The 115,343-nt window shown below is 50.8% G+C and carries 113 protein-coding genes and 2 pseudogenes (2 of these 115 running past the window's edge); 52 read left to right on the forward strand and 63 right to left on the reverse strand.

Features of this window, described 5'->3' with window-relative positions; genetic code table 11:
• From ACZ41M_RS04500 to ACZ41M_RS04540, 9 genes are all read right to left on the reverse strand, one after another.
• Positions 1–2,709, reverse strand: the 5' portion of a protein-coding gene (locus tag ACZ41M_RS04500; protein WP_464730115.1) for a coiled-coil domain-containing protein. The gene continues 642 nt to the left of window position 1, outside the view; the window shows 2,709 of its 3,351 coding nt (coding positions 1–2,709); its start codon is at positions 2,707–2,709; its stop codon lies beyond the left edge, outside the window.
• 35 nt (positions 2,710–2,744) lie between these two features.
• Positions 2,745–3,824, reverse strand: coding sequence for a 3-isopropylmalate dehydrogenase (leuB, locus tag ACZ41M_RS04505; protein ID WP_464730114.1), 1,080 nt, complete (start codon positions 3,822–3,824; stop codon positions 2,745–2,747).
• 76 nt (positions 3,825–3,900) lie between these two features.
• Positions 3,901–4,566 carry a 3-isopropylmalate dehydratase small subunit gene (leuD, locus tag ACZ41M_RS04510; RefSeq protein ID WP_464730113.1) on the reverse strand — a complete coding sequence of 222 codons (666 nt, stop codon included), beginning with the start codon at positions 4,564–4,566 and terminating at the stop codon, positions 3,901–3,903.
• 118 nt (positions 4,567–4,684) lie between these two features.
• On the reverse strand, positions 4,685–4,828 hold the full coding sequence (locus ACZ41M_RS04515) for a hypothetical protein (RefSeq protein WP_464730112.1): 144 nt from the start codon (positions 4,826–4,828) through the stop codon (positions 4,685–4,687).
• 37 nt (positions 4,829–4,865) lie between these two features.
• A complete protein-coding gene (locus ACZ41M_RS04520; protein ID WP_464730111.1) occupies positions 4,866–5,060 on the reverse strand; it encodes a hypothetical protein in 195 nt (64 codons plus the stop codon).
• Between the two features lie 35 nt (positions 5,061–5,095).
• A complete protein-coding gene (gene leuC / locus ACZ41M_RS04525; RefSeq protein WP_464730110.1) occupies positions 5,096–6,514 on the reverse strand; it encodes a 3-isopropylmalate dehydratase large subunit in 1,419 nt (472 codons plus the stop codon).
• Positions 6,515–6,568: 54 nt separating this feature from the next.
• Positions 6,569–7,396: a M48 family metallopeptidase gene (locus ACZ41M_RS04530; RefSeq protein WP_464730109.1), complete on the reverse strand. Its 828-nt coding sequence runs from the start codon at positions 7,394–7,396 to the stop codon at positions 6,569–6,571.
• Positions 7,397–7,398: 2 nt separating this feature from the next.
• Positions 7,399–8,502, reverse strand: a complete 1,104-nt coding sequence (gene aroC / locus ACZ41M_RS04535) for a chorismate synthase (protein WP_464730108.1) — start codon at positions 8,500–8,502, stop codon at positions 7,399–7,401.
• 214 nt (positions 8,503–8,716) lie between these two features.
• Positions 8,717–10,681, reverse strand: a complete 1,965-nt coding sequence (locus ACZ41M_RS04540) for an ATP-binding cassette domain-containing protein (protein ID WP_464730107.1) — start codon at positions 10,679–10,681, stop codon at positions 8,717–8,719.
• A gap of 157 nt (positions 10,682–10,838) precedes the next feature.
• On the opposite strand from ACZ41M_RS04540, the gene ACZ41M_RS04545 reads away from it, so the two are divergent.
• A complete protein-coding gene (locus ACZ41M_RS04545; RefSeq protein ID WP_464730106.1) occupies positions 10,839–12,506 on the forward strand; it encodes a formate--tetrahydrofolate ligase in 1,668 nt (555 codons plus the stop codon).
• A 281-nt stretch (positions 12,507–12,787) separates the two neighbouring features.
• On the opposite strand, the gene oppF is transcribed toward ACZ41M_RS04545, so the two are convergent.
• From oppF to tsaE, 6 genes are all read right to left on the reverse strand, one after another.
• Entirely contained in the window at positions 12,788–13,792 is a 1,005-nt protein-coding gene (gene oppF / locus ACZ41M_RS04550; RefSeq protein ID WP_464730105.1) for a murein tripeptide/oligopeptide ABC transporter ATP binding protein OppF, read from the reverse strand.
• Complete coding sequence (oppD, locus tag ACZ41M_RS04555) at positions 13,789–14,778, reverse strand: oligopeptide ABC transporter ATP-binding protein OppD (RefSeq protein WP_464730104.1); 990 nt, start codon at positions 14,776–14,778, stop codon at positions 13,789–13,791. The genes oppF and oppD overlap by 4 nt, the downstream gene beginning before the upstream one ends.
• Positions 14,779–14,812: 34 nt before the next feature.
• Entirely contained in the window at positions 14,813–15,724 is a 912-nt protein-coding gene (oppC, locus tag ACZ41M_RS04560) for an oligopeptide ABC transporter permease OppC (protein WP_464730103.1), read from the reverse strand.
• A gap of 33 nt (positions 15,725–15,757) precedes the next feature.
• Entirely contained in the window at positions 15,758–16,678 is a 921-nt protein-coding gene (gene oppB / locus ACZ41M_RS04565; protein ID WP_464730102.1) for an oligopeptide ABC transporter permease OppB, read from the reverse strand.
• 228 nt (positions 16,679–16,906) lie between these two features.
• A complete protein-coding gene (locus ACZ41M_RS04570) occupies positions 16,907–18,562 on the reverse strand; it encodes an ABC transporter substrate-binding protein (RefSeq protein ID WP_464730101.1) in 1,656 nt (551 codons plus the stop codon).
• A 217-nt stretch (positions 18,563–18,779) separates the two neighbouring features.
• On the reverse strand, positions 18,780–19,349 hold the full coding sequence (gene tsaE, locus ACZ41M_RS04575) for a tRNA (adenosine(37)-N6)-threonylcarbamoyltransferase complex ATPase subunit type 1 TsaE (protein ID WP_464730100.1): 570 nt from the start codon (positions 19,347–19,349) through the stop codon (positions 18,780–18,782).
• A gap of 242 nt (positions 19,350–19,591) precedes the next feature.
• On the opposite strand from tsaE, the gene gltX reads away from it, so the two are divergent.
• A complete protein-coding gene (gene gltX, locus ACZ41M_RS04580; RefSeq protein WP_464730099.1) occupies positions 19,592–21,049 on the forward strand; it encodes a glutamate--tRNA ligase in 1,458 nt (485 codons plus the stop codon).
• Between the two features lie 78 nt (positions 21,050–21,127).
• Here the strand turns inward: gltX and ACZ41M_RS04585 are convergent, their stop codons facing one another.
• Both ACZ41M_RS04585 and ACZ41M_RS04590 read right to left on the reverse strand, forming a co-directional pair.
• Entirely contained in the window at positions 21,128–22,777 is a 1,650-nt protein-coding gene (locus ACZ41M_RS04585; RefSeq protein ID WP_464730098.1) for a putative transporter, read from the reverse strand.
• Positions 22,778–23,165: 388 nt separating this feature from the next.
• A complete protein-coding gene (locus ACZ41M_RS04590; protein WP_464730097.1) occupies positions 23,166–24,746 on the reverse strand; it encodes a D-alanyl-D-alanine carboxypeptidase/D-alanyl-D-alanine-endopeptidase in 1,581 nt (526 codons plus the stop codon).
• 189 nt (positions 24,747–24,935) lie between these two features.
• On the opposite strand from ACZ41M_RS04590, the gene folD reads away from it, so the two are divergent.
• The 3 genes from folD to ACZ41M_RS04605 all read left to right on the forward strand — a co-directional run bounded on the left by folD (position 24,936) and on the right by ACZ41M_RS04605 (position 26,628).
• Positions 24,936–25,799 (forward strand): bifunctional methylenetetrahydrofolate dehydrogenase/methenyltetrahydrofolate cyclohydrolase FolD, encoded by an 864-nt coding sequence (gene folD, locus ACZ41M_RS04595; protein WP_464730096.1) that lies wholly within the window; start codon positions 24,936–24,938, stop codon positions 25,797–25,799.
• Positions 25,800–25,827: 28 nt separating this feature from the next.
• The gene (locus ACZ41M_RS04600) at positions 25,828–26,136 is read left to right on the forward strand and encodes a DUF3579 domain-containing protein (protein WP_464730095.1); all 309 of its coding nucleotides are present in this window, start codon (positions 25,828–25,830) and stop codon (positions 26,134–26,136) included.
• A gap of 96 nt (positions 26,137–26,232) precedes the next feature.
• Positions 26,233–26,628, forward strand: coding sequence for a rhodanese-like domain-containing protein (locus tag ACZ41M_RS04605; RefSeq protein WP_464730094.1), 396 nt, complete (start codon positions 26,233–26,235; stop codon positions 26,626–26,628).
• A gap of 65 nt (positions 26,629–26,693) precedes the next feature.
• Here the strand turns inward: ACZ41M_RS04605 and ACZ41M_RS04610 are convergent, their stop codons facing one another.
• Together ACZ41M_RS04610 and murB are read right to left on the reverse strand one after the other, a co-directional pair.
• Entirely contained in the window at positions 26,694–28,178 is a 1,485-nt protein-coding gene (locus ACZ41M_RS04610) for an alpha-amylase (protein ID WP_464730093.1), read from the reverse strand.
• Positions 28,179–28,380: 202 nt separating this feature from the next.
• Entirely contained in the window at positions 28,381–29,472 is a 1,092-nt protein-coding gene (gene murB / locus ACZ41M_RS04615) for a UDP-N-acetylmuramate dehydrogenase (protein ID WP_464730092.1), read from the reverse strand.
• 106 nt (positions 29,473–29,578) lie between these two features.
• Between murB and ACZ41M_RS04620 the strand changes: the two genes are divergently transcribed.
• A complete protein-coding gene (locus tag ACZ41M_RS04620) occupies positions 29,579–30,064 on the forward strand; it encodes a YajQ family cyclic di-GMP-binding protein (protein ID WP_464730091.1) in 486 nt (161 codons plus the stop codon).
• 15 nt (positions 30,065–30,079) lie between these two features.
• Positions 30,080–30,649 carry a cob(I)yrinic acid a,c-diamide adenosyltransferase gene (locus ACZ41M_RS04625; protein WP_464730090.1) on the forward strand — a complete coding sequence of 190 codons (570 nt, stop codon included), beginning with the start codon at positions 30,080–30,082 and terminating at the stop codon, positions 30,647–30,649.
• 88 nt (positions 30,650–30,737) lie between these two features.
• On the opposite strand, the gene dnaK is transcribed toward ACZ41M_RS04625, so the two are convergent.
• The 3 genes from dnaK to uvrB form a co-directional block, all read right to left on the reverse strand.
• The gene (dnaK, locus tag ACZ41M_RS04630; protein ID WP_464730089.1) at positions 30,738–32,663 is read right to left on the reverse strand and encodes a molecular chaperone DnaK; all 1,926 of its coding nucleotides are present in this window, start codon (positions 32,661–32,663) and stop codon (positions 30,738–30,740) included.
• A 305-nt stretch (positions 32,664–32,968) separates the two neighbouring features.
• Positions 32,969–33,484, reverse strand: a complete 516-nt coding sequence (locus tag ACZ41M_RS04635) for a low molecular weight protein-tyrosine-phosphatase (RefSeq protein WP_464730088.1) — start codon at positions 33,482–33,484, stop codon at positions 32,969–32,971.
• Between the two features lie 130 nt (positions 33,485–33,614).
• Positions 33,615–35,645: an excinuclease ABC subunit UvrB gene (gene uvrB, locus ACZ41M_RS04640; RefSeq protein WP_464730087.1), complete on the reverse strand. Its 2,031-nt coding sequence runs from the start codon at positions 35,643–35,645 to the stop codon at positions 33,615–33,617.
• A 192-nt stretch (positions 35,646–35,837) separates the two neighbouring features.
• Here uvrB and ACZ41M_RS04645 point away from each other — a divergent pair, with 192 nt between their 5' ends.
• Positions 35,838–37,031, forward strand: a complete 1,194-nt coding sequence (locus ACZ41M_RS04645) for an amino acid aminotransferase (RefSeq protein ID WP_464732119.1) — start codon at positions 35,838–35,840, stop codon at positions 37,029–37,031.
• 74 nt (positions 37,032–37,105) lie between these two features.
• On the opposite strand, the gene ACZ41M_RS04650 is transcribed toward ACZ41M_RS04645, so the two are convergent.
• From ACZ41M_RS04650 to clpS, 3 genes are all read right to left on the reverse strand, one after another.
• Positions 37,106–37,594, reverse strand: a complete 489-nt coding sequence (locus tag ACZ41M_RS04650; protein WP_464730086.1) for an RDD family protein — start codon at positions 37,592–37,594, stop codon at positions 37,106–37,108.
• 71 nt (positions 37,595–37,665) lie between these two features.
• Complete coding sequence (gene clpA / locus ACZ41M_RS04655) at positions 37,666–39,972, reverse strand: ATP-dependent Clp protease ATP-binding subunit ClpA (protein WP_464730085.1); 2,307 nt, start codon at positions 39,970–39,972, stop codon at positions 37,666–37,668.
• Positions 39,969–40,292 (reverse strand): ATP-dependent Clp protease adapter ClpS, encoded by a 324-nt coding sequence (gene clpS / locus ACZ41M_RS04660; protein WP_464730084.1) that lies wholly within the window; start codon positions 40,290–40,292, stop codon positions 39,969–39,971. The genes clpA and clpS overlap by 4 nt, the downstream gene beginning before the upstream one ends.
• A 369-nt stretch (positions 40,293–40,661) precedes the next feature.
• Here clpS and ACZ41M_RS04665 point away from each other — a divergent pair, with 369 nt between their 5' ends.
• Positions 40,662–40,865, forward strand: coding sequence for a cold-shock protein (locus ACZ41M_RS04665; protein ID WP_464730083.1), 204 nt, complete (start codon positions 40,662–40,664; stop codon positions 40,863–40,865).
• 226 nt (positions 40,866–41,091) lie between these two features.
• The gene (locus ACZ41M_RS04670; RefSeq protein ID WP_464730082.1) at positions 41,092–41,760 is read left to right on the forward strand and encodes an energy-coupling factor ABC transporter permease; all 669 of its coding nucleotides are present in this window, start codon (positions 41,092–41,094) and stop codon (positions 41,758–41,760) included.
• Positions 41,761–41,844: 84 nt separating this feature from the next.
• On the opposite strand, the gene ACZ41M_RS04675 is transcribed toward ACZ41M_RS04670, so the two are convergent.
• From ACZ41M_RS04675 to ACZ41M_RS04700, 6 genes are all read right to left on the reverse strand, one after another.
• Positions 41,845–43,041: a tryptophan--tRNA ligase gene (locus ACZ41M_RS04675; RefSeq protein WP_464730081.1), complete on the reverse strand. Its 1,197-nt coding sequence runs from the start codon at positions 43,039–43,041 to the stop codon at positions 41,845–41,847.
• Positions 43,042–43,080: 39 nt separating this feature from the next.
• Positions 43,081–43,758, reverse strand: coding sequence for a site-2 protease family protein (locus ACZ41M_RS04680; RefSeq protein ID WP_464730080.1), 678 nt, complete (start codon positions 43,756–43,758; stop codon positions 43,081–43,083).
• A gap of 111 nt (positions 43,759–43,869) precedes the next feature.
• Entirely contained in the window at positions 43,870–44,703 is an 834-nt protein-coding gene (locus ACZ41M_RS04685; protein ID WP_464730079.1) for a PHP domain-containing protein, read from the reverse strand.
• Positions 44,704–44,707: 4 nt separating this feature from the next.
• Positions 44,708–45,316 (reverse strand): polyhydroxyalkanoate synthesis repressor PhaR, encoded by a 609-nt coding sequence (phaR, locus tag ACZ41M_RS04690; RefSeq protein WP_464730078.1) that lies wholly within the window; start codon positions 45,314–45,316, stop codon positions 44,708–44,710.
• A gap of 185 nt (positions 45,317–45,501) precedes the next feature.
• Positions 45,502–46,425, reverse strand: coding sequence for a glutamate racemase (gene murI, locus ACZ41M_RS04695; RefSeq protein WP_464730077.1), 924 nt, complete (start codon positions 46,423–46,425; stop codon positions 45,502–45,504).
• Positions 46,407–47,369 (reverse strand): ferritin-like domain-containing protein, encoded by a 963-nt coding sequence (locus ACZ41M_RS04700; protein WP_464730076.1) that lies wholly within the window; start codon positions 47,367–47,369, stop codon positions 46,407–46,409. Before ACZ41M_RS04700 ends, murI begins: the two co-directional genes overlap by 19 nt.
• Positions 47,370–47,677: 308 nt before the next feature.
• Here ACZ41M_RS04700 and ACZ41M_RS04705 point away from each other — a divergent pair, with 308 nt between their 5' ends.
• The 5 genes from ACZ41M_RS04705 to ACZ41M_RS04725 all read left to right on the forward strand — a co-directional run bounded on the left by ACZ41M_RS04705 (position 47,678) and on the right by ACZ41M_RS04725 (position 50,730).
• A complete protein-coding gene (locus ACZ41M_RS04705; RefSeq protein WP_464730075.1) occupies positions 47,678–48,211 on the forward strand; it encodes a gamma carbonic anhydrase family protein in 534 nt (177 codons plus the stop codon).
• A complete protein-coding gene (locus ACZ41M_RS04710) occupies positions 48,208–48,813 on the forward strand; it encodes an RNA polymerase sigma factor (protein ID WP_464730074.1) in 606 nt (201 codons plus the stop codon). Before ACZ41M_RS04705 ends, ACZ41M_RS04710 begins: the two co-directional genes overlap by 4 nt.
• Positions 48,810–49,637 carry a DUF3619 family protein gene (locus tag ACZ41M_RS04715; RefSeq protein ID WP_464730073.1) on the forward strand — a complete coding sequence of 276 codons (828 nt, stop codon included), beginning with the start codon at positions 48,810–48,812 and terminating at the stop codon, positions 49,635–49,637. Before ACZ41M_RS04710 ends, ACZ41M_RS04715 begins: the two co-directional genes overlap by 4 nt.
• A gap of 37 nt (positions 49,638–49,674) precedes the next feature.
• Positions 49,675–50,031, forward strand: coding sequence for a DUF3106 domain-containing protein (locus ACZ41M_RS04720; protein ID WP_464730072.1), 357 nt, complete (start codon positions 49,675–49,677; stop codon positions 50,029–50,031).
• A gap of 141 nt (positions 50,032–50,172) precedes the next feature.
• Positions 50,173–50,730 carry an RDD family protein gene (locus ACZ41M_RS04725; protein ID WP_464730071.1) on the forward strand — a complete coding sequence of 186 codons (558 nt, stop codon included), beginning with the start codon at positions 50,173–50,175 and terminating at the stop codon, positions 50,728–50,730.
• A 123-nt stretch (positions 50,731–50,853) separates the two neighbouring features.
• Here the strand turns inward: ACZ41M_RS04725 and ACZ41M_RS04730 are convergent, their stop codons facing one another.
• Positions 50,854–52,215, reverse strand: a complete 1,362-nt coding sequence (locus tag ACZ41M_RS04730; protein WP_464730070.1) for a calcium-binding protein — start codon at positions 52,213–52,215, stop codon at positions 50,854–50,856.
• Positions 52,216–52,401: 186 nt separating this feature from the next.
• Between ACZ41M_RS04730 and ACZ41M_RS04735 the strand changes: the two are divergent.
• A pseudogene (locus ACZ41M_RS04735) lies at positions 52,402–53,513 on the forward strand (IS3 family transposase).
• A gap of 517 nt (positions 53,514–54,030) precedes the next feature.
• Here ACZ41M_RS04735 and ACZ41M_RS04740 read toward each other — a convergent pair.
• The 15 genes from ACZ41M_RS04740 to ACZ41M_RS04810 all read right to left on the reverse strand — a co-directional run bounded on the left by ACZ41M_RS04740 (position 54,031) and on the right by ACZ41M_RS04810 (position 79,512).
• Entirely contained in the window at positions 54,031–54,633 is a 603-nt protein-coding gene (locus tag ACZ41M_RS04740; protein ID WP_464730069.1) for a dual specificity protein phosphatase family protein, read from the reverse strand.
• Positions 54,634–54,670: 37 nt separating this feature from the next.
• Entirely contained in the window at positions 54,671–56,068 is a 1,398-nt protein-coding gene (locus ACZ41M_RS04745; protein WP_464730068.1) for an aminopeptidase P N-terminal domain-containing protein, read from the reverse strand.
• 108 nt (positions 56,069–56,176) lie between these two features.
• Entirely contained in the window at positions 56,177–56,911 is a 735-nt protein-coding gene (locus tag ACZ41M_RS04750) for an amino acid ABC transporter ATP-binding protein (RefSeq protein ID WP_464730067.1), read from the reverse strand.
• A gap of 28 nt (positions 56,912–56,939) precedes the next feature.
• Positions 56,940–57,629 (reverse strand): amino acid ABC transporter permease, encoded by a 690-nt coding sequence (locus ACZ41M_RS04755; protein ID WP_464730066.1) that lies wholly within the window; start codon positions 57,627–57,629, stop codon positions 56,940–56,942.
• Positions 57,629–58,462, reverse strand: a complete 834-nt coding sequence (locus ACZ41M_RS04760; protein WP_464730065.1) for an amino acid ABC transporter permease — start codon at positions 58,460–58,462, stop codon at positions 57,629–57,631. The genes ACZ41M_RS04755 and ACZ41M_RS04760 overlap by 1 nt, the downstream gene beginning before the upstream one ends.
• Before the next feature lie 96 nt (positions 58,463–58,558).
• On the reverse strand, positions 58,559–59,524 hold the full coding sequence (locus ACZ41M_RS04765) for an amino acid ABC transporter substrate-binding protein (RefSeq protein WP_464730064.1): 966 nt from the start codon (positions 59,522–59,524) through the stop codon (positions 58,559–58,561).
• Between the two features lie 241 nt (positions 59,525–59,765).
• Positions 59,766–62,087: a DNA topoisomerase IV subunit A gene (gene parC / locus ACZ41M_RS04770; RefSeq protein ID WP_464730063.1), complete on the reverse strand. Its 2,322-nt coding sequence runs from the start codon at positions 62,085–62,087 to the stop codon at positions 59,766–59,768.
• Positions 62,088–62,317: 230 nt separating this feature from the next.
• Positions 62,318–66,709 (reverse strand): Ig-like domain-containing protein, encoded by a 4,392-nt coding sequence (locus ACZ41M_RS04775; protein WP_464730062.1) that lies wholly within the window; start codon positions 66,707–66,709, stop codon positions 62,318–62,320.
• 122 nt (positions 66,710–66,831) lie between these two features.
• Positions 66,832–74,478: an Ig-like domain-containing protein gene (locus ACZ41M_RS04780; RefSeq protein WP_464730061.1), complete on the reverse strand. Its 7,647-nt coding sequence runs from the start codon at positions 74,476–74,478 to the stop codon at positions 66,832–66,834.
• An 81-nt stretch (positions 74,479–74,559) separates the two neighbouring features.
• Positions 74,560–75,393, reverse strand: coding sequence for an OmpA family protein (locus ACZ41M_RS04785; RefSeq protein ID WP_464730060.1), 834 nt, complete (start codon positions 75,391–75,393; stop codon positions 74,560–74,562).
• Between the two features lie 177 nt (positions 75,394–75,570).
• Complete coding sequence (istB, locus tag ACZ41M_RS04790; protein ID WP_464730059.1) at positions 75,571–76,314, reverse strand: IS21-like element helper ATPase IstB; 744 nt, start codon at positions 76,312–76,314, stop codon at positions 75,571–75,573.
• On the reverse strand, positions 76,311–77,360 hold the full coding sequence (locus ACZ41M_RS04795) for a Mu transposase domain-containing protein (protein ID WP_464730058.1): 1,050 nt from the start codon (positions 77,358–77,360) through the stop codon (positions 76,311–76,313). The genes istB and ACZ41M_RS04795 overlap by 4 nt, the downstream gene beginning before the upstream one ends.
• A 22-nt stretch (positions 77,361–77,382) precedes the next feature.
• Complete coding sequence (locus ACZ41M_RS04800) at positions 77,383–78,459, reverse strand: IS481 family transposase (protein ID WP_464729930.1); 1,077 nt, start codon at positions 78,457–78,459, stop codon at positions 77,383–77,385.
• Positions 78,460–78,512: 53 nt separating this feature from the next.
• Positions 78,513–79,049, reverse strand: a complete 537-nt coding sequence (locus ACZ41M_RS04805) for a hypothetical protein (protein WP_464730057.1) — start codon at positions 79,047–79,049, stop codon at positions 78,513–78,515.
• Positions 79,050–79,215: 166 nt separating this feature from the next.
• Entirely contained in the window at positions 79,216–79,512 is a 297-nt protein-coding gene (locus tag ACZ41M_RS04810) for a hypothetical protein (RefSeq protein ID WP_464730056.1), read from the reverse strand.
• A gap of 150 nt (positions 79,513–79,662) precedes the next feature.
• Between ACZ41M_RS04810 and ACZ41M_RS04815 the strand changes: the two genes are divergently transcribed.
• On the forward strand, positions 79,663–80,322 hold the full coding sequence (locus ACZ41M_RS04815) for a hypothetical protein (RefSeq protein WP_464730055.1): 660 nt from the start codon (positions 79,663–79,665) through the stop codon (positions 80,320–80,322).
• A 41-nt stretch (positions 80,323–80,363) separates the two neighbouring features.
• On the opposite strand, the pseudogene ACZ41M_RS04820 reads toward ACZ41M_RS04815, so the two are convergent.
• Positions 80,364–81,475: pseudogene (locus ACZ41M_RS04820) on the reverse strand (IS3 family transposase).
• Between the two features lie 353 nt (positions 81,476–81,828).
• On the opposite strand from ACZ41M_RS04820, the gene ACZ41M_RS04825 reads away from it, so the two are divergent.
• The gene (locus tag ACZ41M_RS04825) at positions 81,829–82,146 is read left to right on the forward strand and encodes a hypothetical protein (RefSeq protein WP_464730054.1); all 318 of its coding nucleotides are present in this window, start codon (positions 81,829–81,831) and stop codon (positions 82,144–82,146) included.
• 116 nt (positions 82,147–82,262) lie between these two features.
• On the opposite strand, the gene ACZ41M_RS04830 is transcribed toward ACZ41M_RS04825, so the two are convergent.
• From ACZ41M_RS04830 to ACZ41M_RS04900, 15 genes are all read right to left on the reverse strand, one after another.
• A complete protein-coding gene (locus tag ACZ41M_RS04830; protein WP_464730053.1) occupies positions 82,263–82,772 on the reverse strand; it encodes a phage virion morphogenesis protein in 510 nt (169 codons plus the stop codon).
• Between the two features lie 134 nt (positions 82,773–82,906).
• Positions 82,907–84,265, reverse strand: a complete 1,359-nt coding sequence (locus ACZ41M_RS04835; RefSeq protein WP_464730052.1) for a phage minor head protein — start codon at positions 84,263–84,265, stop codon at positions 82,907–82,909.
• Positions 84,262–85,764, reverse strand: a complete 1,503-nt coding sequence (locus tag ACZ41M_RS04840; RefSeq protein ID WP_464730051.1) for a DUF935 domain-containing protein — start codon at positions 85,762–85,764, stop codon at positions 84,262–84,264. Before ACZ41M_RS04840 ends, ACZ41M_RS04835 begins: the two co-directional genes overlap by 4 nt.
• A 1-nt stretch (position 85,765) precedes the next feature.
• Complete coding sequence (locus tag ACZ41M_RS04845; protein ID WP_464730050.1) at positions 85,766–87,085, reverse strand: terminase large subunit domain-containing protein; 1,320 nt, start codon at positions 87,083–87,085, stop codon at positions 85,766–85,768.
• On the reverse strand, positions 87,082–87,633 hold the full coding sequence (locus tag ACZ41M_RS04850; RefSeq protein ID WP_464730049.1) for a DUF3486 family protein: 552 nt from the start codon (positions 87,631–87,633) through the stop codon (positions 87,082–87,084). The genes ACZ41M_RS04845 and ACZ41M_RS04850 overlap by 4 nt, the downstream gene beginning before the upstream one ends.
• Positions 87,633–87,941, reverse strand: a complete 309-nt coding sequence (locus ACZ41M_RS04855; RefSeq protein WP_464730048.1) for a hypothetical protein — start codon at positions 87,939–87,941, stop codon at positions 87,633–87,635. The genes ACZ41M_RS04850 and ACZ41M_RS04855 overlap by 1 nt, the downstream gene beginning before the upstream one ends.
• The gene (locus ACZ41M_RS04860; RefSeq protein WP_464730047.1) at positions 87,938–88,264 is read right to left on the reverse strand and encodes a hypothetical protein; all 327 of its coding nucleotides are present in this window, start codon (positions 88,262–88,264) and stop codon (positions 87,938–87,940) included. The genes ACZ41M_RS04855 and ACZ41M_RS04860 overlap by 4 nt, the downstream gene beginning before the upstream one ends.
• Positions 88,261–88,467: a TraR/DksA family transcriptional regulator gene (locus ACZ41M_RS04865; protein ID WP_464730046.1), complete on the reverse strand. Its 207-nt coding sequence runs from the start codon at positions 88,465–88,467 to the stop codon at positions 88,261–88,263. Before ACZ41M_RS04865 ends, ACZ41M_RS04860 begins: the two co-directional genes overlap by 4 nt.
• Positions 88,464–88,652, reverse strand: a complete 189-nt coding sequence (locus ACZ41M_RS04870) for a hypothetical protein (protein WP_464730045.1) — start codon at positions 88,650–88,652, stop codon at positions 88,464–88,466. Before ACZ41M_RS04870 ends, ACZ41M_RS04865 begins: the two co-directional genes overlap by 4 nt.
• Positions 88,653–88,668: 16 nt before the next feature.
• Positions 88,669–89,088, reverse strand: a complete 420-nt coding sequence (locus ACZ41M_RS04875) for a hypothetical protein (RefSeq protein ID WP_464730044.1) — start codon at positions 89,086–89,088, stop codon at positions 88,669–88,671.
• A complete protein-coding gene (locus tag ACZ41M_RS04880; protein ID WP_464730043.1) occupies positions 89,069–89,404 on the reverse strand; it encodes a hypothetical protein in 336 nt (111 codons plus the stop codon). Before ACZ41M_RS04880 ends, ACZ41M_RS04875 begins: the two co-directional genes overlap by 20 nt.
• A gap of 7 nt (positions 89,405–89,411) precedes the next feature.
• Positions 89,412–89,927 carry a TIGR02594 family protein gene (locus tag ACZ41M_RS04885; RefSeq protein ID WP_464730042.1) on the reverse strand — a complete coding sequence of 172 codons (516 nt, stop codon included), beginning with the start codon at positions 89,925–89,927 and terminating at the stop codon, positions 89,412–89,414.
• Between the two features lie 105 nt (positions 89,928–90,032).
• Positions 90,033–90,827: a hypothetical protein gene (locus ACZ41M_RS04890; protein WP_464730041.1), complete on the reverse strand. Its 795-nt coding sequence runs from the start codon at positions 90,825–90,827 to the stop codon at positions 90,033–90,035.
• A gap of 11 nt (positions 90,828–90,838) precedes the next feature.
• The gene (locus ACZ41M_RS04895; RefSeq protein WP_464730040.1) at positions 90,839–91,234 is read right to left on the reverse strand and encodes a helix-turn-helix domain-containing protein; all 396 of its coding nucleotides are present in this window, start codon (positions 91,232–91,234) and stop codon (positions 90,839–90,841) included.
• A 613-nt stretch (positions 91,235–91,847) separates the two neighbouring features.
• Complete coding sequence (locus tag ACZ41M_RS04900) at positions 91,848–92,069, reverse strand: hypothetical protein (RefSeq protein ID WP_464730039.1); 222 nt, start codon at positions 92,067–92,069, stop codon at positions 91,848–91,850.
• Positions 92,070–92,094: 25 nt separating this feature from the next.
• Here ACZ41M_RS04900 and ACZ41M_RS04905 point away from each other — a divergent pair, with 25 nt between their 5' ends.
• The 34 genes from ACZ41M_RS04905 to ACZ41M_RS05070 form a co-directional block, all read left to right on the forward strand.
• Positions 92,095–92,307, forward strand: coding sequence for a helix-turn-helix domain-containing protein (locus tag ACZ41M_RS04905; protein WP_464730038.1), 213 nt, complete (start codon positions 92,095–92,097; stop codon positions 92,305–92,307).
• Between the two features lie 62 nt (positions 92,308–92,369).
• Entirely contained in the window at positions 92,370–92,666 is a 297-nt protein-coding gene (locus tag ACZ41M_RS04910) for a helix-turn-helix domain-containing protein (protein ID WP_464730037.1), read from the forward strand.
• 13 nt (positions 92,667–92,679) lie between these two features.
• The gene (locus ACZ41M_RS04915; protein ID WP_464730036.1) at positions 92,680–93,573 is read left to right on the forward strand and encodes a hypothetical protein; all 894 of its coding nucleotides are present in this window, start codon (positions 92,680–92,682) and stop codon (positions 93,571–93,573) included.
• Positions 93,574–93,592: 19 nt separating this feature from the next.
• Positions 93,593–95,392: a transposase family protein gene (locus ACZ41M_RS04920; protein WP_464730035.1), complete on the forward strand. Its 1,800-nt coding sequence runs from the start codon at positions 93,593–93,595 to the stop codon at positions 95,390–95,392.
• Complete coding sequence (locus tag ACZ41M_RS04925; RefSeq protein ID WP_464730034.1) at positions 95,389–96,549, forward strand: ExeA family protein; 1,161 nt, start codon at positions 95,389–95,391, stop codon at positions 96,547–96,549. Before ACZ41M_RS04920 ends, ACZ41M_RS04925 begins: the two co-directional genes overlap by 4 nt.
• 1 nt (position 96,550) lies before the next feature.
• Positions 96,551–96,832 carry a hypothetical protein gene (locus ACZ41M_RS04930; RefSeq protein WP_464730033.1) on the forward strand — a complete coding sequence of 94 codons (282 nt, stop codon included), beginning with the start codon at positions 96,551–96,553 and terminating at the stop codon, positions 96,830–96,832.
• A gap of 1 nt (position 96,833) precedes the next feature.
• Positions 96,834–97,034, forward strand: coding sequence for a hypothetical protein (locus tag ACZ41M_RS04935; RefSeq protein WP_464730032.1), 201 nt, complete (start codon positions 96,834–96,836; stop codon positions 97,032–97,034).
• Entirely contained in the window at positions 97,031–97,552 is a 522-nt protein-coding gene (locus ACZ41M_RS04940; protein WP_464730031.1) for a hypothetical protein, read from the forward strand. Before ACZ41M_RS04935 ends, ACZ41M_RS04940 begins: the two co-directional genes overlap by 4 nt.
• The gene (locus tag ACZ41M_RS04945) at positions 97,549–97,941 is read left to right on the forward strand and encodes a hypothetical protein (RefSeq protein ID WP_464730030.1); all 393 of its coding nucleotides are present in this window, start codon (positions 97,549–97,551) and stop codon (positions 97,939–97,941) included. Before ACZ41M_RS04940 ends, ACZ41M_RS04945 begins: the two co-directional genes overlap by 4 nt.
• Positions 97,919–98,134, forward strand: coding sequence for a hypothetical protein (locus ACZ41M_RS04950; RefSeq protein ID WP_464730029.1), 216 nt, complete (start codon positions 97,919–97,921; stop codon positions 98,132–98,134). Before ACZ41M_RS04945 ends, ACZ41M_RS04950 begins: the two co-directional genes overlap by 23 nt.
• 8 nt (positions 98,135–98,142) lie before the next feature.
• Positions 98,143–98,358, forward strand: a complete 216-nt coding sequence (locus ACZ41M_RS04955) for a hypothetical protein (protein ID WP_464730028.1) — start codon at positions 98,143–98,145, stop codon at positions 98,356–98,358.
• The gene (locus ACZ41M_RS04960) at positions 98,355–98,972 is read left to right on the forward strand and encodes a DUF3164 family protein (RefSeq protein ID WP_464730027.1); all 618 of its coding nucleotides are present in this window, start codon (positions 98,355–98,357) and stop codon (positions 98,970–98,972) included. Before ACZ41M_RS04955 ends, ACZ41M_RS04960 begins: the two co-directional genes overlap by 4 nt.
• A 49-nt stretch (positions 98,973–99,021) precedes the next feature.
• Entirely contained in the window at positions 99,022–99,405 is a 384-nt protein-coding gene (locus tag ACZ41M_RS04965) for a beta-sandwich lipoprotein (protein WP_464730026.1), read from the forward strand.
• 60 nt (positions 99,406–99,465) lie between these two features.
• The gene (locus ACZ41M_RS04970) at positions 99,466–99,735 is read left to right on the forward strand and encodes an HU family DNA-binding protein (protein ID WP_464730025.1); all 270 of its coding nucleotides are present in this window, start codon (positions 99,466–99,468) and stop codon (positions 99,733–99,735) included.
• 269 nt (positions 99,736–100,004) lie between these two features.
• Entirely contained in the window at positions 100,005–100,949 is a 945-nt protein-coding gene (locus ACZ41M_RS04975) for an IS30 family transposase (RefSeq protein WP_464730024.1), read from the forward strand.
• A gap of 21 nt (positions 100,950–100,970) precedes the next feature.
• The gene (locus ACZ41M_RS04980) at positions 100,971–101,672 is read left to right on the forward strand and encodes a DUF2786 domain-containing protein (protein WP_464730023.1); all 702 of its coding nucleotides are present in this window, start codon (positions 100,971–100,973) and stop codon (positions 101,670–101,672) included.
• A complete protein-coding gene (locus tag ACZ41M_RS04985; protein ID WP_464730022.1) occupies positions 101,669–102,304 on the forward strand; it encodes a gp16 family protein in 636 nt (211 codons plus the stop codon). The genes ACZ41M_RS04980 and ACZ41M_RS04985 overlap by 4 nt, the downstream gene beginning before the upstream one ends.
• Positions 102,297–102,641, forward strand: coding sequence for a Mor transcription activator family protein (locus tag ACZ41M_RS04990; protein WP_464730021.1), 345 nt, complete (start codon positions 102,297–102,299; stop codon positions 102,639–102,641). The genes ACZ41M_RS04985 and ACZ41M_RS04990 overlap by 8 nt, the downstream gene beginning before the upstream one ends.
• Before the next feature lie 236 nt (positions 102,642–102,877).
• On the forward strand, positions 102,878–104,017 hold the full coding sequence (locus tag ACZ41M_RS04995) for a peptidase (protein ID WP_464730020.1): 1,140 nt from the start codon (positions 102,878–102,880) through the stop codon (positions 104,015–104,017).
• 68 nt (positions 104,018–104,085) lie between these two features.
• Positions 104,086–105,015 carry a major capsid protein gene (locus ACZ41M_RS05000; RefSeq protein WP_464730019.1) on the forward strand — a complete coding sequence of 310 codons (930 nt, stop codon included), beginning with the start codon at positions 104,086–104,088 and terminating at the stop codon, positions 105,013–105,015.
• Positions 105,016–105,096: 81 nt separating this feature from the next.
• Positions 105,097–105,435, forward strand: coding sequence for a capsid cement protein (locus tag ACZ41M_RS05005; protein WP_464730018.1), 339 nt, complete (start codon positions 105,097–105,099; stop codon positions 105,433–105,435).
• 68 nt (positions 105,436–105,503) lie between these two features.
• On the forward strand, positions 105,504–105,821 hold the full coding sequence (locus tag ACZ41M_RS05010; protein WP_464730017.1) for a hypothetical protein: 318 nt from the start codon (positions 105,504–105,506) through the stop codon (positions 105,819–105,821).
• Between the two features lie 21 nt (positions 105,822–105,842).
• Positions 105,843–106,289, forward strand: a complete 447-nt coding sequence (locus ACZ41M_RS05015; RefSeq protein WP_464730016.1) for a gp436 family protein — start codon at positions 105,843–105,845, stop codon at positions 106,287–106,289.
• Positions 106,289–106,801, forward strand: a complete 513-nt coding sequence (locus tag ACZ41M_RS05020) for a Gp37 family protein (protein ID WP_464730015.1) — start codon at positions 106,289–106,291, stop codon at positions 106,799–106,801. The genes ACZ41M_RS05015 and ACZ41M_RS05020 overlap by 1 nt, the downstream gene beginning before the upstream one ends.
• A 3-nt stretch (positions 106,802–106,804) precedes the next feature.
• On the forward strand, positions 106,805–108,190 hold the full coding sequence (locus ACZ41M_RS05025; protein WP_464730014.1) for a phage tail sheath family protein: 1,386 nt from the start codon (positions 106,805–106,807) through the stop codon (positions 108,188–108,190).
• Between the two features lie 79 nt (positions 108,191–108,269).
• Positions 108,270–108,791: a phage major tail tube protein gene (locus ACZ41M_RS05030; RefSeq protein ID WP_464730013.1), complete on the forward strand. Its 522-nt coding sequence runs from the start codon at positions 108,270–108,272 to the stop codon at positions 108,789–108,791.
• 343 nt (positions 108,792–109,134) lie between these two features.
• On the forward strand, positions 109,135–109,419 hold the full coding sequence (locus ACZ41M_RS05035; RefSeq protein WP_464730012.1) for a hypothetical protein: 285 nt from the start codon (positions 109,135–109,137) through the stop codon (positions 109,417–109,419).
• Positions 109,416–110,006, forward strand: coding sequence for a Rha family transcriptional regulator (locus tag ACZ41M_RS05040; RefSeq protein ID WP_464730011.1), 591 nt, complete (start codon positions 109,416–109,418; stop codon positions 110,004–110,006). The genes ACZ41M_RS05035 and ACZ41M_RS05040 overlap by 4 nt, the downstream gene beginning before the upstream one ends.
• A gap of 97 nt (positions 110,007–110,103) precedes the next feature.
• A complete protein-coding gene (locus ACZ41M_RS05045; protein ID WP_464730010.1) occupies positions 110,104–110,382 on the forward strand; it encodes a phage tail assembly protein in 279 nt (92 codons plus the stop codon).
• A gap of 31 nt (positions 110,383–110,413) precedes the next feature.
• Positions 110,414–110,530 (forward strand): GpE family phage tail protein, encoded by a 117-nt coding sequence (locus ACZ41M_RS05050; protein ID WP_464737500.1) that lies wholly within the window; start codon positions 110,414–110,416, stop codon positions 110,528–110,530.
• Positions 110,531–110,722: 192 nt separating this feature from the next.
• Positions 110,723–113,275, forward strand: a complete 2,553-nt coding sequence (locus tag ACZ41M_RS05055) for a phage tail tape measure protein (RefSeq protein WP_464730008.1) — start codon at positions 110,723–110,725, stop codon at positions 113,273–113,275.
• Entirely contained in the window at positions 113,275–114,180 is a 906-nt protein-coding gene (locus tag ACZ41M_RS05060; RefSeq protein ID WP_464730007.1) for a phage tail protein, read from the forward strand. Before ACZ41M_RS05055 ends, ACZ41M_RS05060 begins: the two co-directional genes overlap by 1 nt.
• On the forward strand, positions 114,177–114,407 hold the full coding sequence (locus ACZ41M_RS05065) for a tail protein X (RefSeq protein WP_464730006.1): 231 nt from the start codon (positions 114,177–114,179) through the stop codon (positions 114,405–114,407). Before ACZ41M_RS05060 ends, ACZ41M_RS05065 begins: the two co-directional genes overlap by 4 nt.
• On the forward strand, positions 114,404–115,343 hold the 5' portion of the coding sequence (locus tag ACZ41M_RS05070) for a phage late control D family protein (protein WP_464730005.1). Its footprint extends 203 nt past the window's final position; the window shows 940 of its 1,143 coding nt (coding positions 1–940); it begins with the start codon at positions 114,404–114,406; the stop codon falls past the right edge of the window. The genes ACZ41M_RS05065 and ACZ41M_RS05070 overlap by 4 nt, the downstream gene beginning before the upstream one ends.

The following is a 115,343-nucleotide window of genomic DNA, read 5'->3' on the forward strand; positions in this document are numbered from 1 at the left end:
CTCTAATTTCGCTTGCAGCGTTTGAGATTCTGCCCGCTGCGCAGCCAAACGCGCCTCTAACTGTTGAACATCCGGCGTCGGCACAGTCACTTGTGGCGTTTGCGCCGTTGGTTCTCTGGTTGTTTCGCTGTCTCGAGTCTGAGCGGCGAGACGTTCCGATTCAAGTCGTTGCGCCTCTAACTTTTTCTGCGCTTCTAGCAGTTGTGCTTCCAATTGAGCGGTTTCGCGTTTTTGCGCTTCCAAGCGTTGGGCCTCTTGACGCAAAAGTTCTTGTCGCTGCGCTTCCAAGCGCTCTGCTTCTCTTTGCTGAGCTGCTTGTTGTTCGGCTTTCAGGCGCTCGGCTTCCGCTCGTTGCTCTTGTAACTTTCTCTGCGCTTCCTGTAGCTGCGCATTGAGCTGATCCGTCGCACGCTTTTGAGCCTCCAGCGATTGCGTATCAACCTGCTGAACCTGCAATTTATGTTGCGTATCCTGAAGCTGTTGCTCTAATTTGGCCACTTCTTGTCGCTGGGCTTCTAAACGCTGAGCTTCTTGGCGCAACAGTTCCTGTCTCTGAGCTTCCAAACGCTGCGTCTCTGTTTGGCGCGTTGCTTGCTGCTCGGCTTTCAAACGTTCGGCTTCTGCCCGTTGCTCTTCCAGTTTTTTCTGCGCTTCGGCCAAACGCGCGTTCAACTGCTCGGTTTCACGCTTTTGCGCTTCAAGCGATTGAGCATCCACTTGCTGAGCCTGCAATTTGCGTTGCGTCTCTTGCAATTGTTGTTCCAAATTGGCCACGGATTGACGCTGCGCTTCTAATCGTTGCGCCTCCTGCTGCTGCGCGGCCAATCGTTGATTTTGAATCTCTGCTTCTCGCTGCTGAACGGCCAGACGTTCGGCTTTTAGACGCTCCGCTTCTGCACGCTGTTCTTCCAATGTCTTTTGCGCCTCAGCCAACTGTGCGTTGAGCCGTTCCGTTTCACGTTTTTGGACTTCGAGCGATTGTGCGCTCACCTGCTGTACTTGCAATTTGCGTTGTGTTTCTTGCAGCTGCTGTTCCAATTGAGCAACCGATTGGCGTTGTTCTTCCAGACGCTGCGCTTCTTGCTGCTGCGCGATCAAACGCTGATTTTGAACCTCGGCTTCGCGTTGTTGTACCGCCAAACGTTCAGCTTTTAAACGCTCAGCCTCCAGGCGCTGCTCTTCCAATTTTTTCTGAGCTTCAGCCAAACGTGCGTTCAACTGCTCGGTTTCGCGTTTCTGTGCTTCGAGCGTTTGTGCATCCACTTGCTGTGCTTGCAGCTTGGTCTGCGTATCTTTGAGCTGTTGTTCCAGTTGAGCAACCGCCTGACTTTGCGCTTCCAAGCGCTGCGCTTCTTGCTGCTGTGCGGTCAAACGCTGATTTTGAATCTCGGCTTCACGCTGTTGTACGGCAAGGCGCTCGGCTTTCAAACGCTCGGCTTCCGCACGCTGTTCTTCCAGTTTTTTCTGGGCTTGTGCTAACTGAGCGTTCAATTGATCGGTCTCACGCTTTTGTGCTTCGAGCGTTTGTGCGTCCACTTGCTGCGCTTGCAGTTTGTTCTGTGTATCCTTGAGCTGTTGCTCCAGCTGGGCAACTGCCTGACTTTGCGCTTCCAAGCGCTGCGCTTCTTGCTGTTGTGCAGTCAAACGCTGATTTTGAATCTCGGCTTCACGCTGCTGTGCTGCCAAACGTTCAGATTTCAGACGTTCGGCTTCCACTCGCTGTTCTTCCAGTTTTTTCTGCGCTTGCGCCAACTGAGCATTGAGCTGATCGGTTTCACGTTTTTGCGCTTCAAGCGATTGCGCATCCACCTGCTGCCCCTGCAGCTTGCGTTGCGCTTCCTGTAACTGTGCAGTCAACTGCTCTACCGCTTGTTGTTGGCCTTCTAAACGTTGGGCTTCGAGCTTTTGCGCTTGCGTTTCCGTATCTTTGTCACGCGCATTCAGCCGCTCGGTTTCTAACTTTTGCATGGCCAAGCGCTGCTCTTCCAGCTTTCTCTGTGCTGCTTGTAACTGGGCATTGAGTTGTTCGGTCTCTTGCCTTTGCGCTTGTAAACGCTCAGATTCGGTTTTTTGCGCTTCTAAACGCTGGATTTCCAGTTTTTGTTGCGCTTCCTGCAGTTGTTTTTCCAACTGCGCCACTGCTTGTTGCTGGCTTTCTAAACGTTGATTTTCTTGCGCTTGAGTTTCTTGACGCTGAGGGTCAGAGGCTTCGCTCGCGCGCTTTTGTAGCTCGAATCGTTCTGATTCGAGTTTTTGCATCGCAATACGCTGCTCTTCCAATTTTTTCTGTGCTTCGGATAGCTGTGCACTTAATCGGGCTGTTTCTGCATTTTGTTGCTCAATGCGTCGTGCATCAGCAACCGAGGTAGCCGGTGTTCCTGACGCTTTAGGATTGCGCAGGGCTTGTTGTTTTTGTTCTTGCAGCTGATCTTCCAACTGTTGCATCTCCAGACGACGAGCCTGAAGCTGCTCCTCTAAGCGCAGTGCCTCCAAACGTTGCGCCTGCAGCTTTTCATCTTCTTCTAATAGTAGTCGGGCATTTCGCGCACGCTCTTGGTCCGCGACCGAGCTAATGCCTCCCGGACCCGAACCTGTACGAAGGGAAAATTCGGGGACTTTGATGGACGCTGGGATGGGAACGGGGATCATACATCCCGTCGTCCCCAAGGCCAATGGTAGAACCCCTAATAATGCTAAATATTGCTTCAATCGCACGATCTGCTTTGCTCCACCATTTGATTGTTTCATTGATTAAGCGACAATGCCGCCAAAACCGCATCACCCATCTCGACCGTACTGACTTTACGACCACCTTCGGTCATGATGTCACCGGTACGATAGCCTTGTGCCAATACCGCACGCACAGCGGCATCAACGCGATCAGCAGCCTGTGTTTGACCCAAGCTGTGACGCAACATCATGGCGATGGACAAGATCATTGCCAATGGATTGGCCAGATTTTTGCCCGCGATATCCGGTGCAGAGCCATGAATCGGTTCGTACAGGCCTTTACCATTCGCATCCAGTGAGGCGGATGGCAGCATACCGATCGAGCCGGTCAACATGGACGCTGCGTCGGACAGAATGTCGCCAAAGATATTGCCGGTAACCATCACGTCAAACTGCTTCGGATTGCGAATCAGTTGCATGGCGGCGTTGTCCACCAACATGTGGCTCAGTTCAACGTCGGGATATTCCGCTGCTACTTCAATCATGACGTCACGCCACAATTGGGTGCTTTCCAACACGTTCATTTTGTCCACCGAGCACAGTTTTTTGCTGCGCTTTTGTGCGGTTTTAAATGCGCTGTGGGCGATACGGCGAATTTCGGATTCGCTGTAAATCATGGTGTTAAAACCAACGCGTTCGCCATTGCGCACTTCAATACCACGCGGCTCGCCAAAGTAAATATCGCCGACCAATTCACGCACGATGATGATGTCCAAACCGGACACCACTTCGGGTTTCAGGGTGGATGCAGCGACCAACTCAGGGTAAACCAGCGCCGGACGCAGATTAGAAAATACATTCATCGCCTTGCGAATTGCCAACAAGCCGCGCTCAGGGCGTTGTTCGCGTGGCAGCACGTCGTATTGCGGGCCGCCAACAGCGGCGAGTAACACCGCATCTGCCGCCAATGCTTTATCCAAAGTCTCTTGCGGCAACGGCACACCGGTTGCATCCACCGCACAGCCGCCAATCAGCGCGCTATCCCAGCTAATGTCCAAGCCATCGGCTTTGAGTTGTTCCAATACGCGCACGCCTTGCGCCATGATTTCTGGACCGATGCCATCACCGGGGAGTAATAAAATCTGCTGAGTCATTTTGAACCGAACCTTAATTGAATTAACTATTGAACTATTACTAACTATTGAATCGTCTCACACAAGCGACACCCGTTTATGAGGTCAGCTTGTTTGAATTTAAGCGCGCATTCGCCAACCACGGATATTTTATCAAGTGCTGATTTTCAAAAGCGCGAATTTCATCGGCGTGTCGCAGGGTCAAACCGATGTCGTCAAACCCATTAACCAAGCAGTATTTACGAAACTCGCTGATGTCGAATTTAAATACCGAGTCACCCGCACGCACGGTTTGTTCAGGTAAATCAATGGTGACTTCAAAGCCCACATGGGCTTTGGTCATATCGAATAGTTGATCGACTTCTTTTTCTTTTAAAACAATGGGTAACAAGCCATTTTTATAGCAATTGTTGAAGAAAATATCAGCAAATGATGGTGCAATCACCGCACGAAAACCGTACTGTTGCAATGCCCATGGCGCGTGTTCACGCGAAGAACCACAACCGAAATTATCACGAGCGAGCAATACGCTGGCACCTTGGTAACGTGCTTGGTTCAAAACAAAATCGGGATTGAGCGGGCGTTTGGAGTTATCCTGACCGGGTTGTCCCACGTCCATATAGCGCCACTCATCAAACAGGTTTTCACCAAAGCCGGTACGCGCAATCGATTTTAAAAACTGTTTGGGGATAATCGCATCGGTATCGACGTTTTCTCGATCCAGCGGCACGATCAGGCCGGTGTGTAAGGTAAATTGATCCATGGGTTTTCCAAAAAACGGAGGTGAAATGCTGAGATGCTGCTCAGATAATTAGGTAATACAAATGCTGCGGCTCAGACCACTGAGCCACAGCCAAGTTGATATACATTCAATCAAAAATTTATTGATTGGCAGGTACTTTCTCTTGAATCCAAACACCTGCGGCGGCGGTATCCTTACCCACGCCATTCACTGTACCACGAACAGTATTGCACGCGGTCAAAACCATTAAACTCATTGCCAATAAAGCGAATAATTTACGCATTATGAGATCTCCTACGGTTAAAAATTCAGATAAGTAATCAATATTGTTGTACTGGTTGCTGCTCTACAGGCTGCTGCGCGTATGGCTGATTTTGATCCGCCGGTACTTTCTCTTGAATCCAAGTGCCAGCCGCCGCGGTATCTTTACCTATGCCATGAACTGCCCCACGGAATGTATGACAAGCCGACAACAGCATCACAGAAGCCAAAGCCAAAACTAATAATTTACGCATCATTACCCCCTATTGAATGTTTTATTCGATTCAAATCACGCCAAAGCGCGGACATCCACAAAGTGCCCTTCGATCGCAGCCGCAGCCGCCATCGCCGGACTGACCAGATGCGTGCGTCCACCCGCACCTTGTCGTCCTTCGAAATTACGATTGGAAGTGGAAGCACAACGCTCACCCGCTTCCAAACGATCGGCATTCATCGCCAAACACATGGAGCAACCCGGCTCACGCCATTCAAACCCCGCGTTTTTGAAAATCACGTCCAAACCTTCGGCCTCGGCCTGCTGTTTCACCAAACCCGAACCCGGCACAACCAATGCCTGTTTGACATTGCCCGCCACCTTCTTACCCAAGCGTTTGACCACCCACGCGGCGGAACGCATGTCTTCAATACGGCTGTTGGTACACGAGCCGATAAACACCTTGTCCACCTTGATCGAGTTGATCGGCGTGCGCGGAGCCAAGGCCATATACTGCAAAGCACGCTCCATCGCATCACGCTTGACCGGATCTTTTTCCAACTCAGGATCAGGTACCGACTCGTCAACCGCCACCACCATCTCGGGTGAAGTACCCCAAGTCACTTGCGGCTTCAACTGCTCGGCCTGCAATTTAACCACACGGTCAAATGACGCGCCGGCATCGGACACCAGTGTGCGCCAGAATTTTTCTGCCACTTCAAACTCCGCGCCTTGCGGTGCGTAAGTGCGACCTTTCATGTAATTGATGGTGACATCATCGACCGCGACCAAGCCTGCGCGCGCGCCCGCTTCAATCGCCATATTACATATGGTCATGCGCCCTTCCATCGACAGGCTGCGAATGGCCGAACCGGCAAACTCGATGGTGTAGCCTGTGCCACCCGCCGTGCCGATTTCGCCAATAACCGCCAACACAATGTCTTTCGCGGTACAACCGGCAGGTAATGCGCCATCTACCTGAACCAGCATATTTTTGGCCTTTTTCATCATCATCGACTGCGTCGCCAACACATGCTCCACCTCGGACGTACCGATACCGAAGGCCAATGCGCCCATCGCGCCATGCGTCGAGGTATGCGAGTCACCGCAAACAATCGTCATACCCGGCAAGGTCGCGCCTTGCTCAGGGCCGATGACGTGTACGATGCCTTGGCGAATGTCGTTGATTTTGAACTCGGTGATACCGAAGGCATCGCAGTTTTTGTCCAAAGTCTCGACTTGCAGGCGCGACACGGGGTCGGTGATGCCCGCATTGCCTTGCGAACGCTCGGTCGTCGGCACGTTGTGGTCACACACCGCCAGATTGGCATTGATGCGCCACACGGGACGGTTGTGAATCGTCAAGCCTTCAAATGCCTGCGGGCTGGTCACCTCGTGCAAAAGCTGGCGATCAATGTAAATCAGCGCCATGCCGTCCTGCTCCTGACGAATCACGTGCATGTCCCAAAGTTTGTCGTATAAAGTCTGTGCCATAAACAATCTATCTGCTGTCAAAAATAAAATCGATCAATGCGGGTCAAAATAAACTTATTTCTTCACTGCGGCGTTGTACAGCGGACGTACTTTCGCTGCATTGGCCTGCAACATCGCTTGGCGATTAGCCGGATCAGGGTGCGAGCTGAGGAATTCAATCGTGCCGCCGGTATTGGCCGCCTGCATTTTGTTCCACAAAGTCACCGCCGCATCCGGGTTGTAGCCCGCGCGTGCAGCCAACTCCATACCGAGCAAATCGGCTTCGGTTTCGTGCGTGCGGCTAAATGGCAAGTTAAAGCCAATATCCGCGGTCAAACCGGTGATTTGGCTGGCATTGGAAATACCGTAGGCTTCGCCCACTGCGCCCAACACACCCGCAATAATGCCGGTGGTCTGCTGACGCGACACCTGCTCGCGTGAGTGCTCGCGCAGCGCGTGCGCCATTTCGTGTCCCATGACCTGCGCAATTTCAGCGTCGCTCAGTTTCAATTGGTCAATCAAACCGCTGTAAATCACCATTTTACCATGCGGCATACACCACGCATTCATTTCATCCAAGGTGATCACATGAATTTCCCACGGCCAGGTTTTCGCATCAGCGCGAATCGCCGGGGTTTTCGCAATCAGGTTATTGGTGATGCGTTTGACGCGCGCCACCATCGCAGGGTTGGTGTCCAGCACTCTTTTCGCGCGCGCTTCGGCCAGCACTTGAGAATAGGCTTTGCTCGCTTCAGCATTGATCGCTTCGCTCGATACAGAGAATTTTTGCTGACGGTTCACGCCAACGGTATTGTCTTTGGTGGTTTCTTGCGGTGTGCCACAGCCGGTCAAACTCGTCGCCGCAACGGCCAATGCCAATAGTGATTTTTTCCAATGACGCATAATTATTTCTCTCCTAACAATGATAGTTTCGGGGTTGTCACCGATACATCGGCATTTTGTGCGCGGTGCAACAGCGCGTGATCCATCAAAACCAAGGCCAGCATCGCCTCTAAAATCGGGGTGGCGCGAATCCCAACGCACGGGTCGTGCCGCCCAAAAGTCTCCACCGTCGCCGCTTCGCCATGCACATCCATCGACTCGCGTGGCAGACGAATACTCGAAGTCGGCTTAATCGCCACATGCACCTCAATCGGCTGTCCCGACGAAATACCGCCGAGAATACCACCGGCGTGATTCGTCTGAAAACCCGACGGGGGCATTGCATCGCCATGATACGAGCCTTTTTGGCGCACGACCTCAAACCCGTCGCCGATTTCCACGCCTTTGACCGCATTCACGCCCATCATGGCGTAGGCAATATCAGCGTCCAATTTATCAAACAGCGGCGCGCCCAAACCGACCGGCACATGGCGCGCCTGCACCAACAAACGCGCGCCGACCGAATCACCCGCACGGCGCAAATTGTCCATATACGCTTCCAACTCAGGCACAATCGCATCGTCCGCCGCATAGAAAGGATTAACACCCGTGAGCGACCAATCGTTGACGGGAATCTCAATCTCGCCCAATGCGGTCATGCAGCCGCGAATCTCCGTGCCGAACTGCTCGCGCAACCATTTTTTCGCCACCGCGCCCGCCGCCACCATCGGCGCGGTCAAACGTGCAGAGGAGCGGCCGCCGCCACGATAGTCGCGGATGCCGTATTTATGCCAATAGGTATAATCAGCGTGTCCTGGGCGAAACTGTACGGCGATGTTGCCATAGTCCGAACTGCGTTGATCTTGATTGCGAATCAGCAAGGCGATCGGCGTCCCCGTGGTTTTGCCCTCAAACACACCCGACAAAATCTCCACCTGATCAGGCTCTTGGCGCTGCGTGACATGGCGCGACGTCCCCGGACGGCGGCGATCCAGCTCCGGCTGAATGTCCTCAACCGACAAGGCCATGCCCGGAGGACAGCCGTCAATCACGCAACCAATCGCTGGTCCGTGCGACTCGCCAAAATTGGTGACGCAAAAAATTTGTCCGAAGGTGCTTCCTGCCATTTGGCTAACCTCTTGAATCCATTAAAAATTTCATATTTGTTGAACGCGTATCCACAGACTGACTCAGTTGTGTTGTACCCCTCGACCGTTTACGGAAAAGGGGCGATGGACTGGGTCAACAGCCCTATATGTGCAGATTAGCGCAGATTAGCGCGTATTGTAGCGGTTTTAGCCTGATTGCGCCACATTCTACGGGCTGCGCACTACGCCACGCTTACGCCCAGCGGCTGTCCAAAGTTTCCCAGCGTTCCAGCGCCGCGAGCAGTTCCTCTTCAATCTCGCCCAGTCGCGTGCTCAATTGCACACCCAAATCGGGATCCTCAACAAAAACCGAGCCATCGGCCAATTGCGCCTCGATGCTTTTTTGCTCACTTTCCAAAGCCTCAATCTGCGCAGGCAATGCCTCCAATTCGCGCTGCTCTTTGTAACTGAGTTTGACTTTGGCCGCTGGCGCTGGTTTTTTTGCCGATTCCGCTTTCAATTCAGCGACAGGCTGAACGATGGCCTCGGCTGAAGCAGGCGTCTGCGCATTGTTTAAAATCTGATCAATGCCCACCGGCACGCTTTGGCCGCTCTGACGCTGCCAGTCGTAAAAACCGCCGACATACTCGCGCCATACGCCTGCTTTCGGCTCGGCGGCGATCACGCTTGTGACCACATTGTCCAAAAATTGTCGGTCATGCGAGACCAAAAACAACGTGCCGTTGTAATCCTGAAGCAACTCTTCCAGCAGTTCCAGCGTCTCGATATCCAGATCATTGGTCGGCTCATCCAGCACCAAAACATTGGCTGGTTTGGCGAACAAACGCGCCAGCAGCAGGCGATTGCGCTCGCCACCCGACAAGGATTTGACCGGCGAATGCGCGCGCTGTGGCGCGAACAAAAAGTCGCCCAGATAGCCGATGACGTGTTTGCGCACGCCATTGATCTCGACCCAATCCGAGCCGGGGCTAATGGTGTCGGCCAAGGTTTTTTCCAAATCCAACTGCGTACGCATTTGGTCAAAATAGGCAATTTGTAAATTCGTGCCGTTTTTGATCGTGCCGCTATCGGGCGCGAGTTCGCCTAAAATCAGTTTCAGCAAGGTAGTTTTACCCATGCCGTTGCCCGCGAGCAGACCGATTTTATCGCCGCGCACAATGTTGGCCGTGAAATCGCGCACAATCACGCGCTGGTTTGCCCCCTCGCCAAATGATTTGCACACATCGACCATCTCGGCGACCACTTTGCCCGAACGGTCGGCCTGCGCCACATCCATTTTCACATTACCCGTCTGCTCGCGGCGATTGAGCCGCTGCTCGCGCATTTCCTTCAGGCGGCCAATGCGTGCTACCGAGCGCGTCCGGCGGGCTTCCACCCCCTTGCGAATCCAGACTTCTTCCTGCGCCAGCAATTTGTCAAATTTAGCGTTTTCCACCGCTTCGTCGGCCAATTGTTGCGCTTTGGTGGTTTGATAGGCGGTGAAATTGCCCGGATACGAGCGCAAAATCCCACGATCCAGCTCGACAATCCGCGTGGCGACATTGTCCAAAAACGCCCGATCATGCGTGATGAACAGCGCCGCGCCTTTGAAATTGCGCAACAAATCCTCCAGCCACGCAATCGCGCTCATGTCCAAATGGTTGGTCGGCTCGTCCAACAGCAATACGTCGGGGTTCTGCACCAGCGCACGCGCCAGCGCCACACGCTTTTGCACCCCGCCTGAGAGTGCGCCGCACAGGGCGTGCGCATCCAAGCCCAATTGCGTCAAGGTGGTTTGTACGCGCGCATGCAGCGTCCAGCCATCGCACGCCTCCAGCGCCGTTTGCACCCGCTCCATTTCGGCCAAAACCGCATCGGTGTCCTCGGCTGTACCCAACTGCTCGGTCAATGCGTCGTACTGCTCCAGCAGTTCCGCCGCATCGCCCGCACCGCTGGCCACCGCGTGTAAAACCGTGTGCTGCGGCTCAAACGTCGGCTCCTGCTCGACATAAGTGCAGCGCAAGCCCTGCTGCCGCGCCACAATGCCATCATCGGCCTGCTGCAAACCGGCAATGATTTTCAGCAAAGAAGACTTGCCCGTGCCATTGCGTCCGATCAGGCCAACGCGCTCACCCTCCTCCAGCGCAAAATCCGTGTGATCCAAAAGCGCGACGTGACCGTAAGCCAATTGCGCATCGTTAATCGTGTATAAAGCCATATATTCCTGATGTATTCGTTTGTAATATCAACCCGCCATTATCCTCGAATTTACATGCAAAAGGCGCGTATTCCCGCGAAAAATCTGAGTAAAATTCTCCTTAAAATAACTATTTCAGTATTAAAATATCCCCATAAAAACTTCAAGGACAATAACAATGAAAACAGATATTGAAATCGCCAGCAGCATCTGCGGCAGAGACATTGGCGACATCGCGGCGCAAGTCGGATTGAGCGAAGCAGACATCGAACGCTACGGCAACAACAAGGCCAAAATCCGCCAACTGCCCAACACACAACGCAAAGGCAAACTGATACTCGTCACCGCCATCAATCCCACGCCCGCAGGCGAAGGCAAAACCACCGTCACCATCGGTTTGGCCGATGGCTTGCGCCGCATCGGGCAAAACAGTGTGGTCGCGATTCGCGAGCCGTCGCTCGGTCCGGTGTTTGGCATCAAAGGCGGCGCAGCAGGCGGCGGCTACGCGCAGGTGATCCCGATGGAGGACATCAATCTGCACTTCACCGGCGATTTCCACGCCATCGGCGCGGCAAACAATCTACTCGCCGCCCTGCTCGACAACCATATTTACCACGGCAATGCCTTGGACATTGATCCGAAACGCATCGTTTGGCGCCGTGCCGTGGACATGAACGACCGACAATTGCGCAATATTATCAATGGCTTGGGACAAAAAACCGACGGCTGCGCGCGCGAAGATGGCTTTGACATCACCGTCGCCAGCGAAACCATGGCGGTTTTTTGTCTGGCAAGCGATTTAACCGACCTCAAAGCGCGTTTGGGACGCATCATCGTCGCCTACAATCGCGCGGGCGAGCCGATCACGGCGAGCCAGCTAAACGCCGAAGGCGCCATGGCCGCCCTGCTCAAAGACGCGATCAAGCCCAACCTCGTGCAAACACTCGAAGGCACGCCCGCACTGGTACACGGCGGGCCGTTTGCCAATATCGCGCACGGCTGCAATTCCGTCATCGCCACGCGCGCGGCGCTGTCCTTGTCCGACTACACCGTGACCGAAGCCGGATTTGGCGCCGATTTGGGTGCGGAAAAATTCCTCGACATCAAATGCCGCTTGAGCGGACTGGCGCCGGACGCCGTGGTGTTGGTCGCCACTATTCGCGCACTCAAATACAACGGCGGCGTTGCGAAAACCGAATTAACCCAAGAAAATTTGGACGCATTGCAACGCGGTTTGCCCAATTTGCTCAAACACATTGAAAACCTGACGCAGGTATTCAAACTTCCTGTCGTCGTTGCCATCAACCATTTCACCAGCGACACCGATGCCGAGGTGCAACTGTTGCAACAAGCCTGTGCCTCGTTCGGCGTGCAAGTCGTCGTGTGCCGAGTGTGGGAAAAAGGCGGTGCGGGCGGCGAAGATTTGGCGCACGCCGTGGTCAAACTCTGCGCGCAACCCCAAACCGCCGAGCACCTGCAATTTTGCTATCCCGATTCAGCCAGCATCAGCGAAAAAATACACGCCGTCGCCACGCGCGTCTACGGCGCGGATGGGGTTGAGTGGAGCAATGCGGCGAAAAAACAATTGACGCAACTCGAAGCGCTTGGTTTCAGTCACCTGCCCGTGTGCATCGCCAAAACGCAGTATTCGCTCAGCGACGACGCGAGCCAACTCGGACGCGCAACGGGCTTTCAACTGCACATCAGCAACCTGACCGTATCCGCCGGCGCAGGATTTATCGTTGCCATGTCCGGCAGCATCATGAAAATGCCCGGTCTGCCGAAAGAGCCTGCGGCGGAGAAAATCGACGTGGACGCCGAGGGACGAATTTCGGGACTGTTCTAAATTCTAAAGTTATCACCATCATTGGGTAGGGGCAGGTTTGAAACCTGCCCCTACTGCATCCATCCATTTGCCTTACCATCTTGCCATGCAGAAGAGAGACCGTCGGCGGAGAAAACCCGTAGAAAATAGTGGACTATTTTTCATGTCGGACCAATTATTCGGATGAACTACCCCGTCATCGCTCATTCACGACCATGAGTCGACAGTGAGTCGATCAAAAAACAAAGGGAGCAATCATTTGCTCCCTTTGCTTTCATTGACATCGCTCAACGATCACCCGATCACGCACTCACTTCCACCTGACGGCGCAAGCACGCAATTCGATGATCAACATGCCCTTGCAAAGTTGGCTTGGTCTGCGCGCAGCCGTCATCGGCAATCGGGCAGCGCGTGCGGAACACACAGCCGGATGGCGGATGTATCGGCGACGGCAAATCACCTTGCAGCAATTGGATCTGCTTGACGCGCTCCGCCTCGGGATCAGGAATCGGCACGGCAGACATCAGCGCCTGCGTGTACGGGTGCGACGGGTTGCTATAAACGGCAGGCTCCACGCCCAATTCCACCGCATTCCCCAGATACATCACCAACACGCGATCGGAGATGTGTTTGACCACCGATAAATCATGCGCAATGAAAATCAGCGCCAGCCCCATTTCTTTTTGAATGGCTTTGAGCAAATTAATCACCTGCGCCTGAATCGATACGTCCAGCGCGGACACCGGCTCGTCACAGATAATCATTTTCGGTTTCAAAATCAGCGCGCGTGCAATACCAATACGCTGACACTGACCACCTGAGAATTCATGCGGATAGCGATTGATCATATTCGGCAGCAAGCCGACTTTTTTCATCATCGCGCGCACTTCGTTCACCACCTGATCTTTGCTCAACTCAGGATAAAACGTTTCCAACGGCTCGGCAATGATGTCACCGATGGTCATACGCGGATTGAGCGAGGCCAGCGGGTCTTGGAAAATCATTTGAATGTCTTTGCGTTTTAAACGCATTTGCTTGAGCGATAGACCTGTTAGCTCTTCGCCCTGCCAGACAATATTGCCCGAGTGCGCTTTGACCAAGCCAATAATGGCGCGCGCCAACGTCGATTTGCCGCAGCCGGATTCGCCGACCACACCGAGCGTTTCGCCCGCATTCAGCTCAAACGATACGCCGTTGACCGCGCTCAAAATATCCGGTTTTTGCCAAATCCAGCCGCCCTCGGGTTTAACCTTGAACTGCACATGCAAATCGCTCACACGGAGCAAGGGTTGATGGTTGTTGCTCATTGGCCTGCTCCTTCAGTCTGGGTCACCACTTCGATCGGTTGATAACACGCACGCTGACGATGCGCACCAAAATGCGTCAACGGCGGCGGACTGACTTTGCATGGGTCAATGGCAAAGGCGCAACGCTCTTGGAACGAGCAACCTTTCGGCAAATTTTGCAGATTCGGCGGATTACCAGCGATGGTGCGCAGCTCTTCCAACTCCACGTCCACGCGCGGTACTGCACCGAGCAGGCCAACACTGTACGGGTGCGTCGGGCGGTAGAAAATATCATCCACGCTACCGTACTCCATCGTGCGACCGGCGTACATGACCAAAACCTGATCACAAATCCCCGCAACCACGCCCAAATCATGGGTAATCAAAATAATCGTGGTGTCAAAATCGCGCTTAAGTTCATTGAGCAGCGTCATAATCTGCGCCTGAACCGTCACGTCCAAGGCCGTGGTCGGCTCATCCGCGATCAACAGTTTCGGGCGACACAATAAAGCCATCGCGATCATCACACGCTGACGCATCCCACCGGAGAATTCATGCGGATACATATTGATGCGTTTGGCCGCCGCAGGGATTTTCACCGCGTCCAGCATGCGGATTGATTCGGCGCGAGCCTCGGTTTTGCTCATGCCCTTGTGTAGGCGCAAGACCTCATCCAACTGATCGCCCACACGCAAATACGGATTGAGCGAGGTCATCGGATCTTGGAAAATCATGGCGATTTCGTTCGCGCGCACTTTATTGAGTTTCGCCTCCGACAAGCCAATCAGCTCCTGCCCTTCAAACTTAACCGAGCCGCTCGCCTTACCATTTTTTGCCAACAAACCCATCATGGCAAACGCCGTTTGCGACTTGCCCGAGCCGGACTCACCCACGATGCCCAAGGTTTGCCCCTTGAGCAATTCAAAATTCAAATCATTGACGGCCGTCACCTCACCGTCCTCAGTATGAAACGTCACGCTCAAATCGCGCACAGATAATAAACTCATCATCGACTCCATTCGTTCATCTATTTATCAGAGCTCAACGATCTTTCGGATCAAGCGCATCACGCAGGCCGTCACCGATAAAGTTAAAGCAGAACAAGGTCACCACGAGGAACACCGTCGGGAACAACAACTGCCACAACGCCACCTGCATATTCTTCGCACCCTCTTGCAACAGCGCACCCCAGCTCGTCATCGGCTCCTGCACACCCAAGCCCAAAAAGCTCAAAAACGATTCAAACAGAATCATCGCCGGTACCAGCAAAGACGCATACACCACGACCACGCCCAAAACATTCGGCACGATGTGGCGGGTTACAATATGCCAGCCACTCACGCCACCGACCTGCGCCGCCTCGATGAATTCCTTGTGTTTCAAGCTCATCGTCTGCCCACGCACAATCCGCGCCACGTCCAGCCACGAAACCAAACCGATGGCGATAAAGATAAACACCAGATTACGGCCAAACAGCGTCACCAGCAAAATCACAAAAAACATAAACGGAAACGCGTTCAAAATCTCCAGAAAACGCATCATCACCATATCCGTTTTACCGCCGACATAGCCTGATACCGCACCGTAAATCGTCCCGAACAGCACCGCAACCAATGCGCCGGCCAAACCGACCAGCAAGGAAATGCGTCCACCGACCGCAACGCGCACAAACAAATCACGGCCAATCGAATCCGTACCGAAATAATGTTTATTGGCAAAGTTCGGCGCAGCCTGCATCGCATCCCACGAGGCCTGCGCGTAGCCATACGGCGATAAAAACGGTGCGATCAGCACAAACAGCAAGACCACGCTCAAAATCATCAAGCTGGCCAAGGCCGCTTTGTTGCGACGAAAGCGTCGCCACGCATCCTGCCACAGACTGCGGCCTTTCACATCCAACTGCTCGCTCAAAGCCTCAGCCATTGCAGCATTTTGTTTTGTATTTAGCATCATATTCTTATTCCCAACCAAAGCAGATTCAGTGAATCAATAACGAATTTTCGGATCAATCACCGCATACAGCAGATCGACAATCGCATTGAACACGATGGTCAGAATCCCCATCAAAATCGTCAAACTCAACACCATGCCGTAGTCACGATTGAGCGCCCCATTGACAAACAACTGCCCAATGCCGGGCAAACCGAAAATCGTTTCAATCACAATCGAACCGGTGATAATCCCGACAAACGCAGGGCCTAAATACGAAATCACAGGCAGCAAAGCCGGACGCAAAGCGTGCTTCCACACAATCACGCGCATAGGCAAGCCTTTCGCCCGCGCGGTGCGGATAAATTGACTGTTCATCACCTCAATCATCGAGCCGCGCATAATCCGCGCAATCCCGGCCAAATACACCAGTGCCAGCGCGACGGTTGGCAAAATCATATTGTTAAACGCCCCATTATTCCAGCCACCGCCCGGCAGCCAGCGCAGCGTTACCGCGAACAACAAAATCAAAATCGGCGCGGTGACAAAACTCGGTATCACCACCCCCGTCATCGAAAACGTCATGAGTAAATAATCGAGCCAACTATTCTGTCGCAGCGCCGCAATCACACCGAACGTCACGCCCAAAACCAGCGCCAAGATGAAAGCGTACAAGCCAAGCTTGACCGACACGGGGAAGGCCTGAGCCAGCAACTCATTCACCGAATAATCTTTATATTTGAACGACGGCCCCAGATCGCCCTGAGCCAGACTTTTCCAATAGCTCATATACTGCGTGGTCAGCGGTTCGTTCAAATGATATTTCGCCTCGATATTGGCCATCACCTCAGGCGGATAACCGCGCTCGCTGGTGAACGGACTGCCGGGCGCCAAGCGCATCATGAAAAAGGAAATCGTGACCAACACAAATAAGGTTGGAATCGCTTCCAAAAGGCGTTTAAAAATGAGTTTCAGCATGAGACACCTTTTTTAGAACAGGTTTTTCCCTGATGGATGATGGATCGCACACTCTGGTGGCTTGTCAAACCAATCATCCGGAAAAACCAAAGCCTCAATCCGACCGAGGCAATGGCATTTCTATGAATTCGGATAAAGAGAAACCACCGTTGATGCGCATTGTGGCACAACAACGGTGGGTTTTTCTAAGTTTTAAAAGATAAGACTCTAAATCAAACGGTCGTTATATTATTTTTTGAACGACATGTCTTTGAAGTAGAAGTTATCCAACGGATCAGTGCTTAAACCTTGTACATACGGTTTAACCAAACGCGGGCTGACGTAGTGATAAATAGGAATCACTGGCATGTCCTTGTCGGCTTGCGCTTCTGCTTGCTGATACAGATCGGCGCGTTGCTCCTCGGTTGTACCCGGAACCAAGGTTTTCGCCATCAAAGCATCAAACTCAGCGCTGGCATATCGACCATAATTATTGGTATTTTTAGATTTTAGGATATTCAAGAAAGATGACGGCTCATTGTAGTCCGCACACCAGCCTGCACGAGCAAACTGATAGTTACCGCTGCGGCGGCTGTCCAAGAAGGTTTTCCATTCTTTGTTATCCAAATTGACGTTCACAAAACCCAAAGCCTGTTTCCACAAAGCGGTCGCGGCAACGGCCACTTTCTTGTGGTTTTCAGAAGTGTTGTACAGCAAAGTCACGTCCAACGGTTTGGCATCGCTGTAGCCTGCTTCGTTCAACAGTTTTTTCGCTTCGGCGATGCGTTGTTCTTTGCTCCAGCCTTGCCATTCCGGTTTATTCACTTTGAAGTTATTAGCGAATGGCGGCGTGAAACCATAAGCTGATGCTTGACCTTGCTGCATTACTTTTTCGGTGATCACGTCACGATCCAAAGCCATTGATAAAGCACGACGTACCTTCGGATTATCAAACGGCGCTTTCTTGGTATTCATTTCGTAATAGTAAGTACACAATGATGGATTCACGTGTACTTGATCACCCAACTCGGTTTTCAACTGTGCGAACATATCGGTCGGCAAAGCATTATGCGTGATGTCGATTTCACCTGCTTTAAAGCGGTTCACATCGGTTGTTTCTTCTTGGATCGGTAAAAACTCGGCTTGGTTGATTTGAGTCGCAGCATCGTTCCAGTAGTTCTTATTGCGTTCTACTACCAGCTTGCTATTCACCACCCATTCTTTCAAGTTATAAGCACCATTGCCAACGAAGCTGCCCGCTTGAGTCCATTTCTCGCCGCCTTTTTCTACCGTGGCTTTATGAACCGGAGATACGGAGGTGTGAACCAATGTATCGACAAAATACGGAACAGGATCACTCAAAGTCACTTCCAGAGTGTGAGCGTCAATCGCTTTCACGCCCAAGCTTTCTGGCTTGGCTTTACCATCAATAATCGCTTGCGCATTGACAACGGAGTTATCAGCCAAATAGCTGGCGTATGGCGAAGCGGTTTTCGGATCAACCACACGACGCCAGCTATACACGAAGTCTTCGGCTGTCACCGGATCGCCGTTGCTCCATTTGGCATTGTCACGCAGCTTAAACGTCCATACTTTAAATTCTTTGTTTTCCCATGAGGTCGCTACGCCCGGCGCGGTTTTGCCATCTTTGCCTGTCACAACCAAACCCTCGAGCAATTGACGCAATACATTGGCTTCAGGTACGCCACTGGCTTTATGCGGGTCTAATGTTTCCACTTCCGTGCCGTTGTTAATCACCAGCGTGGTTTTATTCGCAGGTAAAGTCGCCACTGCACCACCGGCTGCTTTGCCCTCGGCTTTTTTCTCGCCACCGCCACAGGCGGTCAAGCCCAATGCCAAAGCCACTGCCGCCGTTAAAACGCCCAGTTTCAGTTCGTACCTCATGTTTTTCTCCTTTAGAAAAATTTTACTCTTAGCCGTACATTATCAAAATGTAACCGTGCAACCGAAATATTAACAAGTCATTCACTGACAAGTCGTCAGTCTGTAAAAATTTCGTGCATTTGTCAATGATTTTACGGCCTCTCGCACCATCTTTATGAAACCATTTGCATACAAATGGCGCAAAATCGGGCAAAAATAACCCAAAATATCAACAAATTCAACGCAGTGCCGCAATCGTTCGCACCGCGTGTTCACCCACCGCTTCGATCACCACAAAGCGTGGCACATCGAAAAAGCTCATCTCGTTTGCCAGTCGTGCGGAATTGGCAGCCAACTCATCACCCAAACCATCATCCAAGCCATCATTTAACTCGTCCAACGGCTCATCATGCGTCAAATGTATGCGCCAATCGGGTTTGGGCAAAGCGCCTTGCGCCTTGTCCGCCCACTCGATCACGACAATGCTGTTGTCCGACAAAGTTTCTTCAAATCCGGCCGAATACCACTCGCGCGGGTCGGACAGCCGATACAAATCAAAATGATGCAAAGTACGCGCCGGTGCAGATTCGGGTAGGTCATAGCTCTCAAGCAAGGTATAGGTCGGGCTTTTTACCCGCGTGTTCAAGCCGAGCGCACGAATCAGATGACGCGTGAACGTGGTTTTTCCTGCGCCCAAATCGCCGGACAAAAATACCAGTTCGCCCGCGCGCAATACGCGCGCGAATTTTTGCGCCAATTGCTCTGTCGCCTGCTCGTTCTCCAAGCGCAAAGTTAAAAACATCGTCATGCGTTTCACCCGATCTTTGTATCACCGCTCGTGCCTATTTACGCACAATCGTTCAGTAAATTGTGTTATTTTATCGCAAAGAGTAAATAGAAATATGACTAATCACCGCATAAACGCCATAAAAAATACTCCTCTACACAAACAATTTCCCGCGCCGAATCGGCAAAATGACGCCAAAACTGGCTCAAAAAAGCCGCGTCGTTTATAATGCGCGCCTGAACTTATTACCGAAAGTCGATTTTATGAATACCTCAGCCAATCAAGCCGCAACCAGCGCCGTTCGCACCCGATTTGCCCCCAGCCCAACCGGTGCCTTGCACATCGGCGGTGCGCGTACCGCACTGTACAGCTGGGCATTGGCGCGCCATTTCGGCGGCACTTTTGTCCTGCGCATCGAGGATACGGACGTAGAGCGCTCCACACCGGAAAACGTGGCGGAAATTTTGAATGCGATGGCATGGCTGGATTTGCACCACGACGACGGCCCGTACTATCAAATGCAGCGCATGGATCGCTATCGTGAAGTGATCGCGCAGATGCTGGCCAACGGCACGGCCTACCACTGCTACTGCTCGAAAGAGGAGCTGGAGCAGATGCGTGCACAGCAGGAAGCCAACGGCGAACGCACCAAGTACAACGGTCTATGGCGACCGGAAGCAGGCAAAACCTTGCCCGCAATTCCCGAAGGTATTCAACCGGTGGTGCGCTTCAAAAACCCCTTAGATGGCGCGGTGGTCTGGAATGACGTGGTCAAAGGCGAAATCGCCATCAACAACGTTGAGCTGGACGACTGGATTATCGCCCGCGCCGATGGCACGCCGACCTATAATTTCTGTGTCGTGGTGGACGATTGGGACATGGGCATCACGCATGTGATTCGCGGCGACGACCATGTGGGCAATACCCCCAAACAAATCAATGTACTGTCCGCGCTCGGCGCTCCATTGCCGCAGTACGGCCACATCCCGATGATTCTCGGGCCGGACGGCAAAAAGCTGTCCAAACGCAGCAATGCCACCGCCGTGATGGACTACGAGCGTTTGGGCTATTTGCCTGAAACCTTGTGCAATTATTTGGCGCGTCTGGGCTGGGGGCATGGCGATGATGAAATTTTCAGCCGCGCGCAGTTCATCGAATGGTTTGACCTGACCAATCTGTCCAACTCTCCGGCGCAATGGGACCCGAAAAAGCTCAATTGGCTGAACAACCATTACATCAATCAAAAACCGCTCAATGAACTGTGCGCACTGCTCAAGCCGCGTTTGGAACGACGTTTGCACGACTACGCGCACAGTTTGCCGATTGACGATGCATCGTTGGCGGCGTGGGTTGAGTTGTTTAAATCCCGCGCGGAAACACTCAATGATTTGGTCGATGCGATTGAAACCTTTTATTTGCCGTACACCTCGAATCACATTTTGATTACCAGTCATTTAAACGCAGCGAATCGCCCTGCGATTGCCGATTTCACCGAGCAGCTAAAAACCGTCGCGTGGGAAAAGGCAGCGATTCATGACTTGATTCAAGCCACCTTGGCCAAACACGAATTGAAAATGCCGAACTTTGGCCGCCCATTGCGCGCGATTGTGCTCGGACAAATTCAAAGTCCGTCATTGGACAGCGTGATTCAGATTTTGGGACGCGACACGGTGCTTGAACGACTGGAAAGCGCGCTGAAAATTGATTTGACAGCAGAATAACCGTTATATTGACTGCCCCATGAAAAATGGCTGATTCGTTGGAATCAGCCATTTTTTAATCGCTTGATTGACGCGTCGCTATTTGATTGCCCACAACAATATGGCCAACAACTGCGGCGAGATAATGCGCGTAAACATCACCAGCGGATAGACGGTTGAGTAAGCCAGAGCCGCCGCACCGCTTTCCTCTTTGATCGAGGTGGCGAATGCCAAAGCCGGTGGATCGGTCATAGAACCAGCCAAAAGCCCGCTGAGCGTCAGGTAATTCAATTTGCCATACACGCGCGCCACCACGCCGGTGATCATCAGTGGAACCAAGGTAATAATCATACCGATGGCCAACCACTTAATACCTTCACCATGAATCAGCGTATCGAAGAATCCACCGCCCGCTTTCAACCCAACCACCGCCAAGAACAGCACAATACCGATCTCACGCAAGGCCAAGTTGGCACTCGGCGGCATAAACCAATAAAACTTGCCGATGGTACCGATACGCGACAGGATAATCGCCACAATTAACGGGCCGCCTGCCAAACCCAATTTCAGAGGTACCGGCATACCCGGAATGGCAATCGGAATAGAGCCGAGCAAGACACCGAGCAAAATACCGATGAACACTGGCAGCATTTGTACTTGTTGCAATTTTTTCTGCGCGTTACCGACAATTTCAACCACCGCATCAATCGCCTCTGTTTCGCCCACCAGATTGAGTACGTCACCAAATTGCAAAGTCATGTCGCCCGTCGGCACCAGTTCGATACCCGCACGGTTCAAGCGAGAAACCACGACATCGTGCTCTCTGAGCTGACTGATTTTTTTACCAAATGCGCTTTCGTGCGTCACCACCACACGAACCGAGCGCAAAGTCGTGCCCTTGGTGGTTAGAGACTCATCCACCAACTGCCCCAATACCAATTGCACGCGACGGATATAGCGCTGATCGCCGACCAAATGCACGATATCGCCCATTTGTACCTGCGTATCGGCACTGGGCAAAATCAATTCGCCACGGCGTTTCAGACGCGAGCAAATCACATTGTTGCCCTCAAACCCCGGAATATCACGGATTTTCAGCTCATCCATATTCGGATTGGTGATGCGGACATTGATCGTATTTAAGGCTTCTTTGTCATTGCCCGATTGCTTTTCAAACTGCGCGTGTTCGTGTTCAATATTGACCTTGAAGAACAAGCGAATCAGCCAAAAGCTTAACAAAATCCCGCAAATACCGAATGGATAGGCCATCGCATACGCCATACCCATAATCTCGGTGCTGTTTTTCAAGCCCAACTCAGCCAGAATCTGCTGTCCCGCACCGAGAGATGGCGTATTGGTCACGGCACCGGAGTAAATCCCCAAAATCACAGGCAATGGCAAATCCATCACCAAATACAGCGCCACCACGGATAAAGAACCCAACGCCACAATCATCAAGGCCAATAAATTCAGCTTTAAGCCCGATTTTTTGAGCGAGGAGAAAAAGCCCGGACCGACCTGAATACCGATGGTATAGACAAACAAAATCAAGCCGAACTCTTGGATAAAGTGCATGGTATGCGCTTCCAGTTCCAAGCCGTATTTTTTGGTGAAGTGACCGATCAAAATGCCACCGAACAGCACACCACCGATACCCAGACCAACGCCCTTGACTTTTAACTGCCCCAACCACAAACCCAACACCGCCGCCAAGGACAATAGACTCGTGGTAATTGCTACATCACTCATGATATTCACTTCATCTAAAAATAATAATACACCGGTTAACAACCCTCGATTATACGCTCATTGCACAAAGAAACCAGTTACAGGGCGATAAATTCCGCCATAGGTACTTTGGCAAACACATTGAAAAATAGGCAAGATGCTTGATTTATCAAGCGTACCGCCTATTGGCCTTATATTTGCCTGATCCAAGCCTCAAAAATTCAAGAAAATAAAATTTTTTTGTGTGGCGAGGCAGAAGACTTTTAGCCATCATAGGCAATTAAAGTGAAACTTTCATGTCAAATGAAATCGTCGTCATATCCATTGATATAGCCTTTTATTTTCGACGCTCGATTCGGTCACTCGCTTCAGCGCCACATCACCCATCAAGGCAGAACCCAAGGAAAAATTATTGCTCGCCCACCCACTGCATGAATAAATCATGCGCCCGTTTACCGGCAGCGGTTTGTGCATTCGGATGATCAAAAATCGACACCACCGCGTAGCGTTTGCCACTGCGACCGTCAATGTAGCCGGCAATCGCCCGCACATCATTGAGCGTACCGGTTTTCATCCGCCCACGCCCAACCATATCGGTATCAAGCAGACGGTTTTTAACCGTTCCTTCCAACCCAATGCGCGGCAAACTGGCATAAAACGCGGGGTTCTGACTGGCCAGCACCAGGATATTACCCAACTCCTGCGCACTCACACGTGTGGCGCGCGACAAACCGGAACCATTGCCCATAACCAAACTGCGATCACTCAGGCCGACCGACTGCAAAATTCGATGCGCTTCCTGTGCGCTTTGCTCCAAACTCGCCGGACGATGCTCCTGCTGGGACAAATTCAGATAAATTTGCCGCGCCATGACATTATTGCTGTAAAAATTCATGTCCTTGAGCATGGCGGATAACGGCGGCGAAGCGACGCTGGCCAAGGTTTGCCAATTCGCTGTGTTATCGACATTCGCCGCTTCTTGTACCTGATTTTGTGTCCAAACGATGGTCGGTGCGAAACAGTCATGCCAGCGTTGCAACATCTTGTCCCAAATCCGATCGACGGTGCAGCTTGCCACATCCAGATTCGCATATCCTTTGAACAACGCGCCAAATACACCGCGCGCATAATCATTTGCCGTGAGCTGGTATGCATGTACATGCCACTGCTGCTCACCGCAGCCGGAGTAATACACCCCGCCAATCACCGCCGAATAACCCATCACACTCAGATTGACTGTGCTTTTCCAGCCATTGGCCGGGCAATCGCCTTCGACAAAACGCACACGGTTGCTCAGATTAAAACCATCCAGCCACGGCACCATGCGCACTTTCGCCGTGGCGGGTTCAAACTGAAAACTCAAAGCGTGAAAATTGAGTAGCGCCGCATCCGGCAGTGCGTTATACGGCAACGACGGTTCGCCGTCAAAATCACCCGGGTTCTGGTTGGACGGCGAAAAAGCCGAGCGATCAACCCACAACGGCGCATTCAATTGACGCACGCCACGATTTTTCAACTGTCCAACCAAATCATCCAAACGCTCAATCACCAGTTGCGGATCACCCGCACCTTTGAGCAACAGCGGCGAATTCACAGCGCCGTTTGAGTCGGGCGCACTTTGTGACAGTAAGCGCGTGTGCCACTGATAACTCGCACCAAATTTTTGCAAGGCCGCGAATGAGGTCACCAGTTTCACCACCGATGCCGGATTTTGGGCGCGTTGCACATTGATCGCCAACAAGGGCGTTTTTTCATTCACCGCCTGCACGTAAAACGACGCATGACTGCTCGGCACCGCTTGCGCCAACGCATTTAAAAAATCCTCTTTGCTAACCTGCGTGGGCAAAGTTGACTGAGCCATTTCTATGGCGCTAACCGAGCGCTCCGTCTGAGTGGTATCCGCATCCGCCTGCGCCCACACGGGTGCAGCACACACAACACCCAAACAAATCCCGAGCCGCGCCAGCAATGGATAAAATTGATTGGCCATAAACGCTTTCAAAAAAATCACACATATACAATGGAGGCATTGTACAAGAACCTTTGACCAATTCAAGCCAATTCAAGCGCCCCCGCACAAATCCATTCACAATTCCCCGAAACAGCCCCACAGCCATAGAAAACCCATAAGGACAATGATATAATACGGTCAGTTAAAATTGATAGAACGAAGGATGTCATGAGCGCGACCATTATCGATGGCAAAGCGATTGCCAGCGCAACACAAGATGAAATCAAAATCCGTGTTGACCAACTGATCGAACAAGGCGTTCGTCCAGGTCTGGCGGTGATTTTGGTCGGTGACAATCCCGCCTCGCAGGTGTACGTGCGCAACAAGGTCAAAGCCTGCGAAGCCGTCGGCATGTATTCCTCCTTGGATCGCTATCCGGCCGATTTGACTGAGGCCAAACTATTGCAACGCATTCAAGAACTCAATCACAACCCCGACATTCACGGCATCCTGGTTCAACTGCCGCTGCCCAAACACATCAACGAGCACGCGGTACTCGAAGCCATCGCTCCTGCCAAAGACGTAGACGGATTTCACCTGATCAACGCCGGCGCACTCATGACCGGGCAGCCGCGTCTGCGCGCCTGCACGCCGTATGGCGTGATGAAAATGCTCGAATACCACAAAGTTCCGGTATGGGGTGCAAATGCCGTGGTGATCGGCGCATCCAATATCGTGGGCAAACCCATGGCCATGATGCTGTTGCAAGCTGGTGCGACCGTCACCATCTGCAACTCCAAAACCCGTGATTTGGCCGCACACACGCGCAACGCCGACATCATTGTCGCCGCCGTTGGTCGAATCAACATTCTCACCGCCGACATGGTGCGCGAAGGTGCAGTGGTGATTGACGTTGGCATGAACCGCAATGCCGAAGGCAAACTATGCGGTGACGTAGATTACGAGGGGGTACGCCAAGTGGCTGGTGCGATCACCCCAGTTCCGGGTGGTGTCGGTCCGATGACCATCACCATGCTGTTGATGAATACTTTGGAATCGGCACAAAACCAGCTAAAATCCAGCTACCTATAAACAACGATAACAGACGCGAGACAAACCCATGGCGACACTCAAAGATGGCATTATTATCAAAGGCATCACGCAACAAGGCAAACCGTTTCGCCCCAGCGACTGGGCCGAGCGCTTGTGCGGTGTGATGCGTTGCTTTGAGCGAGATACCGTCGGTTACAACCACATCACTTACTCACAATATGTTCGTCCTACGCTCTGGGAAGGTGTTAAAAGCGTGATTGTCCACGACGATTTGGAAAAAATTCGCCCCGAAGCCTACCGCTTTTTCCTTGACTTTGCCAGCGACAACAATCTGCAAACCACAGAATTCATCAGCGCCGAGTTGGAAGACTTCTAAAAAAACGAGAACCCACCCATGAGTTCTCGTTTTTTATTACGACTACCTTTACCTTCTTTCTGGGAACAAACCAGCTCAAAGAAATCATTCACCATCATGAAACAGCGTATTTTTACCGTCGTATTGAGTATCTGTTGCAGCTTATTACCTGCCTGCGAAGCCAACACGGGACGCAATCCAGCTCCTGCAGCCAACAACACCGCCATTGCCACCGAAATCGACAATAAACAAGCGATTTTAATCGACGTACGCACTGCCGACGAATACGCCGCCGGTCACGCAGCGCAGGCGATTCTGGTTCCATACGATGTCATTGAGCAAAAGATCGCGCCAATCGCGCCTGATAAAAATCAAAAAATTTATCTGTATTGCCGCTCGGGGCGACGCTCCGCCATAGCCACAGAAACTCTGAAAGGCATGGGGTATACCAACGTCACGGACTTAGGCGGACTGGGGCAGTTGGGACAATATGGCTTACGCGTGGGACAGTAAACCACTTCATCCACACAAATAAAAACACCCCGCCAGTTTGCGGGGTATTTTATTTAGACCAATCGTTAAGCGTTATGTTTGACCAACCAAACACTCACCCCCTTGGCGGGTGCAGAAAACACACCGAAACCCGCCTCATCCACTACGACAAGCTCCTCGCTGTGTCCCAATTGATCGTAGAAATGCTGTCCGGCATAGCGCTGTCCAATCTCCATTGACAGATGACCGCCCTCGTGATTACTAACCACTACGGCGCAACCATCATGCGTCTCATCACCTTCGCGCGTCCAGCCAATACAATGTGGCTCATCAAAAAAATCCCGCTGCGTGCCATACGCATGCTGCTGACGGATTTTGAGTAGCTCCTCGATGCCTTCAACCTTATCGAGGAAAATTTCATGCTCCTGCTCATCGCCGCCCTTATCGGTGTAGTGCGCGCCAAACAAATCGGGATAGAACACGCAGGGTGTGCCACCCTCACGCAGTAAAATCAGCGCATAAGCAATCGACTTGAACCAATACGCGACCGGTGCTTCGAGCGCCTGCAAAGGTTGGGTATCGTGATTATCGATAAAGGTCACGGCTTTATCCGGCATGACGCCAACCAAGGTGTCCTCAAAAATCGTGCGCAGATCGTAGGGGTCTTCGCTGTGCGATGCCGTATGTAAATGCAATTGCAGTGAGCAATCGAATAAACTCATACAGCCTTCGGTCACGCTCATGTATTCTTCCAGCCACTCCAATTTTCCGGGCGCCCAGTATTCACCGACGGCAAACAGATTTTGTCCCGTGTTGGAGCGCAGCAATTGCAACCACTCTTTGTAGAAATCTGGCGATTGGTGTTTGAGCGCATCCAGGCGCACACCCGCAAAACCGATTTGGTCGTAATACCATTTACCCCAGTAATTCAGCTCTTTACGCACCTCGACGTTGCGGTGGTCAATATCGCTGAACATCAAATAGTCGTAATTTCCCATCTCGTCACCGACCACATCTTCCCAGCCGTCGCCATGACCGTTCATAATGCGATAAATGGCGTGCTCGTTTTCACCTTCGGCATAATCCACGCCCGAAAAGCACATATAGTCCCATTTGAAATTGGAATATTGATCGCCGCGCCCGGGGAATGTGAATTGAGTGTAGCCGCGTATTTCATACGGATCGGACAGCGCCACGTCACGATTTTCAGGATCAACTTTAACCACTTGAAACTGCTCCAGCTCGTCGCCACCCGCCTTGTGATTGAGCACAATATCGACAACCGCGCCGACCCCTTTTTCGCGTAAACAGTGAACGGCATGTTGGTATTGTTCTTTCGTGCCGTACTTGGTCGCAACGCTACCCTTTTGCTCAAACTCACCCAAATCAAACAAGTCATAGACGTCGTAACCGACCGAATTTTGCCCCTCACTGCCCTTGTAGGCCGGTGGCAGCCACGCCAGCGTAATGCCCAAGTCCGCCAAGTAGCCCGCTTGCTCCGCCACCTCTTGCCAAAGCGATGCATCCGCCTGTGTGTACCAGTGGAAATATTGAATCATGGTTTGATTCACGGTATTCTCCCTGTATGTGATCTTAAAGCGCTTGGCAAAATTGGCTAACTCATCAAAGCGAAAACACACTTGCGAGCAAACCATTTCACCATTTGCACTGATCAGGATGCATTATAAGCGGGTTGAACACGGGAGATTGTGTCAGATCAGCACAAAATACATCAACGGTGCAGCGCAATAGAACAAAACAGGGAGAAATCACTCAGAGAACGATCGGCTCCGGCTCTATGAGCACACCGAATTTTTGCTGCACATCGGCAGCAATTTGCTGAGCCAATTGCATGAGTTGCGCACCCGAGCCCCCGCCATGATGCACCAGCACCAAAGCCTGCTTGTCATAGACCCCGACGTGGCCGTCCGGCGAGCGAAAGCCTTTCCAACCGGCTTGCTCAATCAGCCAACCAGCCGCCAGCTTCACCATGCCATTGCTCATCGGATAGCATGGCAAAGACGCGTGCTGCTCTTTCAATGCTTTTGCCAGCGGCTCGAACACCACCGGATTTTTAAAGAAACTGCCCGCATTGCCCAATACTTTCGGGTCGGGCAATTTGCTTTGACGAATGGCGATTACCGCCTGCGCCACGTCTGCAGGACTTATTTCGCGTCCAGAAGCGCGCTCCGCTACCCGTTGTGCAACATCACCATAGCCCAAGGTCGCGCGCCAATCAGACAAATCATGCTGCAATTTAAAACACACCGACGCGATCAAATAGCGAGCCTGTCCTGCGTGTTGGGCATGTTTAAAAATACTATCGCGGTAAGCAAAAACGCACTCCTGCGCCGACAGTCGTCGCATCTGCCCATCGGCAAAGTCCAGCACCGTCACATACTCAATCGCCTGTCCCGCTTCCAGACCATACGCGCCAATATTCTGCACAGGACACGCACCGACCGTCCCCGGAATCAGCGCAAGATTTTCAATACCCGCCCAGCCCTGTGCCACCGTGTACATCACCCAATCATGCCACGACTCGCCTGCCGCCACCTCACACCAGACATGCGTGGCATCGCGCCGTACTTCGTGAATGCCTTTGGTTTGCAAATGCACAACCAGCGCCGCGAGATCCTGGGTCAACACCAAATTACTGCCACCACCGAGAATGAATCGTGGCCGCGCGTGCAGGTTCGCTTGCGCCGGCGCGTGCCACCATTCGAAAAACGCCGCCCAATCGCTAATACCGACATAATCATGCGCGCGCACCGAAAAACCCATCGTGTTATACGCGGTCAAATCCACGCCGTGCTCAATCTGAATGGGTGCTGAATGAGTGTTTGTAAAATGCCCGTTTATCATTATTTTCAATTGCTGCCGTCAAAACTTATCAGCCCGCATTATAAGGCTATCGGGTATAATTTGAGCATTATTTCACGAACCATTCCCGTACAGATTAGGAGAAAACATGCCCTCATTCGATACCGTACTCAAAGCCGACTCCGTCGAACTGCGCAACGCTGTAGACCAAAGCAACAAAGAAATCACCGGTCGTTTTGACTTCAAAGGCTCCGATGCACGCGTGGAACAAAAAGAATTCGAATTAACCGCCTTTGCCGACTCCGAGTTTCAGCTCGGCCAAGTACTCGACATCCTGCGCAACAAATGCGCCAAACGCAATGTAGACGTACGTTTCCTCGTCGAAGAAGATGTACAAAAAATCGGCGGCGACAAAGTCAAACAAATCATCAAAGTCAAAAATGGCGTGGCCTCGGACGACGCGAAAAAAATCGTTAAGCTCATCAAAGACTCTAAAATCAAAGTTCAAGCCTCCATTCAAGGCGACGCCGTGCGCGTCTCCGGCGCGAAACGCGACGACCTGCAAGCGGTCATGGCTCTGCTGCGCAAAGACATCAGCGATCTGCCGCTGACCTTTGACAACTTCCGCGACTGATTGGCTTGACCAGCCATGAATGAACGTCTGAACCAAATCATTACCCGCACCGGCGACGACGGTACCTCGTCGCTCGCCGACGGCACGCGTCTGCCCAAATCACACCCCCGCTTTATGGCGATGGGTGACGTGGACGAGTTGAACTCCCACATCGGTGTGCTGCGACAAAGCCTCAACACATCGCTCGAATCGGGGTTCGAACAAGCACTCGACACGGTGCTGGATAAAGTTCAACACCACCTATTTGAAATCGGCTCCGAGCTGGCCGTACCGGGCATGAGCTTTTTGCGCGCGGGTGCGCTCGAACACATCGAATGCTGGGCCGAGAACGCCAATGCGCAACTACCGCCGCTCAAAGAATTCATCCTACCTTCGGGCACACGCAGCGCCACACAAGCACACGTCTGCCGCAGCGTTGCCCGCCGCGCCGAACGAAGTCTGGTCACGCTGAACCAACTCGAACCCCTAAACGAAGCCAGCCTGAAATACCTCAACCGCTGCTCCGACCTTTTTTTCATCATGGCGCGTTTGCTCAACCAAAGCGCACAGGTCAGTGAGACCTATTGGCGTGGTAATAGCCAGTAAGCCCTCAAAAATGCATTCTGTGTGAATGTATAAAAACACAGCCCACGCTTTCGCGTGGGCTGTTTCTATCCGACTAACAATCGTCGATTTAGTCTTTTTTCACTTCTTTAAAGTCAGCATCAACCACATCTGCCGCTTGCGGACCACCTGACTGTTCATCGGCGGCGCCTTGCTCTGCTTGCGCTTTGGCTTGCATATCCGCGTAGATGGCTTCGCCCAGTTTTTGCGAAACTTTGGCCAGTTCTTCGGTTTTGGCTTCGATTTCTTCCTTAGTGCCGGTCGGGATGACTTCTTCCAAGGCTTTCAAAGCTTCTTCGATTTTGGCTTTCTCGTCTGCGCCAACTTTTTCGCCGTACTCTTCCAATGATTTTTTGGTTGAGTGAACCAAGGCGTCGGCTGAGTTTTTCGCATCCACCAATTCGCGTGCCTTTTTGTCCTCTTCGGCGTTCATTTCAGCGTCTTTGATCATTTGCTGGATTTCGTCGTCGGACAAACCGGAGTTCGCTTTAATGGTGATCTTGTTCTCTTTGCCTGTGCCTTTGTCTTTGGCGTGTACGTGCAAAATGCCGTTCGCGTCAATATCGAAAGTCACTTCAATTTGTGGCACACCGCGTGGTGCAGGTGCGATGCCTTCCAAATTGAACTCGCCCAGCAGTTTGTTGTGTACCGCCATTTCGCGCTCACCTTGGTAGACTTTGACCGTTACTGCCGGTTGGTTGTCTTCCGCTGTTGAGTACACTTGGCTGAACTTGGTCGGAATCGTGGTGTTTTTGTTGATCATTTTGGTCATCACACCGCCCATGGTTTCGATACCGAGGGACAATGGTGTGACGTCGAGCAACAGTACGTCGGTACGGCCACCGCCGAGAACCTGACCTTGAATCGCCGCACCGACCGCAACCGCTTCGTCCGGGTTGATGTCTTTGCGCGCTTCTTTGCCAAAGAATTCTTTGACCTTTTCTTGCACTTTTGGCATACGGCTTTGACCACCAACCAAAATCACGTCGTCGATGTCGGATACTTTCAAACCCGCGTCTTTCAATGCCACACGGCATGGCTCGATGGTGCGTTGCACCAAGTCTTCCACCAACGCTTCGAGTTTCGCACGGGTGATTTTGATCGCCATGTGTTTGGGACCGCTCGCATCGGCCGTGATGTACGGCAAATTGATTTCGGTTTGCGCAGACGATGACAATTCGATCTTGGCTTTTTCAGCCGCTTCTTTCAAGCGTTGCAAAGCCAATACATCTTTGGACAAGTCCACGCCCTGCTCTTTTTTGAACTCGTCGATCAAGTAGCCAATGATGCGTTGGTCAAAGTCTTCACCGCCAAGGAATGTATCGCCGTTGGTCGCCAATACTTCAAATTGCTTTTCGCCATCCACGTCAGCGATTTCGATGATAGACACGTCAAATGTACCGCCACCTAAGTCATACACTGCGATTTTGCGATCGCCGCCTTCTTTTTTATCCAAGCCAAAGGCCAATGCGGCCGCAGTCGGCTCATTGATAATGCGTTTCACATCCAGACCGGCAATGCGGCCTGCGTCTTTGGTCGCTTGACGTTGCGCGTCATTGAAGTACGCCGGAACGGTAATCACCGCTTCGGTGACAGGCTCGCCGAGGTAATCTTCGGCGGTTTTTTTCATCTTGCGCAACACTTCCGCAGAGATTTGCGGTGGTGCCAATTTTTGGTCACGCACTTGCACCCAAGCATCGCCGTTATCCGCTTTGATGATCTCAAACGGCATTTGCTCGATGTCTTTTTGTACTTCTTTGTCTTCAAAACGACGACCGATCAAGCGTTTGATCGCATACAAAGTGTTTTTCGGATTGGTCACGGCTTGACGCTTGGCCGAAGCGCCGACCAAGATTTCACCGTCGTCCACATACGCAATGATTGAGGGCGTCGTGCGCGCACCTTCAGCGTTTTCAATTACTTTCGGGGTGTTGCCTTCCATGATGGAAACGCATGAGTTGGTTGTACCCAAGTCAATACCAATAATTTTTCCCATTTTGAATTTCTCCATTCTGCCAATTAAATTTTTTCGTTGTGTTGAATGGCTGTTGTTACTTCAAAGCCCCTTCACCACGCCTTGTTCAATAGATAGCGACAGGAAAATGGATTTCAAGGGCATTTATGATGGAAAAGTGAAATTTTTTATCGATTGAGCTATTTACTCGCAACAATCCGGAGAACAATGTAATCGCTTTCACACAAAGAAAAAGACTGAGCGCTAACGCTACAGTCTTTCGTCAATTATTTTCATGGCCACCCTCTCCCAAAAGTGGCGATGTGGCACAACGCCGGAGTAAAGCGCTACGCCGCTTGGGCAATGCGTCGCAAAACCGAATCCATCAGGCCATTGACCGCATCTTCAACGTATTCCACCACCAAATTAAAAACAGCTTGATCGGAATAATACGGATCAGGTACTTCGGCATCATCGTAGTTTTGCGCATAGCGCATGATCAGCTCGATTTTATGACGACAATGCTCCGGCGCCATGCTTTGCAACCGACGCAGGTTTTTCCAGTCCATCGCCAAAATCAAATCGAAGCGCTCAAAATCCTCTGGCGCGATCTGACGAGCGCTGTGCCCAATCAGGCTATAGCCGCGAAATGCGGCTGAATGCTGACTGCGCGAATCGGCTTTTTCACCGACATGACAGCTATGCGTGCCCGCTGAGTCGACGTATACTTTTTCAGTGTCTCCGGATTGAATCAATTTTTTTTGTAAAATCGCTTGTGCAACAGGCGAGCGGCAGATATTTCCGGTACATACAAACAAAATTTTTGTTTTTGTTGAGTCTGAGTTGACCATCTCAAAGCGCATATTGTCCTCCTAAAGATTGGCAAAACGGCGCATTTATCGAATAAGATTCAGGGTATCGGTAATCGTTTAAATATTAAGAAACAAATCAAAAATTATTTGTATCTTTTGATTCATACGATTCGATTGCAAATCATGATCCAAATAGTCTTGATTTAAGCTCATGAATCAAATCTCGAGTTTTTGCGGCTTGCTCAAACTCTAAATTCTTAGCCAAATCAAGCATTTGCTTCTCAAGCTTCACAATCTCCTTGCCCAATTGAACCTCGCTCAGCTGGTCAAAACGTCCGTCCGTTCGATTCGGTTGACGTGGCTTATCAATTTTTTTCTTCGCATCGTTGTACACGCCGTCAATAATGTCTTTGACACGTTTTTGCACACCCTTCGGCGTGATGCCGTGTTCTTTATTGAACGTGATCTGTTTATTGCGGCGGCGCTCCGTTTCATCCATCGCGCGCTGCATCGAATCGGTGATTTTATCGGCGTATAAAATCGCCGTACCATGAATATTCCGCGCCGCACGCCCGATGGTCTGAATCAACGAGCGCTCCGAACGCAAAAAGCCCTCTTTATCCGCATCCAAAATCGCCACCAGCGACACCTCCGGAATATCCAAGCCCTCACGCAGCAGGTTAATCCCCACCAGCACATCGAATTCGCCCAAACGCAAATCGCGAATGATTTCTACCCGCTCCACGGTGTCAATATCCGAGTGCAAATAGCGCACTTTCACCCCGTTGTCATTCAGATAATCGGTTAAATCCTCCGCCATGCGCTTGGTCAGCGTGGTGATCAGCACACGCTCCCCCAAGCCAACGCGAATGCGAATCTCGCTCAATACGTCGTCAATCTGCGTACTTGCCGGACGCACCTGAATTTGCGGATCGACCAAGCCGGTCGGACGCACGACTTGCTCAGCCACCGCATCGGCTTTCTCTTTTTCATAGTTCGCAGGCGTGGCCGAAACAAACACCGCTTGGCGCATTTTGCCTTCAAACTCCTCGAATTTCAGCGGGCGATTGTCCAGCGCACACGGCAGACGAAAACCATAATCGACCAGATTTTCCTTGCGCGAGCGATCGCCTTTATACATCGCGCCCAATTGCCCCACCATAACGTGCGATTCGTCCAAAAACATCAAGGCGTCTTTGGGTAAATAATCAATCAAAGTCGGCGGCGGTTCGCCCGGCTGCGTGCCTGACAAATGGCGCGAATAGTTCTCAATCCCTTTGCAAAAGCCCACCTGCGCCAGCATCTCCAGATCAAAGCGCGTGCGCTCCTCCAAACGCTGAGCCTCTACCAATCGGCCATTGGCGTGAAAAAATTTCAATCGGTCGCGCAGCTCATCCTTAATCGCCTCCACCGCGCGCAGCACCGTGTCGCGCGGCGTGACGTAGTGCGACGAGGGGTAAATCGTGAAGCGCGGCACTTTTTGCACCACTTTTCCGGTCAGCGGGTCAAACAACTGGATCGACTCGATTTCATCGTCAAACATGCTCAAACGAACCGCCAAATCGGCGTGCTCGGCGGGGAAAATATCAATCGTGTCGCCCCGTACGCGAAAAGTCCCACGCGCAAAATCCAGCTCATTGCGGTTGTACTGCATCGCTGCCAACTGGCGGATAATCTCACGTTGCGGAATTTTGTCATTCTCGCGCACGATCAAAATCATGCGGTGGTATTCCTGCGGATTACCGATCCCATAGATGCACGAAACGGTACCCACAATGATGGTATCGCGCCGCTCCAGCAGACTTTTGGTCGCCGATAGGCGCATTTGCTCAATGTGTTCGTTGATCGCCGAATCTTTTTCAATAAATAAATCCCGCTGCGGCACATACGCCTCGGGCTGATAATAATCGTAGTAGGAGACGAAATACTCCACCGCATTGTTCGGAAAAAACTCGCGCATTTCCGAGTACAACTGCGCCGCGAGGGTCTTGTTTGGCGCCAGCACCAGCGCCGGTCGGCCGGTCTGCGCAATCACATTCGCCATCGTATAAGTTTTACCCGAACCGGTCACGCCCAACAGCGTCTGAAAACTCAAACCATCGTTGATGCCCTCGACCAAAGAAGCAATCGCCGTCGGCTGATCGCCCGCCGGTGCAAACGGCTGGTGCAGCTCAAACGGCGAGTTTGGGTAAGTGATGATTTGCGTGCTCATAAAAATCCTTTGTTTAACGGTATATTGTATCACCGCGGTCAAATTTCAATACCGCCCAATACTCCGCCATCAAAACACTGCCAATACAACATCCTGATTTTCCACTGTTTTATCGCATTTTTTGCTTCAAAGCCGGTACAAACCTAGGTATAATGAATTGTTATTTTTCCTTAAACCTGATGAGAGCACATGATGTTTGAACACGTTGATGCCTATGCTGGCGACCCGATTTTATCCCTCGTAGAAACCTTTAAAAAAGATCCGCGCGAAACCAAAGTGAATCTGGGGATTGGTATTTATTATGACGATCAAGGCCGCTTGCCTTTATTGCCATCGGTGGTGAAAGCCGAAACGGCGTTGGCACAGCACTTGGAGCCGCGTCCGTACCTGCCGATGGAAGGTCTGGCCGCATACCGCACCGCCTGCCAAAATCTCCTGTTTGGCGCCAACAGCAATGTATTGGCGGAAAAACGCGTGGCAACGGTGCAAACCGTCGGCGCATCCGGCGCATTGCGCGTGGGTGCGGACTTCCTGAAGCGCTACTTCCCTGATGCGGATATGTATGTATCCGATCCGACGTGGGATAACCACCGCGCGATTTTCGAAGCCGCAGGTTTCACCGTCAAAACTTATCCGTATTACGACGCTGTGAGCGGCGGCGTGAAATTCGATGAGATGGTTGCTGCGCTCAAAGCCATGCCGAAAAACTCCATGGTGTTGCTGCACCCATGCTGCCACAACCCGACCGGTGTGGACTTGTCGAAAGAGCAATGGCAAGCCCTGGTTCCTGTCATCAAAGAAGGCGGCTTGATTCCATTCATGGACATCGCCTACCAAGGTTTCGGCGACAGCATTGAAGAGGACGCCTACGCCATCCGCCTGTTTGCCGAATCGGGCCTGAGCTTCTTCACCAGCAACTCGTTCTCGAAAAACCTGTCGTACTACGGCGAGCGTGCGGGTGGCTTGTCAGCGGTGTGTGTCAATGCCGAAGAAGCCGAGCGCGTATTGGGTCAATTGAAACTGACCATCCGCAAAATGTACTCCAGCCCTGCGTATCACGTCGCTACCGTAACCGCAAATGTCGTCAACGAAACTGAACTGCGCGCCCTCTGGGAAGGCGAAGTGAACGAAATGCGTGACCGCATCAAAGCCATGCGTCAAAAACTGTACGACGTATTGACTGCAAAAATCGCCGGTAAAGACTTTTCATACTTGATCAAACAACGCGGTATGTTCAGCTACACCGGTCTGTCACCGGAGCAAGTCGATCGCCTGCGCGAAGAATTTGCCGTGTATCTGGTCAAATCAGGCCGTATGTGCGTGGCCGGTCTGAACAGCGGCAATGTCGATTACGTTGCCGACGCGTTTGCCGCCGTGATGGCGTAATACCATTTGCCACGCCAACAACAAAGGACAGCTTAGCTGTCCTTTGTTTTATTCACAGTAATGCTGTCATGATTTTAGCGACGCACCACCAACGTCCCCGCCAACTTATCGTGCAAAGCCTGCTTTTTTTCCGTCCAGCCGGCCATCATGAAACCGATGTACAAAGTTATGACCGACAAAAATTTACCAAAATAGCGGATGAATGCCTGACCCAAGCTGATTCGCCCACCCTGCATATTGGTCACGCGCAGGCCGAACACGCTTTTGCCAAAAGTCGCTTGTTTATCTGACGACTCCATCAACACAAAATACAAGGTCGCCACCACCCCCGCAAACAGGGTAAATCCATCCGACGTCGTGTACGCCTCAGCGCTGTTCGCCGTCTGCTCCAATGTCACCCAGCCAAACATCCGACCGATCACCATCAACGGCACGCCAATGATCAATGAGTCAATCGCATAGGCAATCAAGCGCCGCCAGAATCCGGCATAGCTCGAGGGCGATACGGCACCATTATTGGGCAGTACATCAATCACCGATTGGTTTTGGAAATCAGTATTCATGCTGGTTGCTCCTTGAAAATAGGGTTGAAATGAACCGCCGCTTTTCAAACTTCAAACTGCTTGATACTACTTTATACCGCCGCATCGGCATTCTCAGCCGATTTTTTGCGTGACGATTCCACCTGAAACACAACTTTTTGCTCAGCTTCGGAATAATCCACACTGACCACACCACCGTTTTTCAGCTTGCCAAACAGTAACTCATCGGCCAATGCTTTGCGAATCGAATCCTGCACCAATCGCGCCATCGGTCGTGCGCCCATGAGCGGATCAAAGCCTACTTTGGCCAGATGTTTGCGTAAGCCTTCAGAGAAAGCAATATCCACTTTTTTCTCGTGCAACTGATCTTCCAACTGCATCAAGAATTTATCCACCACGCGCAGAATGATGTCTTCATCCAAAGCTTTGAACGAGACAATCGCGTCCAGACGATTGCGAAACTCAGGGCTGAACGCGCGCTTGATGTCCTCGCTGTGGTCTTGGCTAACCGTAGTCTTGGTGAAGCCGAGTGCGTGTGTTTGCATCGCGCGCGCGCCCGCATTGGTCGTCATAATGATGATGACATTGCGAAAATCCGCCGTACGCCCGTTGTTATCCGTCAACGCGCCGTGATCCATCACCTGCAATAAAATATTGAAAATATCCGGATGCGCTTTTTCAATTTCATCGAGCAACAGCACTGCATGCGGCTTTTTCGTCACCGCGTCGGTCAGTAAACCGCCCTGCTCAAAGCCGACATAGCCCGGCGGCGCGCCGATCAGACGACTGACCGCGTGGCGCTCCATGTACTCAGACATATCAAAGCGAATCAGCTCAATGCCCAAAGTGAACGCCAATTGCCGCGCCAATTCTGTTTTACCCACGCCCGTTGGCCCCGTGAACAAAAACGAACCAATCGGTTTGTCGGTGTTGCCCAAACCCGCTCGCGCCATTTTGATCGCCGAAGCCACCGCGACAATCGCCTCATCCTGACCGAACACGGTATTTTTCAGATCACGTTCCAAATGTTTGAGCTTGGTTCGCGCGTCCACGCTGACCGATTTCGGCGGAATGCGTGCGATTTTCGCGATCAATTCTTCGATGTCGGCTTTGGTGATATTTTTCTTACGCTGCTCCACTGGCAAGACACGTTGCGCCGCGCCCGCCTCGTCCATCAGATCAATGGCTTTATCCGGCAAAAAGCGCTCGTTCATGTATTTATCAGACAACTCCGCCGCTGCAATAATTGCCGACGGTGCGTATTTCACCTGATGATGACTCTCGAATTGCGATTTCAGACCTTTCAGAATATCAATGGTCTGCGCCACACTTGGCTCCACCACATCAATTTTATGGAAACGTCGCGCCAGCGCCGTGTCCTTCTCAAACACACGGCGGTAGTCCTCAAACGTGGTCGCACCGATGCAGCGCAACGAGCCATTGGACAAAGCCGGTTTGATCAAATTGCTCGCGTCCATCGAACTGCCGTTGGTCGAACCTGCGCCAATCAGCATGTGAATTTCGTCCACGAATAAAATTGCGCCTTCATGCGCCGCCAAATCGTTCAGCACGTCTTTTAAACGCTGCTCAAAGTCGCCACGGTACTTGGTTCCCGCCATCAGCGCGCCCATATCCAAGGCGTAAATGGTCGCATCTGCCAAGACCTCGGGTACGTCGCCACGCACAATCTTCCATGCCAAACCTTCGGCAATCGCGGTTTTACCCACGCCCGCTTCACCCACCAACACCGGATTGTTTTTGCGCCGACGCGATAGCACCTGTACGGTGCGCAGCACTTCCGCTTCGCGCCCGATCAGCGGATCGAGCCGCCCTTCCTGCGCCATGCGGTTGAGATTTTGCGCATATTTGTCCAATGCGGTTTCAGCTTTTCCCTCGGTCGATTTGCCCTCGCCTGCGCTGCTGTGCGCTGCCGCAGGAGAGTCACCCGCATCCGATTTCGCCGTTTTGCGGATACCATGCGAAACGTATTGGGTCAAATCGAGCCGCTCGATGCCCTGTTTGCGCATGAAATACACCGCATGCGAATCCTTTTCGCCAAACATCGCGATCAACACGTCCACGCCGGTGACTTCTTTACCCTCATGACCGGATGACTGAACATGCACCACCGCACGCTGCATCACCCGCTGAAAGCCCATGGTCGGTGTGGTTTCCACCTCATCCGTCCCTTTGAGTACCGCCACGTTTTTGGCCATGAACTCTTGCAAATCCGCTTTGAGCAGCGCCATATTCACGCCCACCGCCTTCAGCGCATCGGCCGCCGGCGGATTGTCCAACAATGCGTAGAGCAAATGCTCCAGCGTCAAATCCTCATGACGCGCCTTGCGCGCCTCCACGAACGCCAAGTGCAGCGTCACTTCCAAATCATGTGCAATCATAGTCCCTCCAATACGCATTGCAGCGGATGCCCCGCCTCACGCGCAAACCGCGTCACACGAACCACTTTGGTCTCGGCGATATCACGCGGATATTCGCCACAAATAGCCTTGCCTTCATGGTGCACCTTGAGCATCACCACCTCAGCCTCATCGGTCGATTTGGCAAAGAAGCGCTCCAATACGGTGACCACAAAATCCATCGGCGTGTAATCGTCGTTTAATAGCCAAACTTGGTACATCGGCGGCGGAGCCACGACCTTTTTCCGCTCCAATTGCGCCACTTCGCCCTGCTCGGTTTGATTCGATTTTTTAGTAACCATCTTTAAACAAACTCAAAATTTTATCTCTTGACAATGCTTCCCCGAAAAGCAGGGATCTGTATACCATCTTAACCGAAAACCCAAGTCTTCGCAGGCTTGAAAAAATCAGCCCTCTTCGCGCAAAACCGCTTGAGCATACGCTTCAAGCCCATTTATAGAACCACTTTCGGTCAGTTTTATAAGTATTTAGGGGTAAATCGATTAAATTCAACGTTATCGCTTGACAAGCTTCGTAAAAGGGTAAACAATCGCTATATGCGTATGTAATTAAAGACGCAGTTAGTGATTCTCAAGGTTTGTGTGGGCAATAACAAAGCGAAGCGTAAACAGAGGATGTATTTTATTTGTTTTTAAAAAGGATGGCTGGGTATGGCTACCGGTACCGTAAAATGGTTTAACAATAGTAAGGGTTTTGGTTTTATTACTCCTGATGGTGGTGGTGAAGATTTGTTCGCTCACTTCTCTTCTATCAATATGGATGGTTACAAAACTTTGAAAGAAGAACAACGCGTTAGCTTCGACATCGTTGATGGCCCTAAAGGCAAACAAGCCGCGAACATTCGTGAAGCATAATTAACTTCATGCTTGACTGAAAATGCCTGAACGATTGTTCAGGCATTTTTTATGGCGCACAAGCCATATCCAAGATACGCCACCCGCCTCTCCTCCCAAGATAAAGTCTCGTCCAGTCACTTCTGATTGTGCTATATTTTGGGCTATTCACGACAATTCGGCAGATGATTTTCAAAAAGTACCTAAGCCTCGTCTGCACCTAAAATTTGTTTTATTTGGGTTGTTTATGTTCACCCTCGCTCATCCGCTCCAATATTGGTCCCCCATCATCTGGGCGCTGATTAATTTCATCGCACTGGGCATTATCTTGGGCGCACTCAGCGTCACCATTCATCGGCGGGATTTTCATGATTCAACCCGAGTCAATTTGTGGTTGTGGCTCAGTTTCACCTTGATCTGTCTGTGGCTCATCAAGGGACAAGTGATGGATCATCTGTATTTTCATCTGGTGGGTGCGAGCGTGGCTTTTTTGCTGCTCGGTATGCCCTTGGCATTATTGGCGCTGGCGTGCACTACGCTGGTTACCTGCATCACCCTGCAAACCTCGCCGTGGATTTGGGGCATGCAGTTTATATTGGCAGCAGTGCTGCCATTGATGATTATTGCTCTGCTGCATCATCTGGTCAAACGCACGCTGCCGCATCGTTTATTCGTTTATATTTTTATTCGCGGTTTTTTTGTCGCAGCCATCGGTATGATGTTGGCCATGTTCATCAATCTGAGTTTGATCGGCCAAGTATTTGGCTTCATTCCACTGGCAGGCAATCCCATCGTTTGGGCCAGTCCGATTTTATTGGGCTGGGGCGAAGGTTTTCTCAGCGGCGCAGCCATTGCGCTCATCGCCACCTACAACCCTGAATGGCTGTACCGGCACACGCCCTTTAAAGGTATGTGAGCCAATCCTTCGCTAAATTTAAACACAAAAAACCGAGCAAAATGGCTCGGTTTTTGTTTAGAAGCTTTAGAAGCAGCGGAACAATCAGCTCAACCCCATCACTTCGCGCACATCGCGCATGGTTTCTTGTGCCATTTTTCGAGCTTTTTCCGAACCATCGGCAATGATATTGCGCACCAAAGTCGGGTCATCCAAGTAAACTTGCGCACGCTCGAGCAATGGTTGCTGTTCACGTAAAACCGCTTCAATCACCGGCTGTTTGCATTCGATACAGCCAATTTTGGCATTTTTACAGCCATCCTGCACCCATGCGCACGTCGCATCATCGCTGTAAATTTGGTGGAATGGCCAAACCGGACATTTCTCAGGATCACCCGGATCGGTTTTGCGCACACGCGCCGGATCGGTCGGCATGGTGCGAATTTTTTTGGTGATGGAGTCGGCATCCTCACGAATCGCAATGGTGTTGCCATAGCTTTTCGACATTTTTTGTCCATCCAAACCCGGCATGCGCGAGTTTTCTGTCAGCATCGCTTGCGGCTCAACCAAGATGATTTTGCGACTGCCTTCGAGATAGCCAAACAGCCGCTCACGATCAGCCAGCGTCAGGTTTTTCGACTCATCCAGCAAAGCATGAGCCTGCTCAATCGCTTCTTCCTCGCCCTGCTCTTGGAATCGGTTGCGCAACTCGATGTATTGTTTGGCCAATTTACTGCCCAGTTTTTTCACCGCTTCTTGCGCTTTTTCCTCAAAATCAGGCTCGCGTCCATAGAGATAATTGAAACGACGGGCGATTTCACGCGTCATTTCCAGATGCGGCACTTGGTCTTCGCCCACAGGCACGTGCTGCGCGCGGTAAATCAAAATATCCGCCGCTTGCAACAAAGGATAGCCCAAAAAGCCGTAGGTCGATAAATCCTTCTCGCGCAACTTTTCGATTTGCTCTTTATAGGTCGGCACACGTTCCAGCCAGCCCAACGGCGCAGACATGGCAAGCAACAAAAACAATTCCGCGTGTTCAATCACCTGTGATTGCACGAACACCGTGGCCTGAGAAGGGTCAACGCCAGCCGCCAGCCAGTCAATCACCATTTCGTGCGTGCTGGATTCAATGATGCTCGGGTCTTCGTAGTGCGTGGTCAGCGCATGCCAATCGGCAACGAAAAACAGGCATGGATATTCGCTTTGCAAGCGTACCCAGTTTTTCAACACACCGTGATAGTGACCCAAATGCAGCGCACCGGTTGGGCGCATACCTGATAAAACGCGTTCTGGAAACATGAAAAAACTCAAAAAGTTAAAGAAAATCGGGGATGAACATTAGGAGAAAATCGATTGAATCACATAAATCAGCGGCTGTAACAAGGCTTGGAAAATCGAAATAATCGGCCCCATCCAGTAATAAAACACAACCGGCGTGGCATACGCCAAAAACAACACAATCCAAATACCGTATGGCTCTAATCGCTCAAACTGCGCAGACAAAGAGCGTGGCAAAAAGCCATTCAACACCCGCCCACCGTCCAATGGCAAAATCGGGAACAGATTAAACGCAAATAGCGCCAAGTTAATCAAAATCCCGCCGCGACTCATCAGCACAAAAAACTCTTCGCCACCCAGCAAACTGGTTGACAGCGCATACACAACCGCCCAGCCAATCGCCATCACCAAGTTCGCCGCAGGTCCGGCAAACGCCACGATCTGCATAGCAGAACGCATATTCATGCGACGCAGGCGAACATAATTGACAGGAACGGGCTTCGCGTAACCAAAGGTAAACGCGCCTTTGGTCAGAACCAATAGCAGCAGCGGCATGACAATCGTGCCAATCGGGTCAATGTGACGCGCCGGATTGAGTGAAATGCGTCCCAAGCGCTCGGCGGTATCGTCGCCCATCCAGCGGGCGGCATAAGCGTGTGCGGCTTCGTGCAGGGTAATACCCAAAATCACGGGGATGATGTACAAGGTAATGTTGCGAATCAGTTCGGTGTAATCCATGAAATTCCTATTGAGCGATGCCCGCAATCAAGTAAAAACAGCGGTACATCCAAAGATAAAGCCAATGATAAACAAGGCGCTATTTTACCCAAATAATCGCATTGACAGGGATTAATTCCACAACTGCCACACCGGACGCAGGCCGTCGGGCAAAGCCGGTGCTTTGCCGATATCCATTTTGCTCTCGCCTGCCCCATGAAAATCCGAACCGGCCGAGGCAAATAAATCGAAATCCGTACATATCTGCGCGTAGTGTTTGAACTGCTGTTTGCTGTGGCTACCCGTGACCACTTCAATCGCCTGACCACCCAAGCCGACAAATTCACGCACCAAATCCAATTCACTGTCCGCATCATGCGGGTAGCGCCCAGGATGCGCCAGCACCGCGATACCACCCGCACCGTGTATCCAATCGATGGCCTGCGCCAGCTCCGCCCACTCGTGCGCCACAAAGCCGGGCTTGCCCTCCACCAAATAGTTTTGAAACACATGGCGTACGCTGATGGCCTTTTTATCCGCGACCATGACGCGGGCAAAGTGCGTACGCGCGAGCAAATCCATGCGCCCGTCGGCCTCGGCCAATGCACGTTCCAACGCATTTTTCACGCCGATTTCTTCCAATTGCTGCGCAATTATCACGGCACGCTCGGCGCGCCCTGAGGCATTTTTTGCCAAACCCTGTTGCAAAGCGGTATTGTGAATGTCCAAATTCAGCCCAACGATGTGCACGCTCATTCCACGCCACGAGACGGACACCTCCACGCCATCAATGAACTGCATCCCAAACTGCTCGGCGGTTTGCCGCGCGCTTGCCAATCCGGCCAGTTGGTCGTGATCGGTCAGGGCGATGTGCCGCGCACCATTGCGCGCTGCGCGCGCCATGAGTTTTTCCGGCGAGAGTGCGCCATCGGAAGCGGTGGAGTGACAGTGAAAATCAAAGAGCATGTGTTTAGCTTTCGGTTTTTTTAGGTTTTTTGGCGGCTTTTTTTGCGTTTGCATCAGGCTTGAGCAATTCGGGCTTAATCGTGCCCCCACCGCTGAGATTTTGGAACAAGACCGCTGTTTGCGAGGCCATGACTTCGCGCATTTGCAAGAACATTTCGCGGCTTTGCTGGATGTAGGTGCTCATCATGCCCTGCATCATCGGCGTTTGAATCGCGAGCAGCTGTTGCCACACTTCGCTGTCAATCTGCTGCTGCGCGTCGGTTTTCTCGCCACTCTCGGCCAAATCGCTCTGAATGTCGGCAAACGCCTGCATGTTTTTTTCCAAATACGAGCCGAGCATACCCTGCATCACATTACCATACGAGCGAATGATCTGCGCCAGCATCTCGGTGGTGAACAGTGAAACGCCTTCGTTTTCCTCCTCCAAAATGATTTGCAGCATGATGCTGCGCGTCAAATCGTCATTGGTTTTGGCATCCACCACGCGAAAAGTATCATGCGCCAGTACCATCTGCTTGACATCCGCCAACGTGATGTAAGTCGAGGTTTGCGTATCGTACAGACGACGATTGGGGTATTTTTTAATAATGTGCTGTTCATCGCGTCGGCGCATGGAAAGCTCCTGTGTGGTGTGATTCGTTTTTTAATTGTGCTATTCATTGATGCGAATTGATGCGTATTGTAAGTACATCAAATCGTGTATTCAATATTCTAACACTGATAGACCATCCATCAGCATTCGTTATTACCCGTAAGTATTTGAAACGCCAGTCAAAATAATGCTTTATGCGTAAAAACTCAAAGCGCCAACAACTGTATCTGAGCCAACGGCATATCGCTGAAAAAACGCCAGCGCGCCTGTACCGACTCATCCAAAAACGTTGCGTAATTTTGCGTCTGCCCAGCCTCGCTGCGTGCGCTCAATCCATCTCGTTTGGCCAAAACACTGTATGTATAGCGTGCCACCGGCGCACCCGAGTCGAGCAAAATCACCTGTTCGCCGGCTTCGCCCAGATGCGCGCGAATGTCGTCGGCGATGAAGGGATAATGCGTACAGCCCAAAACGACCACATCCGCACCAAATTCGCGCACCGGCGTCAGATAGCGTGCCAACAGCGCTTGCCATTGTGCGCCGTCCATAGCGCCGTTGTCGATCGCCTCCGCCCAGCCCACGCAGGCGATTGAGCGCAATTGCACAGGGCTGTCCGAGGCGATGGTGCGCCCAACCAGCGCTTGATATTTCGCACTCTGTACCGTGCGGCGCGTTGCCAGCATGGCGATTTTTTGATTATGCGTCAGTTGAACCGCAGGCTTGATCGCCGGCTCCAAGCCCACAAAAAATACATCGGGATAGCGCTCGCGCAGATAAGTCGCGCCTGCGGCGGTCGCAGTGTTACAGGCCCAGACAATTGCCTTGCAGCCTTGCGCCAAAAACCATTCGGTGATGTGCGTCATGCGCGCGCGTATCCAGTCTTCGGATTTATCGCCGTACGGCACATTGGCATTGTCCGCCAGATAAATAAAATTCTCATGCGGCATGGTCGCGTGCAAATGTCGCCACACGCTCAATCCACCCAAGCCGGAGTCAAATACACCGATTGGCCCATCGCACAGATGCGCCAAGCTCGGCCCTTGCGCGGCACGCAAGGCATTTGCGTTCAACGGCGCAGTGGTGTCTAAATGCTCCACCGCCGAAGAATGATTTAGGATTCGGTTTGCCATGCGGATAATTCTTCTTCAAAAAAACCTGCGGCGCGGCGCGCCACCCAGTTAAACGGCGGACGCACACGCGGCGCATGATACTGTTCTGCCAAGCGTCGATAGGTGTAGATCGGCTCGGCCTGATTTTGCGTGCACGCATAGATGAACCAGCGATGCCCGAGAGCCACATGCGTGATTTCGTCGCGCAAAATAATGTCCAATATTCGCGCCGCCTGCTCATCGCCCACCTGCCGAAATTTTTCCTGCATGATCGGACAGGCATCCAAACCACGCGCTTCCAAAGTTCGCGGCACCATGGCCATGCGATCGGCAAACGAATGTTGGGTTCGTTCGGCCATATCCCACAAGCCATCATGCGCCGGATAGTCGCCATATTCCGCACCCAGTCGCCGCAAATGCCGCTGAATCAGCGAAAAATGGTAGGCTTCCTCCGCCGCTACGCGCCACCAATCCCAATAATAGTCGTCGGACAAATCGGCAAAACGCACCATCGCATCCAGCGCCAAATTAATCGCATTGAACTCAATATGCGCCAGCGCATGCACCATGATCGCGCGCCCTTCTGTGCTGTTCATGCTGCGGCGCAAGGTTTGCGTCGCGGCAATTAACTCCGGTCGCTCCGGTCTACCTGGGCAATCGTGTTGCAGCACCGCGTTGTCACGCCAGTCGGTATGCGACTTCAACAGCAACTGACCGTTTTGCCCCATGCGATACAGTGCGCGCATAGCTGTGAGTTTTTCGTCCGGCTGTTTTAGCTGCAACACCCACAGCGCCGCGGCACGCAACTCCCGTTGCGACGGGTTCGCGTCCATCGCATTTAGCCCCGCGCGTACCAACTCCGGTTCAGGCTCGCTGAAATTGAGCCACTGTTCAAACGAGTACAGTTCATCCGCCGGAACGTCGTTGGGGCAAGTGTTGGAGCAAATAAGAGCTGACATATTCATCACAAAATCGCTGAAAACCCAGAAAAACCGCTCAATACGATCACTGCCACACGGCAGCGATGCCAATCAAACACGTTCGCCAATTGGACACAGGGTAGTCAGTCATAGATAAGTCGGTTAAAATGTATTATTTTAAACCTTTTATCCAAGCAAAATTCGATAAAAAGCCGATCAATACAGTCTGACCTTGTTTCTTTTTATTCATTAATGCTCATGTTATATACTGGCATTATGGGCGTACGGTAGAGATTGAAAACCAAGCACTCCCATCGCCATACATGGACAAAGACTGAAATCTGGAGCCTTTCATGCCGATTTACCGTTTAGACCAGCACAGCCCGAACTTGGCCGAACGTACCTACGTCGCGCCAAGCGCTGTATTGATCGGTCAGGTGACACTTGAGGCCGGCGCAAACGTCTGGTTTGGCGCGGTGCTGCGCGGCGACAATGAACCGATTATCGTCGGCGAGAACAGCAACATTCAGGAAAACAGCGTGTTACACACCGATGCCGGTGCGCCATTGCACATCGGCAAAAATGTCACCATTGGCCACAGCGTCACCTTGCATGGCTGCACCATCGGTGACAACAGCCTGATCGGCATGGGCGCCATTGTCCTGAATCACGCGAAAATCGGGGCAAACAGTATCGTTGGCGCCGGCGCATTGGTCACCGAAGGTAAAGAGTTTCCCGACGGCGCCTTGCTGGTCGGTACACCGGCAAAAGTCGCACGCATGTTGAGCGCGGACGAAATTGCGCGTCTACCGAACAACGCACACCATTACTCAGCGCGCGGACAGCACTACGCCACTCATTTACAGGCCATAGAACCTTTCTCATGAACTCGAAATCGACCGAACCCAATACCCTCGAGAGCATGGACGCGTTTTTGGCCAGCGTGGAGCGCCGCGCCTACAAACACGCACTATACGCCGTGCGCAACGAGGAAAATGCCTTGGACATCGTGCAAGACGCGATGCTCAATTTAGTCCAATCCTACAGTGACAAACCTCCTGGCGCATGGCCCATGCTGTTTACCCGCATCTTGCAAAACGCCATTCACAACCACTTTCGCCGCAACAAAGTACGCGACTACTGGACACCGAATTTTTCACAATTTGACACCAGCGAAGCCGAGGAAGAATCCAACTCCATGGACGTGATCGAAGCGATCATGAACAAAAACGTGGATCGAGCAGGTTTTTCCACCGAAGATGTGGTCACGCGCGAACAGATTTTAAACAAAATCGAAGAATTGATAAAAAACTTGCCGACACGTCAACGGGAAGCATTTCTGCTGCGTTACTGGGAAGACCTCTCAGTCACAGAGACTGCCGAAGCGATGGGTTGTTCGGAAGGGAGCGTTAAAACCCATTGCTCACGCGCCGCACACGCGTTGGCACAAGCACTGACCGAACTGGGCATTACAGGAAGTACGCTATGACAGCAGATACCCGAAACAAAGACCACGAAAATACTCCGATCGAACTAAGCGTCGAGCAAATCGCCTATAGCGTACAGGTGACGCGCGCCGCCTTGGATCACGGTTCGGACGAGTTACCCTACGAAATCAGCGAACGCCTGCGTGCGATACGCGTTCGCGCACTCGCGCAAGCCAAGCAAAGCGTCAAACAGCCCGAGCAGGAAAAAGCCGATGCTGTGGTTGAACTATTCAACTGGCGGCACAAATTAACCGGCTGGTTCAAAGCCGGTGTCGCCGTCAGCGCATTCGCCCTCGCTCTTATGATTTCCGTGGTATCGATTCGCTCAGAACTCACCACCGACGTCGCCGTATCCGATCGTGCCATCAGCATGGCAGAGCCATCTTCTACCAGCATTGCCAGCCAACAAGCATCGGCACAAACCGCTGAGCCCAATGGTGCCAACCAAGCCGTTGTGTCAAGCGCCTCCCCTGAAAGTGCGCATACACTGGTAGGCAGTGCCAACACTGCCAAACGACATACAACAACAGCACCACAGCAATATGCTCATGACGCAAGCGCCAAAGAAAGCAGCGCAAGTGCGACTTCAACCGTCGCTACGGCAGATTTGGCCTATCGAGCACTTGCTCCTGTTTCAGCCGGTACGAACCCTGCCAGCAGCGTTGCTTCCGCTTCCTTCGATGACGAAATCGGCTTGGTATTGCACGAGCAAATTCCACTGCAAGCCTACCTCAATGATGATTTTGCCCGCTTTGCCAATCATCAAGGTCTGAGCACCATTGAAAAACTGAGCAATACCAACAGCAGCACTAACCCTGAGCAATAAAATCATTCTATTCAAAAATTTTGAGTGAGTACCAAAAATGAAACCGCATACACACATCACTTCTGCCCTGCTGCTCATCGGAGCGCTCTGCTATGCGCCACTGACTTTTGCTCAGGCATGGGAAGATTTATCGAGTGACAGTCAGCAAGTCCTTCGCCCTTTGCGCATCAACTGGGAAGAGTTGTCTACAGCGCAAAAGCAAAGCTGGCTCAAACGTGTGCCCGAGCTCAAAGCCATGCCCAAAGAGCAGCGCAACACTGCGCAATCGCGCATGGCCGAATGGGGGGCGCTGTCACAACAACAACGCTACGAAGTACAAAACCGCGTTAAAAACAGCGTTGCCAGTGATCCAGGTGTTCGAGCCAAACTCTGGAATGAATTTATCGGCCATTGAAAAAACCTGTCAATCAAACGGATTGATTTATAAAATCAGCCAAACCAGATAAAATAACGCACCGCTGAACCATTCAGCGGTGTTTGCTTATAAGCAAAGCCGATTCATTCAATTAGCCCAAGCCATCAAAGACCGTCCCAAATGAAATCCAGCAAATCACCCGCAACACCAGTCACCTCAAGCTCCGACGTCACACACAACGCGCCGATCGCTCGACGCATTTGGTCATCGCTGTACGAATTAGCACTGCTATTCGGCATCAACTTCGTCACCGCGCTGGTGGTACAGATACTGCTGACACTGCTCAATGTTCAACTCCCCAATTGGGGACACTCGCTGATCTTTTTCGGCGTGATGGGACTCTATTTCAGCTACTGTTGGACACATGGCGGGCAAACATTGGCGCAGCGCACATGGCGTTTAAAAGTCACCCAAACCAACGGCAATGCGATCGGCTATCGACAAGCATGGCTGCGCTACACCCTCGCCTATTTGGGCGTACTACCCGCTTTCTTGATCACATGGACGCAAATTCACAACCATGTGCAAAGCCTCGGCGCATCAGCAATTTACACACTGGCGATCGGCTTGGCTTTGCTTAACTGGCTCGCATTGCTGGGAACAGGACTGGCGCACCCACAAAAAATCGCCTTGCATGAGCGACTCTCCGGCACACGCACGATGTGGTTGAAAGAATAAACAGCATTGATAAATCCAACGACACTTCTTCAGTCAAATTACCAACCAGCAACATTTCTCTATAAAAAACCCCCCCAGCATTCCTGCTGGGGGTTTTTGTTAACAACCAAGCTAATGCATCCTTTATAGAATAATAAAGTCTGTTGTCGAGATGACTGGGTTAGCACCTGAGCTGCTGGTCAAGTCAGCAAAGGCAATCGCAGCTCCTGCACCGCTACCATCCGCATCGAATGACAATACACCGTTTGAGGTATTGTACAAAATCGTTGGGCTGGTAGTACCTGCCACCGGAGTAGCGCCCGATACAAATGTTGATCCATCGACTAAAGCCTGGCCTACGGTAAAGCCGGTGAAGATGTTATTGTCCAACACAATCTTATCTGTACCTGAAACAAAGTCAAGGATACGATCGACATTGCTTGACGCATTCAATGCCGAGGCGAATACAAATTTATCCGCTCCTGCGCCACCGATCAATGTGTCATTACCCGTACCGCCGTACAGAACATCATTACCTGCACCGCCGTCAAGTGTATCGGCCTGACCATCTTTACCAATCAAGGTATCGTTCATAACCGTACCATTGATGGTTGTACCGGAAACCGTTGTTACATCTACAATCGCCGTATCATTGACAGAGCCTTCAGTCAAAGTATATTCAAAAGTTCCGCTACCCGATGTATTGGCAACCGGTTGAATATTCATCCACAAGTTATACGTACCATCATCACTGCCACTGTAGCTTTGCACTGACACATAGTATGTACCATCCGATGGAACCGTATAAGTCAAATATGAGTCCGTCGTATTGGATGAACCTGGATCAAGGGTTTGTGAATTATCGTTTCGAGCCAATTCAGTACCAGATGAGTTCAATATTTTGACTATGGTATTAACTGAACCATTGCCATCTATATCCAAAGTCAGCTTCTCACCCGCCTTCAGAGTCACCTGAATCATGTCAATATCTGGACGACCATATGATTGCTCAACAATACTGCCGTTAAACAATGCAGAATAACCGCCTGACGGTGCATTGCTGTTGGTAGTCGGGCCAAACTGACTGCGATTAACAACTACTGCTGTTGCCGTTGTATCGTTCAGCTTATTACCCGCACTATCCGAACTGGACTCTGTGATGGTAGCTGCTGAGGAGCCAAAGCCGGCAGTAGAACCCGAAGCATTGGTAACGACTACCGGATCAGTGCCGGTCGCGTTCAAACCATCAACACCTGCCGATGAACTGATCACTGTGGTTGGACTATAAACATCATTAGCCATCAACACGGCTGCTGGAATCGACAAGGTGCCATCGGTATCATTGGTCAAAATGTTATCGTCAATTGCAGAGATTTGATAAACCTGCAGAACCTTGCTTGGTACGGAAACAACATCACCATCCTTATCTTTTACAGAGAATGAGAGTTGCTCTTGATACGAAGAACCTGCATTACCCGCTTGATATAAATAATCACCCGTATCCATATCGAGAACCATCTTCGCACCCGAGGAAGTTGTGATGGTAACCACATGTTCCGTTGAATCGTAGGTGTACGTTGAAGTACTCGTACCCGTCGCAGTCAAAGCACCTGTGGTCGAGTTGGGTAATACCCCCTAAAAAAGCCAGCACCTAAAAGTAGAACCCTTTAAACTAACCCAAAGGAGTTTTACATGAAAGTATCCAAATTCAGCGACAGCCAAATCGCCAGCATTCTAAAACAAGCCGAGTCAGGCGTACCCGTACCCGCACTGTGTCGTGAGCATGGCATCAGCAGTGCCACCTTCTACAAATGGCGCAGCAAATACGCAGGCATGGACGCAAACCTCATGAGCCGCCTCAAAGCCTTAGAAGCCGAGAACACGCGCCTGAAAAAACTCTATGCCGAATCCCAGCTGCACACCGACATCCTCAAGGAGTGCCTTGCAAAAAAGTAAGCGCGTCATCTCGTAAAGAGATGGCGCAACAACTGCACAACGATAAAAACATCAGCATCCGTGCGTCCTGCGAACTCATGAGTATCTCAGAAAAACGCTTTCGCCACATCCCAACGCGCGCGCAAGCCAACGCCATGATAGCCGCTAAACTGATCGAGTTGACCACCACCAAAGGACAAAACACATGGGGCTTTCGATTATGCTACCTGCACATCCGCAACGTCTTGGGCTGGAAATACAACCACAAACGCATCTACCGCATTTACTGCAAACTCGGGCTCAACTTGCGCCTGATTCCCAACAAACGCCTTGACCGAGAAACACCGCAACCACTCGAAGTGCCCGACGCAATGGATGTGACGTGGTCAATCGACTTCACCCACGACAACCTCGAGGATGGGCGCAGCATCCGCTCATGCAACGTCATTGACGACCACAACCGAGAAGGGTTGTTGGCAGAAATCAACTTCTCAATCCCCGCAACCACGCTGACGCGCTATCTCGACCAACTCATTGAATGGCGTGGTAAACCTCAAGCGATACGCTCGGACAACGGCCCTGAATTCATCAGCCACCACTACCAACAATGGGCGCAAAAGCACGACATTAAACTGCTCTACATCCAACCTGGAAACCCACAGCAGAACGCCTACATTGAACGCTTTAACCGAACCATGCGCTATGAATTGCTCAATCAGACATTATTTGAGTCACTCGAACACGCTCAAATCGAGGCGACACAGTGGCTGTGGTGTTACAATAACAACCGTCCTCATATGTCGCTCGGTGGATTCACTCCAGCGCAAACGCGTATGATGGCTTTAACAAACTCACGCGTCCTGCACTAAACGCAGGACTTGTGTTGATTCTACTTTTAGATGCCGCCCTTTTAGGGGGTATTACCCGGTAGCGCTACCTTCGTCTCGCTTAAATAACCTCCCGTCGTCTTCACACGCGTAAAATCTGATGTGCTGCAGCCACCTAAAAGCAGCGCTATCGCACCGATACTTACAATTAACCTTCTTATTACGCGTGTATTCATGATTTACCTCAGAGGAAATTAGTTGTCTTGATGTATATATTATAGCAAAATTTTTAGAAAAACCACTTTTTAAATATATTCATCACACAAAATGCGTTGTAAATAAAAAAATATAATCTTAAATAATTATATATAAAGAAATAAAAATGTAAATTTTACAACCAGATTTAAAGGATCAATTAGGAAAAATAAAATAGATAAGAATTATGCAGATATAACAAACTGCATCTATCTTTGGTTGACCATATGATGGGTTTTTAACTATTCATTAAAGTGATCAATAAAATAGTACTTTTTGATCTGGAATCTTTAAGCCCAGCAAACTAAATCTTTTTCAAGGTCTCTACATCCACCTTTTGAATATAGCGAATCAAATTAGACCAAATGGGGTGATAGCCAAATCCCCCTTGCGTCATTTCTGCGATGGCGTCTTCTTTGCTCCAGCCCTGTTCAACGATTCGATAAATCGCGACCATCATACCGGTGCGGTCGGAGCCGTGCTTGCAATGCAGGAGTACAGGCTGGTTGGCGGGATTACGTACGATTTTAAGAAACTGTACGACATCTTCGTCCCGCACGTCCCAAGTATTAAAACGAATTTGTTCGTAGTGTACTCCGGTCGGTTTGACCAGCGCAGCATCGCCCGCATTATTGCGCAACGACAGTACGGTTTTGATTTCTACGGGCAGTCCATACACTCGTGCCAATTGCTGATTCAACAGCAGCAGCCCTTCGGCTTCGGGTTGTGCGGAGCGATACAGAACGGGGGAGACTTGATAGAGATTGGGTAGACCTTGGCGTAACACGTCACTGCCGACGGGCTTCGCCCAATGATTCGGACGTTGTTCAGGCGGTAGGCCGGGCGCGACGGCACAGGCCGTTATGCATGTGGAAACGATTACAATGCTGAGCGCTTTTTTAAACATAGTCAAACCCTATTTTATTGATCAACAAACGTTTTTGTTATTTGCGCATCAGTCGCTCAATTTCATCGGCCTGAACCGGCACGTCGCGGGTGGTCAGCTCACAGCCATTTTCAGTCACGATCGCATCGTCTTCAATGCGAATGCCGATATTCCAATACTCTTCCGGTACATCCACACTTGGACGGAAATACAGTCCAGGCTCGATGGTCAGTGCCATGCCGGCTTCCAGCACACGCCAGTTCGGCAGTTGTTTGCTTGCATCGTTTGGATCGGTGATTTGACCAACGCTGTATGCACCACAATCGTGTACGTCCAAACCAATCCAATGTCCCGTACGGTGCATGAAATACGGTTGATAGGCTTTCTGCACAATCGCGTCCTCCAGCGAGCCAACTTTATTTTTATCCAAAATACCCAAATCCAATAAGCCTTGAGTCAAAACGCGCACCACCGCATTGTGTGGCGCGTCGAATTTAACTCCGGCTTTGGTCAGGCGAATCGCTTCGCTTTGTGCCGCCAGCACACATTCGTAAATTTCACGTTGCGGTTTGGTGAATTTGCCATTGACAGGGAACGTGCGCGTGATGTCACCCGCGTAGTAGCCGTACTCAGCGCCCGCATCAATCAGGCACAGATCGCCGTCTTTCAACTCGGTCAAGCCTGCGCGATAGTGCAGGCAGCACGCATTCGCACCCGTGGCGACGATGCTGTTATACGCCACCTCTTGTGCACCAGCGCGCATAAATTCATGACGCAGTTCCGCCTCCAAGTCCAATTCGCGCCAACCGACGCGGCATTTTTCCATCGCACGGATATGGCCCAATGCAGAAATTTTACCCGCCGCATGCAACCACTGCTGCTCAACCGCATCCTTGCGCAAACGCATTTCGTCCAAAATCGCATACAAATCATGCTGAATCGCCGGTGCGCCCACGCCACTACGCACCTGCGCTCGGGTGGCATTCAGAGCCGTAGCAACGCACGCATCCAATGAGGTTTGCGATGCCAACGGCGCAAAAACGGCGTGCGTATTGCCCAGCCAATTCGGCAATTCATCGGCAAAATTCGCCACATCGTGCGCTTCATCCACCTGTAAATACGCAACGGCTTGCTCCGGCCCCAAACGATAGCCATCCCAAATTTCACGTTCCAGATTTTTTTCACGACAGTACACAATGCTGCGCGTCGAATTCGCCGTCACCAGCAAGACCAACACCGCTTCCGGCTCGGTAAAACCGGTCAGATAATAAAAATAGCTGTCCGGACGAAAATCATAATGCGCATCGCGGTTACGCGCGACTTCCGGCGCGGTTTGAATGATGGCGACCGATGCACCCGACGGCACCAGTTCGCGCATCTTTTCGGCCAAGCGTGCGCGTCGCGCAGCGAATGGTTGGGGATTGAATGCGTTGAGGTGCAAAGTGGGTTTCATCATGACCGCCAAAGATAATCGTTGAAAGCCGAAATTGTACCATCAGCCTCGAAAAAATGCCCCCGAAACATCGAGGGCATTTTGCAGATATTGAGCACATCAACTGTGCGATCAATGCGCCAAAATTTTAGACAAAAACTGTTTCGCACGCTCGGTGCGATTCTCCGGATGTCCAAAGAACTCCTCTTTCGAGCAGTCTTCAACAATTTTGCCGTGATCCATGAAAATGATGCGGTTCGCAACTTTACGTGCAAAGCCCATCTCATGCGTCACGCACATCATGGTCATGCCTTCATTCGCCAACTCAACCATCACGTCCAACACTTCATTGACCATTTCCGGATCCAGCGCCGAAGTCGGCTCGTCAAACAGCATGGCAATCGGATCCATCGCCAATGCGCGTGCAATCGCCACGCGCTGTTGCTGACCGCCCGACAATTGCCCCGGGAATTTATGTGCATGCGCCGATAGGCCTACGCGCTCCAACAGCTTTTTGCCTTTGGCGTAGGCTTCCTCTTTGCCGCGCTTGAGCACTTTCATCTGCGCCAGCGCCAGATTTTGCTCAATGCTCATGTGCGGAAACAGCTCAAAGTTCTGAAACACCATGCCAATATGCGAGCGCAATTGGTTCAGATTGGTTTTCGGATCGGTGAGCGACGTGCCATTGACCACGATATCGCCCTTCTGAATCGGCTCTAACGCATTCACGGTTTTAATCAGCGTTGACTTACCCGAACCGGATGGGCCGCAGACCACAACCACTTCACCTTTTTGAATGGTGGCCGTGCAATCGGTCAAAACCTGAAAATCGCCATACCATTTCGATACATTTTTAATTTCAATCATTGTAGAAATCCTTTATTGAATGTTCATCTTAGCGAACAATCGCAATTTTCTTTTGCAAACGTTTCACGTAGCTCGACAGCAGAAAACAGATGATGAAATACACCACGCCGACAAACAGATAAAACTCCGTCGGGCGGTTATTAATCCCTGCCAAGGTGCTGCCTGCGCCCAAGAAATCTTTAAAGCCGACCGCGTACACCAACGTAATGTCCTGAAACAAAATAATCGTCTGTGTCAGCAATACCGGCAGCATATTGCGCAGCGCCTGTGGCAAAACCACACTCGCCATGGTCTGACCGTAGCTCATACCCAGCGCATAGCTTGCATTCATCTGCCCTTTGGACACACTCTGAATACCCGCACGCATGATTTCCGAATAATACGCCGCCTCAAAAATCGCATAGGTAATCACCGCCGCATACAGCGCACCCAATGGTGTCACATAATCCGCACCGGTAATCGTCGCCCAAATTTTCGGTAGCAAAAAATAGAAAATCAACAATACTTGCACCAAAGGCAAACCACGGAAAAAATCCACATACAGCTTTGCAAAACCGGACAAAATCCGATTGGATGACAAGCGCATCATCGCCAGCGGCGTACCGATCAACATGCCGCCGATCAGCGCCAATACCGTCACCTGCAAGGTAAACCACAGACCTTTGGACAACAGCGTCAAAGCCTCGGTTGTGAACAAAACCCCATAATCAAAGTTCATTATTTACCTCCCGTAATCATACCGGGGATGCGAATACGACCTTCCATCCACACCATCAGCGCTTTAATCGCGTAGGTAAAGAACAAATAAATGAACGTGGTCACCGTCAGGATCACCATATCCTGCGATGTCAGCTCAATCATGGTTTTGGTTTGCGCATAAAAATTCGCCACGCTGACTACAAAGGCCACGGACGCATTTTTAAACAAATTCATGACCTCTGAAGTCAAAGTCGGCCAAACGATGCGAAACGCCTGTGGCAAAACGGTGTAGCGGTAAATCTGCGCACGGGTTAAACCCAAGGCAAAACCTGCATTCCACTGACCCGTCGACACAGTCTGAATCCCCGCCCGTACCTGCTCCGACACGCGCGCGGCATGATACATACCCAAACCCAAAATCCCCATCACCCACGGCGAGGCAGCGGCGATTTGTCGATACCACAAACCGCTGACATCCGCGTTTGAATCCGCTGAAAACGTAGACGGCAGAAAATTAGGGAACACCAACAACCAGAAAAAGTACTGAATCACCAATGGTACATTGCGAAACAACTCCACATACGCATTGCCCAAGCGTGACAACCACTTATTCGGTGTCGTGCGCAACACCCCGAGTAAAGAGCCGAGTATCAGCGCCAAAATCAGCGCACCGAAAAACACCACGAAATGCCACTTCAAGCCGGTGAACATCATTTGCAGCCACGTGACCTCTTCAGCTGCCGCGCTGTAACTGCGCGCACCTACCGATTGGCAAATGGATTCAATCCAGCCGACCTTGTCAACGTATTCGGTACTCGGTGAACAAAAAACGCCCCAATCCAATTGAGCCATTATGACCTCCGAAAAAAGATGAAAAAATAAGACGCATTCAGTTCATCAACTCATGCGCCTTATTTCAAGAAACAACAATCAATCCAAAACGATCGATTAAATACCTTTGTCAGACGGTTCGGCCAAAGCTTTTTTCATACCTTCGTTCATTGGCCAGTTCAGGTTGGTTTTCTTACCACCGGTCAAAGGAATTTCGGTTTGGAACCATTTTTTATAGGCTTTTTCCATCGCACCGGATTTAATCATTTCCATGACCGCTTTGTCGGCGATTTTCTTCATTTCAGGATCGCCCTTGTTCAGCATGATACCGTATGGTTCAGCCGATAAAATCGGGCCGACAATTTCAAAATCCGCCGGATTTTTAGAGTTCGCGATCAAACCCGCCAAAATATTGTCATCCATGAAGAATGCCACGGCAGAACCAGCCTCTACCTGTGCAAATGAATCGGCGTGGTCTTTACCAAACACATTGGTCACGTTGACTTTCGCCGCTTGCTCGCCTTGCTTGATGTATTTGTCCGAAGTCGTACCTTGTGTGGTCACAACCGCTTTACCGTTCAAATCGGCGATGGATTTGATGTTAGAACCTTTTTTCACCACCATACGCACTTCAGTCACATAGTGGTTCACAGAGAACGCAGCTTGCTCTTGGCGTTTGACGCTGTTCGTGGTTGTACCGCATTCCATGTCAATATTGCCAGCTTGAATTTCAGGAATACGAGTTGATGAAGTCACCGCCTTGTATTCCACTTTCAGATTCGGCAAATTCAAATCTTTTTTCAAGGTATCCACGATCGCCGCACAGACATCCATTGAGTAACCCACCGGTTTGCCATCCACCAAATAAGAGTGTGGAATCGATGATTCGCGATGACCGACCACAACAGTGCCTTTATCTTTGATTTTTTGAATGGTGTTAATCACAGGAACCGGAGCTGCCGGTGCTGGTGCTGCGCCGGCAGCTGCTTGATCGGCCGGCTTTTTATCGCCGCCACCGCAAGCGATCAGCGCCAAAGCACTGGAAACGATGAAGGCTGATTTCAATAGTGTGGTTTGTTTCATGTATTCCCCTATCGTGGATGAATGTAACGCGACGCCGAAAAGCAATACTTTTCAGTGTGGTTACGTGTGTGATTGAATTAATATATCGAATAGTCATCAAATTGACATATTTCAGTCAACAGGTAAACAATATACAAAAATTCTTCACAAAGCAAGCAAAAACGCCATACATCTTGCACCATCTATACGCAAAAATTCATCATATTGCGCCATGATGCAGCAACCTGCTGAACATGGCTCATTACGACAAGCTTGGCGTCACCACACGTTTCAAACCCTGCGGCTTGAGCTTGGCATCGATGACCTTGCCTTTGCGCGCGCGTGCGGCGACAAAAGCCTGCAAACTGCTTCCTGCCAAACGCAACTCCTGCACTTTGCCACTGCGATTGAGCAATTGCACCAACAGGGCAACGCCATCATTCGGCAACACGTCTTGCAAATGCACCGGCTCGGAAATATCCATCAAGATCACGCCTTTGCCACCGCTGTTGAGTTCTTTCAACTCAACCAAGCTGAAGTTGAGCAAGCGCCCATCGCTCGCCAAACACGCCAGGTACAAATCATCGTCCTGCATCGCAATCATTTTGACGATCGCATCGCCCTTGGCCACATTGACAAAGGCTTTGCCTGCGCGCACACGGCTTTGTAAATCGGCCGCCACGCAGCTAAAACCCATGCCTTGCGCGGTAGCGATCACCAGTCGTGTATCGTCCGTACCGGCAAAGTATTGCGACAGAATCGCGCCGTCCTGCACATCGACCAAGGTCGCCAACGGCACACCGTCACCGCGTCCACCCGGCAGCGCCGAGACCGGCACGGAGTACACGCGCCCTTTGCTGTCGAGCGCGTATAAGTTGTGTACCGAGCGACACATGAATAAGCCGTGCAAGGCATCGCCCTGTTTAAACGCGAGTGTGTCCACCTCAACCTGATGGCCGGTACGCGCACGCACCCAACCATTTTTGGAGACGATCACGGTGATCGGTTCGTCCACCACGGCGACGCTGACGCTGGCTTTTTGCGCTTCTTCGAGCAACGTTCGCCGCGCATCACCGAATTTTTTCGCGTCCGCTTCGATTTCCTTGATCAGCAAACGTTTGAGCACACCGTCGTCGTTGAGCAGTTCATACAAACCCATCAATTCTTCGCGCAAGCCCATCAATTCCTGCTCGATTTTGATCGCCTCCAGTCGCGCCAATTGACGCAAGCGGATTTCCAAAATATCCTCGGCTTGACGTTCGGACAAGCCAAATCGTTCAATCAAAGCCGGTTTCGGTTCGTCCGATTCGCGGATGATGGCGATCACTTCGTCGATATTGAGCAGGACGATTTCGCGCCCTTCGAGGATGTGAATGCGATCGGATACCTTTTGCACACGAAACTGCGTGCGACGCGTCACGGTCTCACGACGAAAGTCGACCCACTCGGTCAATACCTCACGCAGCGATTTTTGACACGGACGACCGTCGCGCCCCACCATCACCAGATTCAGGGATACCGACCCCTCCAAACTCGTATTGGACAGCAAGAAATTACTGAATTCATCCACCGAAATGTTTTTCGATTTCGGTTCAAACACCAGCCGCACCGGTGCGTTTTTACCCGACTCATCGCGTACGGTGTCGAGCATGGATAAAATCAATTGCTTGGTGTTTTGTTGCTCAGGCAGCAGCGCCTTTTTGCCGGTTTTGACTTTCGGATTGGACAGCTCCTCAATCTCCTCCAGCACCTTTTGGCTGGAGGTATTGGGCGGCAACTCATACACAACCAATTGCCATTGACCACGCGCCAATTCCTCGATGTGCCAACGCGCGCGTACCTTGATCGAGCCTTTGCCCGTCGCATACATCTGCGCGATTTCGTTCAGATTATTGGTGATTTGTCCACCGCCCGGGAAATCCGGCGCGGGTAAAATCGCCGCCAAATCCTCATCCGGCAGATTGGGACGTTTGATCAAAGCCACCGCCGCCTGCGCCACTTCATTCAGATTATGCGCCGGAATTTCCGTCGCCATACCCACCGCAATGCCCGATGCGCCATTGAGCAATACGAATGGCAAACGCGCCGGCAGCAAGGCCGGCTCCTCCATCGAGCCATCGTAGTTCGGCACGAAATCCACCGTGCCCATGTCCAACTCGTCCAACAGTAAAGACGCAATCGGCGTCAGACGCGCCTCGGTATAACGCATCGCCGCCGCACCATCGCCATCGCGCGAACCGAAGTTCCCCTGCCCGTCAATCAGCGGATAGCGCAGCGAAAAATCCTGCGCCAGACGCACCAGCGCCTCATACGCCGACAAGTCACCATGCGGGTGAAATTTACCCAGCACATCACCGACCACACGCGCCGATTTGACCGGTTTCGCATTCGCCGCCAAACCCATTTCATGCATCGCATAGAGAATCCGCCGCTGAACCGGCTTTTGCCCATCCGACACATCGGGCAAAGCGCGCCCTTTCACCACCGAAACCGCGTAATCCAAATACGCACGCTCGGCGTACTGCGCCAGTAATACACTGCTGTCGTCGTTTTCTACAACCAATAAATCATCGGAATTTGACATACGTTCCTAAGTAAACAAAAACCCTCAAAAAGAAAAGCCCTTGATAGCAAGCGCTAAGCAAAGACTTATTTTAATGGAATCCGGCACAGTTAGCCATGTATATCATATTGATACGAACATCACCCCCCAACTGATTGATATCTCAACTGGAAGCCATGAATTTTAAATGATCGGTAACAATTGAATAAAAAATCCCCGTGCAAAAAGCACGGGGATCAGCATGATCAAACTTAAATCACTTGAATGCCCTGCTGAATATACACATCATTGATGTAATTATATCCCCCTGCACTATGGCGATATATGTCATAAGCAACATCATCCATAATAGTGCTGCCGCATTTTCTCCATGACTCCATTCGCCAACCGCTGCTATCAGTCAAATCCCGCATCCACGTTGAGTCAGAATTCCAATTATTACCACCAAGATCCACTTTGCTATCTCTGCCGCCTTGAATAAACAATGCGCCTGTTCGCGAAGTATCTGCAGCTAAATCACAATAGCGAATATCAACAGCATTTTTACCTTCCATCTTGATGAGTTCAAAACCGGTAAAATTAGCGGAGGACAAATTGGTAACGTTGACACATGAATTTACCAGCGAATTATCAGCCGTATAGTCAAGCACCAGCGTATCAAAACCACTACCGCCTTCCAACTGACCGACAACTTTCTTGCCTGTGAATGTCAATATATCATCACCAGCACCCATGCTCGCTGTTGCGTCACAGCCATTAAACTCACCCGTTACGGTCAATTGATCATTGCCCGAGCCAAATGTGATCTTGGCATTATCGATGACTCCACCAACGGTGACTACGTTATCACCTTCGCCCGCGTTAACCACGGCGCAATCTTCAACATAGCCACCGACACGCAAAACATCATTGCCATTACCCAGGTTGACTTTAGAGCTATCGCGGATGCTTTGGCCGACATTAAATACATCATCACCATCGCCCATGGCTACTTGACTATTGCCGTACATATCACCCTTCAGATTGAACACATCATCACCCGTGCCCATATCAACTTGAGTGTTGCTATACATACTGCCCTTGCCACCGCTTACACCTGTATCTAAACGATCATTACCCGCTCCCATTGCAATAAGAGTCACGGTATTACAGTAGTAAGACCAAATACTGCCCTGTTCTGGATAACACCAATTGCGCTGCGGGCCATTGCCAATTTCAATCCAGTCATTACCCGAAGAAGTGCGATAAGGCTCGTACACATTATAGGAACAATAATTTGGACGATAAGCCAACGGACCTTCTGTATTGGTCCAGCTGGACGCCACGGTCCAAACACGATAGTGATAACCCGGAACCGCAGGCACCGACTCATTACCAGCCAAATCCATAGAGGTAACTGACAATCCCGCGCGGCTTGGCATGGTGCTCAAGGTAACGCTAAATTGGCCATTGGCTTGCGCAGTGGTTGTTGCAATAACACGATCACCATCGCTAACAATTACTGTGGTTCCAGCCTCAGCAGTCCCGCTCAGAACTCGATCAGTCAATGCAACACCCGTAGGCATTGCCGGTGCTGTCGCATCAACCTCTAAGGTAATCGTCTGTGTAATATAAGGATCATTGCCATACGCATCCGTTACCACAGCACGGTATTGATAAGGGCCGTCTGCCATATTTATCTGCGCGGATGTGGTATTAACCCAAGAGAAACCATTCCATAATTGGTATTGTGCAAAACCACCGACTTCCAAACCAATAACCGACAAATCATAGTTGCGATCATTGGACAACATATCACTTGAAGTACCGGCCACATAAGGGTTGAAACTATCGTAGAAGTTATTTAAAACCAACAAAGCTGGATCGACAGACACATCAATACCATACGCTTTCTGGGTGCCGACAATACCGACATTGCCTGCTGCATCATGTGCCGCGACACTGGCATCCAAGGTATGGTCACTATCTGCGACCAAATCAGACCCTTTAACAAAAGTAGAGTAGTCGCCAGCGGTATTAAGCACTTGCGTCAGATAACGATTGCCATTGAGTACCAATGTCACAACATCGCCCACCTGGAACTCACCTGAAACTTTACCTGTCACTAAAACATTTTCTTTAGCCTCTTTGCCATTCACCACATTATCTGCCGTGATGTTATCCACCATAATCGCCGTTGTACCACTATTCGGCGCAACATTATCAATCGCGTAGTTAATGAAATTGCCCGTACCAACATTGCCTGCCAAATCGGTGTAGGAGCCATCTTTGACGCTGATGGTGTTGCTGGCGTCATCTACATTGGCCGTGGCGATGAATGTCGCTGTCCAGGTTTTGCCGCCATCTGCGGTTTGTAAGTTGCTCAACGTGCCGTTCTCGACCGTGACATCACGCAAATCAAAGCCGGTGACCATTTCGCTGAAGCTGAAAGTCACCACAGCGGTTTCACCCAATTTCAGCGCTTGGTCGCTCATGCTGAGCACCACGCTCGGCGCAACATTATCAATCGCGTAGTTGATGAAATTGCCCGTACCCACATTGCCTGCCAAGTCAGTGTAGGAGCCATCTTTGACGCTGATGGTGTTGCTGGCGTCATCTACATTGGCCGTGGCGATGAATGTCGCGGTCCAGGTTTTTCCACCATCTGCAGTTTGTAAGTTACTCAACGTGCCGTTCTCGACCGTGACGTCACGCAAATCAAAGCCTGTGACCATTTCGCTGAAGCTGAAAGTCACCACAGCGGTTTCACCCAATTTCAGCGCTTGGTCGCTCATACTCAGAATCACGCTCGGCGCAACATTATCAATCGCGTAGTTGATGAAATTGCCCGTACCAACATTGCCTGCCAAATCGGTGTAGGAGCCATCTTTGACGCTGATGGTGTTGCTGGCGTCTTGTACATTAGCCGCAGCAGTAAAAGTAGCGGTCCAGGTTTTGCCACCATCTGCGGTTTGTAAGTTGCTCAACGTGCCGTTCTCGACCGTGACATCACGCAAATCAAAGCCGGTGACCATTTCGCTGAAGCTGAAAGTTACCACAGCGGTTTCACCCAATTTCAGCGCTTGGTCGCTCATACTCAGAATCACGCTCGGCGCTGTGGTGTCCACAGTTTTGACTGAGATATCCAAAGCAGCATATGAAGCATCACCATCTGCATCTTTTAAACCATAAATGAAGTTTTCGGTGATAACACTGCCAAGAGGTAACTGTGTCAAGGCAGGATTATTTTGATCCAGTTCGTAGGTCCACTCACCTGTGGCCTCTGAAAAGATTAACAAACCATATTTTCCCTGAACCACTTTGGTTCCAGCTTGAGCACCTGCAATTGCTCCATTAAATACCACGCCAGCCAGCGCGTCCGCTCCAGCAAAATCGTTGGTAATGACGTTTCCTGAGATGGCGCTCTGATCGCTGGTCATATTGGCCACGTCATTGTTTGCATTGGGTTCTGTATCGGCAATCCAAACAGTCAGTGGCTTATTGGTAACTTTGCCTTCATTATCAGTCAAGCTGATCATGAATTGATCAAAAATATTGTCATCATTGGCATTGTGATTGTGAGCGCGCATCCCTTCGGTATAAGTGAAGCTGATCTTGCCCTTCGCCATATCGTAGGAATAAATGACCAACATACCTTTGGATGTGCCAATAGTTAGTGGCGTTGTATTCACGCTATCCGTAATTTCGATATCCAAAAATGTCAGTTTTTTAATTCCCGCGTCCGCTTGAACCGTAAAATAACTTTGAACTTGAGTGCCCGAACCCTCGGTTAAAATCAAGTCAACGGCACCTACTGTATTGCTCGAATCAGGAATGAAAATAACTGGATCGGCATCGGTAACTCCCTCAATTTTAACGAACAAGGAGCGCAAAATCTGGTCGTCGTCTGCATCGACGAGTAAATAGCGAAACTCTTCATTCAATGCCTGATTATCTTTTAAGCCTTGAACTTGGGGTAAGTCTTTATTCAATTGGTAAACCCAGTCACCATTAGACTGAACGTGCAAAGTACCCCATTTGCCCACCACCACACCGTTAACTTCATTCCAAAAAGTCAACGAATGCGGTGCATCCGCACTCAAAACATCATTCGCCAGCACATTGCCCGAAATAGAACTGGTATCCTCGGTCATAACGCCGAAGTCATCTTGACCAGAACCTTCGGTATCCAAAATCATGACATCCAAAGTGTTCGAAACACTTTGTCCCACTTGATCCATCACTGTGATCACAAACTGATCAATTACCGAATAATTGCCATAAGAATGATCCTTTGCCAAACCATTATCCGTATAGTCGTATTGAAAGACGCCAGTAGACGGTTCAAAACCCGTAATGCGCAGAGTACCGTATCCAGTTAGGAATGTGATAACGTTATCAGATCTGGCTTGACTAATATCAATGCCATTAATCATAACCGCAGCAAGACCCGCCTCTGACTGAACACGGAATGTGCCTGTCACCGTATCTTGAGATGCCTCAACCACGGAAATAGCAGCACTGGAAGCACTACCATCTACATCATCAATCGTAATGGATGGCAAAGCAAAGACTGATGACAGCGCCACCAGATTAATTTCTGTATTTTCAGCTTGTAACAAATACTCTTTATCAAGCTGGATATTGGATAAAGACGCTCCCATTAGCTTCTCCTATTAAAAATTGTCAAATCACCATCATCAATTGACGATATCAAAGCCACTTACACCGCATTGAATCAAAAAACAAAAAGGTGCAGGGCAATAAGCCCCACACCTTTTTAATACTACAAAATAATAAAGTCAGTAGCGAGCAATGTCGGATGACCGCTCAAAGTCGCAAACTGAACGGCTGCGCCAGCTCCGTTGCCATCGGCATCATAGTACAACGCACCTGTGGATGTATTGTACAAAACTGTTGCCGCTGCTGATGTTGCCGCAGGATTACTGCTTGAAACAAAATTGGTCAGATCTGAACCTGCCGTGAGACCAGCAAAAACACTGTCATCCAAAACCAATTTATCCGTACCTGAAACAAAATCAGTAATGGTATCAACGTTGGTTAACGAGTTCAGCGCCGAAGCAAACACGAATTTATCTGCGCCTGCTCCACCCGTCAAGGTATCATTGCCCGTTCCACCATACAACACATCGTTGCCTGCACCACCGTTCAAAATGTCGGCCTGATTATCAGTACCAATCAATGTTTCATTCGCAGCAGTACCAGTGATTGTGGTTCCAGAGGCAGTAGTCACTTGAACAAATGCATTATCGGTCAAACCACCTTCGCTCAAAACATAGTTAAACTCAGCATACTTGGTCGAGCTATTTGGTGTAATACTCAGATCTGCCGTATATGAGCTATTATCATTAAACCCTTTAACCTCGATATAGTATTCTCCGGCGGTTGTTGCCGTATAAGTACCATTCGTGGCAATGGTAATACTGGCCACAGACGTTGTACCATTCGAGCTATAAATGGTACCTGTAACACCTGTAGCGCCGTTCAAGTCAACTGACAATGTATCACCCACATTTAAATACACTTTCATCCAATCACTGTCACGATAGGTAGAACTGTAATTATCTGCGAGTCCACTGAACTGCAAAGTAGCCACACCCGTTGAACTAATACCAAACAGACGACGGTCAGTAAAGTTCTCTGCTTTAGCCGCTGTGCCATTAATATTAAACGTCTCAGGTTGAGTAGTATTATAGCCCGCATCTATCGCGTTCTCTACGATGGTTGGCGTTGCGCGGGTCGGCGATCCCGATAAACCAACAGTGATCGCACTAGTTCCGCTGACCGATCCCCCAACAATCGCAGTTGTCGAGCTAATAGAAGCCGATGTCCCACTCAGCACATCATTAGCCAATAGCACTGCTGCCGGAATCACCACCGCGCCGTCAACATCATTGGTCAACACCTTATCGCTATTTGCTTTCAAACGATAAACATCCAACGTTTGATTGCCAGCGACTGTATCGCCATCTTTATCAATCACTGAGAAGCTTACCTGTTCTTGATAGTCGGCTGATGCACTGGTTGGCTTATAGGTGTAATCACCGGTATCAAAATCAACCGACAATACGCCACCCTTCAAAGTCGTAACGGTCAGCACCCCCGTTGCTGAATCATAAGAGGTCTTACGATCCGTCCCTGTCACTGTCAAGGTGCGGGTCGAGGCATTAAACTTATATGTCGTTCCATCAATGGTGACGTCCGTAATATAACCGCCATCTGCACCGAAGCCATAAGCCGTACTGGTTGCGTCTGAAGCCTTCAACAAATTAAATGTTTGAGAAGTTGTGGTGACTGTATTTTGTAGCATGGAATTCAACTGACTTAAATCAGTCACAACAACACCTGAAGTATCCGCGCCTGCTTTACCGTTATAAGCAATTGGATCAAGATTTCCCTGAGATGCAGCGCCCGTAAGGGTTCCCATACCAAAGGCAAATGAATTAATCTGATTAGCAGTCAAGAAGCTTTGCCACAAAGTCTCCTCTCCTGATTGAATACCCGAATCACTGCTTCCAGAGTTAATCGTACCAGTCAATGTAGACTCACTGCCCTGGCCTCTATTTGGCGCGCCATCTGTTAAGAAATAAGCCAAATTCTGCGCGCCTGTCAACTTGCCAGGGCTTGCAAACCCTTCCATTGCGCTTGCCAAAGCAGCATCATAGTTGGTCTCACCATTATTGTAGGTAAGCGTAGTAACAAAGGCGATCGCTTCAGAGGCGGTCATCCAATAGTTCTGATATCCGCCATCATCACCAAATGTTGTAAACTGTACACGCACCTCTCCAAGATTTTCGTAAGTGGTGATCAAGTTAACCACAGCTTCCCGTAACAACTGGAATTTAGATTTACCCGTTTTAGTATCAACCTGATTCATACTATAAGAAAGATCCAGAATAAAGGCCAGATTTGTATCACTTGACTTAAATGCAACGTTCTGAGTCCCTTGTGCAACAGCAGGCATGTCATCTTCAATACTCACTGTCAAGTCAGCTACTGCCGCTGCTGTGGTTGGATTATTGTCATCAGCTTTTACTTTCAGAACAATGCTGGCCACATCCTCTGCTGTTTCAGGTGTTGAGCCTGCAATCGGATGCGAAATGGCTTTATTCAAAGTGACTGTATAAGCCCCAGTATTATTAATAGTCGCCGTTAATACAGTGGCTCCTGTATTGTCTTGCGCCACAAGCGTATTCGTACCAGCGCCTGACCAAGTAACCGCTGTTCCACCAATCGTAGTCGGCTGACCGGTCGTGTCAAACACAACAGATGTTGCATTTGTTACGGCCATCGTTCCCGACGCTGTTGCCGAGTCTGTCGTATCCGTTGTGCCAATAGTGTCAGCAATACCATTGCTTAAACCTTCTTCAGACACACTAACCGCAGAGGCCGCGATTGTTGGCAATAAATCAGGCAAGTTTAAAATCAATGGATTAAAGCCTGTTGATGTACTGCCACCACTGTCATTGTCAGAATAATAGAATTGCCCACCATCAGAAATATCTGCAGTAATCGGACCGCCTGTGTAGGTATAAGTGTATTTAACCACCGCTTGATACGAAACACCGTTGATTGGAGTTGACAATTCAATGCCTGTAACCGTGATATAGCCATGAGTCAAATTAAACACTATCGGATTCGTGGCGCTCGCGTTGCGGATGTCAACACCCGTAACCAATGAATCTGGCTGAGCACCCGATTTTGACAAAATGATCGGATCATCCAAATTCACACCTGAACCAGAACTAATGGTATACGTACCTGCTGCCGTAGCAGAGGCCGTACCCACCAATTCATTCACCACTGGGCGTACTGCTGTGGCGTAATATGGATCATTTTGGCCTTTGATTTGAATATTGACTTGTGAAGCTGACACATCACCATCTTTATCCGTGATCGTATAACCAACAGTGATGGTTTTCAAATCACCAGCGCCCAACTCTTGCACAGCCTTCTTCGTATTATCCAAAGTGAACGTCCAAGTGCCATCTGCTGCTGCGGTAAACGTACCATAATTACTCAAAGCATCGATATCTGCCTGCGTAAACACAACCGTTCCCGCACCATCTGCACCGTATACGGCACTGGTACTGGTTGAACTACCATTGCGATCAGACACCTGCCCCGTAAACACATTACCGCTGGCAACGCTAATGGCGTTAGCGCCACCTGGAATACCGTCTGCATCCAACAAATTCCATGTACTCAGATCGGTTTCAGATGGAATCACTGTCTTCGCTTCGGTTAAGTAAGCCGTAAAGCTCTGTGCCACAGGAACATCATCGACAATAGTCACATTCAGAGTTGCTGATCCTTGGGTCGTTAAACCACTATTCACAACAATCGGCACACTATCAATCAGCGTATTATTGCCATTGGCTGTCGCATGCGTTTGTGCCGCATTCAAGGTGTAGGTATAAGTTACCGTTGCAGATTTATCACCATCTGCACTGCTATAACCTGTAAGCGTAATCGTTCCCTCACCTGTATTGATGCTAATCGGACTACCTGCGCTCGCTGCTTTCAATTGCGCCAAGGTCATCGACGTACCACCGACAGACACATTGCTAACTCCATCCGTAGTTGAAATGGTGAAGGTCTCGCCGATCGCCTGCTCTGAAGTAGCTGCTGCATCAGTACCGCTTGGCAAACCAGCTTCGTAGACTACCGGATTGCCGTTACCATTCGGATCAACATTAATTTCAACAATTTTATCATTATCAATAATCGTACCGGTCGCGGTATGAGCCGTTGGACTGACACTGTATCCACTGCCAGCACCGACTTTGATGATGACTGTTTCGTCACCTTCATAAATGTTGTCCGGTGTCGGATCAATGATCACAGTGGCGCTGGTTTGACCAGCCGGAATGGTCACGCTGGTGACCGCGCCGGTGTAGTCGGTGCCGGAGGTGGCTGTGCCGCTGGTGGTCAAATTAACCACAATATCCACAGTCGTTGGCTTATCCATAGACACTGTATAAATCAAATTAACAGAGCCATCCTCTTCCACAGATGTAGGAGACACACTAATACTCACTACCGGAGGAATCAGATCAACGCTGTAGCCTTCGGTGTCGGTTGCGCTGCCCACGTTGCCGGCCGCGTCGGTGCTGACGACTTTGGCGTCAATCACTTTGTCGCTGTCGGCCACCAGGTCGGCGCCCGGTACGTTGATGCTGAACTTCAGGTTGGCATCGGCCACACCGGTGAAGGTCTTGCCATTGACGGTCAAGGTCACGGTGTCGCCCGGTTTGGCGTCACCGCCCACGCTGCCCGTCACCGGAATGTTTTGTCCGGCTTCGGTGGCGTTGATGGTGTCGTCGGCCGTGATGTCGGCATCCAGTGTAATGGTCGGTACTGGCAACGCCGTATCGACTTTGTAGCCTTCGGTGTCGGTTGCGCTGCCCACGTTGCCGGCCGCGTCGGTGCTGACCACTTTGGCGTCAATCACTTTGTCGCTGTCGGCCACCAGGTCGGCGCCCGGTACGTTGATGCTGAACTTCAGGTTGGCATCGGCCACACCGGTGAAGGTCTTGCCATTGACGGTCAAGGTCACGGTGTCGCCCGGTTTGGCGTCACCGCCCACGCTGCCCGTCACCGGAATGTTTTGTCCGGCTTCGGTGGCGTTGATGGTGTCGTCGGCCGTGATGTCGGCATCCAGTGTAATGGTCGGTACTGGCAACGCCGTATCGACTTTGTAGCCTTCGGTGTCGGTTGCGCTGCCCACGTTGCCGGCCGCGTCGGTGCTGACCACTTTGGCGTCAATCACTTTGTCGCTGTCGGCCACCAGGTCGACGCCCGGTACGTTGATGCTGAACTTCAGGTTGGCATCGGCCACACCGGTGAAGGTCTTGCCATTGACGGTCAAGGTCACGGTGTCGCCCGGTTTGGCGTCACCGCCCACGCTGCCCGTCACCGGAATGTTTTGTCCGGCTTCGGTGGCGTTGATGGTGTCGTCGGCCGTGATGTCGGCATCCAGTGTAATGGTCGGTACTGGCAACGCCGTATCGACTTTGTAGCCTTCGGTGTCGGTTGCGCTGCCCACGTTGCCGGCCGCGTCGGTGCTGACCACTTTGGCGTCAATCACTTTGTCGCTGTCGGCCACCAGGTCGGCGCCCGGTACGTTGATGCTGAACTTCAGGTTGGCATCGGCCACACCGGTGAAGGTCTTGCCATTGACGGTCAAGGTCACGGTGTCGCCCGGTTTGGCGTCACCGCCCACGCTGCCCGTCACCGGAATGTTTTGTCCGGCTTCGGTGGCGTTGATGGTGTCGTCGGCCGTGATGTCCGCATCCAAGGTGATGATCGGCTTCGGTGGGGTGCGGTCAACATTCGTTGTATCCATTCCTTTAGGAGATGTATTGCCCGAAGGGTCAGTTACAGTGGCTGTAACCGTTAGAACACCGCTATTCGGAATATCCTCCGCTGGAATATCTACATCAACATTTCCTTTTTTAATATCATCTGCTGTTAATACTTTAGTTACATCGGGTAGACCATCCCCATCAGTATCAACTTTTAAAACATCGCCAGCATTGGCATCTTTTGGTAACGTGATCGTCGCTGTCACACCTGCGGCAATCTCATCTGCGTTTAATAACTCATCACCACCATCATTGATTACTACCGTTGGCGCTGATGGCGGCGTGACGTCTTTTGGAATGTCGCTGTCTTCAGGGCCTGTGTTGCCTGAGGTATCGGTGGCATCGGCCACGACTGGTACGCCGTCTTTGACTTTGTCTTCCGGAATGGTCGATACACCAGTTGTTGGATTGGTGCTGACATTCGGGTCGTTGGAGGTCCATGTGCCGTCAGTGCCTTTGGTAATCACGGCTGTGTGCGGTGTACCAGATTCATCAACATAGTCGATGGTGACGGTTTTAACATCGGGTACTGTTGGCGGCGCAATGGTAACGCTGCCATCATCTTGTGCAACCACATCCGGAGCGGGCGGTGGCGTGACGTCTTTTGGAATATCGCTGTCTTCAGGGCCTGTGTTGCCTGAGGTATCGGTGGCATCGGCCACGACTGGTACACCGTCTTTGACTTTGTCTTCCGGAATGGTCGATACACCAGTTGTTGGATTGGTGCTGACATTCGGGTCGTTGGAGGTCCATGTGCCGTCAGTGCCTTTGGTAATCACGGCTGTGTGCGGTGTACCAGATTCATCAACATAGTCGATGGTGACGGTTTTAACATCGGGTACTGTTGGCGGCGCAATGGTAACGCTGCCATCATCTTGTGCAACCACATCCGGAGCAGGTGGCGGTGTAACGTCTTTTGGAATATCACTGTCTTCAGGGCCTGTGTTGCCTGAGGTATCGGTGGCATCAGCCACGACTGGTACACCGTCTTTGACTTTGTCTTCCGGAATGGTCGATACACCAGTTGTTGGATTGGTGCTGACATTCGGGTCGTTGGAGGTCCATGTGCCGTCAGTGCCTTTGGTAATCACGGCTGTGTGCGGTGTACCAGATTCATCAACATAGTCGATGGTGACGGTTTTAACATCGGGTACTGTTGGCGGCGCAATGGTAACGCTGCCATCATCTTGTGCAACCACATCCGGAGCAGGCGGTGGCGTAACGTCTTTTGGAATATCGCTGTCTTCAGGACCTGTGTTGCCTGAGGTATCGGTGGCATCGGCCACGACTGGTACGCCGTCTTTGACTTTGTCTTCCGGAATGGTCGATACGCCAGTTGTTGGATTGGTGCTGACATTCGGGTCGTTGGAGGTCCATGTGCCGTCAGTGCCTTTGGTAATCACGGCTGTGTGCGGTGTACCAGATTCATCAACATAGTCGATGGTGACGAGTTTAACATCAGGGTCTTTAGGCGGCGCAATGGTAACGCTGCCATCATCTTGTGCAACCACATCTGGCGCAGCTGGTGGTGTTGTATCTTTGCTTGGTACAGGATCACTCCCTCCGCCGCTGGCTGCTGCAGCAGCAGCACCAACCCCAGCCAAAACGAATGGCCACCAAGCCACTTGCTCATGCAATTCACCCAAACTTTGATAGGTGCTCGCTCCATCAGCCATCTTCCATGACAGTAGATCGGTCGTGCCTTCTTGCGGTAGGTAGGTGTAGTATTGGCCGTCTTCGGATAGCCCGATAAGTTTGACTTTGCCTTCACCGTAGTAGTTTTCTATCACGATGTCTGCCGGCTGGTCTTGGTCTGTATCCTTGCCTTCGGCATTGAGTAGGATCAGGAGGTCTTTGCCTTTGCGTTTGAATAGTAATTGGTCCGGCGCGCGGTTTTTGATGATGTCGCGCAGCTCGTAGCTCACCCCTGCTTGGGCTTTGATGACGGTCGGTTGGCCTGCTTTGCCTGCGCCGACTTTGACTATTACAGTGCTTTCTTCCGCTGTCTTGGTGCTCTTGGTGATGAGTTGGATGTCGTTGATCATCTGGGGTTCCTCTTACTCTTTATTTGTGTCTGTGCCACCCCATGTGGGGTGGCCTGATATGCTGTACTTTGGCTTGGCTCTTTATTTGGAGCTGATGCCTTTGTTTTCTATTTGTTCAACTGTGCCCATGAGGTCTATGCTGACTCGTCTGTCCGGTTGGAGACATTGGATGAGTTTGCGTGCGTTGGTTTGGTTTTTGCATCCGTTGGTCACCGGTTCGCGGCTGCCTCGACCTGCCGTAACGCTTGGGATATCAAGCCCGTGTTGTTTCATGTAGAGGGCTACTGTCTTGGCTCGTTCTTGCGATAGGCGGTCGTTGTAGGCAACGGCTCCGAGTCGGTCGGTGTGACCAATGATGCGAATTTGTTCGACTTGGGCGCCCATGCTTTGGATGTCGCGGATGAGTTTGTCTACACGTGCTTGTCCTGATGGGATCATTTGCGTGGAGTCGAATTTGAATAGGGCATCGGCTGCAAGGTTGATGTTTTTAATCACTTTGAGTGGTGCGTTGCAAATCGGTTGGTGGCGGTTGATGATGTGACTTTGGCTCAGGCCTTTGCTGAGCTCTTTGACTTGGTCTTCGCTCAGTGCGCGTACCCCGAAGTCGGTGTCGTTGGTTTCGTATACTTGGAGGTATTGGGTGGTGCCCGCCGGTACGCTGAACAGTTGGTCTGCTCCGTGTAGGTTGGTCTCTGTCCGCGTATCAATGCGGATGGTTTGTTCGCCCGGACATACTAAGCTCTCTGAGTAGCGTTCCGACGGCAAGGAGCCTATCACTCGGTCATTGATGAACACCGTCGGAGTGTGTTGGCTCGACGCTTCTTTACGCAGAAATACGATTCGCCCTATGTCTTCCGATATCCGTTCCGGTAGCGCTACCTTCGTCTCGCTTAAATAACCTCCCGTCGTCTTCACACGCGTAAAATCTGATGTGCTGCAGCCGAACATTAATAAACTTGTAACTAAGACCAAACTTTGGATAGTCCGCTTTAGATGCAAAATCTCCTCCCACTTGACCACCCAATTGCATGGTTGTTGCACAGTGGTGGCATACGAACCTGACCAGCATTCGCATGCCACTTGCTCACTGAGTTAAGTATTCCGTTTAGCTCTGACCTTTCTCATTGACTCCCCTTTTAAATGAATCTGATTCGATTCATAGACCACTCGATCTAAAATCGCGTCCGCAATTGCAGGATCATCAAAGAAATGATACCAATCCGTTTCCGGGTGCTGGCTGGCAATAATGAGTGAGCCATTCATCGACTGGCGATCCAGTATTTCCAATAATATTGGAGCCATATTGTTTGGGATACCACCCAAGCCAAAATCATCAATCACCAACACACGCGCACTGCACAATTGCTTCTTCAGCTTTTGGTACGACTGATCCAATAAACTGGATGCTATTTCTTCAAACAGATTGGTTGCGGTGGTATAAATGGTACTCAGACCATTACGACATGCTTGTTTTGCGAACGCACAGGCCAACCAACTCTTGCCTGTTCCTGTTGCCCCCAGAATCAACAGATTCTTCCCCTTACTAATCCAAGCGCATGAAGACAAACTTTGAACTAAACCTGGATCCAGATTTCTTTGGGTAGCGTAGTCAACATCCTCTAAATTGGCTTGACTGTAACGCAAATTAGCGCGTTTGACCAAATTGGCAATACGTTTGTTCTGTCGCAAATCACGTTCCGCGGTTAGCAGCATCAATAATCGTTGCTCAAATCCCAGCTTTTGGCACTGCATATCATCGGACTGTCGGATCAACTCACGCGCCATACCGGATAATCGAAGTTCAGCCAGAATTTGTTGTGTCATCAAATCTTTCATATCACCTCCGTTGCAGTTGAAGCATGGAGCTCACCGAAAGCTTGGCTGTAATGCTCCGCACCGCGTATATTTGGGTGCTTGCTTTGGGACAAGGCTGTCTTTGGCTTGACATCAAACCGATCACTTTTGAGGATGGAGAGCAGTGATTGCAGATTAGTGCTCTTCATGGCGATGAGTTCGGCACAAGCTTGCTCCAGGCGCTTTTGCCAATGATTTTGCATCACCAATCGACGAATTTGATTCAACTGCTTTAATCGTGAGTCGTAGTGGCGATTGGGTTCAAGGTTGACTTGGGCGATTTGGAGCATGTCGGCACCAATCGACTCGCTCCACTCTAGTAAATTGACTTCGCCATAACTGCTTGCAAACGCTTTGTGATGCGGTGGCATATGCTGCGTTGATGTGGACTTTCCTTCCACAGGGTTAAGTATATGAGTAGCAATCAATTGGCCTTGGTAATAAATCAATACTTGGTTATTGGTAAACCGTAGGTCCACTTTCTTATAAGTGTATGTGTAGGGAACGGAGTAATAACAACCCTCGTGAAACACATGATAGGATTGGTCCACCGTCCGCTGATACTCCCAGCGACTAAATGGGTAATGCCGTTCGGGTAATGGCTGTAAAGCAGGTCGGTCAATTTCGATGAGTCGTTGTGCTCGAGATGTTTTATACGTCCGCGTGATGTTCTGATTCAGTTGTTTAAGCCAATACTGGATTTGCTCATTGAGTTCATCCATATGAAAGAACACCCGATGTCGCAGCCGAGCCAATATATAGCGTTGGACGATTTGCACCGCGATTTCGCCAAGTGATTTGTCTTTGGGTTTTCGTGACCGAGCGGGTACTACGATGAAACCATAGTGCTCGCTCAGCTCGGCGAATGCTTGATTGAGCAAGGTCAAGGATCGTGTATTCTTGATCACGGCTGATTTTAAATTATCCGGCACCACAAACTTGGGCACACCACCGATGTCAGCGAACATTTCTATGTGCGCCTGGATGAAATCACCCACCTTTTGACTGGGAACAGCTGTAGTAGCCACGACTTGACCTGACAGACAGTTATTAGGCTGTCGCTAAAACTGACTCGGTTGTCTGAAATGTCCGATTCAGTTGTTTCTCGATAGCGATATGTTTGCTATCTAAAAAAGTTTGCATGGGTGTTTTACCAAAGCAATGCTTCCCTGAGTGGGTTCGTTGCTCGTTGTAATCCAGCACCCATGCGTCCAAGTCGACTTGTAACTCTTCCAAACTGTTGTATATTTTACGCCGAAATGCGGTGGCGTAGAATTCGTTTTGTATGGTTTTGTGGAAACGTTCACAAATGCCATTGGTTTGCGGATGCTTGACCTTGGTACGCGTGTGCTCAATGTCCTCTAAGTCCAAATATAACTGATACTCATGCGTTTCTCGGTTGCCACAGTATTCACTGCCTCGGTCTGTAAGGATGCGTAACAGCGGTATGTCGTGCGCCTCATAGAACGGTATCACACGGTCATTAAGCAAATCAGCCGAAGTAATGGCGTGTTTTTGTTGATACAGTTTGACAATCGCCAGCTTGCAGTAAGTGTCGATGTAGGTTTGTTGATAAATCCGCCCCACGCCTTTAATCGTGCCGACGTAATAGGTGTCTTGCGAACCCAAATAGCCTGGATGTTCGGTTTCGATTTCACCATGCGCTTGTTTCTCTTCGCGAGCACGTTCGAGTGCAAACAGTTGGTCTTCTGTGAGTATGATGCCGTCTTGTGCGATTTTGGCTGATAATGCTTTGAGTCGCTTCTGGAAGGTTTCTAAGTCATGGCGTAACCAAATGGAACGAACGCCACCACCTGAAACAAATACGCCAACTTTGCGTAATTCATTGCTCACTCGGTGCTGTCCATACGCGGGTTTGTCTATGGCGAAGTTGACCACCGCTTCTTCTATTGACGGGTCGATACGGTTCTTGAGTATCGGTTTACGGCGACTGATTTCTTGTAACGCCGCCTCACCTCCGCGCTCATACAAATCTCTAAACCGATAGTAACTGTCTCGACTAAATCCCATCGTCTTGCAGGCTTTTGAGACACTGCCCAAAGTTTGGGCTAAATTGAGCAAACCTAATTTATTTTTGATAATCTTGTGACTTGATTGAGTGTTCATTTCTGACTCCTTTATTTCCTATATGATAAACAAAACGTCAGATTAAGTCTTAACTAATACAGAACAGCGGTGGCGAAGATGTAACCGGAGGCACCCAAACATCCCACAAAGATCTGTGCTTCAAACTCTTCTCCTTGTTTGGAGCCTCGAATGGTAATGGTTTGACCACAGAAATCCACATACAGATGCTCGCCTGGATAGTGCGATTGGCGCATACTGACGCTGATGGTTTTGAGCCATTTTCGGTAGGTCCTGCTATATTGCGAGTATGAGACGGGTGATTCGGTGTATTTGCAATACTCTTCCCAAAGTAACCGTTGCGTCAGATCACGATGTGCTGACAGTTCATTGTGAATGGTCAAGCAGTCGATGGATGCGTGATTGGTTTTTGGGATTGGCTTATAGAATAGCTTGGATACGGTGGTTTCATCGAGGTTTTCAGCGTTGAGGTTGAGATCGTTTTTGATCTGCTCAACACTTTTGATCGTATTCGGTGATTTATTGACCAAGCGGCCAATTTCTCTGCGCGAGTGGATACCTTCTTCGAGTAGCCGGCAAATTTTAAGGATGGTTTTAGAATCTGTTTTCATTGTGTTTCCTTTGTTAATGCGAACGCAGTGGTACCAAGCCAACAAAATGCTTGACACCAGACTGATTTGGAAAGACAATGCAGACAAGTCTTGGGTGCGGAACTTACGACTTATCGCATTGTCAGAGAACTCCGAAGTTACCGCTTCGGAGTTTTTTGTTTTTGGATTATGGGTTTATTGACATGTGAGCATCGATCTCCTTTCTGTGTTTGGGTTGGGTGTTTTCTTTTTGTTGCAGTAGCCAGTCCACCACATCAACCGTTAAGGCGAACTGACCACGGCGACCTTCGATTTTAATGATGGGCAAGGACAGCTGTCCCCGCTGATGGGATTGGCGGAATGCGGTAATTGACGGATACCCCAAAACCGACCACAACTTAGTGCTGGGCAATAAAGGACCATATTCTTTAAACAGTGCATCAAACATCTGTTGTTTGATAGCTTCAGATTCGTTTTGTTTCATGGCGATGCGTCCAAATATTCAACTAATAGCATCGTAATCAACTATTCAAAAAATGGGTAGTGTTGTTTGATTTTGCGCAAAATCTTAAATTATCATTTAAAATCAACAAATTATATTTTTTAAGATATCGCAAAAACGCAGTTATCATAAATGATGCCGTCATATCTCCCACCAAAAATCAATTATTTTCGTACTAGACTATGGTATGCGGAGGTTTTGTATCGCTCTGAACAAGCCAATCCAAAACAATTAGAACGACTGTTTAAACCAGATAAAAAGCCATTGGATCAGAGCAATAGTTGGTATCAATATCGAAAAGGTGAACGTACGCCATCATTAAAAACTCTGCGAATGGTTGAACAGCGTTTTCCAGGAAGTTACATTATCTTCAATCATGTTCTATGGGATATATTGCGGCTGGCAAACCCTTATGATGAAACGGCTTTAACCGCCGTATTGATACGATTAAAACCGTGGTGTCGTGATATTTTAATTCGGCAAAAATCGCCACTTAAATTCAGCAAATTGATTGCTAGAGAGCTGGTCAAGCGAGATGATTTAGATGCTTTGGCCTTACTTCTTCTATTTTGGAACAACGCTCATCTCAGAGGCTCAGCTAAGAATACGCGTTTGGCTGCTCGCTTTGTTTATTACTTTTTATTGATGTCGGACTTTCGCTTTTTACACGATGAAGCCAATGGTACGCTGCTGTTTGATGCGCTGAGTGAGCTGGTATTGAACCACTCCATGCGTGATTCAGAGCGAGCTAAAAACACCCATGAAATATGGTACAAGGGTAATACCCCCTAAAAGGGCGGCATCTAAAAGTAGAATCAACACAAGTCCTGCGTTTAGTGCAGGACGCGTGAGTTTGTTAAAGCCATCATACGCGTTTGCGCTGGAGTGAATCCACCGAGCGACATATGAGGACGGTTGTTATTGTAACACCACAGCCACTGTGTCGCCTCGATTTGAGCGTGTTCGAGTGACTCAAATAATGTCTGATTGAGCAATTCATAGCGCATGGTTCGGTTAAAGCGTTCAATGTAGGCGTTCTGCTGTGGGTTTCCAGGTTGGATGTAGAGCAGTTTAATGTCGTGCTTTTGCGCCCATTGTTGGTAGTGGTGGCTGATGAATTCAGGGCCGTTGTCCGAGCGTATCGCTTGAGGTTTACCACGCCATTCAATGAGTTGGTCGAGATAGCGCGTCAGCGTGGTTGCGGGGATTGAGAAGTTGATTTCTGCCAACAACCCTTCTCGGTTGTGGTCGTCAATGACGTTGCATGAGCGGATGCTGCGCCCATCCTCGAGGTTGTCGTGGGTGAAGTCGATTGACCACGTCACATCCATTGCGTCGGGCACTTCGAGTGGTTGCGGTGTTTCTCGGTCAAGGCGTTTGTTGGGAATCAGGCGCAAGTTGAGCCCGAGTTTGCAGTAAATGCGGTAGATGCGTTTGTGGTTGTATTTCCAGCCCAAGACGTTGCGGATGTGCAGGTAGCATAATCGAAAGCCCCATGTGTTTTGTCCTTTGGTGGTGGTCAACTCGATCAGTTTAGCGGCTATCATGGCGTTGGCTTGCGCGCGCGTTGGGATGTGGCGAAAGCGTTTTTCTGAGATACTCATGAGTTCGCAGGACGCACGGATGCTGATGTTTTTATCGTTGTGCAGTTGTTGCGCCATCTCTTTACGAGATGACGCGCTTACTTTTTTGCAAGGCACTCCTTGAGGATGTCGGTGTGCAGCTGGGATTCGGCATAGAGTTTTTTCAGGCGCGTGTTCTCGGCTTCTAAGGCTTTGAGGCGGCTCATGAGGTTTGCGTCCATGCCTGCGTATTTGCTGCGCCATTTGTAGAAGGTGGCACTGCTGATGCCATGCTCACGACACAGTGCGGGTACGGGTACGCCTGACTCGGCTTGTTTTAGAATGCTGGCGATTTGGCTGTCGCTGAATTTGGATACTTTCATGTAAAACTCCTTTGGGTTAGTTTAAAGGGTTCTACTTTTAGGTGCTGGCTTTTTTAGGGGGTATTACCAAATCAGCCATATCGAAAAGATAGCAATGCGAAAGATATATTTTTATACCAAGACAAAAATAAAAATATACAGACAATTATTAGTTGTTACAACTATAACTCGGTACACACTGTTGCACCATGTGAGCATCGCTTTACATTGCTAGAGAAAAAAATTAATGCTGAAATATATGTAATTTATCGAAGAGATATGCTAATTAATTGGCGAGAAATAGAACTAATGGTTAAGCAAAAAATCCAAACAATTGAAGTATCTAAATAAGTTAAAATTTTTAAGGAAATATAATGGCAAGCGGTCTGACTCTTACTGATTTAAATTACTATCAAAATCAGGTTAAACAAGGTGGTGTAAATAAGGTGGTGGAGTTTTACAATGTTTTAGACAATTTGGGATATGACTACTCTGGTTGGGCTAAGGGTGTTGCATCCGAGAACACTATTGCAGGACAAGCCGCTGTAAGTTTTTTAAAAGGTACAGCACTTATGGGATTAGGTGGTGATCAATGTCGCAATCTATCGTCAACTACTCTAGATGTAATACGTGTTGATATGTTTCTTGCCTATACAGATACATTAAAAACTATAGCCAATGAGAACCTGTAAGATAAATGAGAGCGTCTCGTTAAGATAAATGGGATGAGTCTGGATTAAACGGGATTTGATGGGACGGCTGATTGTAATTGAATTGCACAGAATGAAACAAAAAAGAGGCGTGTATTTTACCGGTACACGTCTTTTTTTAACGCCGCAATTACGACATCGAGTAATCGTTCTTCGCCATCGCCTTGTAATTTGCCTTTGCCATTGATCGGCAAAAATGGACGCGCATCAATCTGACTGCCCGGGTGATTGACCGCTTTGCGAACGATGCCGCCGAATGCCAAACCTTTTTTATTTTTTGGCACAATTTTATGTGCAGAGGTTTTGCCCCCCATGTGATGAATCGCAGCATAAACCATATTAGAACCAATTTGGGCAAAGTTTTGGCTGTAATCACTGGTAATGCTGTCTTCCAGCTCGCCGGAACGATGAAGTTTTTTGCCTTTGCGTGAATAGCGCAGGTCTTTCCATTTATCGCCGCCCCAAGACTCGCTCTCGAAGTTTTCAGTTGTGAGGGACTCCAACTCCATCGCCAAGTCTTTCATCATCGGCTTGTTATTGGTTGCGTTGCGTAAAAGTTGCGCCAGACCGCGCTTTGCGTCTGAATCATCGAGCGTTAATTCAATCATCTTGCATTTTTCCTCGGCTCAATTTAATATAAAGGTAATCCTACTGATAGATCTGACACTTGGAAGTCAGGACAGTTGTTCATCAACGTGTTTTATCCGGTTCGAACCCGGCGGCTCAGTGGGATTTTTTACGTCTATTGTAAAGGAATAAAGACTTTACCAGTGATTGCCTCGGTGATTGTATTTAAACCCACTTCAAAAGCTGAAACAACTTGAGCACCGTTTTGTTCCATTCCGATGGATAGCTTCACAACTTTCCCGTTGCCCTTATCAAATACGTGTAAAACATGCTTGTTTTGAGCGTCCCACAGCTCGTAATCCGGCTTACCAAACTCCCGCACTATCCGTTCATACGCTGCCTCATCCAGCGCATCCCCAGCCGCCGCATGCCGACGTGCTTTTTTACCCGCAATCAAATGGTCTTGGTACGCGACAACGGGGCTGCCCATGCGCGATTCTGGCAGAACCTTGGCAAACTGACGCATGGCCTTATCCGACAATAGACCAACACCATAAGTACGGTTTTGCGAGTAGCCCATACCGGCCGTCGTGCGCATCCACGCAATAAAACCACGCACACGGGATTCGCTCGCCATATCCTTGGCCACCGCTTCCAAAGCCGCGTTATCACCCAGTGCAGACTTGGCTTTATCCAGCCAAAGCTGATCCATCAAATGACTGGCGGCGGGGCTGCTATTAAAACCCGCATCGGGTGCGGCAATAATGTTTTTGATTTTGGTCGGACTCACACCCGCTTGAGCCGCAAGTGTCACCGCCTGCGAGTCGGTCATAGGCCGCTTTGTACCGTAACGAGTCGCCTGATAAATCTCGGCCGTGCTTTGATTCAGGCCGATGTCCTGTGTAAACGACTGAATATCCGCGACCGAAATGCCCAGCATTTCCGCTTGTTTGGCTGTCAGGGCTTTAACCGTACATTTGCAGCCAAAACCATTCGGTGGGAAGCCATACGTCCAAAACACATCGGTAGCGGCATAAACCGCGCCGTGTAAAGCCAAGTGATTTAAACGAGGGTGTGCCGAATCATGGTGCAAGTATTGCCAATACGGATGGGTCTCAATTGCCTCGCACAATCGTTGGTATTTTGCGGCCATAACAGCCGAACGGCGATTAGTATGATAGATGGTGGTCAAGCGACGCGGACTGCCGAGCTGAACCAGCTGTGCATCGCCCGACGGGTTGATAACCGTCTTTTGACCCCACCAGCCCTTGGCCTGCATCACCGGCGCGATGGTTTGCTCAAAGCCACGAAAGCCTGTACCATCGGCCATCGCCTGCATGATCGCTTTGCGCGTGTCCGACAGCAAATCCAACTGCGTCATTTTCGCAATCGTAAAACTCCGAGCGTGTGCCTCGTCCAGCGTGTCTTGCCAATTCCAGCCGACGTACAGCCCCTTGCTGTCCAGATATTCGATGGCTTTTTCTGGAGCCAGTCCCAACAGTGCTTTGATGTCAATACTGTCGGCGATACTCATGCCAACTCGCTTTCAGTTTCCAGACGGCTCAACACCTGACCGATGAACAGCATCTTGGTCAACTCATTTTGTAATGAGTCACTATCCATCGCTGGGTACGCCTGAGCCAATACTGCCAACGCCTCTTCGTCATTGGCCACGTTTTGTAGTCGCGCAACCAGCCCGCGCAGCATGGCGTCGGTCTGCGCATTCAATGCCTCAGCCGATGGCATACCAGCCGCCAAATCGTCGGATAAATCACGATAAGGCACAGCCTCAGAGAAACTCGCCGCATCAGTTGAAATACGACGCTGTCGTCGCATTTGACCATCACCACTATCGGGAGGCGGCACATCCAATAAGTCCCCATCCTCCAAATTGTAGGTACGCATAAAGTACGCTTTGGTAAAGGTCACGCCGCACTCAGTCAAGGTTTTATCACGTTCGGCCAGAACCTTATCAACGGCTTCTTCTTCGTACAGTTCAAACTTCGGACGTACCACATCCTCGCCAAAATTCAGCGTACACACCCAGTCAATCAACTGGTTCACACAGCCTTCGACAATTCGGCAATGCAGGTCGCGGATGTCGTTACTGACCTCCAAGCCAGCCGAAGCACTCGCATGGTTTGTGTCCTTCTCGGTACTCATATCTTGGCCGAGCAGCGCAATCGCGATTTCACTGCGACAATAACGGATCAGCTTATCAAACGCCTCCACCGAACTTGCTTTACCGGAGGCTTCGATAATTTCCACACTGGAATCATTCGGGATCGTACCGACCGCATCACCAGCCAGAGCTTCTAAACTATCCAGCAATTTCTGTGTGTCAGACGGTTGATTGGAGCGCGGTTCTTTGCCAATGATCCACGGCGTGCCGTACTTCTCGGTGAACGTCACCCAGAATTTCAGGCCACCGCGTTTAAACACCGTCGGCCAGTAGACCATGCCGAGATCGCCCACGCCGTAGGGATTGGTATAACTGGCGTTCTGCGTCGGGCATAAAAATTTCATGTCCGGCACAATCTGAGGCTGAGTGTTTTGACCGATAAAGCACAGCTCATTTTCGGCGCTAAAAGCAAACCACTCCTGCGGTTTAGCAACCAAACTAACCGGCAACCAATCACCATCCTTGCGCCACATCACCTCAATCGGCTGGTAACCGAACTGCGTCGCCTCACTCGCGTCATTGATGAGCTGATAGATATCGATATTGGCCAGCATGGTTTCAATCAACTGAACCACGTGAGCGTCCGCCTCATCCGTATCCAAGCGCCACTCCATACTGGCAACGGCCGCTTTGCGACGGCGGATATGCCCACCGACTATCGAATCGGCCAATAACTCTCGATACACCTCAATATCGCGCCCCAGTTTTTTCAAAATCGGGTCAGGATTGGGTAGCCAACCATTAAAACCGCGCCCAGCAAAACCACGCGAAGCCACCGCCAAGTGTGTGGTCAAATCGGCTTGTTTGAAATTGAGTACACCGCGCCCGTTTTTTACTTTGAAACCTGCCATATCAATACCCATTGGTTAAATTCGCGCCATAGCGACGCTGACGACTGCTCACACGCACCTCGCCCACATCGCCATGCGCAGCATTGAGCGCTAAGAAACATGCCCACGTTCGATCCGCGTGACCGCTCGCATCCGACTCAGCCACAAAGCGCGGCGCACCCGTCGGGCTGGTGACTTTTTGCAGTTTGTGCAAGTCACTGCGCAAGTCCGTATCACCTTGCGGAATACGGATTTTTTTATCCTCAAACGCCTCTTTGCCAATCGTGGCCAGCGACAATTTACTACTGGTGCTGAACACCACACCCTCGACCCGATTCGTGCCATGCGCCCGTTGCGCATCCTCCACCGGCTTCTCGCCCATACCGGTCTGATCCATACAACAGCGCAACACCCGATAACGCTCAAACACATCCGCCAACAAATCCGACTGCTCGGCAAAACTCGCGCGACGGCGCGTGATAATCTCGCGTGTCCACAGCACATCGCCAACTTGCTCCAATACCCAAATCACAAACAAGTCATTGCGAATGCCGATGTCCACGCCGACGTAGCACATACCCGCGTTATAGTGTGCCGGTACACCCGCAGAGCCATCCTCCACGCCGTGGATCAAGTCATAACTGAGCCATGCCGACGCCTCATCTAACCACTGTAATTCAAACTCCTGCGCCCAAGCGTCAGGGTCATTCAAACCCGCTTTGAGCTGCTCAATGTCACGCGGCAAACCATCGGCCACAGCCTGATAAATATCCACAATATGACGCGACCACTCGGTGTTTTTAACGTCCGTCACCAACTCATAGAATTTATTACCCTTGCCATTCGGCGTAGACACCACGCGCAGTTTCCAACCGGCTGAAATCACAGGGAACAAGGCTTTCCAAATCGCGCGTGAATCTTGGTGAAAGGCAAACTCATCCAGAAAAACATTCGCCGAAAAGCCCCGCGCCGTATCGGCGTTCGCCGGTAGCGCAGTGATTTTGCTACCATTGGGCAGTATCACCTCCAGCGCATTCGTGGTCGCGTCGAACGGCACTTCCAACACCTCACACGCCACACCCGCCGCCTCTAAATGGCGCTTCACACCCTCGTTCATGGCTTCCTTGGCCTGACGTTCCCCGCGTGACAAAATCACCCAGCGCGTACGCTGCCCACGCGCCTCCGCCTCCAAACAATCCAGCACAATTTCAAGCGTGGTGGTGAAGGTTTTACCCGTCTGACGCGCAAACATCCCGACCTTGAAACGACTGTGATCAGACAGCCATTTTTTTTGATACGGATACAGGGTCAAAGCGGGTTGGTTCACCTTCGTTGCGGTCATGTCATCACCCCGTACACCTCTTGACGAATACGGCGCAAGGTTTCAGCATCCAAGCCACTTTCTTGTTTGGATGATTCTGCCTCCAGCTCGGCGAATTTTTTGTCCATCTTATCTTTGAGGTTGGCTTGAAATTGCTTGAGACGTGTACTGGCACTGGCCAATGCGGCGATATTTTTCGCGGCTCCCGCCATCATCCCAAAACGATCCACGGCGGATAAACGCTCATCATCAAACTCGCCAATCTCCACCATTGCATCAAACAGCTCGGTTTGTAGCATCGCCATGAGCGCCTCGGAACGGGTGTCCCCCTCATCGGACGCGCCTTCGGCAATCAGACGGGCGGCCTCAGTGCTGGCCTTGATCGACGCAAAGCGACGCTCGACCTTTTGGCCAAACCGGTGTACGGCCGAGCGACTGATTTCATAGCCCTGCGATTTGAGCCAATCGGTCAGCTCCGAATAATTAGAAAAGCCCGACTCAGCGAGCCTACGCTCCAGAGCGTGGCGTACCTCTTCGGGCAGTAGTTCGACCGTTGAACGCTGTGCCATCAGTCGCTCCAATACTTCTCAGGGCGGGCAATGCCCGGCTGACAATCAATCGTGTACTCGGCAATATCCACACCGAGTCGTGTCAGGTCAGCGAACCAGCGACCACTGGGCTGTTTTGTCAGTCCAACCAGTTTGCGATCAGACAGATACTCCAAATGCTGGCGCAACTCCAGCGCAGTCGCTTGATGATAAATGCCGCGCATCACATCGAGTAAAAACACCTCGCTGGTGGTATGCGGGCGAGCTTTGTTCAGCGTGTTGATGATGTTCCAGCGCATCCCTTCTCGTCGGACTTGTTCTAAGCTCATTTTTTCAGGCTCTCCATTTTGTAAATTTCACTCAGCGTCTTGTGTACCGCATCCATTTTGGCCTCCAAAATCGCTTGACCACGAATATAGTCATCACGCAAAACATAGGTCATCGGTAATTTCGCCTGAAACTCTAAAAACTCTTTGCTCAATGCGACCATGCTTTCGTTGATGCGGTCTTGGCGTTCGTGGCGCTCTTCCTGCTGCTTTTGGTACTGCGCCAACTGTCGCTGGGCAAAGCCCCAGTAGCCGCCCAAAATAGATATGGCAAACATCACCAATTGCCAGAACTCAATGCTGATAAAGGTTTTTTCAGTCATCATCTACCTTGCTTTTCTAAAATCGTTTGGCACGCCACACACAATCGCACGCCGTGAATCGCCTTTTGCCGCGCTTCGGGGATCGAAACACCGCAGTCCTCGCAATGGCTCAGGCTGCCTCCATGCGCGTGGTGCGTATGCTTGCTCAATGCCTCGGCTAAAAACTCAGCTTCGCGTTTCGCGGCCACATCTGCTACGTCCATCATTGCACCCGTTGTGTTGTCAAAACGTTGCGATACCAGTCCTGCCATCCCTTGAGTTGTGCTTCTATCTGAGCAACCCAACCACCATATTCGACCACATGATTGAGCAATGCTTCAGGAGATCCATCGGCGGGCGGCGCAGGACGCACATGCACGACCAGCAGTTCACCGGCCACGGGCGGCAACATGGGGCGGTCTATGGTTTTAATCGGCGTAGCCAAGGGCGCGGTTGTAGACGCGCAGGCTGTCAATGCCAAGGCCACGCACACAGCCGCTGCGATTTGCATCAGTTTGGATAACATTTGGAATGTCCTTTTTAAGTTGAAACATTTGGGTTTGCAGTGATTGATTGGACTGCGCCAAGGCCGCCGATTGAGCGGCAGTGAATGACACGCTTTGCGCCCATTCTTTTTGTACTGCCTCGAGTCGTGCCGTGTAAGCGCGCTCGTCAGCGAGTGCCTGCTCTTTCCATTGCAGTTCCAGTCCTTGTTGCTCGGTTAATTGCTTCGCTTTGCCTGAGTCGTAGCCCTCGACATAAAATAGCTCGCAAATAAGCGCGGTAATCGTGACGACCAAAAGAACACGCGCAACGAACAACCACGGATTACTCGGTAGTTTGAGCATCTTTGCCTCCTGTTGTTTTATTGGATTTTTGGTCTGCCACCTTTGACCATTGAGAAAAAGCAACTTCCTTTTCATCTGCTGCATTTTTGTCAGAGGTTTGTCCGAACTGCTGTGCTGCGGCAATGCCACGGCGGATCAGCGCATAGCCGCCGACCATTGAACCGTATGCCCACCATAAGTCCAGCTCAGGCGTATCCATACGGGCGAACTTTACTGTCATCACAAGAGCGGCCACATTCGCCCACAGCTTCGTGTGTGAAATATCACCTGTGGTAGGGTTCGTAAACAGGCCGCCGATCCATCGAATAAACTTCATCTTGACCTCACGCCTCGTTGTTTGAAAATGCACCATTGCTGACCAAAACCGGCAATTGATAACGATCCTTCGCCGGTTGATTCTTTGCACCGTTGACCGATGGCCAGATATAGGCGACGACACGATCTTTGGAGAACTTGGCAATGCTCACTTTATTGCCCTGATTGCCGCCCAAAATCATCAAATTACCATCACGATCACGACCGACCACAAAGCCCACATGGCCGCCACCGGCGCGGTTAAACACCGCGATACAGCCATAAGCCGGAGCGGTCAAACGCTCACCTGCATCAGCCCATGCCAATGCGCGAAACCAGTCTTTAGGCACGGCGCGACCGGCTACGCGGCAGCAGTACGCTACGAACGTGCCGCACCACGGCGTTTCGTCATCCGACCACCACGCCTTGAGCGTGCGTAGCCAGTTTTGAATCGTGGGATTGTGTTGTTTGCCCGGAATCTCAGCCATGCCGACGTAACACCGCGCCTCGACGATCCACGGGAGGTCTGTTGATTGCTTTGCCATTACCTGCTCCTTTTTAAAAATGATGGGAGCAGTGTACGTGCGCGCGAGACCGATGACTTTTAATGTGAATTAAAAAAAGAAAAACCACGCGAATGCGTGGCAATATCAGATAACTCCCAACTCTCTTTCCAGTATCGTTTTAACGAGCTGATAGTATGGTTTTTGATGATAGGTCATGGTAATGAGCCGATAACCTAATTTTTTGCACAGAGCCCTTTTCTTTTTGTCATTGGCTTTGCGTTTTTTAAGGCCATCCTCACCACCCCAAACCGCAATCGGTTTGAAATGCTGTTCACCATGGTATTCTATAGCCAGTTGTTTTTCAGGTATCCAAAAATCAATCTCCAATCCTTCTAACTCTGCGCCACGATAATGATGTACCACCTGCAAGGGAGATACTAACTTACGAATGCAATTGAATAAATAGTACTCATGGAATGGACGAGGGCTTAATGGGAATCGCATGACCTTGCGCAAATAATTCTCAATTTTTCGTACCTGTTCTCGCTCTTCTTTAGATGGTCGCTCAATATAAAAATCCACATTCCAGATAATGGATTGTCGAACATAATAAGGCCAATACAATCGAACAAACCCATTGCTATAGTGGGTCATATATTCATCTTTTGGCACATGCACAGACGGATTGGTGCAAAGCGCACAGATTTTAGGTCGAAAACGCACGGCATCTACGCGATTTAAAAACAGTTCTGGGCGGATGTGAAGTTGTTTTCGTAAAGTATCTAAGGAAAAGTAATCTTTGAAGCATGAGCATACCCACAGTTGTTGACAGAGTCTGCATTCAAATACCAAAGGATAATTAATTCGATTATCCAGCTCTGTTTCTTCCAGACACTCAACGGGGCATGAGCAATTATTTTTGATTAGTACATTGCTCATTGGTTTCAAATTTACGCGCGTTTTTTGCCTGTCGCTTTTTGCGCAGATTGCGCCAAAGCAGAGGCTGTTTGCTCGATTGCACGGCGTCCGACTTCGTCCGTATTGCGGTAATGATCTAATACAGCGTTTTCTCGCTGGGATAACGTACTTTCAACAGGCTGTGATCTTACGCCTGTAAGGATATAGATAGCATCAAATCCAATTTCAACCAACGATGCTATTTGATCTGCACTTGGTGAGCTTTGACCATTTTCCCAGTTGATTATCGTTTTTTTTGCGGCTCCTAAATGCGCCATTATTACCGGCTGTTGTAAGCCCAACCGTTTCCTCTCATTCCTCAATCTCTCACCAATTCCAATTTTTCGCATGGCAACTTGGTAAAGCCGCTCTTTATCGTCCTCTTGCATACTTACCTCAAATTTGGTGTAAAAAAATACACTCTTTGTTGACAGGTGTAAATAATTACACCATAATACACCTATGCACTACTTAAAAACCATTTAAGCACTACCTTGAAGGGTAAAAATGAATAACCCCACACCTTTTATTCGAATCGTTTCGGCGAAACGCGAAGTCCGTCTTTTGGGAATGATTTTTCAGCTGCCTCACGCCGAGCCCGGCGAGCGGGTTCAGTTAGTTCAGACAGCGCATGGTTGGCAATATCAAGTCCTGTATGAAGTGCCACAAAGCACTTTTGCATCACCCGACCCTCTTCGCAGTCTGCGCCGTATTGGTCATGCAGACTGCACTCATAAGCATTCGGACAACTCGAAAACATCCAAAACACATCCCTTGACAAAGGCTCTCCGAATTTTAAGAGCTCTTCTGGGATGGCGAAGCAAGCGCACGCCTCACAGCGATGCCACAGCTCAGGGTCACGCCTCACCGTCCACGCATGGTTTGGGCGCGGATGTGCGGTAGCCATCAAATGCCCGCACTGTGGGCAGATGTACCGCATCCCTGTATTTTTCGAATCCATATTGAACCCCTAAGGACAAAAAATGAAGCGTATTAAGCACTTTATTGTTTGGCATTTGCTTCGACTGGCATATGGTCAAGAGCTTGCACAAGCGCATCACGTAGTGATTCTGCCGCTTCGCGAGTCAGACCAATGGGAACGCGTGACTTCGCTGTTGAACATTCAACCATTAGTATGTGACCCAGCGCATCCCAACCGAATCGTTGAACCCCTGTCAGCGTCATTAGGGTCATCACTGCTTCGTATTCCAAAAACTCTTCCATCTCAATTCACTTCCAAGGAGGTCATGTGAAAAATGATCCGTATGCACCCGCACGGGAAAAAGCCAAGGCTCGAATCGTCGCACAAGGCAAAACCTACGACCAAGTCGCAGCAGAGATTGGCCATCCGCGCTGGTTGGTTAATCGTGTGCTCAATGGACTGAGCAAAGGCAAATACGGCAAAGCCCACGAGTGCGCCGTTGCGTTGGGCATCAAATCTGCCGATGACCACGCCGCTTAATTTTAAAAGATTGTACCAAACCCGTACCAAAACAGTACACAAAATTAATGAAGGGTGAGCAAATGCCAAGCCATAAAGGATGCCGATTACTCAAGGTGCTTAAAGCCTTAAAAGGACAAGCCATTACCGGCTTATCGAACAAGGAAATTGCCGACACGCTCGGTCTATCGCCCACAGATGTCAGCCGTGACTTGGAAGATTTGATTGAAGAAGGACTGGCCATTAAGTTGGATAACGGGCGATTTGCCCACAGTGTGCAAATGATCCAGATTGCTCAAGCCTACGCTACCCAAATCGCCCGTATTCAGGGGCAAATTACCGAAATGAACCAGCGCATCGCCGCAGGCAGCATGAGCTGATTAGGAGAAAAATATGCAAGAGGGAAAAATGACTGTGACGGATATTCAAAACGTTGGCTCTGAAGCGCAAAAAATCGTGCTCGCCAATGCAGAGGCTAACGAAGTGCTGGGCATGATTCGGGCTTTTGATGTTGTTGGAAAATTCGTAACGGTTACGAATTTAAAGATACTGCATGACATCAAAGAATCCAAGAAATACAAAGGCTTAGTGAAAAAATTGCCTGATGGAAAAGTCGTAACGGTTACGAATTGGAGCGAATACTGTCAGTTTTTGCCTGTATCGAAAGACACCATCGACCAACATCTAATGATGCTTAAAGAGTTTGGAGAGGACTTTTTGAGTCGTGCGCAAGACATTGGTATGGGTTTGCGAGACATGCGCAAATTACGCTCATTGCCTGACGAAAGTGACCGAAATTTAATCATAGAAGCAACTCAACAAGAACATCTAACCCGAGATGACGTTTTGGAGCTTATGGAAGAAATGGCGGCGAAGCATGCTAAAGAAAAGGCCGAGCTTTCCACTAAGCTGGTTGATGCTACGGAGGACTTGGAGGCCGCACGCAAAGTGTCCGCGTCCAAGCAAGAAACCATCGACGAGCTGAATCACAAATTAGAAAAAACCCGCAAAAAACTGGCGGATGCAGACCCCGCAAAAGTTGGTGAGGAATTGCACGCTACCCTGAACGCCGCGCAAACTGGCGTGCGCTCTGCGCTCACGCAAATCCAGCCGGTGCTGGTGCAACTGATCGAACACGGGCAAGCGAACGGCGTGGATCATGCACCCACAATGGTGGGCTGCTTGAATCAAATCATCCGCGACTGCGAATACCTGCGCGAGACCTACGGCCTACCACGCGAAGCCCCGACCGATGCCACACCGGCATGGCTGAAAGACGAAAACTAATCAAACATCGGACATCATCATGGGCAATGCGGCAATCACAGAACGACTGATGGAAATCGCACGGCAGGCCGATACGCTCGGCCACGGCGAAAAAACCGCCTATCTGTCGGAGCAGGCGGCAGCATTGGGCTGGAGCATGGATAAACTCTATCGCCAATTAAAAAAAGTGACGGTCAAAACGCCGCGTAAACGCCGCGCCGATGCGGGCAACACTTCGCTCACATACGAAGAGGCGCAATTGATCAGCGGCGCGGTCATGGAAGGCGCGCGCAAAAATGGCAAGCGCATCATGAGCATCGGCCGCGCCACACAAATGATGCGTGCGAATGGGCTGGTGCGCGCTGAGTTTATCGACTCGGATGGCGTGATCCGACCGTTGTCCGAGTCCACCATTACCCGCGCATTGCGCGATTACAATCTGCACCCCGACCAATTGCTTCAGCCCACACCAGCAGTCCATTTGCGCTCAAAGCACCCGAATCATGTGTGGCAAATCGACCCGTCTCTATGCGTGCTGTACTACCTGCCGCGAGTGGGTAAAGACAGCGGTTTGCGCGTGATGGAGGCGGAAGAGTTCTACAAAAACAAACCGAAAAACATTCAAAAAATCGTCAATGATCGGGTCTGGCGTTACACGGGCACAGATCATTACAGCGGCGTGGTCATCGCTCGCTACTATTTCGGTGGTGAGACCAGCGCGAATCTGTGCGACTTCCTGATCTACATGATGCATGGCGTAGGTGGCGTGACCCGTGACCCAACTCGTGATCCATTTCGCGGCGTGCCGGTCATGGCGATGCTCGACCCCGGCAGCGCCAATACCAGCGCGGCATTCAAGACGCTGTGCGCTGCGCTGGGCATCCATGTGCAAATCAACAAGCCAAAAAATCCGCGTGCCAAAGGCTCGGTGGAGAAAGGTAATGACCTTGTAGAGGTGGAGTTTGAATCCGGCCTGCGCTTTATCCAAGTGTTTGACATCGACCAGCTCAACGCGTTGGCCGAACGCTGGATGCGCTACTACAACAGCACCGAAATCCACACCCGCCACGGCATGACCCGCTACCAATGCTGGAATCGCATTACCGCCGAGCAGTTAATCTTGCCTCCGCCCGCCGAGCATTGCCGTGATCTGGCGTACAGCGCACCAAAAGAAGCGAAGGTTAATACATTCTTGGAAATCAAATTCGGCGGCCAAGTGTACTCGGTCAAAGATGTGCCGAATGTCATGGTTGGCCAAAAACTCATGGTCGCCAAAAATCCGTGGCGTGTGGACGCAGCTCAAGTGTCGGTGATAGATGCCGACGGCCATGAGCAATGGCACGTACTCGAACCGATGCAGTTCGATGAGGCAGGCTTTGCGGCGGATGCCGTGATCATCGGTGAGTCGTACAAAGCGCACGCCGACACCGTGGCACAAAGCAATGCCAAAGCGGTTGAAAAAATCATCACCGGTGCGGGCACGCTGGACGAAGCAGCAGCCAAGCGCAAAACCAATGTGCTGCCATTCGGTGGACGCATCGACCCATACGCACACCAAGAGCAGACCATTGAAGCGGACAACAAACTCTACCTGCCAAAAGCAGGCAAACAGATGGATTACAACCGCATGGAGGTCATCAGCCCACGCCTGAACTTTGTCCAAGCCGCGCAAAAAATCAAGGCGAAAGTTGACGCGGATGGGCGCGACTGGGCGCGGGCGGCTGAGTATCTGAAACTGCACCACGCCGATGGCATGGCGGCGGATGAAGTGCAGGCGGTGTACGAGCGGATTTACCACGCCGCACATTTAAAAGTTGTTAAGACAGGGACACACGAATGAGCACGCTCAGACACATTTTGCAAGACCAAAAAATCAGCATCGCCACCGTGGCCAACGCCGTGCAATGCAGCCGCCCGATGATGTCGCAGATTATCAACCACGGGCAATGGCCGAAAAAAAACGCAGACCAATTGCGCCTGCGTCTCACCGATTTTTTACAACAAAAAGGTGCGGACATTCCGACCGACCTCGCAAGCCAAACGGAAACCGCACCAGCCCTCAACCCCGTCGATAACGAAAGAAAGGACGACGATATGCTACTACGAAACGCCAACTTAACACAAGCGGCCAAGCAACACTTTGGCTTGCTCCGCAGTCCGTTTGTGGATGAAATCAAAGACGCGAGCGACGTATTCGCCACGCCAGACATCAAATACGTGCGCGAAGGCATGCTCCAAACCGCATTGTACGGCGGCTTCATCGCCGTCGTCGGCGAATCCGGCGCGGGTAAAACCACACTGCGCGAAGATTTGAGCGACCGCCTCGTACACGAAAATCGGCCGGTGATTGTGATTGAGCCGTATGTATTGGCTATGGAAGACAACGATATCAAAGGCAAAACCCTCAAAGCCTCCCACATCGCCGAAGCCATCCTTGAGTCGGTCGCACCGGGCGAAAATCCGAAGCGCAGTCCTGAAGCGCGTTTTCGCCAAGTCCACCGCGCTCTGCAAGAGTCGGCCAAGGCAGGCAACAAGCACGTACTCATCATCGAAGAAGCCCACGGCATGCCCATCCCGACGCTGAAACATTTGAAACGTTTTTTTGAGTTGAAAAATGGCTTCGAGCGACTGCTCGGCATCATCCTGATTGGCCAAACAGAGCTGGCGCAAAAACTCTCGGAGAACAATCCGCACGTGCGCGAAGTGGTGCAACGCTGTGAACTGCTCACACTCCAGCCGCTCGAAGATGGCCGACTGGGGCAATACCTCAAGTTTAAATTTTCGCGGGTCGGTAAGGATATCCAAGACGTGCTGGATGAATCCGCAATCGAAGCCATCGCTGAACGGCTCACAGTGCGCTCACGCACCCGCGTCGGCGTCGAAACCAACAGCCTGCTGTATCCGCTGGCCGTGAATAATCTGGTCAGTGCCGCCATGAACGAAGCCGCCTCGCTCCTGCAAGAGCGCGTGACCGGTGACACTGTGCGGGGGGTGTGAGATGGCAAAAATTTCGATACTCATTGAGGATGGCGAAGGCGTCAAAGCAGGTAAAACCCTTGTCAAAATCAGCGGTGATTTTGAGAACAGAGCCGAACGAATTATATCCGGTGAGATGACCAATGCACAGGCCGCCGCTATTGTGATGTGCGTACCTATCCAGCAAGAGCAAGTTGAATGCGAGGAAGTTTATGGTGTTGGCAGCGGCGACTGCGTGGAGTTTTATTATGCGGACATGGACGAACCAGTTAAAAACCCAATACTCAAATTTGAAGAGGTGTGACATGGCACAACTATCGAATCTGATTCATTGCCAAGTGCGCGTGGTTACTGGATTGTGCAAGGTCTATGAGTATGAAGAGACAAACTTGAGCACTCTGCACGCGCTGGAAAAGGCGCTGGATCGCTTTGGTGAAGACGCTCGTGTGTGTGTCCGCGCAGCCGGTATCCAGCTATTTTCAACACCACAAATACGAGTGTCATGATGCAAATCCGCTGTCCCTCCTGCGGTGCGGAAATGTCGCTCGAAGCCGTGATTGACAACGACGCGGCGGCGCAAGCCCTCACGCTCGCACTGTCGATCACACCTTTAGGCAAGCTGATTGTGCGCTATCTGGCCATGTTCCGCCCCGCGAAATCCAAGCTGTCATGGCCACGCGTAGTGACGCTACTTGGTGAACTAATGCCGATGGTTGAAAGCCAGCGCATTGAACGCAACGGGTCTCTGTACGAAGCCCCGCACGACGTGTGGTGTGCGGCGATTGAACAGATGCTCGCGACGCGCGACGCAGGCCGCCTGCAAACGCCACTGAAATCGCACGGCTACCTGCTCGAAGTCATCATCAGCACCGCCGCACGCCAGCCCGTAGGGGCGCATGATTGCGCCCCATCAGGAACGACCGTAGGGTGGGTCAATGGAGCATCGACCCACGCGCACAAGCCCCAATCCGGTACAGCGGCGGCGATCACCGCTCTGGAGCAACGCAAGCGAGGTGAACGATGAACGCGCCGGTGTGGCTCGAAAACAGTGTGATCGAAGGACTGCAACGCCTGCTGATTCTGCGCCTGCGCAATGCACCTGCGAATGACACCGTGGACGCACTGCTGAATGTATGGCTGGAAGTCATGATGTCGGCGCAGGCTTGGGATGAGCGTCGTGATGTGCCGCGCCTACGCACCGCATTCATGAGTGTGGCCAGCACAACGGACACGTGGCCATCACCGGCGCAGATCATCAAAGCCATGCCAAAACCTGAGTCACAGCCGTATTTGCCGCCACCACCACCGACAACTGACCCCGTGCATGTGGCGAAATGCCAAGCAAAAATTGCCGAGTTTCAACGAAATATTTTTAAACGTGAGGTGAAAAATGCACCAAAAAATCAAGGCTGAAGTACTCAGTCATGCCGCGAATCACATCCGGTCGGCAATAGCCGAAATGGAGCGACTCATGCCGAAAGACATGATTAAAGAATACCGCACTGCACTCGGCCAAACCTACGTCGCGTGCCCAGAGTTTAGCGAGCTTTATCAAGCATTGAATCACATAGACCAACGTGTTTTAGAACTTAATCCAAAGCTTTAGGAGACAAGATGGACAAACCAACGATTGTGATTTTAGAACAGCTGCATGCTCGTCTGAGCAGCGAACTGAAACAGATTCAGACGCAACTGCAGGACAGCATGAGCAAGCAAGTGGAAATCCCACTCACGCCATTTACCTTTGTCACCTACCCAGTACTGGATGGCATTGAAGAAGCGCTGAATGAGCTGCGTAACCACATTTTATTTTTAAAGGAGCAACCATGACCCAGACCAAACCCATCCCCGAAGGATACTGGCAAGATGCCGCCGGTAATCTGATCCCCGAGTCCAAAATCAAGGACATCGACAAACTGCGCCACCAGACCGTCACAGAATTGTGTGAGGCGGCCAAGGTTCGATCCGCACAACTGAATGACTTCAAAGGCAGCTCAATGGGTGACGTGTCCGCATTTATTGAAACCAGCCTTGAGCAGTATGGCGTGAAGTACGGCGGCAACAAAGGCAACGTCACGCTGACTTCGTTCGATGGTCGTTACCAAGTTGTGCGTCAAATACAGGATCGATTGTCGTTTGACGAACGTTTGCAAGCGGCCAAAGAGTTGATTGATGAATGTGTGATCACGTGGTCTGCCGGCGTGAATGACAACATCCGCGCGCTGGTCAATCATGCGTTCCAAGTGGACAAAGAAGGCAAAGTGAGCGTATCGCGCATCTTGGCTCTGCGCTCGATCAAAATTTCCGATCCGCAGTGGCAAAAAGCAATGGAGGCCATCGCCGACAGTATGCACGCCGTGGGTAGCAAACCCTACATCCGATTTTACGAGCGCAACGACGATGGCCGCTACGAGTCCATCAACTTAGATATTGCGAGGGTGTGATGAATGTTGCATTAAAACTCACCATTTTTACCACTGAATAGGAGTCGTCATGAGCATTAAAACTTTAGTAGCGTTATTTATGGGGTTAGCACTCACGGCGTGTAGTGATGCGGATGTTGCATCAAAAAATCTTTCAAAGGCCGCAGACAATTTTGAAGTCAACCGCAGAATTGTCTTTTACAACGGGGTGACGGGTGATTACATCTTAGTAATTGAGGGGCTTTGTTCTCTTGGAAATGAAGACCCCGCGAAAAAACTAACTGTGACTTGCAAGCAAGGTGATAGCAAGTACAAAAAGCATTTTTTAGGGCTATCGGACAACGTGACTTTTTTCGCCGAACAGATTGAAAGCTCTGCCGTTGACCCGTATCACTATCGAATAATTTTCAAGCCTCAATCCGTTATCCCAGACATTGAGATGAAAACGCAATAAATATCGATTTTTAACCCGCCCAACGCATTCCGCAACGGGCAAAACCCAAGGAGCAAAACCATGAACAAGCAAGACCTCATCAACTATGTCGCCGCTGACACCGGCTTGTCAAAAGTCGAAGCAAAGAAAGCGGTCGAATCGGTATTTAACAACATCAAAACTGCACTGACTAAAGGCGATAACGCTCAATTTATTGGCTTTGGGACATTTCGAGTTGAACACCGAAAAGCGCGCGGCGGCCGCAATCCGCAGACCGGTGAGATGATAAAAATAGCAGCTAAAAACGTCGTCAAATTCAATGCCGGCAGTGAATTAGCTGGCGCGGTGTAGTCACTCATTCCAGCGCATTTGACCGTAAGCAAGTGCGCTGGTGTGATGGGACTGGAGACACTATGAGACGACAGCGATTAAAGCGAAAGCGCGCGTGTATTAGCCGCAGAAGACAGATAGACCGAGACGAGCGCAGATACTTCTATTTATTGGCTCAATTAAGTATTAAACAATATTTCTTAAATTAAAGTACGAAGTGCAACAAAAAAATCGGTAAGAGAAGTCAAGGTGAGTACACTTGACCCTCTCTACGCCAATAGAAAGTTGCCATGACACAGTACACCCACCTCAACCAAACAGAGCGTAACATCATAGCGAACATGAGCGCAAGCGGACACAGACTAAAAGCCATCGCCGAAGCGATAGGGCGAAACAAATCGAGCATTTCGCGAGAATTGCAACGCAATCGCAGCAAGCGTGGCTACCGTCCAAAACGCGCTCAAACCCTGTCCGAACTTCGTGCTCTGAATAGCCGAAATGCGAAGCGCATCAGCTCAGATATATTCAACGTTGCCACCCAATACCTAAACGACGAATGGTCACCAGAGCAAATTGCTGCGGCGTTACCGATTAGTCACACCACCATTTATAGTCGCGTCAGAGCAGACAAGAACCAAGGCGGACAACTTTACAAACAACTGCGCTGTGCCAAAAAGCGGCGTAAAGCCTATGGCAAATCCTACTCAACCCGAGGGCAAATACCCAACCGACGCGACATCAGCGAACGACCTGCCAGCGTTGAGACCCGTGAAGAGCTGGGACACTGGGAAGGTGATACAGTCATTGGCGCACATCACAAACAAGCCATCGTCACATTGGTGGAGCGCATGACTGGCTTGACCCTCATCGCCAAGGTTGAACGCAAAACCGCCGAGTTGGTGCGAAAAGCCTGCATAGAATTGCTCACACCATTCAAGGAACATGTCCATACCATCACATTCGATAATGGCAAAGAGTTTGCAGACCATGCCTTGATTGACCAAGCGATTGGATGCACGACTTACTTTGCTAAACCATACTGTTCTTGGCAACGCGGTTCAAATGAGAATACAAACGGTTTGATTCGGCAATACATTCCCAAAAAGGCTTCGATGGCGCACATCGATGCCGATTTCTTGGATACAATCATGCAGAAATTAAACAACCGACCGCGTAAACGGCATGGGTTTATTTCTCCTGCAAGTCTTTTTAACAGCGTTGCACTTCGTGCTTGAATTCACCTTTTAAGGACGATCATGGAACACGAAAAAATCATTGAAAAGATTAAAAAATGTCTTGCGCTGTCAAACTCGGATAATCCGCATGAAGCTGCGGCTGCACTGCGCCAAGCGCAGAAGCTGATGCAAATACACGGCCTGAGTGAGCTTGATGTGCAGTTGTCGGATGTGCATGAAATTCGCGCAAAGGCCAGCAATGCGGGTGTGGTCGCATGGGAGTCATTGCTTGCAAATCTGATTTCGTCGGCATTTGGGTGTCGGCATTTCACGACTTATGAGCGACGCTGGTTGTCTGGTTCTCGAATGCGCACGCATCGTTACTACGTTTTTGTCGGGGTGAATCCGGCGGCTGAAATTGCACAATATTCGTTTGAGATCTTGTCAGAGCAGTGCGCAAAAGCTCGCCGCCGTTACATGAACGCGCAGCCCAAACAATGCAAAACAGAGACCAAGACTGCGCGCGGCGATGTGTTCGCCCGAGGCTATATCAACGGTGTGGCCAATCTGGTGCAGAGTTTTGCGAGCAATGACAAAGCCAAGCAATTGATCGAACACTACATGGACAGCAAATATCCGGACATGGAGACCGCGAAAATGCGGGATCGTGTCAAAGGCCGAAACATCACGGATAACGACTATTTCAACGGCCGCATCGAGGCACGAAACGCGCAACTGCATCACGGTGTCGGCGGCAAAAAACCACAAGGACTACTGTCATGACCGGCCGCACACTCGCTCAAATGCGCACCGCCGATTTGCAAAAAATTCACATTGCGCGCAAACAACTGTCGATGTCTGAAGACACTTACCGTAATTTGCTACGCGAAATCAGCAAAGGACGCACGGACAGCTCCGCCGATCTGACGCACGTCGAGCGTGCGAAGGTACTCAAGCACATGGAACGCTGCGGCTTCAAAGCCCGTAAACCCAAGCAAAACCGACGAGTACCCGCCAAGCTTGACCTGCCGATTGGTGATGATCGAGACCAAGTGAAAATGATTCGTGGCCTGTGGATTGAGCTGCATGAGTTCGGCGCGGTTCGTGACTCAAGTGAGCTGGCTATGTGTGCGTATGTCAAACGCGTCACCCGTAAAGATCACCCTAAATTTTTGGATATTGACCAAGCATCAGACGTCATCGAGCAATTGAAAAAATGGCGTGACCGTGTACGCACCGCACCATTTCGCGCCATGCTGCCGAATGTCAACCCAAAAACCTCGGCGCGGACGATTTATGCCATCGTGCGTCGTGAGCTGAAGTTGAATATATTGGATTGTGATGTAGCGCAGTGGCAACACGCACAAACCTTGTTTAAGGACATGGTAACAAACACAGGAGGTCAAGATGGATGATCGTGTACCCGAGCTTGTATCTGACTTACAAGACCAAGTGGCTGCTCAAATTAAAGCGGCGTTCCCCTCGATTGCACCAGAAAAAGCGCGTGATGTGGGGCTGCGTGTTGCGGACTACATTACAACCAATTGGGGTGGCCAGCTGATTTATATTCCAAAAAATGTGGGTGGCCGCGCCAGCGAGCGTGATTTACAAATTTGGGCAGATTTTGATGGCAGGAATCAAATTGAGCTGGCTCAAAAATACGGGATGTCCGTCCAATGGATTTATCGAATCTTGAAAGAGGTCGGGGAAATGATGCGTGCGAAAACTCAAGGCAAACTATTTGACGAGTGAGTTGGACGCGCGAATAGCGTCAGAAATTTTCCTGACGGGGGTTAGCGGGCGAAAAAATAACAGTTAATAGTGCGGCATACCCAGACATCAAAAATCGCCACAAAGCCCTGAAATTAAATTCACCATTCACCACAAAAATACCGCGTCTATCTGATGCGGATTTTTTTAATCTACATTAAAAGAATCAAAAGCCTAATACCAAGATACTGCACCCATTCACACGATGGAGTGCAACCATGTTTCAGATTTTCAAAGCAGGCAAACGCCAGTCCAACGACGGCAAAGAATACGACATCACCGAGCAAGATGTAATCGAATGCGCCGAATGCTACGACCCGACGTTACACGAAGCCCCGCTGGTATTCGGCCACCCGAAAACCGACGATCCAGCATTTGGCTGGGTTAAGGATTTGCAAAGTAGTGGTGGCGCATTGTCTGCCGAGTTTTCCGATGTCGATGAGGGCGCGAAAGAACTGGTGCGAGCCAAAAAATTCAAACACGTTTCCGCCAGCTTCTACCCACCCGCACACCCGTCCAACCCCGTGCCGGGTAAATGGTATCTGCGCCACGTTGGCCTGCTCGGTGCTATGCCGCCATCAGTCAAAGGCTTGGGCGCGGTCAGTTTCTCTGATGCGGACGGCTGTGTTGAGTTTTCTGAGTATGGCCAAGAGACCGCCGCAGGATTGTTCCGCCGTTTGCGCGATTGGATGATCGGCAAATTCGGCCAAGCAGAAGCCGACACCGTCATTCCAAATTGGGAGATTGAGAGCATCCGCGAAGACGCTGCCCAAGATCGAATGCAACGAGCTGAACCATTGGCCTCGTTTGCAGAAGCGTCAACACCAGTCGCACCACAAACCGAATCACCCACCGAACCCCAAACCCCGCCCATTGAAAAGGAGCCAGAAATGACCGAAGCGGAAAAACAAGCACTCGCCCGTGCCGAAGCGGCCGAGAAACAATTAGCGGATCTGCAATCCGCGCAGGCCAAGGCCGAGCGTGAAGCAGCACACACCGCCAACGCCGACTTTGCCGAAAGCTTGGTGAAAAGCGGCAAGCTCAAACCCGCACACAAAGCGCTGGCCGTGCGTGTGTTGGACTTTGTGCAATACCCGAACGACATCACAGCCGATTTTGGCGAAGGCGAAAACCAGCAGACACTGGGCGACGCGATTCGTGGCTGGATGTCTGACAGTCCGGCCGCTGAGATTTTTGGCGAAGTCGCCACGGCAGGCAAAGCAGGTGCGCGTAACTCCGGCGTGACGGCTGATTTTGCTGAAGCAGACCCTGAAAGTCTGTCACATCACCAGCGCGCGCAAACTTTGGCCGATAAAGAAGGCATCAGCTACGAAGAAGCCGCCCGCCGCACTGTTTAACACCCCAGCGGCCAATCTCTATACAGGCTATCTAACCAATCCATCACTCATAAAAAGGAAATGAAACAATGAGCGCATATTTAAAAAACAAACGACAAGTAGACCCCGTTTTGACCCAACTGGCGGTCGGCTACCGTCAAGCTAACTTCATCGGTGAGCAAGTCATGCCGGTGGTATTCGTCGATAAAGAAGGTGTACGCGTGCCAGTATTTGGCAAAGCCGCTTTTGTCGAATACCAGACCGAACGCGCCCCTCACGCGGCGTCCAACGTCATGACATTGGACAGTGCAACCATGCTGCCGGTGGTGTTGGAAGAACACGACTTGGCCGCCGGTGTTGACTACCGCGAGAATAATGAATCCATGTTTGACGAAAAAGCCAAGGCTACGCGCCGTGTGACCACAGGCATTGAGTTGCGTCAGGAATTGGACATTGCCCGACTGTTGCAAAACAAAACCACCTACCAAACAGGTTTGACCACAGACCTATCGTCAGGCAAACAATGGTCTGCCGCTGACTCAGACCCATTGACCGACATCGTCAATGCCAAGGAAAAAGTCCGTGCCGAATGTGGTCAAAAACCCAACATCATGGTGACGGGCGCATCAGTGATGAACGTATTGAAACGTCATCCGGCTTTGCTCGCCATGCTTGGTGGCGGCAACAATCTGAAGATGCTCAGTATCGAACACCTCAAAGCCATCTTTGAGGTAGATGACATCATCACCGGTGAGACCGTTGCAGCGCCGGACGGTAAAAAGCTCGTGGATGTATGGGGCAAATTTACCTCACTGATCGTGCGCCCGAAAGCAGTGGAATCAGGCAACGATGAAGGCGTTCCGTCATTCGGCTACATCTTCCGCCGTCGTGGTATGCCGTATGTAGACCGCTATGAAGGCGTGGGTGGCAAAGTTGAGTACGTGCGCTATACCGACATCCGCAAAGCGGCAGTGGTCGGCGGCGCGTGTGGCTTCTTGTTCGATAAAGCCATCGCCTAAACTAAGACCGCAAAGCTCGTGCTGTAGAGACGGATAAACGCCGTCTCTACGAACCGAATTAAAACCAAACAAGGAGCCATCATGGCAAAAACCAAACAAATTTTATTGACCACTACGGTCAAAACCACAGGCGCATGGCAGCCTAACCGCTTGGTTAGTTTTGCAGGTAAGCAAGCTGAGAATGGCGAAGCCGTACTCGGCACATCCGTTTACGAGGCCGATGTGGGCGATCAGGCCGCTGTCGATGTAATCGGCATTGCGCTGGTCGAGGCCGGTGCGGCCATTGCCGCAGGCGTGCCGATTGCCGCAGGTTTGCAAGGCTTGGCGATTGCTCAAACAGGCACGGCCAAGATTGTTGGCACTGCTATTGACGCAGCCACCGCCGCCGGAGATGTAATCCGAATCTTGCTCAAAGGCTAATACGCTCACGTGTAGGGGCGGATGGCATCCGCCCTGTATGACGAACACAAATAAAACCAAGGAATATCATGACCAAAATCTATATTGCCAAAATCCCGCTCGTTTTGAAAAACGACAAGGGTGAAGACTACCGCGTCGGTGAAGGTGAAGCAGTGACGCTGACCGATGATGAATACGTGCAACTGTCCGAGTATGTGACTGTGTGCGAAGCCGCCGACCCAGAAACCGCTCAAGCCATTGCCGAGGCAGTCGCTGACGCGCCCGCCGAAACACCCGCAGACACTGCCGCTGATTCGGTAGCGGCGGATGCCATCCCTGATGGTGATGGTGATGGTGAGGCTCCGGCGAAAAAATCCGGCAAACGCGGCCAAAAGCCTGACGCTTAACCGTAAATAACGAGCGGAATCATGTACATCACCCGCACCGACCTGACCGATGCCATCAGCCTGTTTGAGCTGGCTCAGTTGTCCAACGATGACCCGCGTGGCTCACTGACCGAGCCGAACTGGGACATCGTGGACAAGGCGATTGCCTACGCCTGCGAGCTTGCAGATGGCTATCTGATGGGGCGCTACACGCTGCCGTTAGAAAATGCACCAACCGTCTTGCGCCCATTGTGTACCGACATTGCACGGCATTGGCTACACCGCCGACGCATCAATGGTGCGGATTTTCCCAAGTCGCTGGAGGACGCGTACAAAAATGCACTGAAGGTGCTGACGATGATTCGCGACGGTGAAATTCAGCTCGGCGTGCGGGCGCAAAACGGTGAAGGTACAACCGAACGGGTTCAGTCCGAATCCGGCGCGTATCAATTCCGTAGCCGACCGAAACAAGACTGGAGCGGCTACTGATGAGCGCGACACTTCCGATTCTGCACAGCGTGCAAAAACGCCTGCAAACGGCACTACCGGACATTGCGGTGGAGCTGTTCCCCGACCGGCCGGATACCTACCGCTTTATTCACCCGACCGGCGCGGTGCTGATTGCTTGGCAGGACGGTAAGTACGGCAAGCTGGACGACGTGGGTTTTGTGGTGCAGGAACGCACGCTGGTACTGCATTTCACAATCTTTTCGCGCAACTTGCACGACGAAATGGGTGGTCTGTATTTGAGTGATGCGTTGCGTCTGGCCATTGCCGGATTCCGCCCGACCGACTGCACGCCATGTCACTGCTTGGATGACGGATTTTTAGCCGAAACGTCTGGTGTATGGCAACACTATCTGCGTGTCCAGACCGAAACCGAGCAAGTGCAGGCGACCGTTGACGAAGATTTGCCGAAGTTCATCCGCCTACGCCTGCGTGAATACGGTGACCCCCTTGAACCCGATTTAAAACCCGCTGCTTTAAAACCTAAGGAGTAAAACATGGCCTTTCACCACGGCACAGAAACCAAACGCACGGACGGCGGCTCGTCTCCCGTCTATGACATCGAGGGCGCGATTACTGCGCTGGTCGGCACTGCGCCCATCGGCGCGGTCAATGATTTGATTGTCTGCCAGACAGTCAAAGACTTTGCCCAATTCTCAACCGTTACCGATTCTGGCTTTACCATTCCGGACGCCGCACGCATTTGGACACGCTACGCATCGGGTCAATGCTACGTTGTCAACGTCTGCGATCCGGCGAAACACCGCACCATCGTCGCATCGGAAAGTCTGGCCGTTGACCCAGCGACGCTCACCGCAAATACCGCAAAACCTGCGCTGATTTCCGGTACCTACACGGTCAAAGACGGTGCAACGGTGCTGGTCGAAAATACCGCCTACACGATTGACACAGTCACCGGCGCGATCCAGTTCGTGACCAAGCCAACCGCGCCCACCATTGCCTACACCTACGTTGACCCATCCAAAGTCACCGAAGCAGAAATCCTCGGCGGCTATGTGCTGGCGAGCAATGCGCGAACGGGGCTGGAGTTGGTCAAAGAAGGCTTCACGCGATTTGGCGCAGACGCGAAGGTCATCATCATCCCAGAGTACGACAAGACCGCATCCTGCGCGGCGGCGATGATCAGCACCGCCTTGGCGATCAACGCCGAAGCCTATATCAGCGCACCGAAAGGCACGGGTTTATCCGCCGCTATCAGCGGTCGCGGCTCCGCTGGTACGATTAACTTCAAATCGGCGGAGAAATGCGCCAACTATTTTTATCCAATGCTTAAATGTGGTGATCGGCTTGAGCATCACGCAACGCACGCCGCCGGTTTGCGTATGTGGGTCGATGTGAACAAGGGCTATTGGTGGAGCATTTCCAATCACGAGTATCGCGGTGTGACCGGTGTTGAGTTTGCTTTAACCAGCCGTGCCGAGGATTTGCAATCAGAAACCAATCGTTTAAATGCGGCGGGTATCAATACGGTATTCAATAGTTTTGGCACGGGTTTCCGTGCATGGGGCAACCGCAATGCCAGCTGGCCGGTGAATACCCACATCAGTAACTTTGCGGTGGCTTACCGCACAGGCAATTTCATTGACGAAGCGATTCGCCGCGGCGAGTTTAAATATACAGATCAACCGATCGAAGATGCTTTGGTTGACGCATTTATTGAAGACATCCGAATTTATCTGTCGGGTTGCCGCGCTATCGTGGGTTTTGATGTTGGTTTGGACTATGAATATGACGTGGCCGATGCGTTTAGTAAGGGTCAAGTACCTTTGGTTTATGAATACACGCCAAAACTACCGGCCGAGCGCATCTCGAACAACAGCGTCATGACCCGCAAATACATGGCCAATCTGGTCAGCAAATAACTTCTCTGAGTCATTGCGGCTGGTGTTATAAAACCCGCCGCAATCTCCCAGAGATACAGCAAATAAGGAGTATTGAATTATGGCAAGCATTGTCGTTAATAAAATCGTCGAAGCCAACGTATATTTGAACGGTAACAACCAAGCGGGCAAGGCCAAGGAAATCAAATTTCCGAAGCTGGAAATGGACATGCAGGAGCAGGATGCGCTCGGTATGGCCATGACCATCTCGCTGCCGGGCAAGCTCAAAGAACTCGAAGGCGAGATCACATGGAACAGCGTGTACCCAGAGGTTGAGGAGCTGGTGCTTAATCCATTCCAAGGCGTGCCGTTGATGATCCGTTCCAACCTACGTCGTTACAGCTCGGCGGGACTGATCGAAGAGGTGCCGATGGCGACCTTCATCACCATCATGACCCACGAAAACGAGCTGGGTGAGCTGAATATGAAGGACGCACAAAACCGACCAATCAAGTACAAAGTCATGTCCCTGCGTCAGGTGGTGGACGGTGTGGAAATCCTGCACCTTGACCCGTGGAACAACATTTGGCGCAACAAAGGCAAAGACATCTTCGAGAAAATGCGTCGTAATATCGGTTCGTAAAACGTTTTGAGGGCTGAGCGCCCGAACGCCCCGAGCGTCAGAGCGCCCCTCATTTTTACAACACCGCCATTACACAGAATGCAAGCCTATTGCACCCTGTGTAATTCATGTGGTATATTAGTCACAAGTGTTTGAAACCACGAGTAACAAGCGGTCTCCGCCCCGAAGTTTGCGGCTATTTTTTCGTCCATTGCTTTTATAATGGATGCTCCGACTATGGGTGGGGTGAGCAAAAGGGTAACCTGCGCTACACGGCTTGTTACGTGGTTTCAACACTCCCGCCCACCCTTCATGTTTGAAACCATGAGGGTGGACTTGTCTAAGTCTCAACAAGGAGCAAATCATGAGTATCACCATTCCCGAGCATTTTTTTGTAACGCCATACGACCTGATGGTTATTCACAGTGCCGATTATTGGCGTATCCAGACCGCTTGTATGTCGCTGTATGCACTAATTGATATAGCCGGAGATTCAACGCCATCAGAATGTCGTGTCAGCATTGACCGTGAGCAATTGGCGTACCTATTACAAATTGTAGCGGAGAAGCTTGATAAAATCCCTGAGGTATCCTACGTCCATGTGTCGCAAAGCAAAGAGCGTTTTCAATATCAAGGAGTGCAATTATGAATGCAAAAATCGTTTACCCTGATTTATTTCCCGAAACCCTGCTGGTTGCCATCGAAGGCGAGCAGGTCTTTACCACCAGTTTGAAAATTGCGGAGTATTTTGAGAAAAATCATCAACACATCATGCGTCAAATTCGTAACTTAGATGCGTCCAAAAATGGACGCACCTCGGACAAAAACAATACGGCAGGTGAGCCGAATTTTCGGCTCACCTCGGAGGTGGTTTCAGCCTTTTTCAAAGCGAATTTTGAGTTGGGTTTTTATGTGGACAAATGGAATCGTAAAAAACCGATGTACAAAATGACCCATGATGGCTTTGCCATTTTGGCAATGGGCTTCACCGGTCAAAAAGCCCTTGAGTGGAAAATCCAGTTCCTCAATGCCTTTCGTGAGATGGAGCGTCAGTTACAGGAGCGCAACAATCGCTGGGTTCGGGTGATCGACCAAGTGCGCCCGAGCCTGCGCCCCGTGGTCGAGGGGACGGAGCAAAACCTCTCTCGCACGGAGATTGCAGAGCGCATCGGTAAATCGGTGAACTCAGTCACCTACTACCGTGGGCGTGCACGTGGTTTTAATATCCTACACTGATTTTTTAATCTACATTAAAAGAGTCTTTGGCGGCTCAGCTCTAAACTCACTCGTATCAATCGAGTGAGTTTTTTTATTTGTTTAACAGGAGTCCATCATGAGCAATGCCGCACAAACCATCCAATCTCAACTGGGCGTGACCAGCGAGATCACCTTACGCCACCCCGTCACTTTGGTGGATGGCACACGCCTTGAAAAATTAAACGTCCGCGCCCTGACCATCGGTGATGTGCGCTCTGCGGCAGGCGTGTCCAATGATATTTTGCGCGAGTTGCATATTCTGACACGTTTGACCGGTCTGGTACCTGAGGACTTGGATTTATTGCACTTTGCCGATTACCAGCAATTACAGGGGCTTTTTCGTATCGACGACTGACCCCGACGCGCTGAAACAGGCAATGGCCGACATGGCTTGGTGGTTTGGTTGGTCACAGACTCAAATCGATGCTTTGACTGTTGATGAGTTTATCGACTGGCAGGAACAAATAACCCGCCAAGTGAAGGCGGGTTATTCAAAGATTTAGTGGTTTAGGGTAGTCGGCTTTTTTTTCGGACCTGGACATTGCGCTTGCGTGTGGACACATACCAAAGTTCTTCAGCCACGGTACTGACCGCGCCCCAGATACTGCCGAGCACCCAAATCGCCACTGCTATCAATCCAATCGCATACAGAACAGCCATAGCCACCCCCATTAAAGATAAGTGAATCATACATCATGCCCTCTCAATTAGCAATCGTTATTACAGCATCTGCGCTTACAGGCGCGGCTCAAGCGGCGATTAAGGGCTTGGGTGGCTCCATGATGCAAATGGGGCGCACGGGCAGTTTGGCGACCAACAAACTGACCAGTGAGTACAGCGCACTCACGCAACGCGGCGAGTTACTCAAAAATGGCGTGGCCACCTCGCAACTGGCCACGCACAAATCGGCACTTATTCGCCAACTCGCGCAGGAGCAATCGCGCATTGATGCACTGGGAAAAAGTTACGATGCCTACACACGCAAGCAAAGGCAAATCGGCAAAGCCAGTATCCAGCAAACCGAGTTGCGCAATCAGGGCGCGTCTATGCACGGTGAAGCCATTGGCGCATTGGGTACTGCATGGGCAGTCGTGAATCCGCTGCGTGCGGCGATTAACGCATCATCCGAATACCGTGTTGAATTAACGCGCATTGGCAACACCTCAGAAATGACGCGCGAGCAGTCACTATCAATGGGTAATGAATTGCTTGAGCAGTCCGTTAAATTCGGTGTGGCAGCAGATAAACTCAAGGGCGGTTTAGGTGAAATGGTAGCTGGCGGGATTGATCCAAAAGTTGCACTGAACTCCATAGATTCAATGGCCAGCGTCATTAAAGCCTATAACGCTGATGCTACAGAAGTAGGTTCAACCAATAATTCACTCATTACCAGTATGGGCTACGCGGCAGAAGGATTAAAACGTCCGTGGGATATGCTCGCCACCTCGGCAGCCCAAGGTAACTTCGAATTAAAAGACATGGCAAAATGGTTGCCAACGCTGGGAGCATCGCATAAAGCATTAGGTTCTATCGGTGACCAAGGCACAGCAACCTCAGGTGCATTTTTACAAATAGCCAAACGCGGTGCAGGTAGTGCAGATGAAGCGGCAAACAATTATCAAAACTTCTTACAAAAATTATCGCAAGGAAGTACTGAAAAAAATGCTAAGGACATGGGGTTTAGCATACGAGACACCATGCTCAAAGCAAAAAAAGAGGGACTTGACCCCATCGAAGCTGCCGTAGCTAAAATCAAAGATATGACTGGCGGCGACCAATTCAAAATTGCTGAGCTATTTCCGGATATGCAGGCTCAAAACTTCCTGCGCCCCGCGATACAGAACTGGGAGGATTATAAGAAAATCAAAAACGCTTCGCTAAATGGCGATGGTAAAGTCGACAAAGACGCACAAAAAATCACCGAAGAGTCAGCCGCTATTTCAGAGAAAGCAGGTGCTGCTTGGACTCGCTTCAAAGTGGTCACTGGTGATGCTCTTATCCCTGTTTTTAATATGGTAGCCATAGGCTTTACCAAGGTAACTAACACCTTGTCAGATGGCGTGGCAAAATACCCGCAGCTTGCAACTGGTATCTTGACCCTTGTAAGTGTATTGACCGCTTTTAAGTTAGGTTCATTCGCAGTAAGAGCTGCTCTGCTGTTGTTAAAAATGGGACTGTTAGGTGGCAGGCTTAATGTGCTTAAATTAACAAGTGCTCTCATTCAAGGCAAAGGTGTTTGGCAAGCAACTCGTGCTGGAATTAGTCTTCTTGATCGTTCATTGGTACGCAGTAGAAGTGTATTAGGTACTTTCGCCCGAGGGTTTTTGCACGTAGCCCGCTTTGCAGGCAATGCAGTCGGTGCCGTTAAGCGATTTGCGGGCACAAAAATGGGGAAATTTGCAGGCAAAGCCATGGGCGCAGCAGCAGGTGCGTATGGTCTGTATGATATCTATAAAAAAGATAAAAATGCGGGTGCAAAAAACCAAACCACAGGGCAAAAAGTAGCATCCTATGCACAGGGCGCATTATCTGGCGCGGCGATTGGCATGATGTTCGGACCGATTGGCGCGGCAGTAGGTGCGGCTTTAGGCTTGATTTATACCGCAGTAGTCCGCAATTGGGACATGATTAAAACTACTACCGTCACTAAATTGGCTGAATTTAAGTTGAATATAGTGACCAAGTTTAATGAAGTCACCGCATTTTTTAGTGGTTTGCCCGCACAATTTAGCGCATTTGGTTCGATGATTATTGATGGCTTGGTCAATGCCATCACCAGTGGTACGTCACGGGTCGTCAGTGCCATCATCGGTATGGCAGGAAGCGTGATAGGAGCCGCTAAGGAAAAATTTGGCATCAACTCGCCAAGCCGAGTATTCAAAAAAATTGGCGGCGGTCTGACGCATGGGCTTGACCTTGGTATTGATAAAGGCGCCCCGCGCCCACTCAAAGCCATTGGCGCATTTGCCAGCAATTTGCAACAACGTTTCACAAATCGCGCCGGTGAGCTGCGCTCGAATCTATCTGCACGGATGCAGGCCAACTCGGCGGAGCTGGCGGCGGCGCGAGCGCAACAGCAGTCTGCTCAGTCCGCTCAGCATGGCGGCCACATCATTCATTACAGCCCACAAATTTACGCACCGGGCGGCGATCCGAATGTGATTAGCGGTCTTCTCAAACTGTCGCAACGCGAATTTGAGGCGATGTTTGAACGCTTAATGGCGGATAAACAACGGAGGGCTTACTGATGTATGCAATGCTGGGTGACGTGCGCTTTGAGTTTTTGACCAGTTTTAATAATCTGGAGGAAACGCACAAAGCGATTTTTGGCAAGCACGAGGTGCTGGTCGGGCGGCCACGACTACAGGCGATGGGCAACGATCTGACCGGCTACCGCTTCGGGGTTAAATTGCACTGGATGCTGGGTAATCCGGACACAGCGTACAACGGCTTGATTGCGGCCAAGGAAAGCCAGCAGGCGCAAGCCTTGGTCTATGGCTCAGGTCGTTTCGTCGGCTGGTTTGTGATCGAATCGGTCACTGGCCGAACATTGTTGCAAGACCCGCAGGGACGCACCGCGATTCGTGAACTGGACGTCGAGCTGACCGAGTTCGTCGGCGATCCGAATAATCCGCTACCGACACCGGGTATCGGCGGTGGGCTGTCGCCTCTGCTCTCGCTCCTGCCCGAGTCCGTGCGCGGCACAGTCAGCACTGTGGCCGATGCGGTGCAAACCGGTGTGCGCATCTACCGTGCCGCCGAGGCCGTGATTGATGACGCACAAACGCTCATCACCCGCGCCAAAGAAGTGCGTGACAATCCGATGTCCGCGTTTGGCCTGATTGGCGATGCGCTCAATCTGGGTAATACCGCCGTCACACAGCTGGGGCAACTCCCGGTGATCGGCGCAAAGATGGGCGATCTATCAGGCGTGACCGACTTTTTGCGCTACTCAGGGGCGGCCGCACAGTCGATGCAAAACGCCGTCAGTACACTGCAAAGCGGTGTCAATAGTGGCAATATCGGCACGTGGTTGGATACCGGCTCGGCATTCATCGAGCAGGCGACCGATGGCCTGACCAATGCGGCCAAAGGTGCTCAGTTACTCACCGGCTGGGTGGCTGGGCGCAAAGATGGAGGCGCATCATCATGAACAATGTGACGCAAGCAGTCTTGCAATACACCACCCAGCTCGGCGACCGCTGGGACATCATTGCGCATAAATTCTACGGAAACGCGTTGCTCATCGACGGACTTATTGCCGCCAATCCGCACCTGCCGATCTGCGAACAGTTCGCGGACAATTTAACCGTGTTCGTGCCGGTGCTCGATGCCAAACCCGCCAATAGTCAAGAGGATATGCCGCCTTGGATGCGATGACCATTTTGCAGACGCTCTCCGGCCTTGCCGGTGCGGGCGGCAACACCCACCCCGTCACCATGCCCGACTACGTCATCAAATACGAGGGCAAGGACATCACTGGCGATCTGAAATACAGCCTGTTGAGCATCAGCTACACCGATTATCTGGGCGGTCAATCCGACGAGCTGCAATTAGATTTCGAGGACACGGACGGCCGCTGGTTACGCGCTTGGTATCCGGAGCAAGGCGATGCCTTGAGCCTGTCGGTCGGCGACCAGTTCACCGGCATGGTGAGCTGGGGCAGCTTTGAAATTGCCGAAATTGAGTACGACCACCCGCCGTCCGTAGTCAGCATCAAGGCTCTGTCTACCGGTATCACCCGCGCGAATCGGACACTTCAGCCGAAAGCCTACGAAAAAACCACACTACCAAAAATCGTGCGCACCATTGCCGCGCGGCTCAAACTGTCGGTCACTGGCACGGTCGCGGACATTCAGATTGAACGGATCACTCAGTACCAAGAGTCCGACGTCGAATTCCTCGCACGCATTGCCCGCGAGTATGGTCACACATTCAAAATCGTCGATAAAACGCTGGTCTTCCACGCCAACGTTGAGCTGGCCAAACAAGAGCCGGTAGCCGTACTCAATCCAGCGGACATCAAACGCATCCGGCTAAGAGACCTGATTAAAGGTGTACCGGACGAAGCGGTCGTGACCGGACACGATGCGAAAACCAAAAAAACGCGCAAAATGCGGCGTAAAGCCAAGCCGCTGCGTGCTAAATCCAAACGTGCAACGACAACCGATACACTCAAAATCGTGGCCAATCGCGGTGAATCCGATCAACAGATGGCTGCTCGTGCTGATGCTGCGCTGGCAGACGCACAACAGAGTCAAGTAGCCGGTACGATTGAACTGGTGGGCAATGCCAAGCTGGTGTCCGGCCAAGTCG

The organism is Puribacter membranae (assembly GCF_055380425.1).

Bases quoted from the DNA above. Each gene is read 5' to 3' on its own strand.
- clpS (WP_464730084.1), bottom strand. From the start codon at position 40,292: ATGGTTACTAAAAAATCGAATCAAACCGAGCAGGGCGAAGTGGCGCAA.
- ACZ41M_RS05050 (WP_464737500.1), top strand. From the start codon at position 110,414: ATGGCTTGGTGGTTTGGTTGGTCACAGACTCAAATCGATGCTTTGACT.
- ACZ41M_RS04705 (WP_464730075.1), top strand. From the start codon at position 47,678: ATGCCGATTTACCGTTTAGACCAGCACAGCCCGAACTTGGCCGAACGT.
- ACZ41M_RS04570 (WP_464730101.1), bottom strand. From the start codon at position 18,562: ATGAGGTACGAACTGAAACTGGGCGTTTTAACGGCGGCAGTGGCTTTG.
- ACZ41M_RS04665 (WP_464730083.1), top strand. From the start codon at position 40,662: ATGGCTACCGGTACCGTAAAATGGTTTAACAATAGTAAGGGTTTTGGT.
- ACZ41M_RS05045 (WP_464730010.1), top strand. From the start codon at position 110,104: ATGAGCAATGCCGCACAAACCATCCAATCTCAACTGGGCGTGACCAGC.
- ACZ41M_RS04885 (WP_464730042.1), bottom strand. From the start codon at position 89,927: ATGGCAAAGCAATCAACAGACCTCCCGTGGATCGTCGAGGCGCGGTGT.
- ACZ41M_RS04650 (WP_464730086.1), bottom strand. From the start codon at position 37,594: ATGAATACTGATTTCCAAAACCAATCGGTGATTGATGTACTGCCCAAT.
- istB (WP_464730059.1), bottom strand. From the start codon at position 76,314: ATGAAAGATTTGATGACACAACAAATTCTGGCTGAACTTCGATTATCC.
- ACZ41M_RS04675 (WP_464730081.1), bottom strand. From the start codon at position 43,041: ATGTTTCCAGAACGCGTTTTATCAGGTATGCGCCCAACCGGTGCGCTG.
- ACZ41M_RS04865 (WP_464730046.1), bottom strand. From the start codon at position 88,467: ATGATGGACGTAGCAGATGTGGCCGCGAAACGCGAAGCTGAGTTTTTA.
- ACZ41M_RS04515 (WP_464730112.1), bottom strand. From the start codon at position 4,828: ATGCGTAAATTATTCGCTTTATTGGCAATGAGTTTAATGGTTTTGACC.
- dnaK (WP_464730089.1), bottom strand. From the start codon at position 32,663: ATGGGAAAAATTATTGGTATTGACTTGGGTACAACCAACTCATGCGTT.
- ACZ41M_RS04875 (WP_464730044.1), bottom strand. From the start codon at position 89,088: ATGCTCAAACTACCGAGTAATCCGTGGTTGTTCGTTGCGCGTGTTCTT.
- ACZ41M_RS04920 (WP_464730035.1), top strand. From the start codon at position 93,593: ATGGGCAATGCGGCAATCACAGAACGACTGATGGAAATCGCACGGCAG.
- ACZ41M_RS04830 (WP_464730053.1), bottom strand. From the start codon at position 82,772: ATGATTGAATTAACGCTCGATGATTCAGACGCAAAGCGCGGTCTGGCG.
- ACZ41M_RS04635 (WP_464730088.1), bottom strand. From the start codon at position 33,484: ATGCGCTTTGAGATGGTCAACTCAGACTCAACAAAAACAAAAATTTTG.
- ACZ41M_RS04810 (WP_464730056.1), bottom strand. From the start codon at position 79,512: ATGAAACAAAACGAATCTGAAGCTATCAAACAACAGATGTTTGATGCA.
- ACZ41M_RS04940 (WP_464730031.1), top strand. From the start codon at position 97,031: ATGATGCAAATCCGCTGTCCCTCCTGCGGTGCGGAAATGTCGCTCGAA.
- ACZ41M_RS04520 (WP_464730111.1), bottom strand. From the start codon at position 5,060: ATGCGTAAATTATTAGTTTTGGCTTTGGCTTCTGTGATGCTGTTGTCG.
- leuD (WP_464730113.1), bottom strand. From the start codon at position 4,566: ATGGATCAATTTACCTTACACACCGGCCTGATCGTGCCGCTGGATCGA.
- ACZ41M_RS04975 (WP_464730024.1), top strand. From the start codon at position 100,005: ATGACACAGTACACCCACCTCAACCAAACAGAGCGTAACATCATAGCG.
- ACZ41M_RS04880 (WP_464730043.1), bottom strand. From the start codon at position 89,404: ATGAAGTTTATTCGATGGATCGGCGGCCTGTTTACGAACCCTACCACA.
- ACZ41M_RS04605 (WP_464730094.1), top strand. From the start codon at position 26,233: ATGAAACAGCGTATTTTTACCGTCGTATTGAGTATCTGTTGCAGCTTA.
- ACZ41M_RS04670 (WP_464730082.1), top strand. From the start codon at position 41,092: ATGTTCACCCTCGCTCATCCGCTCCAATATTGGTCCCCCATCATCTGG.
- ACZ41M_RS04890 (WP_464730041.1), bottom strand. From the start codon at position 90,827: ATGAGCAATGTACTAATCAAAAATAATTGCTCATGCCCCGTTGAGTGT.
- ACZ41M_RS04870 (WP_464730045.1), bottom strand. From the start codon at position 88,652: ATGTTGCCGCCCGTGGCCGGTGAACTGCTGGTCGTGCATGTGCGTCCT.
- oppD (WP_464730104.1), bottom strand. From the start codon at position 14,778: ATGAGTTTATTATCTGTGCGCGATTTGAGCGTGACGTTTCATACTGAG.
- ACZ41M_RS04980 (WP_464730023.1), top strand. From the start codon at position 100,971: ATGGAACACGAAAAAATCATTGAAAAGATTAAAAAATGTCTTGCGCTG.
- ACZ41M_RS05065 (WP_464730006.1), top strand. From the start codon at position 114,177: ATGAACAATGTGACGCAAGCAGTCTTGCAATACACCACCCAGCTCGGC.
- ACZ41M_RS04805 (WP_464730057.1), bottom strand. From the start codon at position 79,049: ATGAAAACAGATTCTAAAACCATCCTTAAAATTTGCCGGCTACTCGAA.
- ACZ41M_RS04910 (WP_464730037.1), top strand. From the start codon at position 92,370: ATGCCAAGCCATAAAGGATGCCGATTACTCAAGGTGCTTAAAGCCTTA.
- ACZ41M_RS04585 (WP_464730098.1), bottom strand. From the start codon at position 22,777: ATGAGTGATGTAGCAATTACCACGAGTCTATTGTCCTTGGCGGCGGTG.
- ACZ41M_RS04715 (WP_464730073.1), top strand. From the start codon at position 48,810: ATGACAGCAGATACCCGAAACAAAGACCACGAAAATACTCCGATCGAA.
- ACZ41M_RS04985 (WP_464730022.1), top strand. From the start codon at position 101,669: ATGACCGGCCGCACACTCGCTCAAATGCGCACCGCCGATTTGCAAAAA.
- ACZ41M_RS05000 (WP_464730019.1), top strand. From the start codon at position 104,086: ATGAGCGCATATTTAAAAAACAAACGACAAGTAGACCCCGTTTTGACC.
- ACZ41M_RS04745 (WP_464730068.1), bottom strand. From the start codon at position 56,068: ATGATGAAACCCACTTTGCACCTCAACGCATTCAATCCCCAACCATTC.
- leuB (WP_464730114.1), bottom strand. From the start codon at position 3,824: ATGACTCAGCAGATTTTATTACTCCCCGGTGATGGCATCGGTCCAGAA.
- ACZ41M_RS04895 (WP_464730040.1), bottom strand. From the start codon at position 91,234: ATGCAAGAGGACGATAAAGAGCGGCTTTACCAAGTTGCCATGCGAAAA.
- ACZ41M_RS04765 (WP_464730064.1), bottom strand. From the start codon at position 59,524: ATGAAACAAACCACACTATTGAAATCAGCCTTCATCGTTTCCAGTGCT.
- uvrB (WP_464730087.1), bottom strand. From the start codon at position 35,645: ATGAGCACGCAAATCATCACTTACCCAAACTCGCCGTTTGAGCTGCAC.
- ACZ41M_RS04760 (WP_464730065.1), bottom strand. From the start codon at position 58,462: ATGGCTCAATTGGATTGGGGCGTTTTTTGTTCACCGAGTACCGAATAC.
- folD (WP_464730096.1), top strand. From the start codon at position 24,936: ATGAGCGCGACCATTATCGATGGCAAAGCGATTGCCAGCGCAACACAA.
- ACZ41M_RS04620 (WP_464730091.1), top strand. From the start codon at position 29,579: ATGCCCTCATTCGATACCGTACTCAAAGCCGACTCCGTCGAACTGCGC.
- ACZ41M_RS05010 (WP_464730017.1), top strand. From the start codon at position 105,504: ATGACCAAAATCTATATTGCCAAAATCCCGCTCGTTTTGAAAAACGAC.
- ACZ41M_RS04740 (WP_464730069.1), bottom strand. From the start codon at position 54,633: ATGTTTAAAAAAGCGCTCAGCATTGTAATCGTTTCCACATGCATAACG.
- ACZ41M_RS04990 (WP_464730021.1), top strand. From the start codon at position 102,297: ATGGATGATCGTGTACCCGAGCTTGTATCTGACTTACAAGACCAAGTG.
- ACZ41M_RS05035 (WP_464730012.1), top strand. From the start codon at position 109,135: ATGAGTATCACCATTCCCGAGCATTTTTTTGTAACGCCATACGACCTG.
- oppC (WP_464730103.1), bottom strand. From the start codon at position 15,724: ATGATGCTAAATACAAAACAAAATGCTGCAATGGCTGAGGCTTTGAGC.
- ACZ41M_RS04645 (WP_464732119.1), top strand. From the start codon at position 35,838: ATGTTTGAACACGTTGATGCCTATGCTGGCGACCCGATTTTATCCCTC.
- ACZ41M_RS04600 (WP_464730095.1), top strand. From the start codon at position 25,828: ATGGCGACACTCAAAGATGGCATTATTATCAAAGGCATCACGCAACAA.
- ACZ41M_RS05015 (WP_464730016.1), top strand. From the start codon at position 105,843: ATGTACATCACCCGCACCGACCTGACCGATGCCATCAGCCTGTTTGAG.
- ACZ41M_RS04625 (WP_464730090.1), top strand. From the start codon at position 30,080: ATGAATGAACGTCTGAACCAAATCATTACCCGCACCGGCGACGACGGT.
- oppB (WP_464730102.1), bottom strand. From the start codon at position 16,678: ATGCTGAAACTCATTTTTAAACGCCTTTTGGAAGCGATTCCAACCTTA.
- parC (WP_464730063.1), bottom strand. From the start codon at position 62,087: ATGTCAAATTCCGATGATTTATTGGTTGTAGAAAACGACGACAGCAGT.
- ACZ41M_RS04710 (WP_464730074.1), top strand. From the start codon at position 48,208: ATGAACTCGAAATCGACCGAACCCAATACCCTCGAGAGCATGGACGCG.
- ACZ41M_RS05020 (WP_464730015.1), top strand. From the start codon at position 106,289: ATGAGCGCGACACTTCCGATTCTGCACAGCGTGCAAAAACGCCTGCAA.
- ACZ41M_RS04780 (WP_464730061.1), bottom strand. From the start codon at position 74,478: ATGATCAACGACATCCAACTCATCACCAAGAGCACCAAGACAGCGGAA.
- oppF (WP_464730105.1), bottom strand. From the start codon at position 13,792: ATGAGCAACAACCATCAACCCTTGCTCCGTGTGAGCGATTTGCATGTG.
- ACZ41M_RS04700 (WP_464730076.1), bottom strand. From the start codon at position 47,369: ATGAATATGTCAGCTCTTATTTGCTCCAACACTTGCCCCAACGACGTT.
- ACZ41M_RS04800 (WP_464729930.1), bottom strand. From the start codon at position 78,459: ATGAACACTCAATCAAGTCACAAGATTATCAAAAATAAATTAGGTTTG.
- ACZ41M_RS04915 (WP_464730036.1), top strand. From the start codon at position 92,680: ATGCAAGAGGGAAAAATGACTGTGACGGATATTCAAAACGTTGGCTCT.
- ACZ41M_RS04850 (WP_464730049.1), bottom strand. From the start codon at position 87,633: ATGGCACAGCGTTCAACGGTCGAACTACTGCCCGAAGAGGTACGCCAC.
- murI (WP_464730077.1), bottom strand. From the start codon at position 46,425: ATGGCAAACCGAATCCTAAATCATTCTTCGGCGGTGGAGCATTTAGAC.
- ACZ41M_RS04730 (WP_464730070.1), bottom strand. From the start codon at position 52,215: ATGGATACGGGTGATTATTTATATCAAGCGGGTAATGCAGGTTCTTCG.
- ACZ41M_RS04995 (WP_464730020.1), top strand. From the start codon at position 102,878: ATGTTTCAGATTTTCAAAGCAGGCAAACGCCAGTCCAACGACGGCAAA.
- tsaE (WP_464730100.1), bottom strand. From the start codon at position 19,349: ATGACGATGTTTTTAACTTTGCGCTTGGAGAACGAGCAGGCGACAGAG.
- ACZ41M_RS04845 (WP_464730050.1), bottom strand. From the start codon at position 87,085: ATGACCGCAACGAAGGTGAACCAACCCGCTTTGACCCTGTATCCGTAT.
- leuC (WP_464730110.1), bottom strand. From the start codon at position 6,514: ATGGCACAGACTTTATACGACAAACTTTGGGACATGCACGTGATTCGT.
- ACZ41M_RS04945 (WP_464730030.1), top strand. From the start codon at position 97,549: ATGAACGCGCCGGTGTGGCTCGAAAACAGTGTGATCGAAGGACTGCAA.
- ACZ41M_RS05055 (WP_464730008.1), top strand. From the start codon at position 110,723: ATGCCCTCTCAATTAGCAATCGTTATTACAGCATCTGCGCTTACAGGC.
- ACZ41M_RS04925 (WP_464730034.1), top strand. From the start codon at position 95,389: ATGAGCACGCTCAGACACATTTTGCAAGACCAAAAAATCAGCATCGCC.
- ACZ41M_RS04540 (WP_464730107.1), bottom strand. From the start codon at position 10,681: ATGGCTTTATACACGATTAACGATGCGCAATTGGCTTACGGTCACGTC.
- ACZ41M_RS04840 (WP_464730051.1), bottom strand. From the start codon at position 85,764: ATGGCAGGTTTCAAAGTAAAAAACGGGCGCGGTGTACTCAATTTCAAA.
- ACZ41M_RS04825 (WP_464730054.1), top strand. From the start codon at position 81,829: ATGGCAAGCGGTCTGACTCTTACTGATTTAAATTACTATCAAAATCAG.
- gltX (WP_464730099.1), top strand. From the start codon at position 19,592: ATGAATACCTCAGCCAATCAAGCCGCAACCAGCGCCGTTCGCACCCGA.
- ACZ41M_RS05040 (WP_464730011.1), top strand. From the start codon at position 109,416: ATGAATGCAAAAATCGTTTACCCTGATTTATTTCCCGAAACCCTGCTG.
- ACZ41M_RS04545 (WP_464730106.1), top strand. From the start codon at position 10,839: ATGAAAACAGATATTGAAATCGCCAGCAGCATCTGCGGCAGAGACATT.
- ACZ41M_RS04530 (WP_464730109.1), bottom strand. From the start codon at position 7,396: ATGCGTCATTGGAAAAAATCACTATTGGCATTGGCCGTTGCGGCGACG.
- ACZ41M_RS04855 (WP_464730048.1), bottom strand. From the start codon at position 87,941: ATGAGCTTAGAACAAGTCCGACGAGAAGGGATGCGCTGGAACATCATC.
- ACZ41M_RS04775 (WP_464730062.1), bottom strand. From the start codon at position 66,709: ATGGGAGCGTCTTTATCCAATATCCAGCTTGATAAAGAGTATTTGTTA.
- ACZ41M_RS05060 (WP_464730007.1), top strand. From the start codon at position 113,275: ATGTATGCAATGCTGGGTGACGTGCGCTTTGAGTTTTTGACCAGTTTT.
- aroC (WP_464730108.1), bottom strand. From the start codon at position 8,502: ATGGCAGGAAGCACCTTCGGACAAATTTTTTGCGTCACCAATTTTGGC.
- ACZ41M_RS04965 (WP_464730026.1), top strand. From the start codon at position 99,022: ATGAGCATTAAAACTTTAGTAGCGTTATTTATGGGGTTAGCACTCACG.
- ACZ41M_RS04755 (WP_464730066.1), bottom strand. From the start codon at position 57,629: ATGAACTTTGATTATGGGGTTTTGTTCACAACCGAGGCTTTGACGCTG.
- phaR (WP_464730078.1), bottom strand. From the start codon at position 45,316: ATGCGCCGACGCGATGAACAGCACATTATTAAAAAATACCCCAATCGT.
- ACZ41M_RS04835 (WP_464730052.1), bottom strand. From the start codon at position 84,265: ATGAGTATCGCCGACAGTATTGACATCAAAGCACTGTTGGGACTGGCT.
- ACZ41M_RS05005 (WP_464730018.1), top strand. From the start codon at position 105,097: ATGGCAAAAACCAAACAAATTTTATTGACCACTACGGTCAAAACCACA.
- murB (WP_464730092.1), bottom strand. From the start codon at position 29,472: ATGATAAACGGGCATTTTACAAACACTCATTCAGCACCCATTCAGATT.
- ACZ41M_RS04970 (WP_464730025.1), top strand. From the start codon at position 99,466: ATGAACAAGCAAGACCTCATCAACTATGTCGCCGCTGACACCGGCTTG.
- ACZ41M_RS04590 (WP_464730097.1), bottom strand. From the start codon at position 24,746: ATGGCCAATCAATTTTATCCATTGCTGGCGCGGCTCGGGATTTGTTTG.
- ACZ41M_RS04815 (WP_464730055.1), top strand. From the start codon at position 79,663: ATGATGCCGTCATATCTCCCACCAAAAATCAATTATTTTCGTACTAGA.
- ACZ41M_RS04900 (WP_464730039.1), bottom strand. From the start codon at position 92,069: ATGGAAGAGTTTTTGGAATACGAAGCAGTGATGACCCTAATGACGCTG.
- ACZ41M_RS04930 (WP_464730033.1), top strand. From the start codon at position 96,551: ATGGCAAAAATTTCGATACTCATTGAGGATGGCGAAGGCGTCAAAGCA.
- ACZ41M_RS04685 (WP_464730079.1), bottom strand. From the start codon at position 44,703: ATGCTCTTTGATTTTCACTGTCACTCCACCGCTTCCGATGGCGCACTC.
- ACZ41M_RS04750 (WP_464730067.1), bottom strand. From the start codon at position 56,911: ATGATTGAAATTAAAAATGTATCGAAATGGTATGGCGATTTTCAGGTT.
- ACZ41M_RS04955 (WP_464730028.1), top strand. From the start codon at position 98,143: ATGGACAAACCAACGATTGTGATTTTAGAACAGCTGCATGCTCGTCTG.
- ACZ41M_RS04860 (WP_464730047.1), bottom strand. From the start codon at position 88,264: ATGATGACTGAAAAAACCTTTATCAGCATTGAGTTCTGGCAATTGGTG.
- clpA (WP_464730085.1), bottom strand. From the start codon at position 39,972: ATGATTGCACATGATTTGGAAGTGACGCTGCACTTGGCGTTCGTGGAG.
- ACZ41M_RS04960 (WP_464730027.1), top strand. From the start codon at position 98,355: ATGACCCAGACCAAACCCATCCCCGAAGGATACTGGCAAGATGCCGCC.
- ACZ41M_RS05025 (WP_464730014.1), top strand. From the start codon at position 106,805: ATGGCCTTTCACCACGGCACAGAAACCAAACGCACGGACGGCGGCTCG.
- ACZ41M_RS04680 (WP_464730080.1), bottom strand. From the start codon at position 43,758: ATGGATTACACCGAACTGATTCGCAACATTACCTTGTACATCATCCCC.
- ACZ41M_RS04725 (WP_464730071.1), top strand. From the start codon at position 50,173: ATGAAATCCAGCAAATCACCCGCAACACCAGTCACCTCAAGCTCCGAC.
- ACZ41M_RS04720 (WP_464730072.1), top strand. From the start codon at position 49,675: ATGAAACCGCATACACACATCACTTCTGCCCTGCTGCTCATCGGAGCG.
- ACZ41M_RS04950 (WP_464730029.1), top strand. From the start codon at position 97,919: ATGCACCAAAAAATCAAGGCTGAAGTACTCAGTCATGCCGCGAATCAC.
- ACZ41M_RS04935 (WP_464730032.1), top strand. From the start codon at position 96,834: ATGGCACAACTATCGAATCTGATTCATTGCCAAGTGCGCGTGGTTACT.
- ACZ41M_RS05030 (WP_464730013.1), top strand. From the start codon at position 108,270: ATGGCAAGCATTGTCGTTAATAAAATCGTCGAAGCCAACGTATATTTG.